This is a genomic window from Curtobacterium sp. MCLR17_059 (assembly GCF_003234665.1).
GTDB classification, from domain to species: domain Bacteria; phylum Actinomycetota; class Actinomycetes; order Actinomycetales; family Microbacteriaceae; genus Curtobacterium; species Curtobacterium flaccumfaciens.
Genome location: NZ_QKSU01000001.1, coordinates 221,409 through 334,319 on the forward strand (window position 1 = coordinate 221,409; position 112,911 = coordinate 334,319).

Genomic DNA, 112,911 nt, shown 5'->3' on the forward strand with positions numbered 1-112,911 from the left:
CGTGGGCGCCGCCCTTGGCGAGGTCACGGGCGGTGACGAGCCCGGCGATCCCGCCGCCGACCACGACGACGTCGGTCACGCGCCGGCTCCGTCCTGCGCTGCACCGTCGTCCGCGCGGCCGTCGCCGAGCGAGTGGACCAGCTCGACCACGCGGGTCAGGACGTCTGGATCGGTCTCGGGCGGGACCCCGTGGCCGAGGTTCACGACGTGGGCCCGCGCGGCGCCGCCCCGACGGACGACGTCGCGGACGTGCGCTTCGAGGACGTCCCACGGTGCCGAGAGCATCGCCGGGTCGATGTTGCCCTGCACGCTGACGCCGGTGCCGACGCGCTGGACCGCCTGGTCGAGCGGCAGGCGCCAGTCGACCCCGACCGCGTCGACGCCCACGGTGTCCGTGCCGAAGGTCGTCATGTCGGCCAGGACCTCACCGCTGCCGACGCCGAAGTGGATGCGCGGCACACCGAGCTCGGCGACGTGCGACATCGCCTGGGCGGAGTGCGGGGCGACGGACCGGACGTAGTCGGCGCGGGACAGCGACCCCACCCACGAGTCGAAGAGCTGCGCGGCCGAGGCCCCGGCGAGCACCTGTGCCCGGAGGAACATCCCGGACACCTCGGCGGCCCAGGCGAGCAGCCGCGACCAGGTCTCGGGGTCGGCGTGCATGAGCGTGCGGGCGCGGATGTGGTCCTTGGACGGGCCACCCTCGACCAGGTAGGCGGCGAGGGTGAACGGCGCCCCCGCGAAGCCGATCAGCGGGGTGTCGCCGAGCTGCTCGACCGTGCGCCGGACGGCCTGCTCGATCGGGGCGAGGGCCGCGGGGTCGAGCTGCTCGAGCGCGTCGACGTCGGCGGGGGTGCGGATCGGCGACGAGAGCACCGGGCCACGACCGGGGACGATCTCGACGTCCACACCGGCGAGCTTGATCGGCACGACGATGTCGCTGAAGAAGATGCCCGCGTCGACCCCGTGCCGGCGCACCGGCTGCAGGGTGATCTCCGACGCCATCTCCGGGTCGAGGCACGCATCGAGCATGGCTGTGCCGATCCGAAGCTCCCGGTACTCCGGCAGGGACCGTCCGGCCTGCCGCATGAACCACACCGGGAGCGTCTCCGGACGGTCACCCCGCAGGGCCCGCACCAGGCGGGAACCACTCGTCCGCCCTGATGCCAGGGGGTGGGAGTCGGGGAGGGATGTGGTCGTCGCTTCGGTCACCGGATGATTCTCCCATCGAGCGCGTTACCATTGACTACGTGCTCATCTGTCTCACGGCGTCGCATCGCAACGCCAGCTTCGATCTCCTGGAGCGACTGAGCATCGGTGCACCCGCGGCAGCCAGCCGACTCGTCACGGATGCCGGCGTCCTGGACGGTGCAGTGGTCCTCGCGACCTGCAACCGCTTCGAGGCGTACCTCGACATCGCGGGCGACGAGAGCGACTCCGCCGTCTCCGCCACCGTGCAGGCCGTGGCCGCCGCAAGCGACCTGGACGCCACCGAGGTACTGGACTCCGTCAACGTGCTGGACGGCAAGGACGTCGTGCAGCACCTGTTCGCCGTGTCGAGCGGACTCGAGTCCGTCGTCGTCGGCGAGACCGAGATCTCCGGCCAGGTCCGGCGCTCGCTCGAGGACGCCCGGTCGAACGGCACCACCACCTCGGACCTCGAGCGCCTGTTCCAAGAGGCCGCGCACACCTCCCGCGGCGTCAAGACCCGCACCCGCATCGGCGCCGCCGGCCGGTCCCTCGTGCGCCTCGGCCTCGAACTCGCCTCGTCGCGGGTCACCGACTGGGCCCGCACCCGCGTGCTGCTCGTCGGCACCGGCAGCTACGCGGCCACCACCATCGCCGCCCTGCGTGACCGCGGCGCCACGAACATCCAGGTGTTCTCGCCCTCGGGCCGGGCACCCTGGTTCGCCGCCAAGCACGACCTCGTCGCCGCCCGCGACCTGCGCCAGGCCATCGGCGAGAGCGACGTCCTGATCACCTGCACCTCGAGCGAGGTTCCGGTCGTCGCACCGGCCGACCTCGACGACGGGGTCCGCCGCATCGTCATCGACCTCGGACTCCCCCGCAACGTCGACCCCGCGGCCGCCGGCGTCGACGGCGTCGAACTGCTCGACCTCGAGACGATCAGCATCCACGCCCCGATCTCCGAGCTGAACGCCGAGTCCGAGGCCCGCGCGATGGTCGACGACGCCGTGTCCCGGTTCCGCGCGCAGGCGATGGAGCAGTCGACGACCCCGGCGCTCGTGGCGTTCCGCAAGCACGTGTTCGACATCCTCGACGACGAGATCGAGCGGGCCAAGCGCCGCGCGGACGCCGACGGCGAGTCCGTCGAGCACACCGAGCGGGCGCTCCGGCACCTGGTCGGCGTCCTGCTGCACCGTCCCTCGGTCCGCGCTCGTGAGCTCGGTCGCGCCGGTCGCGGCGAGGAGTTCGTCGGGGCGATCGACTCCCTGTACGGCGTCCGGCCGGAGGCCGAGCCGGAGCTGCCGTCGCCCGTCGTCCCGCTGGCCGACCGCACGGCACTGGACCCGACCGCCTCGGATCGCGACGACCAGGCGGACGCGAGCTGAGCCTCCAGACAGGCTCGCAACCACCCACGCTGCGCGTGAGTGCGCTGCTGCTGGTGCGTGACCGACGCGTCCTGATGGTGCGCGCCCGGGCGCGCGACGTGCTCTACCTGCCCGGCGGCAAGGCCGAGCCGCACGAGACCGACGTCGAGGCCGCCGTGCGCGAGGCGTACGAGGAGACCGGCCTGCGGCTCACCGCCGACGACGTCGACCCGTTCGGCGTCGTGCTCGAGCCCGCCCACGGGCAGGCTCCGGGGACGATGGTCGCGATGACGCTGTTCCTGGTCCGGCCGGGAGGCCCGCTGGACTCCGCCACGCCCGTCGCCTCCGCCGAGGTGGACGAGGTCGAGTGGGTCACCTCCGCCGACGCGGACCGCTGCCCGCCCGCGGGCGTGGAGACGCTCCGCCGCCTGGTGGCGGCGGAGCTGATCGACTGACCGTCAGGCGCAGAGCGACGACGCAGAGGAGCCCATACTCAAGGATGAGTACTCATCCTTGAGTATGGGCTCGCATCGGCTCGGGTTCGTCAGGCCTTGTCGGTGTCGGTGTACTCCCCGACCTCGCCGTTCTGGGCCGGCTCGGCCTCGCCGGGGATGTCCGAGTCGACGTACTCGCCGTCGGGTCCGGTTCCGGTCGGACGCGTCTCGCCGGGGATGTCGCTCGAGACGAACTCGCCGACGGGCTCCGTCGACTCGACGTGCTCGTCGCCCGGGATCTCGCTGTCCGTGAAGGCTCCGGCGCGGGGTTCGACCCCGTCCGCGCGACCCTCGTCGCCTCGTGCCTGTTCGTGCTTGCCCGTCATGTCCGACCTCCGCTGCTCGGGTTGCTTGCCTCGGAGTGTGCCCGTGGTCCCTGGACGCCGACCGAACCGGATGCGGCGTTCGGTGGTTGCCTGTGCACCATGCAACGCAGCAGCCGATCGAAGTTCCTGCTCGTCGTGACCGGGCTCGTCGCCGTCGGGACCCTGGCGGGGTGCGCCTCGGACGGGCAGCCCGCCGCCACCGAGACCGTCACGGCGCCCGCACCGTCGCCGTCCGCGTCGGCGTCCACGCCGCAGTCGTCCGAGGAGTCCGCCTCGGCGGCACCGTCGTCCGGGTCCGGCTCGTCCGCCGGATCCGGTGCCACCGGTTCGTCTGCTGGTGACCGGTGCGCGGTGTCGTCGCTCGCCGGACGCATCGAGGCGGGCAGCGGTGGCGCCGCCGGCAGCGTCATCGTGCACCTGGTGCTCGAGAACACCGGGTCGACGACCTGCACCGTGCAGGGGTGGCCCGGCGTCTCGTTCGTCGGGGGCGGGAACGGCAAGCAGATCGGTGCGCCGGCCGTGGCGGAGAAGAGCTCGCCGCACCCCACCGTGACGCTGGCGCCCGGGAAGACCGCCGTGGCGCCGCTCAAGATCGTCCGTGCCGAGAACTACTCGGCGGGCGACTGCTCGCCCGAGACCCCCGACGGCTTCCGTGTGTACCCGCCCGGGTCGAAGCAGTCCCTGTTCGTGAAGGACACGGACTACCAGGCGTGTGCGTCCGCCGATGCCTCACTGCTGTCCGTGCAGGCGTTCGTGCCGGAGGGGCAGGCGACCTCGTAGCGGTCAGCCGGGCGGTCTCGGCGGGTCCCGAGCACGGGCTGCTGCCGCCACGGACGGAGCCGTCCCGCTGCGATCGCAGCGGGACAGCTCCTTCGGTCTTGACGTGCTGACCGACTAGCTGACCGGCACCGGGACGGCCCCGGTCCCCCGGTCGGGCTCGGGAGCCCGGTCAAGTCCGTGTCCCTCGGTGTCCAGGTTCGGGATGACCTTCTGCATCCACTTCGGCATCCACCAGGCTGCTTCCCCGCAGAGCGTGAGGAGCGCCGGCATGATCATCATCCGCACCAGGAAGGCGTCTGCGAGGACCCCGACGAGCAGCCCGACGGCGATCGACGCGGCGACGGCCATCTCACTCGTGGCGAAGCCCGCGAAGACGACGGCCATGATCGTGGCTGCTGCGACGAGGACGGTGCCGGACTTGGTGAACCCGGAGAACACGGCGTCCTTCGGGCTCAGCCCGCGGGAGTGTTCTTCCTTCATCCGGGACACGAGGAACACCTGGTAGTCCATCGCCAGCCCGAACAGGACCCCGACCAGGATGATCGGCAGCAGGCTCAACATCGGGTCACCCTGGGGTGCGGCGATGAGCGGGTCGAGCCAGCCCCACTGGAAGATCGCGACCGATGCACCGAACGCCGCCCCGACGGAGAACAGGTACCCGAGGGTGGCGAACAGGGGCACGAGCAGGGATCGGAACATCACGATCAGGAGCAGGAACGACAGCGCGACGATCACGATGATGTAGGTGATCAGTGCCCGGTTCATCTGCGCGGTGTCGTCGAGCCCGATCGCGGTCTCGCCGGTCACCTCGACGCGCACGCCGCTGATCGCCGTGGTCTCGTCGCGGATGTCCGTGACGAGCTGCTTCGTGCTCTCGGCGATCGGACCGCCGGTCGGGATGACGGTGAGGAGTGCGGCGTCGTCGGTCTTCGTGACCTGGCCGGGGACGACGGCTTCGACGTGGTCGAGGCCCGTGATCTCGTCCTCGACCGCGGTGAGGTTGCTGGTGACGTCGTCGCCCTGCACGAGCACGAGCAACGGGGACTGGATGCCGCCGAACTCGTCGACGATCAGGTCGTAGGCCTTCCGCTCGGACGACGTCGGGTCGGAGCCACCGGGGATGTTGGAGGCCGTCTTCATGTCGAGGACCGGTGCGGCGACGAGCCCGAGGACGACGACGGCGCCGAAGAGTGCGAGCCACGGGCGTCCGGTGACGAACCTGGCCCACCCGCGGAGGAAGTTCTTGCGGTTCGCGGGACGCTGCGGGATCGGCTGGCCGGCGGCGAGGAGTTCCCGGTGCTTCCGGGGCAGGGCGCGCAACCCGAGGGTCCCCAGGATGACGGGGAGCAGCGTGAGGGCCATCAGCACCGCGATCAGGACGCTGAACGCTCCGGCGAAGCCCATCACGGTGATGACCTCGTTGCCGGTCACGACGAGACCCACGAGGGCGATGATGACGGTGAGGCCCGCGAACACGACTGCGGTGCCCGCGGTGCCGGTGGCCCGGGCGACCGCGTCGACGACACTGCGCCCCTCGCGGAGCTCCGAGCGGAACCGGGTGAGGATGAACAGCGTGTAGTCGATCCCGACCGTGAGGCCGAGCATGGTCGCGAGCGTCAGGGTGGTCCCCTGGATCGGGTTGATCGCGGAGTACGCGAGGACACCGACCGTCCCCACGGCGACCCCGGAGATCGCGACGAGCATGTTCGCTCCGGCGGCCAGGAGCGAACCGAACGTCAGGAACAGCACCAGGAACGCGACCAGGATCCCGATGACCTCGCCGGGACCGAAGGTGGCGTAGGTGTCCCCGAACAGGTGTCCGCCGACCTCGGCGTGGAAGGCAGCACGGTGGTCTGCTGCGAAGTCCAGGACGGTGTCGTACGTCTTCTCCTGGTTCGCTTCGGTGACGCCGGAGAAGGTCAGCGTGGAGATGACCGTGGTGCCGTCCTTCGAGACCATCGGGTTCCGCTGGGCGAACGGGTCCGAGACCGTCTGCACGTGCGGAAGGCTCTTCGCGTCGGCGAGGACTGCCTGCACCTCGGCGGCGGTGGCCTGGTCGGTGACCTTCGCTCCGTCTCGCGCCTGGAGGACGAGCTGCAGCGTCTTCGCGTCGCCCGACGACGAGGAACCGAGGTCGAACTTCTCGTTGACGACGGTGAGCGCCTTCGCGGCGGCGGTCGTGTTGCCGGCCGAGCCGGTGGCACTGGTGTCCATGCCGGCGGCGGTGACCGCGGTGAGGCCCGCGAAGAGCACCAACCAGACGGCGACGATGATGAGCCGGTGCCGGGCGCTGAAGCGTCCGATCGCGGCGAGGACCTTGGGCATGATGCTCCCGGAGAGAAGAAGAGGAAGCCACGCGGAGACCGTCGCGGCGGGTACTCCTCAATGCTCCGAGCAACGCTCCGTCCGGCCGTCGTCCCGTCGGATCGACGGACCTACTGCGTCCGCAGTAGGTCCGGGTCAGTCGACGAGTCCGGCGCGGTAGGCGAGGGACACCAGCTGCGCACGATCACGGACGCCGAGCTTCGCCATCGCGCGGTTGGCGTGGGTCTTCACGGTGTAGGGCGAGACGAACATCTCCCGGCCGATCCGGTCGTTGTCGCCACCGCGGGCGATCGCCACCACCACGTCGTGTTCACGCGGGGTCAGCGCTCGGAGACGTTCCTGCGCATCGGTGTCGATGACGCGGTCGGACTGGGAGCTGACCTGCGCGATGACCGCGGCCTGCGCAGCCGCGGAGAGTGTTCCACCACCGAGGACGACCTCGTTGATGCCCGCCACGAGCTCGCGGGGTCCGACGGTCTTGCCGAGGAAGCCGTTCGCGCCGGCCCGGAGCGCCGAGACCACGATCTCGTCCTGCTCGAACGTCGTCAGGATGACGATGCGGAGCTGCTCGGCGGAGAACCGCTCACGGAGGCGGCGCGTGGTCTCGACGCCGTCGATCCCCGGCATCCGCACGTCCAACAGGACGACGTCGACCGTCGTCGTCTCGAGGAACCGCAGAGCCTCGAAGCCGTCGCCGGCCTCGCCGACGACGGTGAGGTCGTCGTGCGCCTCGAGGATGGTGCGGAGCCCGACGCGGATCATCGCCTGGTCGTCGACCAGCAGGATCGTCGTCACGACAGCTTCCTTCCGTCCAGCGCCAGCACGGCGTGCACGACGAACCGATCGGGTCGTTCGTCGATGTCCAGTGTCCCGCCTGCGGCCCCGACGCGTTCGCGCATGCCCACGAGCCCGAACCCGGACCCCTGCGTCTGCTTGGTCCGCGGCGCGCGTGGGTTGTCGGAGACCACGTGGAGTCGACCCTGCTCGGCGCGGACGGTGATCGTGACCGTGCCGATCCCGTACCGGTGCGCGTTGGTCAGGGCCTCCTGCACGACGCGGTAGACGGTGACCTCGACCACGGGGGCGACCGGTTCGTCCGGCAGCTCGACGTCAGCCACGACGTCGAGCCCGATCGACGTGAACGACGACACCAACGCGGGCAGCGAGCCCAGCCCGGCGACGGTCTGGTCCGGAGCGGCATCCCGTGACCGGAGGAGCTCGAGGATCTGCTGCGTCTCGGCGGTGACCATCCGCAACGCCTCACGCGCGTCACCTGCTGCGCGTGCCGCCGTCACCGGGTCGCGGTCGACGGTGACCTCGACCGCACCCAGGTGCATGCTCGCCACCGCGATCTGGTGACCGACGACGTCGTGCAGGTCGCGGGCGATGCGGAGCCGCTCGGCGTCCACGCGTCGGCGGGCTTCGAGGTCCCGTGACGCGATCGCCTCGCGGGCTTGCTCCCGCAGGGCCGACCAGTACCGGAGCTGTGCCCAGACCGCGGCCCCCGTGGCTCCGGCCGCCGCACACGCCGCGACCGCCGCCAACGCGTCCGTACTGACCAGCCCCGCGCCGGACTCCACCGCGACCACGAGGTAGAGCGGCAGCGCGGTCGCGACGACCATGCGGAACGGGGCCGCACCGCGGAGGGTGACGGAGAACAGCGCGAACACCACGATCGTCCACCCCACGATCGGGTCCCACCCCTGCACCGCTGCCACCGCACAGCCGACCACGGTGAGCAGCACCCCCGGCCACGGGTAGCGACGGGCCACGGCCACACCGGCGATGCCGAGCAGCACACCGACCAACGGGAAGACCCCGGCGCCCGCGACGAGGACTCGGACGATCTCCACCGCTGCACCGGCCACGGCGAGGCTTGCGGCCAGCTCGGGCAGGAGCGCCGGGGACCGGAGCCACCACGGGTTCGGTGGCAGCACGAGATCACCGTCGTCCGTCATCCCCCGAGTCTCCTGCTTCCACCTCACCGACACGTACTGCGGACGCAGTAGGTTCGACGATCCGCGACGACGACGAGGCGCCGCGTCCCGATCCGGAGGATTGGCACCAACCCCACCGGAAGGCACCCCATGACGACCATCACCGCTCCCCGTTCCGCACCGACGGCGCGACGGCACTCCCTCACCCGCGCACCGCAGCTCACCGCGTGGGCCGCTCTGATGGGTGTCTCCGAGGTCGTCCGCTTCGCCGGGTTCATGACCCTGCTCGTCGCGATGGGCGTCGAAGCCGGCGCCCGACGCGTGATCGACCACGAGGAGGCATGAGCGTGCGTCCCATCCGCCCCGAGGACATCACGCTCCCCGACACCCGACCGATCGACATCACCGCGTCCATGCGCGAGGTCGAGTCCGGCGGAGCGGACTCCGCCGATCGCTGACGGTCGCCCCGGCCAGGGCCGCTGAGCAGGAACGGCACCAGGCGTCCACGCTCCCCGAGTCTCGGCCCGGCGGACAGTTTCGCCGTTGCTGCGCCCGCGATCTGTCCGCCGGACCGGGACTCGGCGCGGGCGCCGAGTGCGAGCTCCTCAGCGACGAGCGGGGGCGTGCACCGCCTCGAGCACCTCGGTCCCCATGGTCCGCAGCGCCTCAACCACAGCCAACCGCCGCTGCAACGAAGCGTCGTCGAACGTGACGGTCACGGCGTAGCTGACCGACGACCCCGGCCCCCGCAGGATCCCCGCCTCGGCCCGCACGCCCGTGCTCGACCCGGTGACCGCGACGACCTGCAACCCGTGGTCGAGTGCACGGTGCGCCAGGGGGTCGAGCCCGAAGGACCCGGCGACCAGGTTCAGGTCACTCGCCAGGGACAACCAGCCGAGCACCCGGTTCGACACCGCCTCGTCGACGACCTCGCCGAGCGCCAGTCCGCGCATCACCCACGACAGCTCCCCGGTCGGTGCGACGGAGGCGTCGGGGGCGTCGTCCGGACCGCGGCGGTCCCGCACCCGGTCGATCAACGCGGTGCGCTCGATGCCCAGGGACTCCGCACGCTCCCGGACGGCGTCGATGCCCACGGTCGACAGCAGTGCGTTCATGGCCCAGGCGTCGGCGGTCGCCCCGACCAGGGTCGCCAGGTCGGGCACCTGCATGGTCGGCTCCTGCAGGAACTGCCACAGGCCCGCACCGGTCGCGGTGTCTCGGGCCATGCGCTGCAGTCGGTCACCGTGCAGGCGGCCGTCCTCGAGCTGGGCGGCGACCTCGATGAGCAGCAGGACACGGCCCAGGCTCGCGACCGGCTGCACCAGGGTGTCGTCGATCGCGAGCAGGGCCTTGCCGCTTGAGGTGTCGATCACCGAGGCGCTGACCCCGGCGCCCTCGAGCGCGAGGGCACCGAGGGCCTCGGTCGTGGCGGTGAAGCGGTCGTCGGCCCGGCCGCTGTGCCGCCCACGACCGCGGCCGCCACCTGCTGGGCGGTCGTCCGGTCGCCGGCGGCGCGACGACCGGGCCGCGTCCGGCTCCGTCATCACCAGATCGCGACGCGCTCGGCGGGGTCGAGGTACATCGCGTCCTGCTCGGTCACGCCGAAGGTGTCGTACCAGACGTCGATGTTCCGCACGACCTGGTTGCAGCGGAACTCGTTGGGCGAGTGCGGGTCGATGCTCAGCAGACGAGCCGCCTCTTCCGGTCGGATCGCCATGCGCCAGGCCTGTGCCCAGCTCAGGAAGAAGCGTTCGGCACCGGTGAGGCCGTCGACGACCGGGGGCTCCTGGCCGTCGAGGGACAGCAGATAGGCCTTCCACGCGATCGACAGGCCACCGAGGTCACCGATGTTCTCGCCGATCGTCAGGGCACCGTTCACGTGGCTGTCGGGCACCTCGGTCGGCACCAGGGCGTCGTACTGGGCGATGAGGGCCTTCGTGCGCTCCTCGAACGCCGCGCGGTCGGCCTCGGTCCACCAGTTCTCGAGCTTGCCGTCGCCGTCGTACTGCGACCCCTGGTCGTCGAAGCCGTGGCCGATCTCGTGCCCGATGACGGCACCGATGGCGCCGTAGTTCGCCGCGGCGTCGCGGTCTGCGTCGAAGAACGGGAACTGCAGGATCGCGGCCGGGAACACGATCTCGTTGAAGCCGGGGTTGTAGTACGCGTTGATCGTCTGCGGGGTCATGAACCACTCGTCGCGGTCGATCGGCTTGCCGATCTTGCCGAGCTCGCGGTCGACCTGGAACGAGGCGACGGCGCGGACGTTCGCGACCAGGTCGTCGGCGAGGACGGGCAGCGCCGAGTAGTCGCGCCACTTCACCGGGTAGCCGATCTTCGGCGTGAACTTGTCGAGCTTGTCGAGCGCACGGGCACGGGTCTCGTCGGTCATCCAGTCGAGCGCGGTGATGCTCTGCCGGTACGCCTCGACCAGGTTGGCGACGAGGTCGTCCATCTTGGCCTTCGAGGTCTCGTCGAAGTGCTCCTGCACGTAGATGCGGCCGACGGCCTCGCCCATCGCACCCTCGACCAGCGAGACGCCACGCTTCCAGCGCTCGCGCTGCTTGGGCGCACCGGTGAGTGCGGTGCCGTAGAACGAGAAGTTCGTGGCCGAGAACGCGCTCGTCAGGTACGCGGCGGAGCCACGGATGACCTGCCAGCGCAGCCAGTCCTTCCAGACCTCGAGCGGCTGGTCGTTCAGCAGGTCGGCCAGGCCGGTGATGAACGAGGGCTCGCGCACCACGACGGTCTCGAACGCACCGGCGGGGGCGTCGATGGCCTGCCACCAGGTCTGCAGGTCGACGCCCTTCGCGAGCGCGGCGACCTCGGCCCAGGGCAGCTTGTTGTAGGTCTTCTGGCTGTCACGCGTGGTGACGTTGTCCCAGTGCTGGGCGGCGAGCGCCGTCTCGAGCGCGATGACGTGCTCGGTGCGGGCACCGCCGTCGTCGAGGCCGGCGAGCGGGAACATCGCCGCGACGAACTCGCGGTACTTCTCGCGGATGTCGGCGAAGCGCTCTTCGCGGTAGTACGACTCGTCGGGCAGCCCGAGGCCGGACTGCTCCAGGAACACGACGTAGGACTCGGGGTCGCCCGGGTCGTTGTCGACGAAGAGCTGCAGGAAGCTCGGCAGGCCGATGCGCTCGAAGCGGCCGACGGCGGCGATGACCTCGGGCACGGACTGGATCTCGGTGATCTCGGCGAGCAGGTGCTCGATCGGTGCGGTGCCGAGCTCCTCGAGCCGCGCTTCGTCGGTGAAGGAGGTGAAGAGGTCACCGACCTTGCGCTCCTCGGTGCCGGGGGCGGCCTGCTGCGAGCGCTCGATGATGTCGCGCACGGCGATCTCGGCGGCTTCGGCCAGCACCGTGAAGGAGCCGTACCGGGCCTTGTCGTCGGGGATCGGCGTCGCCTCGATCCAGGTCCCGTTCACGTGGCGGTACAGGTCGTCCTGGGGGCGCACCGCGGGGTCGAGTTCGTCAGTGTGGATGCCGGAGGCACGTGCGACGTCGGTCATGCGGTCCACGATAGCCACCGACCCCATGGGGCAGGTCGATCAGGGTCGTCACCGGCACACGGCTGCCGGTACGGTCATCGCATGGGACTTCCGTGGAAGCTGCACGGCGACGGCAAGACCGTCTCCGCGACGACGATCGTGGCACCCGACGAACGGCTCACCTGGCCCCGGACCATCGGCCTCGGCGTGCAGCACGTCGTCGCGATGTTCGGCGCCACGTTCCTGGTGCCCCTGATCACCGGGTTCCCGCCGTCGACGACGCTGCTGTTCAGCGGCATCGGCACGATCCTGTTCCTGCTCATCACGGGCAACCGCCTGCCGAGCTACCTCGGCTCGTCGTTCGCGTTCATCGCCCCGATCGGCGCGGCCACCAAGATCGGCGGCATCCCGCTCGCCCTGTCCGGCATCATCGTCGTCGGCGCGCTGCTCGCGATCGTCGGGCTCGTCGTGCACCTGGCCGGCGCCGGGTGGATCGACCGGCTGATGCCCCCGGTGGTCTCGGGCGCGATCGTCGCCCTGATCGGCTTCAACCTGGCGCCGTCGGCCCGGAAGAACTTCACGGAAGCCCCGGTCATCGCGGTCATCACCCTCGCGACGATCGTCCTGGTCACGGTTCTGTTCAGGGGCCTGATCGGCCGCCTGTCGATCGTCATCGGCGTGCTCGTCGGGTACGTCGCCGCGCTCATCGGCGGTCAGGTCGACTTCTCGAAGGTCGGCGACAAGCCGTGGATCGGTCTGCCGGACTTCACCGCTCCCGCGTTCGACCCGTCGCAGCTCCCGATCTACCTGGCGTTCGTGCCGGTCGTCCTGGCGCTGGTCGCCGAGAACGTCGGCCACGTCAAGGGCGTCGGGCAGCTGACCGGCCGTGACCTCACGCCGCTGACCGGTCGCGCGCTCTTCGCCGACGGCATCTCGACCGTCTTGGCGGGCGTCGGCGGCGGCTCCGCCACCACCACCTACGGCGAGAACATCGGCGTCATGGCCGCCACCCGCGTCTTCTCCACCGCCGCCTACTGGGTCGCCGCCATCGCGGCCGTCCTGCTCGGTCTGTCGCCGAAGATCGGCGCCGTCATCTCCTCGGTGCCGGCCGGCGTGCTCGGCGGCGCCACCACCGCGCTCTACGGCCTGATCGGCGTCATCGGCATCCGGATCTGGGTCGAGAACCGCGTCGACTTCTCGAAGCCGAAGAACCAGCTGACCGCCGGCATCGCCCTGATCATCGGCATCGCCGACTTCACGTTCCGCTTCGGCCAGGCGAGCTTCGGCGGCATCATCGTCGGCACGATCGCCGCGATCGTCGTCTACCACCTGATGGACGTCATCGGCCGGGCCCGCGGCACCGACGAGCCCTCGACCGAGGCCGCCGACCCCGCACACGCCGCCACCGGCGCCGTCCCTGCGGAACCGCGCGCCGACTGACGCGAGTGGTCGGCCGGAACGCGCGTCCGGCCTGACGACGTGGGACCACCGGACTGGAGGCCCGTGGCGGACACGGCCACGGGCCTCCAGTCCGTCAGGTGGTGCGTTGCGGACCGGAACGCCCCCAGTCGGTCGCTCCGGTCCGCACGCGCTCCTCGCCCGGTTCAGCGGGGCGCGCTGGGCGACGGGGTCGCGGTCTGCACGGACTCCTGCTCGTCGATGTACCGCTGATCGAGCGGGACCTCATCGGCGACCCCCGCCGTCCACTGCCCGACGACGGTCGTGCCGTCGGACTCGTACACGTCGCCGCCGTCCGGCTCGCTCCACAGAACCCAGCCCTTGCGGCCGTTGTCCGCCCTCCCGGGGACCAGATCCGGGTGACCCGACGCGTTCGGGACTCCGTAGGTCTGGCCCTTGTCGTTGACCGCCCAATCCGACGTGACCGCGGTGGCGTACTGCAGCGTCGCCGTCCACCGCGTCCCCGCCGACGCTTCGATGCTGAACGTCGTGGTCCCTCGCTCCGGGAGCCGGCCGTCGACGACGCGCATCGTCCCTTCGTCCCGACAACTCAGGCCGGATGCGCCCCCTCCGACGGTGAGGACCCGGACCATGCCGACGTCGTTGCGGCACGTGATGTCGATGATCACGGCACCCGCGGTGTCGGGAGCCTGCCCGATGTCGATCAGGGCGGGACCGGTGTGCGTCGCAGTGGTCGTGCGCCCGACTGCTGCCGTCGTCGTGGTGCCCGGGAGCCCGGCGACGACCAGGGCGGCGGCGCTCGTCGTCACCGCGATCGCTGCGACGGAGACGATCGAGACGCCGATGCGTGCACGTCGTTGCTGTCGCTGCAGGGCGCTCCGTCGTGTCCCGATGGCGGCCAACTCCGAGCGGACCGCTGCCGCAGCGTCGGGGTTCATGTCGATGCTCATCAGTAGGTGCCTTCCGGTGCGTTGCGGACAGTGGGACGGAGGTCGTGCAGGTCGCGTTGCAGGCGCTGCCGCATCCGGTGCAACCGCACGCGTGCCGCCGGCGGTTTGAGACCGACCGCCTGCGCGGCTTGCCAGACCGGCATCTCCTCGACCCCGGTGAGCACCAGCAGCGCGGCGTCCTGCGGCGCGAGTCCCCGAATCGTCGTCCGGAGGCGTTCGCGGGCCTCGAGGTCTTCGGCGTCCGTGGCAAGAGCGTGGGGATCGTCCCGAGGGAGTGCGTCGAGGAGCTTCCGGTACCGCGCCGCTGCGCGTCGGTGGTTCTGGGTCAGGTTGACCGTCGTGACCAGCAACCACGGAGCGACGGAACCGGCCACGAGGGTGACGCTCTTGCGCTTGCGCCAGAGCTCGTAGAACGCCGCCGCTGTGATGTCCTCGGCGTCGTGCGAGTTCTCCGTCAGGCTCAACGCCCGTCGGTAGATGCGCGGTCGGTGCCGGTCGAACAGCGCGGCGAACGCAGCCCCGTCATCACGGACCGCTCGCGTCCACAGCGGGTGGTCGTCCTGTTCGTCCTTCACACTCTGGAGTGTCCGGTCATGGCTCCAGCGTTACAGACGCCAGCGGATCGGCTCGTCGCGCAACGAGGTCGTGCGGGGCGCAAGCCCGAGGACGTGGGACCACCGGATTGGAGGCCCGTGGCGGACACGGCCACGGGCCTCCAGTCCGTTCCGGGGTCGCGCCCACACCGCCTGGCGACCACCGCGGGTCGGCATCGCCGACAGAATGGGTCGGTGCACCGACCGACGCGACCCGCTGTGACCGCTGAGCGGCGCGCGGTCGACCGCGACATCGTGCGACTGGCGGTGCCCGCGCTCGGAGCGCTCGTGGTCGAGCCGCTGTTCCTGATGACCGACACCGCGCTCGTCGGGCACCTCGGGGCGACGCCGCTGGCGGCCGTCGGGCTCGCGAGTGCCGTGCTGTCGACGGTGACCGGGCTGCTGGTGTTCCTGGCGTACTCGACGACCCCGGCCGTGGCACGGGCGCTCGGTGGTGGCGACCGTCGCGGAGCCGTGCACGCAGGCATCGACGGCATGTGGCTCGCGCTCGTGCTGGGGGTGGTGCTGGCGCTGGTCGGGTGGCCGCTCGCCGGGCCGCTCGTCGACCTGTTCGGCGCCTCGGCCGAGGTGTCGGCCGCCGCGACCGCGTACCTGACCATCTCCCTCATCGGGCTGCCCGGCATCCTGGTCGTGACTGCCTCGACCGGACTGCTGCGTGGGCTGCAGGACACGAAGACCCCGCTCGTCGTCGCGACCATCGGGTTCGTCGCGAACGGGCTGCTCAACGCCGTCCTGATCTACGGCGCCGGCTGGGGCGTCGAGGGATCCGCCGCCGGCACCGTCATCGTGCAGTGGGCGATGGCCGTCGTCTACGTGCGCATCGCGGTGCGGGCCGCTCGGTCGTCCGGGGCGCCGCTGCGACCCGGTGCCTCGGGCGTCGCCCGGGCCCTGCGATCGGGGGCGTGGCTGTTCCTGCGCACCGCGTCGCTGCGGATCGCGATGCTCGCCACCGTCGGTGCCGCCGCCGGGCTGGGGACCACCGGGCTGGCGACGACGCAGGTCGGGCTGACCGTCTTCTCGACGCTGGCGTTCGCGCTCGACGCCCTGGCGATCGCCGGGCAGGCGCTCGTCGGACACGGACTCGGCGGGCGTGACCCGGAGCGGGTGCGACTGGTGACGCGACGGCTCGTGCTGCTCGGGATCGCCGGCGGTGTGCTGCTCGGGGTGCTGACCCTGGCCGTGAGCGGCGTGCTCGGGCCGGTGTTCTCGGACTCCCAGGCGGTGCGGGACGCCCTGCCCGTCGTGCTGGTGCTCATCGCCGTCGGGATGCCCGTCGCCGGGTACGTCTTCGTGCTCGACGGGGTGCTGATCGGCGCCGGTGACGCGCGGTACCTGGCCATCGCCGGAGGCCTGAACCTCGTCGTCTACCTGCCGCTGCTCTGGTGGGCCGGCGGGACGCTCGCGGGGTTGTGGGCGGCCTTCGCCCTCGGGTACATCGGGGTCCGGGCGGTGACGCTCGGGGTGCGGGCGCACCGGCGCGGCTGGGTGGAACAGGCGTTGGCGCGGTGAGCGAGCCGTCTCCGGCTGGGCCCGCTTCGTCCTCCGGGCCTGATTCTTCTGCGGCACCGTCGTCCTCGGTGGCCTCGTCGGCCGTGCTCGCCACGGTCGGCATCGGGGTGCAGGGCGTCGCGAAGCTGCTCGTGACCGTCGTCGTCGGGCGGGTGTTCGGCACCGAGACCCTCGGACAGACCACCGCGCTGCTGTCGCTCTCGGTGTTCGTCGCGCTGCTCTGGCCGAACGCCGCGGGCAACACCGCGTCGCGGTTCCTGGCGATCGCACTGCGGGGTCGGCGATCCGATGCCGCGGTGAACCGGCTGCTCGGGGTGTCGATGCTGGTGTCGAGCGTGGTGCTCGCCGCGGTCACCGTGCCGATCGCGCTGGCCTGGGGCAACGGACCCGGGATGGTGCTCGGTGGTGCCGCGGTCGTCGTCGGCTACGGCCTCTACTGCTACCCCCGCGGTGCGCAGCTCGGCTACGACCGGGCGCCGCGGGTCGCGCTGTGGGACTCGGTGACGAGCGTGCTGGCGCTCGGGTTGCTCGTGGTGGCATGCGTCGCGCGGCTCGAGCCCTTCGTGCTGCTGCCCCTGGCCATCGGGTACACGGTGTTCGCGATCGCGTGCTGGCCGCGGGGCAACGGCTTCGCGCCTGCTTCACACGAATCCGCCGCCGGGGTGCTCGGGTTCGCGGCGTGGAACGTGCTGGCGGTGGTGACCTCGAACGGGTTGCTGCAGTTGACGATGATCTCGGCGCAGGTGACGTCGTCGGCGCACGCCGCCGGTGTCTACGCCGCTGCCTTCACCCTGGCGACGCCGGCGTCGATGCTCGGGCAGGCGTTGGGGCAGGTGCTCGTGCCGGCGTTCGCGCACCGGACCGATGGCGGATCGCTGCGCTCCCGCGGCGCCCTGCTGCTCGTCGTCGGGTTCGCTGCGGCGTCCGCGGTCGTGTTCGGCCTGGTCGCGCTGCTCGCCGGGTGGTTCCTGCCGATCGTCTACCCCGCCGAGGGCGCCGCTGCCGTCGCGGACCTGCGGTACCTGATGGTCGCGGTGTGGGTGTTCACCGTCGGACTCGTGCCGGCGGCGTTGCTGCTCGCCGCTGGGCGCTCACGCCAGGTCGCCCTTGCCTCGGTCGCCGGGTTCGTCGTCGGGGCTGGGCTCATGGCGGTACTCGGGCCCGTCGCAGGTGTCGCTGGTGGCACCACGGGATTCTTGGTGGGGAGTGCGGTGAACCTGGTTGCGGTGGTGGGGCTCGGGGTGCGCACCAGCGCCGTGCCTCGACAATCCGTAGGGAATGTCGCATGAAGCTCGCACGGAACCACTCGCGGACCCCGCTGCTCACAAGCATCGGGATCGTCGCCGCGGTCGCGTTGGCCGGCTGCTCCGGACACAACGTCCCGACCGATGTCGGAGGCGAACCCTCCGACGCCTCGGAGACCGCCGCGAGACAAGCAGCGGTCGAGGGTCTCGAGGAGCACGACGAACACCGCTTCGTGTCGGCGGTGGGACAGGATCAGCGTTCCGGCGCGGTCACGGCGTGGAAGGTCTGCGAGCCGCTCCTGACACCGGGTGCGAAGGTCACCTCAAACGACGCGGTCGTGACGACCATCGTCGGCGTCTTCGTGCACCCTGCGGACAAGCGGGCGAAGGACTGCTGGGTCACGCTGTCGTGGACGGAACGTCAGGGGTGGAGCATGACGGCTGAACTGTCCGCCGCCGACGACTAGGCCGCACACGCTTCGTGCGCCGGAGCCCGTTGCCGTGGTGCGGCGAGCTCCCTCGACCCCGCCGGTCAGGAGTTCGCTGCAGCGCCGCTACGGAGCCAGTTCGAGCACGTAGTCACGTTCCCGGATCAAACCGTGCTCGGGGATCCACACCTGAAGCTAGTCGACAGTGAAGTGCTCGAGCTCGTCGTGGTGGGTGCGGAGGAACGACGCCACTCCCGGCTGCATCGGGAACCGTTAATCCACGCCCTGGACGACTGCGGTGAGGTCGTCGGCGTCCCGCTCCCAAGTCCCACGGGGCGGTGGGAAGTACGGCTTCCACGCGACGACGTTGTACCCCTGCGACGTAGCGCGGGCCGAGCGATCCAGGCCCGCCGAGGGCGAGTTCGGCGAGCCCGGACAGGTACTTCGCGGTCGGCGGGTGCTCGAGGTTCCGGATGAAGACGTCGTGGACGTACTCCCACCCGGAGACGACCTACACGTCCTCGTCGACGTCCACACGCTGCCGACCGACGTGCCAGTACGCGAACACCAACGCCACACCGACCACGATGACGAACGTGACGACGCGCACGAGCTGTTGGCGATCGAACGATCGTCGAGTTCGATGAGGAGCCGTCACGACAATCTCGTCTTCCACACACGCCGACCGCAGCGGCCACGCCAACCGACGGACGGACCCGTTTGCCGACGGCCGCTACTGCTCGCGCTGCCGCATCCGCCGGGCCGTCCGCGACGCGCACGACGCCGCACACCGACGCCACCCCCGACACGAAACAGCCGGCCATTCCTTCGGGTGACCGGCCGTTCTCGCTGATGCTGACGAAGCGATTTTCTGTGGAAGCAGCAAGGTTCGCGGTGCGCCGGGAGAACCGGCTACTCTCCAGCCGAGACGACAGTTCACACCGAGGGGCGGTGTGGCTCGTCCGTGAAGTGGGGAAAAGTGAATACTCCGTTCGTGCTGCCGAGATCGAGAACTCTCTGGCGGTCGCTCGTCCTGATCGTCATGGTCGTCGCGCTTGCACTCGCCTCGATCGTGGCGATGTCGCCACCTCGAGCCGAGGCAGCTGGCGCTTGTGGGACGGCCTGCGACGACATCTCTGCCGACCCGGCAACGCTCGCGAAGCAGCTCGGGGGCTTCGTCACAGCGGGTACCTTCACCGCGACCGCGAACGGCGCGGGCGACACCAACGATCTGTACCGAAACGAGATCCTCCCGATCGCGAACGGAAACCCGACGCCGGGTTGCCAGCTCGACACTCGGGTACTCCAGACACTCGTCATCGTGACCAAGAAGTTCGGATCGTTGCGGGTCAATGACCTGAACCGTCGTTGCCCGACGATGACGCACCCCGTCTCTTGCGCGAGCAACGAGAGCTCCCTGCACTGCATCGACCCGAGTGTCGCGATCGACTTCGGTTCTGTCGGCGGGTCCACTGTTCAGGGTCCTGACGCACGCACGCACGAGTTGCTGGACTTTCTCGACACCTTCGTTCCGTCCGGCACGCAGGCCGGGCAGTCACAGTGCAGGTCCACCTGGTCCTTCACGAACATCACCCGCCAGTTCGCAGACACCTGCAACCACCAGCACGTGGACTTCAGCAACGTGACCAGCCCGCTGTCGATCTCACCGTCGTCGTACTCCAACGGCACCGCCGTGGCGGTGCGTGCGAACACCGGCACACTGTGGACGTGGACCGGCAGCGCCGGTACTCCCGGCTTCGCCGCGAACTCCGGCCGACAGATCCAGGACGGCACCTCCCCTGCACTTGCACGGGACGGCTCGAACGCCGCAGCCGCCTACGTCGACCCCAGCGGGACGCTCTGGACCTGGAAGGGCAAGGCCGGCACGACCGGCACCGCCGCTTCGGCCGGAGTCGGCGTCAAGCCAGGCACCAGCCCGGACATCGTCTCGCTCGGCGATGGAAACTTCGCCGTCGCGTTCCAGGCGAACACCGGGGATCTCTGGACCTGGAAGGGCACCGCTGGCTCAACGGGCTACGCGCAGTCCACCGGACAGGGCATGAAGGACGGCACCAACCCGTCCATCACCACCGTCGGCAGCGGCGTGTCCGTCGCCTACCAGGCCGAAAGCGGTGGCCTCTGGACCTGGTACGGCCCGGCCGCGACCACCGGAACCGCCAAGAGCGCAGGCCTCGGGATGAAGGACGGGACAAGCCCGGCGATCACACGTGTCAACGGGTCCACCGTCGCCGTGTCAGCGCAAGCGAACACCGGCAAGCTCTGGGTCTGGAGCGGCACACCGCGGACGACCGGGCTCGCCGTTCAGACCGCTGTCGGCATGAAGGCGGGCACCAGCCCGTCGATCACGCTCGTGGGGTCGGAACTCGCCGTGGCAGCACAAGCGAACACCGGAGACCTCTGGACCTGGCACGGAGCTCCGGGCGATGCCGGGTTCGCACACTCGGCGGACGTCGGTATGAAGACCGACACCAGCCCCTCAGCAGTGACCGAGGGCGACCACCTCGCCGTCGCAGTCCAGGCGAACACTGGCTCGCTCTGGACGTGGACCGGCGACGCCGGCACGGACGGCTTCGCTTCCGCCGGCAACGTCGGCATGCGGAACGACCCCGGGATCGGCTAAACCCGAAGCGCCGGACCGAAGAAACGCCCTGTCTCCACGCGCTCGGAGACAGGGCGTTTCCCGTCCAACCGCGCCCCCGCTCGACCTGGTCGGTGGGCTCCGCCGCGATCAGGCCGTCCGCGACTTCCAGGCCTGCGGCACCGCCATCGAAGCGTGACTACGCCGCGCTTCGGACGCTGGCGTGGGCGACCCCTGCGACGACGAACCGTAAACGCCGGGCCCATGCAGGTCCCGTCCCCCGTCGGACCGGAGGCGTGGCTCGTCGGTCAGGACGTCGGCGCGACTCCGAAGGCCGAAGGGCCCCTGCCAATGGCGTGCAGCAGCCCGCTGACCTCCCATGAGCAGGCTCCGACCTCGATCGCGTGTTCGGCCGGCATGTCGATGCGCCCAGCGATTGTCCGGTTGTTCGCAGCACCGAGCAGATATGACGCTCTTATGCCAACTGAAGGCCACGCACATCCAAATAAGGCACGAGACAGGGTCCGAGCAACTAGATAATCAAGGAAATATGCCTGCGAAGATGCTTTCGAGGTCTCCGACGACACCCGCGGCGTCGACCCCATGTCGCGACTCGAAATCGTGCCGAGTCGTCACTTCCCGACAAAACGTCATCGCACTCGAAACCTTGTCGCCGTTGACTGCTGGTTGCGCACAGTAGGCCTCCAGGTCCCCGCGTCGAAGCACAAACACACCTTCGCTCGCCAAAGCCGAGATCAGGTCGTCACGTTTGTTTGCAATCCGCTCGGCCGGCGGGGTGCGAAGTACATCCGTCTTGCTGCGACTTTCTCCCTGCGCAAATAGCTCGGTCAAGGTGTCCTGCAGCGCAGCGACTGCATCATCATCCCGGTCTGCCTTCCACTCCTCAAACTGCTCCTGGGCGGCGACCCAAAGTTGAGCGGAATTACGCTTCTTCACGATGCCCTTTACTTTGTCACTCTTGACCGCATTCACTGCGGGAAGGTGCTTGGAGACATCATCCATCAATCTGGCATGCTGCTCGCGGAGCGTCACACTATCGGTGAGGTGGTTGAATCCGTCACTCAGTGAGTCCAGATCCGTTATGACGCGGACTTGAACGCCAAACTGCCCAAAAAATGAACGATAGCGCGAGATGCTCCCTTTACCTCCGGTTTTGATGAAACTGACATTGTGCTCGTCGTGATTCCAAGCAGGATTGAGTAGACCCGCGAGATGTGGGAAAGTGAAAGTGTCGCTATCCCCCTCGACGAGCACAACGGTTTTGGCGAAGAACGCTGCTTCGTTATTCTCGTACTGCACCATTTGATAAGCATCGCGGTCAGCGAGCTGCAGGTCCACCGGTAGTGCTTCAACGCCGGTTCCCGTCTTAGTTAGCTTGGCGAACCCGTCAGTGCTCGGGCCGAAGAATCCGGCCGAGTGTGTCGTGACCAGCACCTGGTGCGCCAGCGCGAACGTGGCCAGAGTGCTCATGAGTTGACGCTGCGCACGAGGATGCAGGAAAAGTTCCGGCTCCTCAAAAAGGAGAACGCAGGGATGGGCCGGATTCGAACTACCGGGTTCGGATAGACCACCTGCCCGAAGTGCGGTGTACGCACGCAAGATCGCAAATAGCACTGTGCGCTTAAGCCCATCTCCCTTGCTCACCAGCAACCCGTCATGGCCGTCGTTTACTCGCAACTCGGCCCCGCCCAAAATAGTCGATAGCGCCGGCGCTGGCACATTCATGGTCAGTTCAACGTCGGGAAAACTTTCCCGAACAAATTGCTGAATGGTTGACTCGATAGCCCTTACCGCGTCGAGTCGTTCGTCTACCAGCGTGCCGTCGTCTGCGAGTATCCGGCTCAGTTTCTTTTGGACCTTCAGAAACTCCCTCGTGATGTCCTCGAACTGGTCTTCAACCTCTGTCAGGAGCAGACCTAGCAGCTTCGCAAATGTTGCAGTCCCCGAGGACCGCGCCTCAACTGAGGCGTCCTTCACGGCTTCAATGTAAATCACTTCAGGGAGAAGGGGCTTGATTGCCTGCCAGATACCAGTCTTGATCACCTGCGGGGTAGGTACGAGCTGCTCGGCCGGCAATGCATCAATCAACGCCTGGAAGGCATCCTTGACGTCGCTCGATTTTGGAGTTGTGTCGAGCATTTCGTCAAGCGCGGGAACTGCATGCACCGCGGCCGAGCGAAGATTAGCTCCACGCAAGTTCTTAATGACGTCACCAAACGTATCCAGCGACCACATTGGATCACTAGGGACCCAGGCTATATATCGGACTTCCGACGTCGAGTTGGGCTCCTGTCGGCGAATAAGAGTAAGGGAATCATCTTTGATCATCGCCCGCACACTGTCCCGATGCGCTTCGGCGACGCGTTGCAGATCGCCTTCGCTAATCTTGTCTATGGTCAAAGCCACCTGGACGGCGCCGTCTTTCTCACGGAAGTCGTCACTTGTTAGCTTGCCGCCCTCCAGCGCGAACTGAATAGCGTGCAGCAGAGTCGATTTGCCGGCGTTATTTTCCCCGATGATGCAGCCGAAACGAGTCAGTGGCAGCGTGGTATCAGTGTGCGCACGGAAGTTGTTAACCTGAATTTTTGCCAGCTGCACTGAGGCTCCTCGACTCATCGTCGAGCCATGTTGAGGTGGGCTCGAGTATGCCGAGTGTGCATCAAGCCGGTCGGATCTTGAAGTTGCCGCGCCGCTGACGTTCGTCGCTCACCGAGCACCGGCGCTGCCCGTAGTGGCGTTTTGGGGTTTACCTCAACGCCACGGCGTCGGAAGCACCGACGAGTATTGTTCTGGGCTACGTCACACCGCTTTCGCCACAGATGCGTGCAAGGATCCAGACCTGAAGCCACACGCACCCAGGCAGGATGCCTGCGTTAGCCGGGGCTCGGAGCTGGCGGCGGCCCCGTCGTGTCCCCCACCCGCAACTCCGACGTGAACGATGCCGGCTGCGGCTCCGCACCCTCGAGCATGGCCAGGGCGGCACGGGCGGCGGCCTGGCCCTTCTGCACGAACGGCTGCACCAGGGTGGTCAGGTGCCGGATCGGGGTGCGGTGGAGCAGGCTGTCGTCCACCGTGATGCCGTCGAAGCCGACGACGCTGACGTCCTCGGGGACACGAAGTCCGGCGTCGAGCGCGGCCGAGATCACCCCGACGGCGATCAGGTCGCTCTGCGCGATGACAGCGGTGGGGCGGGGGCCGTCCGGTGCGAAGAGCTCGGTGCCGGCGAGACGCCCCTCTTCCACCGAACTACCGGCGGTCTCGATCGCGACGGCCTCCGGGTAGACCTCCCGCACACCACGCAGGCGTTCGAGCGTGGTGAAGGCGATGCCCTCGTCCTGCCGAGCTGCGTCGATCGGGCCACGGCGGCGTGCGGCATCGAGGGGCAGGGTCACGACGGTCACGTCCCGGTGGCCGAGCCCCTGCAGGTACTCCGCAGCTCGGTGTGAGGCATCCCGGTTGTCGAGCTGGACGGGGACGGCACCCTCGATCTCGTCCGCCTCGATCGCGACGACGGGGATCTGCCGACGGCGCAGCACCGCGACGGCGGGGTCGATCCGGACGTTGCACCCGACGAGCACGACGGCGTCCATCGGGGCGTCGACCAGCGGGCCGGCACCCTGCTCGTCGTCGAGCGGACTCCGGACGAGCAGCAGTGAGGCACCGGCGGCACCGGCGACCTCGGCGATGCCGTCGAGCGTCAGGACGTTGACCGGGTCACGGAAGGCATCGCTCAGACGCTCGTCCATCACGACGCCGATGACGCCGGAACGACCGCGGCGCAGGGAACGGGCACGGGGATCGGGACCGCCGTAACCGAGGTCGGCGGCAGCGGCGAGCACGCGGGCCTTGGCGTCCTCGGACACCGGGCCGAGACCGCTGAACGCGAGCGAGGCCGTCGACGGCGCGACCCCGGCAGCACGGGCGACCGCGGCCAGCGTCGGGCGCGACGAACGGGTGACGCCGCCGCGGGAAGGCGACGCGCCGGGTCCTGTTGCCGGTTCGTCCATCGCCCGTTAGCGTAGCCGGAACGAGCAGTCGAATCGATTCGACAGTCACAAGACCAGCACCGACACGCACCAGAACGCGCAGCACCGAGCGCGCCGCAGCACGATGGGAACCACCATGACGACGCCGTCCACCCGCACCGTCCCGACCACCAAGGCCTGGATCATCGCGGTGTTCGTGGTGTTCACCCTGTCCGGGCTCGACATCGCGACGTGGCTGGGCCGGATCCCGAGCGTCCGCGACTCCCTGGGGGCGAGCACGTTCGAGATGGGCCTGCTCGTGCTCGGCATGGCCGTCGGCTCCATCGGCGGTCTGACCTTCGCCGGGCACATCGTCGCGAAGCTCGGTGCCCGTCGGGGCGTGCAGGTGGCTGCGGCGTGCCTGGCGGTCGGGATGATCTTCGCGGGGGTCGCGGTCACGCTCGGATGGGGCTTCGCCGCCATCTGGATCGCGCTCATCGCCTTCGGCTTCGGCAACGGCCTGTGCGACGTGTCGATGAACGTCTCCGGCGCCGCCGCCGAGAAGGCCGGCGGACGCACGATCATGCCGCTGTTCCACGCCGCGTTCAGCCTCGGCACGCTCGCCGGTGCAGGCCTCGGCGCCCTGGCCGAGAAGCTCGAGATCCCGGTGTCGTGGCACTTCATCGTGCTCGTCGTCATCACGAGCGCCGCCATGCTCGTCGCCGTCGCGAAGTTCCAGGACGAGCACCTCGTCGAGCAGCCGGTGTCGACCGACACCAGCCCGGTAGCGACGCCGCTCACCCGCTGGCAGGTCTGGGCACAGCCGTCCACGCTGCTCATCGGCGTGATCGTGCTCGGCATGGCGCTGGCCGAGGGATCCGCGAACGACTGGCTGCCCCTCGCGATGATCGACGGCCACGGGCTCGACAACGCCGGCGGCGCTGCCGTGCTGACGGTGTTCCTGGCCGCGATGACCGCCGGTCGCGTCGCCGGCAGCCCGCTGATCGACAAGTTCGGCCGCGTGCCGATCCTGCGCATCAGCGCCGCCGTCGCGGTGGTCGGCCTCGGCATGCTCATCTTCATCGACAACGTGCCGCTCGCGATCGTGGGCGTCGTGCTCTGGGGCCTCGGTGCCAGCCTCGGCTTCCCGATGGGCATGTCCGCCGCGGCCGACGACCCCCGCACCGCCGCCGCCAAGGTCAGCGCCGTCGCGACGATCGGCTACGTGGCGTTCCTGGCCGGACCGCCCCTGATCGGGTTCCTCGGCGAGGAGATCGGCCTGCTCGGCGCGCTGCTCATCGTCTTCGTGTTCATCATCGCGGCCGGCCTGGCCTCGGGTGCAGCGCGCGAGACCGGTGCCGCCGCCCGGCCCGCCCGCGGGACCGACAAGACGAGCGGGACCACGAAGCGCGAGACCGAGAAGGCCAGCCAGACCGACAAGACGAGCGAGTCCAGCCGCAGCTGACGCAGCGAGCCCTCAGCCGCCGTCGCCCGCCCGCGCCCGCGTCGCCAGGTGCAGGGCGAGGCGGGTCTCCGGGTCGGACAGGTCCACCCCCAGCAGCCGCTCCACCCGCGCGATGCGGTCGGACACCGTGTTCCGGTGGACCCCGAGCACCGCGGCGGTCTCGGCGATCGACGACTCCGCGTCCAGGTACGCGGCGAGCGTCGTCAGGAGCGCACCACCGCCGCGTTCGAGCGGTGCGAGCAACTGCCGCGAGGCCGGCAGGAACGTGTCCGTCTGCGTCCACGCGAGCAGCAGCTGCGCGAGCCCGAGCCGGTCGACGTGCACGAAGTGCCCCGACTCCGGACGGCTGGCGGCCAGACGGGCGGCGTCGCCGGCCTCGCCGAGCGTCCGGACCAGCCCGGCAGGGCCCGCCTGCAGACTGCCGACGCCCACGTTGGTCTCCACGGTGGTGCGGAGCGTGTTCTGCGCGCGCCGCAGCCGACCCGCGATGTCGGCCACTGCCTCCCGGCCGGGCTCGTCGGGTTCCGACAGCCACAGCACCCAGCCGTCCGCCTGTTCGACGACGACCGCGTCGAGTCCCTCGGCCCGCACCGCGGCGTCGACCTGCTGGCGGAGCGCGACCAGGTCGACGCCCTGCCGCGCGACCACGCGCGCACCGACGTGCCAGGCGTCGAGCCGCCACCCTGCGGCGATGGTCCGCTGCACGAGCTGCGGGGCGGGTGCCCCGTCGGCCGCGCGGAGCTCGTCGAGCATCGCCATCCGGTAGCGGGCGTCGCGCTCGTCGTCGAGCCGGGTGAGCAGCAGCCGGTGCCCGACGGCGACGGCGGCCACCTGCAGGGCACTCGCGACCACCTGCTGTTCGGCGGCGATCGGGACGGGCAGGCCGACGGCCAGCCAGGCGCGCGGTCCGATGCCGGTGCCGACCGGGATCGCCACGAGCGTCTCGTCGACGCCCTCGGCGGTCAGCACGTCGCTGGTGCCGGCGCGGCGGACGAGCACCGCGCGGGCCGCGTCGTCGACGGCGGCTCCGCGGAGTGCCAGGCCCGAGGCGTCGAGGAACCGCACCGGGTGGCCGAGCGAGCGGTCGAGCCGGGCGAACAGGTCGTCGAGTTCGGGGCCGGCGTCGAGCGCGACGCGGGAGGCGTCGAGGGCTGCCCGGGCCGCCGGACCCATCCCGGTGCCGATGAGTTCGTGCAGGCGGACCGAGGTCGCCCACGGGTCCGGGGTGGCGAGCACGGCGACGCCGAGCCGGTCGGCGAGCGTGGTGGTGCCGGGGCCGAGTTCCAGTGCCGCGTCGACGACGAGCAGGGTGGTGCCGGCCGCGGACGCCCGGCGCAGCAGCACGTCGAAGCGCGCGTCCGCGCGGTCGACGGGGGTGAGCAGCACGACGACGTCGTCGCCCTGCGACAGGGACCGGCCGACCTGGTCGGGGGTCCCCACCACCCCGCCGACGCTCCGGACCGCCGTGCTGCCGGCGCCGACGAGCAGGCGGGTGCCGGGCGGCAGGAGCGGGAGCAGGTCGCCGACGGCGTTCACGCGAGCACCTGGCCCACGGCCTCGGGCACGACGTCCGCGTCGATGCCGAACGCCCGCGGCCCCATGCGCGCGGTGCGGTCGGGGTCCGCCCACCACCACGGCGCCGACGGCAGCACGAGCACCGCGAGCTCGTTGCCGACCCGCGTGCGGTCGGTCGCCACCGGCGCGAGCGACCGTGCGTCGACGACGGTGATGACGCTCGGCGTGCTGGCGACCGGCAGGCCGTCGACCAGGCAGTGCACGTACTCGCTGCCCGCCTCGACCCGGGCGACCGCACCGGTGCCGGCGTCGCGGATGGCCAGGCTGCTGCGCACGAACGCGAGCGCGTCCCCCTCGCGCTGCACGTCGATGACCCGGCCCTGGGCGACGACCCGGCCGCCGATGAGCGCGGCGAGTTCCGCCGCGTCGCGTGCGCCGCCCGCTGCGCGTCCGATCCGGAGCGCGCGCTGCACGCTGCCGACGACGGCCCTCTCGCGCAGCAGTGCCACCGGGACCGGGCCGATCGCGAAGGCCGCCCAGCCGCCGCTGTGCGAGACGGCCTCGCGCCAGACGGTCTCGACGTCGTGGGGGTGCCGGGCGTCGACGACGATCCGCAGACCGCTCGTGGTCGCCGCCGCTGCCGTGACCGTCGTGGTCGGGCCGACGAAGACCGACAGCTGGTCGATGCGCGGGACCGCGCGGCCGACCAGGTCCGCGTCGACGAGCGGCAGTCCGGCGGCGTGGGCGGTGAGGGCCGCAGCCGGTCCGGTCACGCCGCCGATCTGCGCGGCGACGACGGCGTCGGCGCGGACGCCCGTCCAGCGTTCGACCGCCGCGAGCGCGGCCGGCAGCTCCTCGCCGCTCGGCATCTTCTCCTCGAGCACGGTCGTCGACCCGATCAGCCCGACGGCCACCACCGAGCCGAGCGCGGGGTCGTCGAGGTCGACGACCGGCACGCTGCGGTCGCCGAGCGCGAATCGCAGCGCGCTGACCATGTGGTCGACGCGGCCGCCACCGCCGCAGCCGAGCAGGGCGGTGCCGCGTCCGAAGACGGTCGCGTCGTCGGCCTGGAGGCCCGCCACACCGCCGCCCCGCCGCTCACCCTGGTCCATGGGTCCATTCTGCTGCCGTGGCCGGGGCCCGGGGTCGGGTGCGTGGGCCGGGCGCCGGGGCCGGCGCGCGGCCGTTCGTCAGCCGACCGCCGGGGCGGCCGGTCGGACGTGCTCGTGCAGGTCCTCGACCGGGACGAACGGCTCGTCGAGCCCGAAGCACGACGGCCCGAACACGGCGAGCGCCTCCGGGGTCCGCATCAGGTCGGGAGTCGAGATGCCGATCACCCGGACGCGCTGCCCGAACCGCAGGCGCTCGGTGGTGATCGGCTCGGCGGTCTCGGCGTCGAGGACGCAGATCAGGTCGGGCACGACGGCGACGAGCTGCCCGTCACGCCGGGCGACGAGGTTCTCGTTCTGGAACCGGAGTTCGAGCTCGGAACCGTCGGTGCCCTGCACGGTGGCACGACCGCGGGCGAACCCGTCGACCGTGCGGCGCTCGACATCGACGACCTTGCCGTCGAACAGCTCGCGCAGGTGCGTGTAGATCGTCGTGCCGAGGGCCTCGGCGAGCGCGTCGATGGGGTCACGGTGGGCTTCGCGGGCAACTCGGATGGCCCGACCGACGGCGAGTGCCAGGGAGAGCGTGCGCGGGACGGCCGTCTCCTGCACCTGGCGGCCGGACATCGCGTACTCGGCGATGTAGGCGACGCCGCCGAGCCGGATGGTGACCCCGCGGGCGAGCCACTCCATCTTCTTGTTGTCCGTGCCGGTCTCGATGATGACGCCGTGGCCGTTCTCGTCGCTGATCGCCAGCGGACTGCCGGGGACGCCGTAGACCGAGAACGTTTCCATCTGCAGCTCGGGGAACGCGCGGCCCATGCCGTCCGCGTCGACGACGGGCAGGCCGCCGGTGGCACCGACGAGCAGCGGGATCATCGAGTTGATGCCGCCGCACTCGATGGGCATCGTCGCGGTCGCCGTCCGGCCCAGGTGGGCTTCGAGCCGACGGAGGGCGCCGAGGGGTTCCGGTCCGGCGGGGATGCGTTCGAGCACCACGGTCGGTGCGCCCATCTGCGCCGTGGGGATGACGAGGGCGTCGTCGGGCACCTCGGACGGGTCGAGGATCGTGACGGGGCCGTGCTGTTCGATCGCGGCACGGACCAGGAGCATCCCGATGGTCGGGTCGCCCCCGCCGCCGGTGCCGAGCAGCGCGGCGCCGCGGGCCAGGTCGGGCAGGTCGTCGACGTCGAGGATCCAGCTCATCGGTGCGCTCCCGTGTTCGTCTCGCCCGCGCTCGTGGTGCCGTCGTGGCGGACCGCGGGGGTGTCGTAGCCGAAGTACCGCGGGCCGGCCAGGCGCAGGCCCTCCGGGGAGTGCCAGCGCTCGTCGGCCGGTGCCGTGACGATCCGGATGCGGGCGCCGAAGCGCAGGGCCTCGGTGGTGATCGGCTCGCCGGTCTCGGCGTCCAGGGTGATGATGAGGTCGGGAGCCGTGGTGCGGACCTGGCCGGCCACCTCGACCAGCAGGTGCTCGTTCTGGAACCGGAGCACCGCCTCCAGGCCGGTGTCGCTGCCGGAACCGGCGATGCTGGCCGTGCCACGGGCGAACCCGGTGACGGTCTTGCGCTCGATGTCGGCGACCTTGCCCTCGAACACGACCGTGCCGCCGAGCACCTCGGTCACCGCCGTGACGGGGTCGGCGTTCTCGCTGCGTGCGCGGACCAGCGTCTCGCCGAGCCGGACGCTCAGCGACAGGCTGCCGCGGACGAACGACTCCTTCACCTGCGCGCCGGACATGGCGTACTGCGCCGTGATCGCGGAGCAGCCCATCTCGACCGTCGCCGTGCGGGCGAGCCGTTCCGCCCACCGGTTGTCGACCGTGTCGAAGACGACGGTGTTGCCCTTCTCGTCGGCCAGGGCCATCGGTGTCGCGCTGACCCCGGACAGGGTCGGCAGCACCATCTGCACCTCGGGGAACGCGCGGCCCATGCCGTCTCCGTCGACCAGGGGCAGGCCGAGCTCGGCCGCGGCGACGATCGGGGTCGTCGAGTTCACGCCGCCGACCTCGATGCAGGCCAGGTGGGTCGGGGTCACGTTGAGGAACGCCGACAGGCTGCGGATGGCCTCGGCGAACTGGCCGGCGGACGGCAGCTTCTCCACCATCACGGTGGGTGCGCCGATCATCGCGACCGAGAGCACCACGGCGTCGTCGGGCAGGTCCTCGACCTGGACGATCTCGACCGGGCCGTGGGCGCGGACGGCGGCCTCGGCGAGCAGGCGACCGATGTAGGGGTCACCGCCGCCGCCGGTGCCGAGGATCGCGGCGCCGCGGGCGAGGGCGGAGCAGTCGGCGCCGATGGCGGTGAGGAGGGGTGCTGTGGTCGTGGCGCTCATCGGACCAGCGCCCCGAGTGCCAGGTCACCGACGGCCTTGGCGCGGATCCGCGTCGCGTTGCCCGGCAGGTACGGGATCGGGACCTCGTCGAAGTCGACGATGTCCACCGAGCCGGGGTCGGCGCCGGCCGCGATGGCACGGTCGACGGCCTCTTGCCGGGCCTCGTCGACCACGGCGGACCGGCGGCCGTCGCTGATCGCGTAGACCTTGTCGACCTCGCCGCTGACCTGCGCGATCGCCGCACCGATGGCGTTGGCCACCGAGTAGTGCTCCGGGCGGTGCACGGTGCCGAGTCCGGGCAGGGTGTCCGGCAGCAGCACCGAGCCGCCGCCGACCGCCACGACGGGCAGTGGGTCGGACGAGGTGCGCATCCGCTCGACGATGTCGGCGACGCGCTCCGCGATGACGTCGAGCGCGCGGGCGGCGACCTCGGCGGGCACCCCGGCGACGAGCGACGGGTCCCCGATCGCGCCACGGCCACCGCGGACGGCCACGTCGGTGGCGGTCAGGGTTGTGCCGCCGAAGACCAGGCCCTCCTCGGTCAGGCGGTACCCGACGGAGTCCGGGCCGACGACGCTGCCGTCCTCGCGGATGCGGGAGCCGCCGCCGATGCCGACGGACAGGACGTCGGGCATCCGGAAGTTCGTGCGGATGCCGGCGACGGCGACCTCGCCCGTGGCCTCACGCGGGAAGCCCGCGGTCAGGACGCCGACGTCGCTCGTCGTGCCGCCGACGTCGACGACCGCGCAGGTGTCGAAGCCGGACAGCACCGCTGCGCCGCGCATCGAGTTGGTCGGGCCCGAGGCGAACGTCGCGACCGGGTAGCGGCGGGCGTACTCGACGTCCATCAGCGTGCCGTCGTTCTGGCTCAGGAAGAGCGGTGCGTCGATGCCGCTGCCCGTGACCGACCCGGACAGGCCGTCGACGATGCGGTCGGCGAGCTCGCGGAGCGCCGCGTTGATGATCGTCGCGTTCTCGCGCTCGAGCAGGCCGATGCGACCGATCTCGGACGACAGCGAGAACGCCACGTCCGGCCCGAGCTCGGCGGCCATGATCTCCTGCGCGCGCTGCTCGAACTCGTCGTTGATCGGGGAGAACACCGACGAGATCGCGACGGAGCGGATGCCCGCGGCGGCGATGGCCCCGGCGTGCCGCTTCAGTTCCTCGGGGTCGAGCTCGGAGATGACGCGGCCGTCGAACTCGTGGCCGCCGTGGGCCAGGAACGGCTGCGCGTGCACGGCCGACACCAGGTGCCCGGGCCAGTCCGTGAACGGGGGCAGCGACGCCGTCGCCGGCAGACCCAGGCGGACCGCGGCGGTGGGGGCGAGGCCGCGTGCCTCGACCAGGGCGTTGATGAAGTGGGTGGTGCCGATCATCACGCCGTCGATGTCCGTGGGGCCGAAGGCGTGCTGTTCGCGCAGGCCGTCGAGCGCGGCGACGATGCCCGAGGTGACGTCAGGGGTGGTGGACCGCTTGACCGCCGCACGGACGGTGCTGCCGTCCATCAGGACGGCGTCCGTGTTGGTGCCGCCGACGTCGATGCCGATGCGCATGGGGGGTTCCCTTCGGTGGTGCGGGTGCGGGTGCGGTGGTGCGGGTACGGGGTGTTCGCGGGGTCTTCGCGGGGGGGGTGCTGGTTCGTGGAGTGGGGACCGGCCGCGCCGTCGCGCGGATCAGGGGTGCGGCGACGCGACCGGCCGTTCGGGGAGCGCCCGGGTCAGGCGGCGGGGGTGGCCGGTGCTTCGGCGACCGGGGCCTCGGTGGCAGCTGGCGCGGCCTCGGTCCGACTGACCCCGACGCCGCGGATCAGCCCGACCTTGCCGGCGACCACGTAGAGCACGAAGGCGATGACCACGGAGTTGATCGACGGGATGCCGACGGCGACGAAGTACCCGATGAGCGAGGCGACCGCCCAGATGACCAGGGTGGCCGGCACCCAGGTGGGCGAGGTCGCCGGGATGTTCTCGGCGTCGCTCAACTCGCGGCGCCAGCGCTTCACGACGAAGTACTCCGCCACCATGATCCCGGCGATCGGCGGGAAGACGACCCCGAGCACGGAAAGGAACGGTGTGAGGGCCCCGAGGAACCCGACCGCGGCGAGCACCGAGCCGACGACGCCCATCACGAGCGTCACGAGCCCGCGGTTCACCTGCTTGCCGAACACCGCGTCGATGAAGTTCGTGACGCCGAGGCTCGAGCTGTAGATGTTCCAGTCGTTGATCTTGAAGGTGCCGAGCAGGATCACGAGGATGCCGACCCAGCCGACGCTCGACGTGATCACGCGGGTGATGTCCGCGGATCCGACGGCGTGGGCGAGCAGGACACCGGCCAGGCCGATGACGTACTCGCCGAGCGTCACGCCGAGCAGCGTCTGCTTCACGACGTCGCCGACCGAGCGGTTGAAGCGGGTCATGTCCGGCGTGATCACCGCACCGACGATGAACCCGCCCGCCACCAGGGTGGTGCCGGCCACGAAGCTCAGCTCCGGACCAGCCGGGGCACGCGCGGCGAGCTCGGCGATCGAGTGCCGGCTCAGCTCGACGATGACCGCCCAGCCGACGAGCACCAGGAACAGCGGCACGGTCACGTTCGCCAGCCACTGCATCGAGTGGAACCCGCGCAGGACGATCGCGGTGACGAGCAGCCCGAACACGAGCGACCACGCCCAGGCGGGCAGGATCGGCAGGATCGAGACGAGGCCGGCCGCCGAGACGCCCGACTGGATGCCGAACCAGCCGATCAGGCTCAGCCCGATCGCCAGCCCGACCAGCGCCGAGCCGGCCTTGCCGAACCCGGTCCAGCGGGCGATGACCGAGGTGTTCAGGCCCTCCTTGACGCCGATGACGCCGACGAGGACCGAGACGATCTCCAGGATCACGGCTCCCAGGGTGATCGCCCAGAAGGCGTCCCAGAAGCTCATGCCGAAGCCGAGCGTCGCACCGAGCAGGAACTGGGACAGGGCCGAGATCTGCCCGAAGCGCTGCACGGCGACCTGGAACCAGCCGTAGCGCGCGGACATCGGGACTCGGCTGAGCGAGTAGTCGTCGACGGCGACCGACTCGGAACGGGGGGTTCGTGGTGCTGACACTGCTGTCTCGCTGGCCATCGTGGCTCCTCGGGGAGGGGTGTCGGCGTGGGCCGATCGGGGTGTCAGCCACGGTAGGACGGCATCGGATTGCGGTACATGTGCAGAACGTCGTTACGGGCATGTGAATCCGTGCGCGCTGCACAGGCCGCGCGCCTCGTCCGGCCGATCACACGACGCCGGTTAGGCTTCCGGGGTGCGTCTCGTCATCGCCCGGTGCTCCGTCGACTACGCGGGCCGGCTCTCAGCCCACCTGCCGCTCGCGACCCGCCTGCTCATGCTCAAGGCGGACGGTTCCCTGCTCGTGCACTCCGACGGCGGCAGCTACAAGCCGCTGAACTGGATGAGCCCGCCCTGCTCGATCGAGATCACCGAGCCGGACGAGGAGCAGTCGGTCGCCGGCATCACGCAGGTGTGGACGGTGACGCAGAAGAAGACGCAGGACAAGCTCATCGTCTCCCTGTACGAGGTGGTGTCCGACGAGACCCACGACCTGGGCGTCGACCCGGGCCTGGTGAAGGACGGGGTCGAGGCGCACCTGCAACAGCTCCTGGCCGAGCAGATCGAGCTCCTCGGTGACGGCCACACCCTGGTCCGCCGCGAGTACATGACGGCGATCGGGCCGGTCGACATCCTGGCCCGCGACGACGCGGGAGCGAGCGTCGCGGTCGAGATGAAGCGCAACGCCAACATCGACGCGGTCGAGCAGCTCACCCGGTACCTCGAGCTCATGAACCGCGATCCGCACCTGCGCCCGGTGCAGGGCGTGCTCGCCGCGCAGACGGTGGCACCGCAGGCACGCACCCTCGCCGAGGACCGCGGTATCCGCGTCCTCGTGCTCGACTACGACGCGATGCGCGGCATCGAGGGCGGGCACACCCGCCTGTTCTGACCCGCGTCGGGCCGTCCGGCCTGGAGGCACGGCGCACCCCCGCCCCGCCGCCGACGGATCCCGGATGGTCGCCGCCACGGCCCGGCTAGGGTGGGCAGGACATGACCAGCCCGTTCTCCGCCATCCTGTTCGACCTCGACGGCACCATCAGCGACTCCGCGCCGGGCATCCTCGAGAGCCTGACGCACACCTTCCGCACCGTCGGCGTCCCGGTGCCGGACCGCGACACCCTGATGTCGTTCGTGGGTCCGCCGATCATGGACACGTTCCGGATCGCGATGGGCATGGACGACGAACTGGCCGACCGCACCCTCGCCGTCTACCGCGAGCACTACTTCTCGCACGGGGCGCTCGACTCCGCGATGTTCCCGGACATCGACGTCGTGTTGCGCACCCTGCACCAGGCGGGGCTGCCGATCTCGACGGCGACGAGCAAGCCGGAGACCCCGGCGACCTACATCCTCGAGCACTACGGGCTCACCGGGGACATCGACATCATCACGGGCGCGAGCGACGACGAGGTGCGGTCGAGCAAGGCCGACGTCGTCGAAGAGGCACTGCGACGCCTCGAGGCCCACGGCTTCGACACCAGCCGCCCGGTGCTGATCGGCGACCGGAAGCACGACGTCGAGGGCGCGACCGTGCACGGCGTCCCGGTCGTCTTCGCCGAGTGGGGTTACGGCTCCCCCGACGAGGCCGAGGGCACCATCGCCCGCGCCGCCACCCCGCTCGACCTGCTGCCGATCCTGCTGCCGTCCGCGACGCCGTCCGCATGAGCGACGACGTCGTCCGGCGGGGCCTCCGCGGTGCCGCCTGGCTGCTGCCGGCGGCCATCGTCCTGATCGCCCTGAACTTCCGCGGCCCGATCGTCGCGACCGCCCCGGTCATCGGGGACGTCCGCGCCGACCTCGGCCTGACCGCGACGATCGCCGGGCTGCTGACGACGATCCCGGTGCTGTGCTTCGCCCTCGCGACGCCGTTCGCCAGCTGGGTCATCGCGAAGGCCGACCCCGAGCGCGCCGTGTCCCTGTCGCTCGTCATCGTGCTCGCCGGCACCGTCGTGCGCTCGATGCCCTCGTCGGCGGCGCTGCTGATCGGCACCGCGGTCATCGGCATCGGCATCACGATCGGCAACGTGGTGATCCCGGTGGTCATCCGGCGGGACACCTCGCCGGAACGCGTCGGCCTGGTCACCGGCGTCTACACGTCGGCGCTCAACGTCGGGTCGATGATCACGTCGCTCGGCACCGCTCCCCTGGCCGCCCTGTGGGGGTGGCCGGTCGCCATCGCGATCTGGGCGGTCTTCGCACTCATCGCCGCCGCGGCCTGGACCTACACGGTCGGTGCTCGCGCCGCCTGGCGACGCCCGCTGCCGTCCGAGCGGGACGAACCGCTGCCCGTCACCGGTCCGATCGACCAGGTGCTCGACACCGGGGCGATCCGGACCGCCCGTGCCGCCGAGGCCGCACGGGTCGCCGCCGCCGAGCCCATCCGACCGGCACGACGGCTCATCACCTGGGGGCTGACGCTCGCGTTCGGTGGCCAGGCGTTCTCGTACTACGCCCTCACCGCGTGGATCCCGACGCTGCTGCACGACGAGATCGGCTTCTCGAAGGCGTCGTCGGGCGCGAGCTCGTCGGTGTTCCAGATCCTGGCCGTCGTCGGGGCGCTCGGTGTCCCGCTGCTCGCGACCCGGTGGCGTCCGGCGGCGATCATCGCCCTGGTCGGCACCCTGTGGCTGGCGATGCCGCTCGGGCTGCTGTTCGCCCCGCAGCTCTGGTTGCTGTGGTCGGTGCTCGGCGGTGCAGCCCAGGGCGGCGGCATCACCGTGATCTTCATCGTCATCGTGCGGATCGTCTCGACCGACGCCGACGCCCGCCGGATGTCCGCGTTCGTGCAGGGCGGCGGGTACCTGCTCGGGTCGGCCGGGCCGCTCGTCGCCGGTGCCCTGCACGGTGCGACGGGGAACTGGACGGCACCGTTGCTCGTCGTGCTCGTCGCGGTGTTCACCCTCGGTGTCGTCGGGACGTTCGCCGCGCGACGGGTGTCCTGACCCCCAACCCGAACGCCGGCTGAGACCCCGCTCCGGCTCGACCCCCGAGGCGCTGACCGACGGGGGCCGCACCCGCACGACCCCTCAGCGCGCGGACCGGCTTCGCGGCCAGCTGGCGGCACGGTCCCGGCCGGTCGTCATCCCGGACGGCCAAGGTCCGGAGAGTGGACATCCGACGACCCGCCCGGTGGCGGGACCAGCCGCTCGCAGCACAGCTCACCCTGCTCGTGATCGCGGCCGGCACGACCGTGCTGCTCGCCTGGAACCTGGGCCGTGGCGGGGACTTCAGCTTCTACCAGGCGTCGGCGCGGTCGATGTCCGAGTCGTGGCCTGCGCTGTTCTCGGGCGCGTTCGACCCCTCCGCGACGGTGACGCTCGACAAGCTCAGCGGCTTCGCCGTCCCGCAGGCGCTGAGCCTCCGGCTGTTCGGGCACTCCACAGCCGCGCTCGCGTTCCCGCAGGTCGTCGAGGGGCTCGTCACCCTGTGGGCCTGCTCCCTGGTCGGACTCCGCTGGGCCGGCGTCGGGACGGGCCTCGTCGCCGCCGCCGCAGCCGGGTCGACGCCGGTCTTCGTGTCGATGTTCGCGCACCCGATGGAGGACGGCATGGTCACCGCCGCGCTGGCCGTCGCCCTGCTGTGCTGGCAGCACGCGGCACTGACCGGGCGCTGGTGGCCGCTCGTCACCGCGGGCCTGGCCGTCGGCGTCGGGTTCCAGGCGAAGATGGTGCAGGCGTGGTTCGTCCTGCCGGCGCTGCTGCTCGGCACCCTGCTGGCCTCGGCCCGGTACGACGGCGGCTCCTTCCGCTTCGGCACCCGGGTGGTCCGCGCCGGAGTGCTCGGGACCGTCGCGGTCCTGGCGTCGGTGTCGTGGGTGACCGCGCTGGCACTCACACCGTCGGGTTCGCGGCCGTGGGCGGACGGCTCCACCGACGACAGTCCGCTCGCGATGGTGTTCGGGTACAACGGCATCGACCGGTTCCTGCCAGGCGCGGTGCCCGGATCCGTCCGGTCGTTCACGGTGCCGTTCGGTCCGCACACCTGGCGCGGTGGTCCGGCCGGGTTCGGCAAGCTGCTCGGACCGCACCTGGCGTCACAGGTCGCCTGGCTCCTGCCCGCGGCGGTGTTCGGCGTGGTGGTCGCGGCCGTGGTGCTCGTCCGCCGCCGTGCGGAGCGACCCGGTGCCCTCGGCTCCCCGTTCGGGCACGCGTTCGACACCCGCGCCGGATCCGCCACCCTGGCCGTCCTGGTGGTCTGGTTCGGCACCGCGGCGGCCGTGCTCTCGGTGGCCGCGGTGCCGCACACCGCCTACGTCGCTGCGATCGGCGTGCAGCTGGCCCTGCTCGCAGCCCTCGGGTGGCGCGGTGCGGTCGGGCTCGTCCGGGCGCAGTCTCGAGGGCTCCGGGCGCTCCCGGTCGTCCTCGCCGCGGCGCAGCTCGGCTGGGTGGTGTTCCTCGCGCGGGGCACCGCGATGCCGACCGTGCTCGCCGTGCCCGCGATCACCGTCTCGACGGTCGCCGTCGTCGCGACGCTGGTGGCGGTGTGGCGGCGACCCCGCTGGGAGGCGACGCGCGGGCCGGACCGGCACCGGGCCTCCCGGACGGTCATCGCGCTGGCAGCCGGGCTCGCGCTCGTCGCCGGACCCGCCACGTTCTCACTGCAGGCCCTCGACGCGACCCGCGACGGCAGCGGCGTCGACGCGTCGGTCGGGCCTTGGCCCGCGCGCTGGCCGATCCCGGTCGGCAGCCCGGACGTCTTCCACGTGTCGCGCCCGGACCCGTGGGGCGGATCGACGCCCTACCCGCGTGCCCTCAGCCGACTCGTCGCGACCGCGCGACGCCTGGAGGGGTACCGGCACGACGAACCGCTCTTCATGACGGACACGTGGCACATCTCCGCACCCGTGATCGACGCGACCGGACTCCCCGTGCTGACGGACGGCGGGTTCTCGGGCACCGTGCCCGTCTTCACGACGCACCAGATCCGCCGGAGGATCGCCGACGGCCTGCGCGTCCTCGTCGTAGAGGCCCACGCGCCCCGCACGGACCCGGTCCTGCGCGCCGCACTGGCCGGGGGCTGCCGAGCACTCACCAGCGGCACCCGGCACGCACGCCTGCCGATGCAGCCGCGCCGGGCGGACGGCATCGCCTGGACCGTGTGGCACTGCGGGCTGCCCGGGCCGTCCGTCGGACCCGGTGCGCACCGCCGCCACGGGTCAGCCCGCGGCGAGCACCTCGCGCAGGGACATCGGCGGACGCCCGGTGATGCGTTCGACGTCGCCGGACACGTGCGCGAGCGCCCCCTCGGCGATGGCCGTGTAGGTGCTCACCCAGGCGTCGGCCTGCCACGGCTCCGGGTTCCACTGCGCACGTGATGCGTACGCCTCGTCGAGGGTCTCCGGGTGGTAGCTGACCGTCCGGCCGCGGACCTCGGACACGATCGCCGCCGCCTGGGCCAGGGTGATCGCCTCGGGGCCGGTCAGCTCGTACGTCTGGTCGCGGTGGGCGTCCGGGTCGTGCAGCACCGCGGTCGCGACGCGGGCGACGTCGGCACGGGCCACCGCGGCCATCGCGCCGTCGCCGGCCGGGCCGCGGATCACGCCGTCCTCGCCGACCAGGTCCTCGACGAAGTCCAGGTAGAAGCTGTCGCGCAGGAACGTGAACGCCATCCCGCTCTCGCGGATCGCCTGCTCCGTCGCCCAGTGGTCGCGTCCGAGCGTGAAGGTCGCGTCGGGAGCCGCGCCGAGGAACGACGTGTAGACGACGTGCCGCACGCCCGCGTCGGCCGCCGCGGCGACGAACGCCCGGTGCTGGTCGAGGCGGTCCTGGGCCTCGGCCGCCGAGACCATGAGCAGCACCTCGACGCCCTGCAGGGCGGTCCGGCTCGCGTCGGCGTCGGCGAAGGTCGCGACGGCGACCTCGGTGCCCGGGAGCTCCGGCGCACGCGAGGCGTCGCGCACGAGCATCCGGAACGGCACGGCGTCCGCGGCGAGCGCCGCGCTCACGGCGCCCCCGATGTTGCCGGTCGCTCCGGTGATGGCGATGGTCATGGTCGCTCCTCGTGTCGGTGTCGCGTCGTGGTGGTCGGGGTCGTCGTGGTCACGTCAAGATCGTCCTGGAGGCACGGATCACCGTGGGCGCGACCCTCGCGGCGTTCACGCCGTCCACCTCCACCGCCCATGCGCGGGCGGCGTCGTGGTCGCGGCCGTGCCGCATGTGCCGGCCGACCAGGCGGTCGAGCCGCACGTCGTCGGCGACGGCGCAGAACCAGGTCTCGGTGAAGAGCGCCGGCAGCGCCGACCACGGTGCGGTGTCGTCGAGCAGGTAGTTGCCCTCGGACACCACGAGGCGGGCGGCGCGGGGCACCGCGATGCTGCCGGCCACGGGTTCGTCCACGCGACGGTCGAAGTCCGGCGCCCACACCACGTCCTCGTCGGCGGCGACGAGTCGGCGGACGAGCGCGACGTAGCCGTCGGCGTCGAAGGTGTCCGCCGCGCCCTTGCGGTCGTGCCGGCCGAGGGCGTCGAGCGCCGCGTTCGACAGGTGGAAGCCGTCCATCGGGACCTGCACCGCCGTGCCGGCACCGAGGCGGTCGTCGACTGCGGTCACGATGCGACGGGCGAGCGTGGACTTGCCGGCGCCCGGTGCTCCGGCGATCCCGAGCACGGTGCGGTGGCTCGAACGGGCCAGTTCGACGGCGCGTTCGACGGCCTGGTCGACGGTCGTGCCGGAGTCGCTCACGGCTTCATCCTCGCAGAGCGCACCGACGCCGGGCCGCGGTGGTTCACTTGCCGCATGGTCGATGCGACGAAGGCGTTCAGCGGGTTCTCGGTGCGCGACGTGCCCGAGGCGAAGGCGTTCTACGAGGACGTCCTGGGGGTCGAGGTCACCGAGGACCACGGCATGCTCTTCCTGCAGCTCGGCGGTGGACACCAGGTGCTCGTCTACCCGAAGGGCCCGGGTCACGAACCGGCGGCGTTCACGGTGCTGAACTTCCCGGTGCCGGACATCGACGGCGCGGTCGACGAGCTCACCGCGAAGGGTGTCGTGTTCCTGCAGTACGAGGGGATGACCGACGACCGGGGTGTGAACCGGAAGGGCGGGCCGCTCATCGCCTGGTTCACCGACCCGTCGGGCAACGTCCTCAGCGTCATCGAGGAGTGAACATGTTGTATTCCGAAAGCTCGCGTCGGCGCTGCTGATCGTCCTACCGTCCTCTCACCGACGAGAGGACGGCCATGACGAAGGTGCTGGGACGGCATTGGACCCGCGAGGGGCTCCTCGCCGAGCGCGAACGAGTCCGCGCAGAGTGGAACCTGGACGAGCGGGAGTTCGCGCCGACCGAGCAGTGGCGCGACCTGTTCATCGACGAGTACCTCGCACAGGACTGGCTGGACAGCATCTCGTTCCTGCTCGGTGAGCGATGACCGAGCAGGCCGCGTCGGCCGCGCAGCAACCGGCTGACGTCCCGCCGCAGTTCGCCGTCCTGACCGCCGGGTGATGCGATCAGCGGGACAGGGCGCCCGCCCAGCCGAGGGCGATCGGCACGAGCAGGCCGTGGCGGTGGTGCGGGAGCTCGGCGACGGGGATCCACCGCGACTCGTCGGTCGAGCCGTCGAGCTCGTGCCGCAGGGCTCCTCCGGTGATCGTCGCCTGGAACACGACCTGCACGGCCTTCATCGGGCGACCGTTGGCGTGGATGCGGCGCTCCGCGGGGACGATGTGGTGCCGGACCCCGAGCAGGGCACCGGCCTGGGCCTCGTACCCGGTCTCCTCGCGGATCTCACGCACGACGGCCTGCTCGACGGTCTCGTCGAACTCGACCCCGCCGCCCGGTAACGTCCACGTGCCCGCGTCGGGGTGACGCAGCTTCGCCAGGAGCACGCGGTCACCGTCCGTGATCACGCCGTAGGCGGCGAGCCGGGTGTCGTAGTCCGTGTACTCCATGGGCCGACCATGCCAGGTGGGTGCACCGACGTCTGCCAGCCGCGCCGGGCCTCCAGGCCGTGGACCGGGGTGGTGCGGACGCTCCACCAGCCCGCCACCGGTCACGACCCCCCGCGGCCCGCACGCCGAGCGGTCACAGACCGTCGGCCCCGCCGCCCGCAAACGACGGAACGTGACCACGCGACGCAGCACGTGCGGTGTGTCGCGACCACTCCCCGGGCCGGCAGGCGCGAGTCGCCGCCGCCATGGGCCTACCGGCCAACCGGACCCGACGTGCTCGCCCGACCCGGATCAGGCGTCGACGCGTGCCGCTGCCCAGCCGACCCGCATCCGGGCGACCGCCCGGTCGAAGGCGCTGAGCAGTTCCCCGTCGTCTCGGATGACGGACTGCAGCTGGAGCCCCTCGTACAGCGCCATGAGCTGCTCGGCGGCGTGCCGGGGCGAGGCGCCGCGGGGTTCCCGGCCGGCAACGACGTCACGCACCAGGGCGAGGGTGACGTCCTCGAACGCGCGCGTGTACTGGGTGCGGAACCACCCGGCGGCGGGGTGGTCGGGGTTCGAGGCGGCGCTGAGCACGGCGACCCGGAGGCGCACGAGAGCCGGATCTTCCACGCCCGCCGCGAGCCGGGCCCGCAGGTAGGCGACCGTGCCGTCCCGCTCCGCGATCGGCCAGAGCTCGAGTCGGCTGCCGTTGTTCCACTTGTCCATGACCGCGACCACCAGGAGTTCCCACATCGGGTACGCCCGGTGGAACTCGTCGGCCGTGACCCCGGCGTGCTCGGCGACCTCGTCGGGCCCGACACGGTGGAAGTCCCCGGCTCGGTAGGCACTGATCGCCCCGGCGACGATGCGTGCGCGGAGGTCGACATCGGTCGTGGGCATGCAGACGATTGTGCGGGGCCGGTCAGCGGCCCGCGACCGCCAGTTCAGGGGGCGCGGCCACCGTCCTCGGCTCCCGGTCAGCCGCGGTCGAACGTCAGCGTCTCGTCGTCGGGGGCCCGGACCTCGCCGGTGCGGGCGAAGTCGGCCCAGATCGCCCGGAACGCCCGGCCGCGGCGCTCGACCTCGGGCCAGTCGCGTTCGGGGACGAACCGGGTGCCGGCCCAGGCCTCGCGGCCTCCGAGCAGCAGCGGTAGGTCGCTCATGTGCACGGCTCCGGTCGGGGTGCTCGTGACACCGCGGTGCAGTCGGTAGGAGGTCGCCCGGCCGCCGGCGCGTCGGTGCCGTTCGGTGAACCGTCGGGCGTCGCGCCCGTAGATGACGTCGGACAGCGGACGCACGACCCACCACCGCAGGGCCGACCGCAGCACCCGCGACCGGGTGACCCGACGCAGCCCGGGCACGAGCGGCACGTACATGCCGGCCTCGTCGGAACCGGACCCGATCAGCACGTCGACGTCGGCGGCGACCCGGCTCCACGCGGCGTCGAGGTCGCGCTCGGCGGGCAGCGGCGCGAACCCGTACTGGGTGCCGAACGGCATGCCGGCGGCGAGTCCGTACGGCGCGGCGGCCCGGGTGCCGAGCGCCTGACGGTCGAGCAGGTCCTCGAGCGGGGTGTCGGCGTGCACGCTGCCGACCGCCCGGACCATCGCGCGGTTCATCCGTGCCCGACGGCGGGACAGCCCGAGCGGAGCGCTCTGGATGATCGCGCGGCGGAACAGCCCTTCGGCGCCGGCGCTGATCATCAGGTGCGCGGCCGCGTCCCCGCCGGCCGACTGCCCGAAGACGGTGACCAGGTCGGGGTCGCCGCCGAACGAAGCGATGTTCGCGCGCACCCAGCGGAGCGACTCGACCAGGTCGAGGAGCCCGAGGTTGGCCGGGATCGTCTCGCCGTCACCGAGGAACCCGAGCACGCCGAGCCGGAACGTGACCGACACCACGATCACGCGCTGCTCGGTCACCAGGTCGCGGGCGTCGTAGATCGGCAGGTCGCCGCCGCCGATGACGTACGAGCCACCGTGGATCCAGACCATCACGGGCAGCTGCTCGTCCGGCCGCACGTCGGCGGGCAGCGTGATCGAGAGCCGCTGGCAGCGCTCGTCGACCTCGATCCCCTGGATCGGGTTGAGCAGCAGGTCGACGAACTCCTCGTGCGGTTGCGGTGCGACCGGCGACGGGGTCGACGCGTGCAGCTCGCCCGCGAACGGTGGCATCGGCTGCGGCGGGGCGAACCGTTCGGCCTGCGCGTACGGGATCCCGAGCGCCCGCACCACGTCGCCGTCGACCGTCCCGACGATGCGGCCGGCGGGGGTGTCGAACGGGGCTGGGGCGGCGGCGAGCATGTGGATCACGCTATCGGGGCCGGCTGACGCAACCAGGCAGACGGACGGGAGGCCCGTGGCGGCGTCGCCACGGGCCTCCCGTCCCTCTTCTGGTCGCGGTGCGCGACGGGCGCTACCGCACCCGCTTGATGGGGATGACGACGAGCGCGCCGATGATGGCGATCGCGCCGGCGGCCCAGCACATGAGCGTGTAGTTGTCGGCGGCGTCCCCGGACCCGATCTTCAGGAAGAACAGGGCGACGGCCGGGGCGAGCGACTGCGGCAGCGCGTTGGCGATGTTGATGACGCCGAGGTCCTTGCCGGGACGGTCCGCGTTCGGCAGCACGTCGACGACGAGTGCGGTGTCGATCGCGGAGTAGATGCCGTAGGCGAAGCCCATGATGACCTCGGCGACGTAGAAGCCGTTGACCGTGTCGGCGTGCGCCAGCACGATGAGTCCGACCGCGAACATCGCCGTGGAGCCACCGACGAACACCTTGCGGCGACCGAGCTTGTCCGAGGCCCAGCCGGACAGCGCCGCACTGACCAGCAGCGCGATCGTGTAGAGCAGCACACCGAAGGCGACGGCGGCCGTCGCCTCCTTCGCGCTCTCGATGCCGAGGTGCTGCTCCATGTAGAGCAGGCGGTACGTCGTGAACATGAAGGTCGCGAAGATGATGAGGAAGCGCGACCACCACGCGAACGCGAAGTCCGGGTTCTTGACCGGGTTCGTCCAGAACGATGCGATGAGGTTCAGGAACGTGAACTTCTTGACCTTGTAGGTCGGCAGGTCGTCACGGGCCACGACGGCGTACACGGCGACCAGGATGATCGCCAGGATGCCGGGCGCGATGAACAGCACGGGCAGGTTCGCGACGAAGAAGACCGACAGGTAGGTGCCGGCGAGCACGGCGATGTTCTGCGCGAGCGCGATGATGCTCGAGGACCGGCCGCGCTGCAGCTGCGGCACGTTGTCGGCGAAGCTCGCGAGCAGGGTGGCGAGGGTTGCGTTCGCGGCGAGCTGGGCGAGCAGCCAGGCCAGCGTCAGGTTGAGGACGTCAGGCGAGTAGGCGATCCACGCGAGGGCGATCGCGAAGACCACGACACCGCTGAGCAGCCAGGGGCGACGACGGCCCCAGCGCGTGCGGGTGCGGTCGGACAGGGCACCCGCGAGGGGGTTCATGATGAGCGCACCGAACGCGCCGATCGGCAGCACCGAGCCGATGACGTTCGCAGCGTCGTCGCCGACCAGGGCCTGCGCCTTGAGCTGCATGCTCACGTAGACGGGCGCCATGAGCGCGACGAAGAGGCCGAACTGCCCGAGGAACAGGGCGATCTGGTAGCCGATGCCCACCTTCACCGTGCTGACGGGCTGGGTGATGCCCTCTTCCGGGTTGAGCAGTGCCGGGCTGCCGGGTTCGGGTGTGCTCATGACGCCTCCTTGAGTCGATGAAAACCTTGCCTGACAAGGTTTTTCCGACGCGAGCATACATCGACACGTGTTGTCTGCAACACCGGGGTCGTCACACGGGGCAGCAAAAACTACACACCGGGTGGTTTTTGGGGTAGCGTCGTCATCGATCTCGCCGCGGAGCATCGCTCCTCGACGGGCCGCGACACCCAGACAGGATCGAAGGAGCCTCTGCAATGCCCACCACTTCTGTGCAGCTGTACTCGCTGCGCGACGCCATCGCCGAAGACCTCGACAAGGCCATCGCCCGTGTCGCCGAGATCGGGTACGAGAACGTCGAGCCCTACGCGTTCGTCGAGCGCGCCACCGACCTCGAGCGTGCGTTCGCGGCCACCGGCCTCAAGGCTCCGTCCGGCCACGTCGCCGTGATCGACGCCGAGGACACCGCCCCGATCTGGGACGCCGCCGAGCGCCTCGGCATCCGCACCGTCATCGACCCGTTCATCCCGACCGACCGCTGGCAGACCGCCGACGACGTCGCGAAGATCGCCGAGCGCGTCAACGAGCTGACCGCCGAGGCCGCCGGCCGTGGCCTGCAGTTCGGGTACCACAACCACCAGTGGGAGTTCACGAACAAGGTCGACGGCCGCACCGTCTACGACCTGTTCGTGTCGCAGCTGTCGCCGGAGACCGTCCTCGAGGTCGACACCTTCTGGGCGACCGTCGGTGGCGCCGACGCCCCCGCCGTGCTCAACGGCCTGGGCGACCGCGTCGTCGCGATCCACGTCAAGGACGGCAAGGTCGACGGTGACATCCGCACCGCGCTGCCTTCGTCCGAGAGCGCCCTCATCGTGCCCGAGGCGCTGCAGCGCGCCTTCGAGAACCAGACGCCGGCCGGTCAGGGCGACGTCGACGTGACCGCGATCCTCGCCGCCGCACCGCAGGCGATCCGCGTGGTCGAGTTCGACGCGTACAAGGGCGACGTCTTCGAGGGCATCACCGAGTCCCTCACCTGGCTCAAGGACAACGACAAGTGAGCCGTGTCGGGATCGGCATCATCGGTGCCGGCAACATCTCCACCCAGTACCTCGAGAACCTGACCAAGTTCGCCGACGTCGAAGTCCGCTTCGTCGCCGACGTACTGCTCGAGCGTGCCGCTGAGCAGGCGGCTGCGTACGGCGTCGCCTCGTCGGGATCGGTCGAGGAACTCCTCGCCCGCGACGACATCTCGATCGTGATCAACCTGACGATCCCGGCCGCACACGCCGAGGTCGACCAGCAGATCATCGACGCCGGCAAGCACGTCTGGAGCGAGAAGCCGATCGCGACCGACCACGCGTCGGCCGCCGCGGTGCTCGAGTCGGCGAAGGCCAAGGGCCTGCGTGTCGCGACCGCTCCGGACACCGTGCTCGGCGCGGGCATCCAGACGGCGCTCCGGGCCATCGCCCGCGGTGACATCGGCGAGCCGCTGTCCGCGACGACGCTGTTCCACGTCCCCGGACCCGAGGCGTGGCACCCGAACCCGGACTTCCTGTTCGCCACCGGTGCCGGCCCCCTGTTCGACATGGGTCCGTACTACGTGACGACCCTGGTGCACGCGTTCGGCACCGCCTCGCGCGTGCAGGCCGTCTCGTCGAAGTCGCTCGACCGTCGCACGATCGCGTCCGGCCCCCGCGCCGGCGAGACGTTCCCGGTCGAGGTCCCGACGCACCACGCGGCCCTGATCGAGTTCGCCGGCGGGCAGTCCGCCCAGTCGACGTTCTCGTTCCAGCACGCCCTGCCGCGCATGGGCTTCGTCGAGATCAACGGCACGCTCGGCACGATCTCGCTGCCGGACCCGAACACGTTCGAGGGCTCGTCGCAGCTCTGGCGCTACGGGCAGGACGAGCCCGAGACGCTCGAGGCCGTCGGCTCCACCTGGGGTCGTGGCACCGGTGTCGTCGAGCTCGCCCGCGCCATCGCGGAGGACCGCCCCGAGCGTGCCTCCGGCGCCGTCGCGCTGCACGTGCTCGACGTGCTGCTCGGCATCCGTGACGCGGCCGAGTCGGGTTCCGCCGTCGACATCACGTCGACCGTGGACGCGATCCCGCCGCTGCCCGAGGACTTCGACCCCGCGGCAGCCGTGCTGACCGCGGGCGCGAACGCCTAGGAGCGCCGCGAGCACCACGCGCACCACTTCGTGAGCAGCAATGGTCGGGTCCCGAACGGGGACCCGACCATTGCTGCTCACCAAGCGAAGACCACGACACGAGCGACGCGAACGACGCCCCCGCGCGAGCCCGCGCCCGTCAGATCAGCGCGGTGAAGGACGCGTCGCGCACGAGCAGCGTCGCGGCGTCGCCCTCCACGGCCTGGTCGGGGTCGCTCGACAGCCCGAGGGACCAGCTGCCCCCACCCGGACGCTCCGGCAGCGTGAACTCCACCGTGGTGTCCGACGCGTTCAGCAGCACGGCCACGGTGTCGTCGCCCTGGTGCAGCACGAGCGTCACGGCCCGGTTGCCGCCGTCCGCCCAGTCGCCGTCCTCGAACCCGGCGGCGTCGGCACGGAGCACGGTCACCGTCGACTCCGAGTCACCCGGCGCGGTGCGGAACCACTCCGGACGCAGGGCCTGGTGCTGCCGACGGAACGCGATGGCCGCCGTGGTGAAGGCGAGCAGGTCCTGGTCGGCGGCAGCCCAGTCGAACCACGAGATCTCGTCGTCCTGGCAGTACGCGTTGTTGTTGCCGCCCTGTGACCGGGCGAGCTCGTCGCCACCCAGGATCATCGGCACGCCGGCGGAGAGCAGCAGGGTGCCGAGGAAGTTGCGGCGCTGCCGGTCGCGGTAGTCGTTCACCGCGCCGTCGTCGGTCGGGCCCTCGATGCCGCCGTTGAACGAGGTGTTGTCGCTCTCACCGTCGTTGTTGTCCTCGCCGTTCGCCTCGTTGTGCTTGTCGGCGTACATCGTCAGGTCGGCCAGGGTGAAACCATCGTGGGCGGTCACGAAGTCGATCGAGCACAGCGGGGAGCGCCGCGAGCCCTCGTAGACGTCCGGGCTGCCCAGGACCCGCTGCACAGCGTCGCCGAGTGCGCCCTCGTCGCCGCGCCAGAAGGCACGCAGGTCGTCGCGGTACTTGCCGTTCCACTCGGACCAGTCGGCCGGGAACCCGCCGACCTGGTAGCCGGCGGTGTCCCACGGCTCGGCGATCATCTTGACCTCGCGCAGCACGGGGTCCTGGTGGATGATGTCGAGGAACGCGGAGTGCTTCTCGGCCTCGCCGTCCTGGCGGGTGAGCGTCGTGGCCAGGTCGAACCGGAAGCCGTCGACGTGCATCTCCTCGACCCAGTAGCGGAGCGAGTCCATGATGAGTCCGAGGGCCGCCGGGTGCCCGACGTTCAGGCTGTTGCCGGTGCCGGTGGTGTCGAAGTAGTTCGCCTCGTCACCCTCGACCAGCCGGTAGTACGACTGGTTGTCGATCCCCTTGAACGACAGCGTCGGGCCCATGTGGTTGCCCTCGGCGGTGTGGTTGTAGACGACGTCCATGATGACCTCGAGCCCCGCGGCGTGCAGGGCCTTCACCATCTCCTTGAACTCGGCGACCTGCTGCCCGGCGGCGCCTGCGGACGAGTACTCGTCGTGCGGCGCGAAGAAGCCGATGCTGTTGTAGCCCCAGTAGTTGCGGAGGCCCTTGTCGAGGAGCGTCGAGTCCTGCACGAACTGGTGCGTCGGCAGCAGCTCCACCGCGGTGACCCCGAGGTCGGTGAGGTGCTTGATCGCCGCCGGGTGGGCCATGCCGGCGTACGTGCCGCGGATCTCCTCGGGGACGTCCGGGTGCTGCTTCGTGAAGCCCTTGACGTGCACCTCGTACACGACGGTGTCGGCGAGCGGGGTCCGCAGCAGGGTGTCACCGTCCCAGTCGAAGGACCGGTCGGCGACGACGGACTTGGGCATCGCGCTGGCCGAGTCGGTCTCGTCGATCTGCTCGGGCTCGTTCATGTCGTGACCGAAGAGCGCCTGGCCCCACTCGTACTCGCCGTCGATCGCGGTGGCGTAGGGGTCGAGCAGGAGCTTCGCGCCGTTGTGGCGCAGGCCGTTCGCCGGGTCCCACGCGCCGTGCACGCGGAAGCCGTAGCGGGTGCCGACGGTCACCCCGGGGACGACGTCGTGGAAGGTGTAGCCGGTGCGGTTGCGGAGCTCGGTGCGGTGCTCGGTGCCGTCGTCGTCGAAGGTGCAGAACTCGACCCGCTCGGCGGTGCTCGAGAACAGGGCGACGTTGGCGCCCCCGTCGACGAGCGTGACGCCGAGCGGGGTGCGCGTGGAAGTGGTCATGCTGCCCTTCTACCGGCCGGTCGCTGTGCCACCGGCGGTCTGGGCGTACCCCTGGCCGCTCAGCGCACCGGCGGGACGAGCTGCTCGAGCAGCCGCAGCACCCGCTCGCCGTCGACGGCTTCGGGGTCGAGCAGCCACTGGACCTGCAGGCCGTCGGACGCCGCGATGCTCAGGCTCGCCAGGTCGACCGGGTCCAGGTCGGCGCGGATCCGGCCGCTCGCCTGGTCCGCCTCGATCAGTTCCGCGAGTTCGGCGCGCAGCCGGGCGAAGCGTTCGCGCATGAAGTCGCGTGTGGCCGGGTGGCCCTCCTGCACGGCGTCGGCCGCGAGGGTCGTGTACAGCTGCACCAGCCCCGGCACGGCCCGGTTGCGCGACGCGCTCTCGCGCATGTCGCCGATCGCCGACTTCATCCGGTCGGGCGCGCCCTGCTCGCGGACCTCGTGCTCCCGGTAGACGGCGAGCAGCAGTTCGTCACGGCTCGGGAAGTAGTGGCGGAGTGCCGCGTGCGTGATCCCGAGGGCCTCGGCCACGGAACGGAGCGACGATGCGTCGACCCCCTGCTCCGCGACCATGCGGATCATCTCGTCGAGGATCTGCGTGCGCCGCTCGGCGCCCTTGCGGTACCCGCCGCGGCGCGGCTGGGCCGCGTCGGCGTCGTCCGCGGGGTGGGTCATGCACCCAACTTACCGCTGGAAGGTTTTCTCGCCACCGTCCGGCCTGGAGGCCCGTGGCGGGCGCACCACGGGCCTCCAGTCCGTGTCGGGGTCGCGTCGCACCCGCCGGGTCGCGTCAGCCGGGCGCGCTCGCGTCAGTCCTGGTCGTCGACCGTGTACTCGTCGACCGGCGCGGGCGTGCCCGCGGCGAGCGCGTCGACGATCTTCGTGAGCGAGTCGGCGAGGACGGCGTTGTCCGCGTCGGGGAGTTGTTCGAGCACCTCGACGACGGCCGCGTGGAAGCGCGCGTACGAGGCGTCGATCTTGTCGGCGGCCTGGTCGGTCGGGGCGAGCACCTGCGCACGACGGTCGGTGGGGTGCGCCGTGCGGGACAGCAGGCCCTTCTGCACGAGCCCGTCGACGATCTTGGTGACCGAGGCGTTCGAGACGGCGAGCATCACGGCGAGGTCCTTCGGGCCCATGGCGCGGCCGTCCCGGTGTGCCTGGAGCATGTACCGGACGGCGAGGAACTCGTTCTTCGACAGGCCGCTCTCGATGCGGGCGGACTCGATCTGCTGGTCCTCGGCGTGCTGCAGGCGCAGCAGCGCGTCGACGGCGGTCTTCGCGACCCCGGACTCGGGTTCGCGGGCGTAGAGGTGGACGTGCTCTCGACGGACGACGGTCAACGGCATGGGGTCATGCGCTCCTTGCTAAACGGCAGGCGTGCTGAAGAAGTCCGCGTAGGACGGTTCGGAACGACCGGCGAGCAGCGAGGGGTCCTGGATGCGACGCTCGACGTAGGCGTCGATGATCGCCGGGTCGGTGAGACCGACGCGGGTGTGGCTGCCACCGATCCGAGCCGTCCGAGGCATCCCGGAGTACGTGCTGTGCATGTCGTGTCCCGCCCTTCTTGCTTGCCGTGTGTCCCCTGCGGACGGCTGAACTCTTTCACAAAGTGAACGGTCAGTTCAACGAACCATTCGCGCTGTGTACGTTTTGCGCGCCGAACGGTTCGGCGGCACGCGGCACGCGCCTCAGACCATCGCCGCGGACATCACCGCGACCGCGACCCCCATCGCCAAGGTCTCGACCAGCGGCAGCGGACGTGATCGTCGCCGGACGCCGTCACGGAGCATGTGGACGGTGAGCACCAGGTACCCGAGGGTCAACCCGCCGAGCACCACCTGCCACGTCACCGCGACCACCCCGAGGTGCTGGTGCATCCCCGCGGCGCCGGCGTCGTGCGCCATGCCGACACCCATCGCGCCCATCACGAGCAGGCCCAGGGCAGCGTGCAGTCGCCCGTACCGGCCGTGCGCCGAGGCCGCGCCCGGCGGCTGAGCCGACCCGCGCCTCCAGGCGGACGTGGACTGCAACCGGTGCACCCCCGCGACCACCACGGCGAGGAACGCCAGCACCAGGAACCACAGGACACCCGGCAGGACCCGGGGTCCGAACGCCCCGTCGACCATCGCCGCCACCATCGCGACCGCGGCGACCACGTCGACCGCACGGCCGGGGCGCCACGCCCCGACCGTGCAGCAGGCCCCGGCCGACGCCGGCACGATGGCCGCGAGCCCGAGCAGATCGGTCACGTCAGTGCCCGTGCCCGTGCCCGTGGTCGTGCTGGTGCTCGGCTGCGTCGTGTGCGGCCTCGACGGCGCCGGAGACGTGGTGCGAGCAGTGCGACCCGGCCGCCGCCCCGATCGACGCCGGCACGTTCAGGGCCGGGTTCCGCGGGAAGAACCCGTACGGCTTGAGCGTGAACTTGGCGTAGTCGACGGGCATGACGGGCCAGTCCTCGAGCCGGGGGAAGTGCGTGGGACCGAAGGTGTGCCACAGCACGATGTCCTCGCCGTCGAGCGGACGGTCACCCTGCACGTACCGGGCGACACCGTCCCCGCCGGGGTTCTGGTGCACGAAGTCACCGGCGGCGAAACGCTCGGCCGGGTCGTACTGCGTCACGTACAGGTGCTTCCGTGCGAACTCGGCGCGTGCGGCCACCGACGACGAGTCGTCCGCGAGCAGCACCGGGGCGTCCTGCGGGTACAGCACGTACCCGGTCGGGCGGTCGAGGTGGTTGCGCTCCTCGGTGTTCGAGATGAACCACGTCCGGGCCTTCGACGCGTCGGCGAGACGGCCGGAGGACGACTCGGACGACAGCCGGGTGACCGACTTCGTGAACGCGTTGCCGTGCTCGTTGCCCGGGCCGACCGGGACCCGGACGGCGTCGACCTCGTCCACCGCGTTCGACAGCCCGTCGACCATCATGTCCAGCCGCGCCGAGAACAGGTGCTGGTGGTACGGGGCGCCGAGGCCGGGCGCGACCTCGGAGGCGTACGGGTAGTCCGCACCGGACTCCGTCCGACCCGGGTACGACGAGGTGAAGAGGACGCCGGTGAGCTTCGCCTCGCACTCGATCGTGCCGTCGAGGTACAGGTACCAGTAGAACCCGTAGTCGTAGTTGCCGACGGTGGTGAAGAAGGAGATCACCAGCCGACGGGAGCGCCGGACCTCCTGCGACCCGGTGTAGATGTCCCCGTGCTTCCACAGCGTGCCGAAGTCCTCCTCGTGCATGCAGATGCCGTTCCGGATGGTCTGCGGGTTGCCGAGCTCGTCGGCCAGGACGGCGTCGAAGTACTTGATCTCGCCGACGCAGTCGCAGCCGAGCTCGAGCGAGTTGGTGAAGCGTCCGAACAGGTACTCGCCGGTGTCGAAGTAGTTCTGCCAGAACCGCACCGGCGACGGGTCGCCGTAGGGCACGAGCATCTCGTCGATCGAGGCCCGGTAGACGATCGGCCGCAGCCGCGCACCGTCCTGCCACGACAGCTGCCGGAGCACGAGCCCCTCGCGGGCGTCGAACCCGACCTGGAACCGCCAGTTCGCCCACTCCACGAACTCGCCGTCGACCGAGAACGACGGCCCCTCGGGCTGCGTGATGACGATCGGCTTGAGGTCGAGCGGTTCGCCCTGCACCGCCGGGTCGTCGAAGTTGCCGGACGTCGCGGGCACGGGCATCTCCGCGACGTCCACGATGCGGGTCACGGCGCGGTTGGCGGCGTCGACGTACACGGACAGGCCGTCCACGGGGTGCGCCCAGACGTGGTCGGCGGGGTGGTCCTGGCGGAAGGCGAGCACGCGGAGGATCCGGCGCCCCTCCTCCTCGGGGTAGTCGTAGTACCCGGCCGACAGCGGGACGCACTTCACCTCGTCCGGCGTCAGGCCGCGCTTCGCCAGGGCGGCGACCCAGCGCTCGTCCGCGTTCGCGATCTCGCCGACGGCGTCGAACTCCTCGATGAGGACGGGCAGCTGTCCACGGGACCCGTCGAGCACGTCGGTGGACAGGACGATCCGGTCGGTGATCGAGACGACGCCGTCGGTGGAGCGTCCGGTCGCCATGTCGAGGAGCATCACGCGGGCGCGGCGGTCCGGCAGGGGACCGTCGCCGGCCTGCCAGGCCAGGACCTGCTGCTTGTGCGGCTCCTCGAGGCCGACGTAGACGAAGCGCGTGGTGTCGGTCCAGTCCGGCTGCGCCGTGACGACGTCGCGGACGGCGGTGAACTCGTCGGGGCTCAGGTTCGCGAGCGGGTGGGTGGTGGCGGTGACGGGATCGGTGAGGGTCATGCTGGTGGTTCCTTCGGTTCGGTCTGGAGGCGCGGGTCGGGTGGGTCGGTCAGCCGTCGCTGGCGAGACGGTCGAGCATCTGGTCGTAGCGGCGGCGGTCACGCCGGCGCAGCACCACGGCCTGCAGCACGCCGACGGCGGGCACGACCACGACGAGGCCGGTGAGCACGGTGCTGACGACACCGAAGACGCTCGCTCCGGAACCGTCGACGTCGCCGACGAGCGTCGGGAAGTTCGCCCAGATCAGGACGGCCGAGGCGACGAGCCCGACGAACCCCAGGACCGGGGCGATGACGGTGTTCCAGATGCGGCGGTCGGCGCGGTTCCGGCGGAAGTACACGATGACGGCGAGGCTCGTCGCGGCCATCAGGATCGCCACGCCCAGGGTGGCGACCCCGGCGAACCAGCTGAAGACCTGCAGGACCGGGTCGAGGCCGAGGACGGCGAACAGGACCATGAGCACGGCGGCGGTGACGGTCTGCACGACGCTCGAGGTGTGCGGCGACTCGTGCTTGCGGTGCACGGTGCCGAGACGACCGGGCAGGAGCGAGGCGTTCGCCATCGAGTGCTGGTACCGGGTGATGACGTTGTGGAAGGACAGGACGCAGGCGAACATGCTCGTGAGCAGCAGCACGTTCATGACGGCCTCGCCCGCGGTGCCGATGTACCGCGCCGCCGTGGTGAGGATGAGCGCGCCCGGGTCCTTCGCGGCCTCGGCGAGCACGCCGTCCGGACCCCAGGCCATCACGAGTCCCCACGACGCCAGCGTGTAGAACACCCCGATGCCGATGACGGCGGTGTAGGTGGCCCGTGGGATCGTGCGCTCCGGGTCCTTCGCCTCGTCGCGGAAGATCGCGGTGGCCTCGAACCCGATGAACGCCGCGATGGCGAACATGAGGCCGACGCCGGGCGAGCCGGACATGACGTGGGTCGGTTCGAACGGCGCGAGCGAGAGCCCGTCGGCACCGCCCCGGAACACGATCGCGGCGACCAGGACGAGCACGATCCCGACCTCGCCGACGAGCAGGACGCCGAGGACCTTGCTCGACAGGTCGATGTGCCGGTAACCCAGCACCCCGACGAGCGCCACGACGACCAGGGACCACACGTACCAGGGGATGTCCGGTCCACCGAGGCCCGTGACGGTCACCCCGAGCAGGTACCCGATGTAGCCGTGCACGCTGACCTGGATCGTCGTGTAGGTCAGCAGCGCCAGGGTGGCCGCCCCCGCACCGGCCGGACGACCGAGCCCGTGGCCCACGAACGTGAAGAAGGCGCCGGGTCGTGGCAGGTGCCGGGTCATCGCCGCCAGCCCCACCGAGAAGAGCAGCAGGATCACGGCGGACGCGGCGTAGAGCGACGGGAACCCGACGCCGTTGCCGAGCAGCATGCCCAGCGGGGCGGCACCGCCGACGACGGTGAGCGGGGCGGCGGCCGCGACGACCATGAACACGATCGCGGTGACGCCGAGCGAGCCGCGCATGATCCGCTGCGGTGCGGGTACGGCTCCGAGTGACGCGGGGTCCTTCGTGATGCTGGACATCGTGACCTTCCGGTTCGGGTGACTGGGTCGGGGTGGGACCACGGTCCCGCGCTGGGGTTGCGCCTCCGTTCCACGGGTGTGAAACCCGCACGCACCCGAATGGGACGGCCCGGGCGAGGCGTCTCATTTGCCCGAGACCACCGCGAAACACGACCGAGACACCGGGGCAACGCAGCCCCCGTACCGTTGCCGCATGACCGCGCTCGACCGTGCCATCGCCGACCCGCCACGGGTGCCGGGCATCGGCACGCGCTCCCCCGTCGACGGGCTGTCCCGGCGGAGCATCGGCCCGGTCGACGTGCTGGCGCAGTCGGTGTCCGCGGTCGCACCGTCGGCGGCGGCCACCACGATCCCGGTGCTCGTCGCGACCGTCGCCGGGCAGGGCGCGACGTGGTCCCTGCTCGCCGCGATGGCGCTGTCGTTCCTGGTCGGACGCACCGTGAACCAGTTCGTCCGACGCGTGGCGGGCACCGGCTCGCTCTACACCTACGTCTCGCTCGGCCTGGGGCCGGCGGCCGGTGTGGTCGCGGGCGCCGCACTGCTGCTCGGCTACGGGTTCATCGCGATGTTCTCGCTCACCGGCAGCGGCTACTACCTCGACTACCTGCTGTCCCGGTTCGTCCCGTTGGCCGGCACCGGCTCCCTGGTCACGGTCGTGGTGATCACCGTCATGGGCGCCGCGGTGTTCGCCGTCATCGCCCTCGGGGTCCGGTTGTCGACGCGCCTCACCCTGCTCGTCGAGACCCTGTCCGTCGCCGTCATCGTCGTGCTGATCGTCGCCCTGGTCGCACGGCTGCAGCCCGTCGACACGTCCGCCCTCGCACTCGGCCCGACCGCACCGGCGCCCTTCGCGGTGGGCACGGCGCTCGCGGTCACCGCCTTCGTCGGGTTCGAGAGCGCGTCGGTGCTCGGCGTGGAGGCCCGGCGCCCGTTCCAGGCGATCCCCCGCGCGATCTCGTGGACCGTCCTGGTCGCGGGCGTGCTCTACGTCGTGAGCGCTGCCGCCCAGCAGACCGGGTTCGCCGCGATCGGCGCCGACCTCGCCACGAGCGCCTCGCCGGTCAACGAGCTCGCCACGGCCTTCGGCATGCAGTGGGTCGGGTGGGCGCTCGACCTCGGGATCGCCGCCTCGTTCGCCGCGTGCGCGATCGCCTCGACGACGGCGCTCGTCCGGGTGCTGTTCGCGATGGGCCGTGAAGGGGTGCTGCCCGCAGCGCTCGGGCGGGCGTCGCCCCGGTTCCGGACACCCTTCGTCGCGGGCGTGCTGGCGTGCTCGGTGCTGACCGCGCTGCCCGTCCTCGGGCTCCTCACCGGCATCCCGACCTGGTCCCTGATGGAGGCCGAACTCGTCGTCGCGGCACTCGGGTACCTGACGGCATACGCGATGACGTGCTTCGCGGCTCCGGTGTTCCTGCGACGCATCGGCGAGCTGACGACCGGGGTGGCGACCACCGCGGTGACGACCGGTGTCCTGCTCACCGCCGTGCTGCTCACCTACGCCGGGGTGGAGGCCGCATCGCCCCGGTGGCCGGCCGTCGTCCTCGCCGTCGGGGCGGTCACCGCGGTCGTCGTCGCGTTCCTGGTGGCGACCCGTCGGCGACCCTGGCGACGGGGTCGGAGCCGGGCGGTGTACGACGTGCCGGTCGAGGCGGACCTGCTGGGCGCCTCCCGGTCGTCCGCCGGACCCGGCCCCGGGACGGGGGTGCGGTGAGCGAACCCGGTCTCCGCGCGCGGCAGCCGAAGGCGATCCAGAACGCCCTCGCGGTGCTCGAGGCGGTCGCGCACGCCGGGCCCGGCGTCACCGCCCAGCAGATCTCGGACGCGCTCGGGATGCCGCGGGCGACCACCTACCGGCTCATCACGCTGCTCGTGGAGGACGAGTACCTGGTGCGGCTGCCGGACCTGCGCGGCTTCGCCCTGGGGCACAAGGTCTCGGAGCTCGCCGGCGTCGCCCCGACCGCGGCCCCGTCGGTCCCACCACTCCCCCGAGCCGTCCGGTCCGTCCTGTCCGACGTGCGCTCGGCGGTCCGCGCCGGGGTGCACCTGGCCCGGTACGACGCCGACGGGATCTGCGACGTCGACGTCGACCCGGACTTCCCGCTCCTCGACGCGACCGCCCTGCGATCGGCACCCGGGTCGAGCGCGATGGGGCGGCTGCATGCAGGCGGCGGTGCCTCGGCGTCGCAGGTCGGTGCCTTCGTGCGGGGCTTCGGGTGCCTGGCCCTGCCCGTCCGCGGCGAGCGCGGTGAGCTCGTGGCGGGGCTGACGTTGTCCGCGCCCGCGGCCCGGGTGGAGTCCCCTGGCCAGGCCCTGGTGCACCTGCGGACGGCGGTCGCGCGGCTCGAGCCCCTACTCGGCTGAGCTCTCGGCGTCCTCCGAGCGATCTCTTGGCACTCACCAGGGTCGAGTGCTAAAACGGTGGCAGTTGAGTCGAGGGGACTCAACGAGAACCACGAAGGAGTTGATTTCGATGACGATGAACTTCGACCCGTTCCGCGAGCTCGACCGACTCGCGGGTTCGCTCCTCGGCACCGCCGGCCCGCGCTCGATGCCGATGGACCTGTACCGCACCGGGGACCACTACGTCCTCGACGTCGACCTGCCCGGCATCGACCCGGGCTCCGTCGACATCGACGTGGACGGTTCCGTCCTGACCATCCGCGCCGAGCGCACCCTTGGCGCGCCCGAGGGCTCGCAGTGGCTCACGCGTGAGCGCCAGCCCGGCACGTTCGTCCGGCAGCTGACGCTCGGCGACGGCCTGGACGCCGAGCGCATCACCGCCGGGTACGACAACGGTGTGCTGAGCGTCACGATCCCCGTCAAGGAGTCCGCGAAGCCCCGCAAGATCGCCGTCACCGTCGGTGGCGCGTCCGAGCAGCTCGCGGTCGGTTCCGGCGCGGTCGGTTCCGGCGCCGCCGCAGAGTGAGGAGCTGAGCGATGACGTCCGTCCTGTTGAACGCGGTGGTCGCGGTCCTCGTCGTCACCGCGGCGCTCGCGCTGACGAGCCTGGACCGGCGCACCGCCCTGCTCCTCGGGGCCACCGGCAGCCTGACCGGCACGTTCCTGACCTGGGTCGCCGCGCCTCGGCTGTTCGAGCAGTCACTCCTGGCGCCCTGGGTCGCGGCGGTCCTCGGCACGGCCCTGCTGATCGCGGGGTGGAGCGCGGTGCGCGCCTACTCGGGCATCTTCGAGGCACCGCGCGACGAAGAACCCGAGACGGGGGCGCTGATGACCGTGGGCGGGTCCGCCCCGTCGGTGCGGTGACCACCTGACGGACAGGAGGCCCGGTGCACGTCGTGCGCCGGGCCTCCTGTCATCCGTCGGTCGCGTGGGCGACCGTCGGGACTACTCCTTGTTCAGCTTGTCCTGCACCAGGCCGGCCGTCTTCTCGACGACGTTCGGCAGCTCGGTGGTGCCGTAGAGCCGGACGTCGGGGTGCGTGGGCGGGGGCATCGGGACCGAGGTGGTCGGGCCGTCGTGGTACGAGTACTCGCCCTTGCCGTCGAACGAGGGGCCGCTCGCCCACGGGCCGTTCTTCGCCTCGGCACCGTCGGAGAAGTTGAGGTACTGGTAGTTGACCTCCTGGTTCTCCTTCGACTGCGGGAAGTTGCTCGGCACGGGGAAGCCCTCGACGCCCTTCTCGCGCAGCTCGGCGGCAGCGGTCGCCCACATGTTCTGGTGCATGGTGTCGCGGGCGATGAGGAAGGACAGCAGGTCCCGCACGCCGTGGTCGTCGGTCATGTGGTAGAGCCGCGCGGCCTGCACACGACCCTGCATCTCGGCGTTCTCGTTCGCCGTGAAGTCGGCGAGCAGGTTGCCGCTGGCGGTGATGTACGAGCCCTGCCAGGGGTTGCCGTTGCTGTCCACCGGGCGGGCACCCGCACCGGCGACGATCGCGTGCTGGACGTCGGTGCCGCCGACGATCGCGGCGACCGTGGGGTCGTCCTGCAGCGCGTCCTCGGTGATGCCGAGCGGGGACTTCTCGAGCAGCTGCGCGATCATCGTCGCGAGCATCTCGACGTGGCCCATCTCCTCGGCGCCGATGCCGAACACCATGTCGCGGTACTTGCCGGGGATGTGCATGTTCCACGCCTGGAACTGGTACTGCATGGCGACGGAGATCTCTCCGTACTGGCCACCGAGCACCTCCTGCAGCTTGCGGGCGTAGATCGCGTCGGGCTTGTCGGGCGTTGCCTTGAACTGCAGTTCCTGCTTGTGGAAGTACACGTGGCTCTCCTTCACTCCAGCGGGTGCCCGTCGATCGAGCGGGTCCGTGTGCGATGGTCGGCGCGACCGCCTCAGCGCCGTCCCAAGGAAAGCCAGATCGCGCAGACGGGCGTCAGCGTCCTCTCCCGCGTCGACGCAAGGCGACGACCCCGGCCCAGACCGTGCAGCCGGTGAACCCGAGAACGAGCACGGACACGACGGGGATCGCGAACCCATCTCCGATCGACTGCTGTCCGCGGAGCCAGACGACGACGAGGAGCAGTACCAAACACCCTGCGGCGATGATCGTCGCGACATTGCCAGCTGATCGTGAGCCCATGTCCACCTCGTTCCGTTGCGATACCCACCGCATGCACACCTGGCGGGCTTGCGTGATGATTCTTCAAGAGTAAGTTCGTTGTTGTTCCGAATTCCACGAACGGAATTCGGGGCACGATGCACAATTCGTTGCGCGGACAGCCTACCGCAGTCCCGCAGAGGGGAGAAAGAATGCATCTGCATCAGAAAATCCGGAAGGCAGCACTGGGGAGTGCGGCCGCCGCACTCGCACTCGGCGGAGTCGTCGGTGTGAGTACCGTCACCGCAGCGCCGGCGAGCGCGATGGTCTGCGGGTACAGCGAAGAGATCGAGGACTACGATTCGACCTTCGCGATCAACGTCCCAGTGGTCGGGTCGATATCGCCGTTCAGTGGTCAGCGCCAGGTCGCGCATTACGGGAATTGCGGCAGCGGCAATGTGAAGATCAAGGTGACGATGAAGGGCGGGAGCAAGAACTACTGCGTCCAGCCCGGCGACGTCCGACTGGGATTCACCGAGAACGACAAGCAGATCTCAGGGGCCAGCAAGGTCGGAAGCTGTTAGGGGGAGAGCGATGAAGCTCTGGACGAAGATCGGTGGCACGGCACTCGCCGCCACCATGATGTTCGGCGGGTCGCTGGCAGCGGCCGGTCCCGCGAACGCCGCGTCACCGTGCGGTTTCTACCCGATCACGACGGGGAACATCGGCGGCGGGGACGACGGACACTACGAGAAGGGCACCTACAACAACTGCAAGTCGGACCCGGTCCAGATCACCGTCAAGTACACGTACACGTCGAAGAGCCTGTGCTTGTCGGCCGGCGAGACGACGTTGTACGCCAATCCGGATTACGGGGCCCTGACCGGTGCCTCGTGGACCGGCAAGTACTGCTGATCGCGATCTGACCACCGGAGCTCCTGCCCGCCATCGGGTGGGGGCTCCGGTGCGCGACGGGCGGGCAGACCGCACCGTCCCGGCATAGCGTGGCCGCGTGGACCTCGAACTCAAGAACCGTGTCGCACTCGTCGTCGGAGGCAAGGGGTACATCGGTACCGCCGTCGCCCACCGCCTCCGCACCGAGGGGGCGACCGTCGTCGTCGCTTCCCGCAGCGCCGAGGACTCCGACGGCAGCGTGCCGATCGACACCGCCTCGCAGGAGTCGGTGGACGCAGGCATCGCCGCCGTCCTCGAGCGGCACGGGCGCATCGACGTGCTGGTCGTGACCGCTGCCCCGAGCGCGAGCACCCTCGACCCGGCCCGGAAGTCCGACCCGGAGCAGGTCCTCGACGCGATCGACGGCAAGGCGCTCGGGTTCCTCCGCGTCGCGAACGCCGTGCTCCCGGCCCAGCGCGAGGCCGGGTTCGGCCGCGTGGTCGTGGTGAGCGGGCAGAACGCCTACTTCTCCGGCAACATCACGGCCTCGCTCCGGAACACGGCGGTGAGCGTCATCGCGAAGAACCTGGCCGACGACGTGGCGGGCACCGGGGTCACGGTGAACGTCATCAACCCCGGGACCGTGACGGACACCCCGTCCGCCGAGGTCCGCCCGGGAGGCCCCGGCGACTCGACACCGCAGCAGATCGCCGACCTCGTCGCGTTCCTGTCGTCGCCGCTGAACGCGGTGTCCGGCGAGTCCGTCTCGATCGCGCACCGCCAGCTGGGGTCCGTCGTCGTCTGATCCCCGAGTACCGGGTGATCACCCCTCGCTTCACCCGCAGGGACGAAGCGCTTCGCCCCTGCGCCCGATGCCCCGGCGACTCCGGGCCACGAGTCTGGTGACATGGAGTCCTCGACGAAGCACACGATCGCCACGCTGCTGCTCTGCGCCGCGATCGTCACCACGACCGTCATCGCCCTCGCCGCCATGACCGCGGGCGCGTGACGTCGGTCCGCGCTGCCCGGCGTGGGCGGCATGCGATGATCGAGCCGTGACGGACCGGCGCACGTTCCTCCGGCCGCTCGCCACCCGGTCGATCGCCGTCGACGTGGCCTGGGCGGCCCTGGCGGCGTTCGTCTTCCTGCTGCCCATCGACCTCGAGCTCGAGCACGCGAGCCTCGCCGCGGTGCTGTCGGCCTCGGTGGCGATCGCCCTGCGTCGCATCTCCCCGTCCGCCGCGATGGCCATGGTCGTCGTCCTCGGGGTGATCCAGGTCGGCGGCGGCGAGCGCCCGTCGCTGGTGGACCTCGCGCTCTTCGTCGTGATCGGCACCGCCGCGGTCGTGGGCACCCGCACCGAGGTCGTCGTCTCCGGCGTGCTCGCGGTCGTCGCCGGAGCGGGTGCGACGGTCTACCTGGCGTCGACCGGCTTCCGGTTCCTCGTGCTCATCAACGGCCCGCGCGACCAGGCGTTCCTGGCGATGGCCGCCCCGGTGACCGCGCTGCTCGGGGTCTGGGCGGGCGGGGTCGCCGTCCGGGCCTTCCGCTCCCGCGACCGCGAGTCGGAGCGCCGTGCCGACGCCGAGGCCGCAGCATCGCGTGCCGAAGCCGTCGCCACCGAGGCCGAGGCCACCGCCACCCGCGCGATCGACGTCGCCGAGTCCGAACGCATCCGCGCGGACATCGCCCGGGACGTGCACGACGTCGTCGGCCACTCGCTCGCGGTCATCATCGCGCAGGCCGACTCGGTGCCGTTCCTCGACGACGAGGCGCGCATCCGAGCGGTCAGCGCCACCATCGCGAGCACCGCCCGGAGTTCCCTGGTCGAGGTCCGACAGGTCCTCGGGCACATCGACGGCTCCGCCGAGGCGACCGGCCCGGGGTCGCTCGAGGAGATCGTGCAGGGCATCCGCGACGCCGGGGTCGACGTCGACCGCACGGTGCGCGGGGTCCCCCTGGCCCTGCGCCCGGACACCGGCACGGCCGCCCGCCGCGTGCTGCAGGAGATGCTCACGAACGCCCTGCGCCACGGCGCCCCCGGCAACCCGGTCGTCGTGCGGGAGACCTGGCGGAACGCCGACCTGGTGCTCGAGGTCGAGAACGTCGCCGGAGACGGCACCACCGCTGGCTCCGGCCGCGGGATCGACGGCATGGACTCGCGCCTCGGCGCCCTCGGTGGGTCGTTCGACGCCGCCGTGCTGGACGACGTGTTCACGGCACGCGCCCGCATCCCGTTCGACGTCCAAGGGGGACCCGTCCGATGACCGAACCGATCAGGATCCTGCTCACCGACGACCAGGCGCTGTTCCGCGCCGGGCTCCGGGTGGTGCTCGACGCCCAGGACGACATGCGCGTGGTCGGTGAGGCCTCCGACGGCGCCGAAGCGCTCGCGCTCATCCCCGAGGTGCGGCCCGACGTGGTGCTGCTCGACATGCGGATGGCCGGCATGGACGGCGTGGAGACCGTCCGGCAGCTATATTCCGGCGCCGTCCCGGGTCCGCTGCCGCGCGTCGTCGTGCTCACCACCTTCGGGCTCGACCCGGCGGCGGCGACCGCGATCCGGCTCGGCGCCAGCGGGTTCCTGCTCAAGGACACCACGCCCCCGTTCCTGTTCGCCGCGGTGCGGGCCGTGCACGAGGGCAGCTCGGTCATCGCACCGAACGACCTCGCGCAGCTGTTCGGCACCGACGTGGCGCGGGCCCCGGCACCGCAGCCGCCGGAGTTCGCGACCCTGACCGAGCGGGAGCGCGTCGTGTTCGGGTGGGCGTCCCGCGGCCTGTCGAACGCCGAGATCGCCACCAGGGAGTACGTCACCGAGTCGACGGTGAAGACCCAGATCTCGAGCATCCTCGGCAAGTTGTCACTGCGCGACCGGGTGCAGCTCGTCGTCTACGCACACGACCACGGGCTGGCGGGCACCCGCGAGGACTAGTCCGCGGCGATCCGGTCGAGCCACTCCGCGAGCATCGTCCGCTCGGCTGGCGACAGTCGATCGAGCCGGGGCGCTGCGGCACGGAGCGTGATCGCGGCGCTCGTCACGGCGTTACGCCCCCGGCCCTGACCACCCGGGGCCGCGCCGCCGTCGTCCGTCGTCGGCCCGCTCGGCACGAGGATCCGCCCGAGCACGGCATCGAGGACGTCATCGGCGAGTGACGGGTCCCGCTCGTCCGCCGGAGCGGCCAGGATCGCGAGCACCGCACCGGTGCCGGCCGCGTGCACGAGCTCGACCGCGCGGTGTTCCGGCACGGCCAGTCGTCCGGCCTCGGCCACCCGCTGGATGCGTTCGGCGAGCAGCGCGGTACCGGCGCGGGCGGCTGCCGACCGACGGCCGCGCTCCGGGTCGCTCAACAGCACGAACAGGTCGGGGTTCGCCAGCCCGAAGCCGATCGTCATCGACCACCCGGTGCGCAGGTCCTCGACGGGGTCGGTCGCCTCGTCACGAGCAGCCCGGACAGCGTCGGCCTTCATCGCCGAGAACGTCGCCATCGCGTGCTCGGCGACCGCTTCGAGCAGACCGTCCTTGTCGCCGAACAGCCGGTAGATGGTCGGTGCCTGGACGCCTGCGCCGTCCGCGACCGCCCGTGTGGTCACCGCCGCGGCGCCGCGTTCACGCAGCATGGTGCCGGCGACCTCGACGATGCGCGCACGCGTCTCGTCGCGCTGGCTTCCCTGCTCGATCACGGAACAACGATAACGGATCCGTGCTATCACTGTGTTACCAGCGCTACCGACGTGCTGTTTCCACCGATACGGAGAAGTCATGATCGTCATCACCGGGGCCACCGGAGCCCTCAACGGCGCGACCGCCGACCACCTGCTCGAGCACCTCGCGCCGTCCGACCTGGCGGTGGTGACCCGTGAGCCGGCCCGAGCACAGCGGTTCGCCGACCGCGGCGTCGAGGTCCGCCGCGGCGACTACGCCGAACCGGAGACCCTGCAGGCAGCCTTCGCGGGCGCCGATCAGCTCCTGCTCGTCTCGTCGAGCGACCCGGCCGCCGACGCCGTCGCGCTGCACCGTGCCGCGGTCGACGCGGCCGTGGACGCCGGCGTCGGCCGGGTCCTGTACACGAGCCACCAGGGCGCCGCGCACGGTTCGCCCTTCGTGCCCGCCGCGCACCACGCCGCCACCGAGGACCTGCTCCGCGACTCCGGGCTGCCGTGGACGAGCCTGCGGAACGGCTTCTACGCGCACAGCGCCGCCTGGATGACGGGACCGTGGCAGGAGACCGGCACGGTGTCCGTCCCCGTCGACGGCCCGGTGTCGTGGACCGCCCGCGGGGACGCCGCCGAGGCAGCCGCCGCGATCCTGCTCGCCGATCAGCCGTTCGACGGGCCGGTGACGCTCACCGCTCCGGACGCGCCGACCTTCGCCGACCTGGCTCGGCAGGCGTCCGAGGTGTCCGGTCGGACGATCGGGTTCGAGGCCCTGGGCGAGGACGAGTGGCGTGCCCGTGCGCTGGCCGCGGGGCAGGACCCGCACATGGTCGGGTTCCTGCTCGGCATGTACCAGGCCGCCGAGCGGGGCCTGTTCGCCGGCACCGATCCGCTGCTCGGCGAACTGCTCGGTCGCGCCCCACGGCCGGTGCGTGACCAGCTCAGCTGAGCGCCGCGACCTCGTCGAGGATCGCCTCGACCGCTGCGGGGTCGTGGGCGAACCGACCGAGGAACAGGCCGCCGATCCGCCCCTGCCCCCGGGTGAGCAGGCCCGGTCCGGCACTGCCGCCGTAGAGGACGGTGCTGCCGTGCAGCTCGGGCCGGGTGCCGAGGTGCTGCTCGATCCCGTCGAGCACCGCCACGATGTGGTCGTCCGGTGCGGGTGCCGGTGCGCCGATCGCCCACACCGGTTCGTAGGCGACGGTCAGGGGTCCGGCGAGCCCGTCCGCGTCGGCCGTCGAGACGGCCCGGTCGAGCTGCGCGGTCACCGCCGCCACGGCCTCGGTCGTATCGGAGGCCCGGTCCGGCTCCCCGACGCAGACCAGCGGACGCAGGTGGTTGCGGAACGCCGCGTGCACCTTCCCCGCGATCGTCGCGTCGTCCTCGTGGAACAGGGAGCGCCGTTCGGCGTGCCCGATCTCGACCAGGTCGACACCGATCTCCCGCAGTTCGGCGCCGGAGACCTCGCCGGTGAACGCGCCCGCGTCGGCCCACGACAGGTCCTGCGCGGCGAGGAGCACTCCCGACCCGGAGAGCACGTCGCGGACGGGCACGAGCGCCGGGAACGTCGGCGCCACGAAGAGCGTCGCCGCTCCCGAGCGCACCGCGGGGTGTCGCCGGGCGATGTCGGCGACCTCGGCCGCCCACTCCAGCGTCCGGGCGTGCGAGAAGTACGTCTTCAGCGACACCCCGACGGTGATCACGGGGCGACCGTCTCCACGACGAGGGCGAAGGACAGCGCACCGGGGTCCGCGGTGCCGACGGCCTGGTCGGCGTGCGTCCGCGCCCGGCCCATCTTCGGCACGAGGGACTCCGTGGCGTCGGCCGCTTCGCGGGCGGCACGGACGGCGTCACCCCAGGCCTCGGCGAGCGCCGCACCGGCGTCGAGCCGGGTGCGGAGCACCTCGTCGAACGGCACCAGGGCGTCCACCATCGTCTTGTCACCGACGGTGGCGCCGAACGCGAGCACGGCCTCGGTGGCCGCGCGGACCCCCTGCGCGACGGTGGCACCCGACGGACGCGAGTCGTCCCCGACCACGCGACCCAGTGCCTCCAGGGCGGCACCCCAGATCGCACCGGACGTGCCGCCGGCCTTGTCGGACCAGGCGTCCGCGGCGACCAGCAGGACGGTGCCGGCACCGGCACCGCGGGTGACCGCGTCGGCGGCTGCGACGTCAGCGGCGTGCGATCCGCGCTGCATCCCGATGCCGTGGTCACCGTCACCGGCCACGGCGTCGATGCGCCCGAGTTCGTCGGCGTGCTCGTCGAGGACGGAACGGACCGCGGCGAACCCGGCGGCGACCTGCTCGGCGACCGCACGGGACTCGTCGGTCGCCGGACCGATGCCGACGCCCTCGGCGTCCGCCGCCACGGTGGACGGGTCGACGCGCTGTTCGGCGACCGCACCGCCCTTGCGGTAGGCGGGCGTGTCCGCGGGTGCTGCCCAGAGTTCCTCGAGCTCGTCGTCGAGCCAGAAGAGCGTCAGGGAGACCCCGGCCATGTCGAAGCTCGTGACGAGTTCGCCGACCTCGGGCTCCACGATGACGACGCCGGCGTCCGCCAGGCGCCGCTGCACCGAGCGGTAGACGACGAAGAGCTCCTCGTACTTGACCGAGCCCAGGCCGTTCAGGATCGGGACCACCCGCTGGCCCTCGAGCGTCACGCCGTCGGGCAGTTCGTCGAGCAGCCGGGACACCAGCAGCTCGGCCAGACCGTCGGCCGACGGCACGTCCGTCTCGTCGATGCCACGCTCGCCGTGGATGCCCATGCCGACCGCCATCCGGCCCTCGGGCACCGTGAACAGGGGTTCCTCGGCGCCCGGCAGCGAGCACCCGGAGAACGCGACGCCGAAGCTGCGCGTCCGGTCGTTCGCCCGTTCGGCGACGGCGGTGACCGTGTCGAGGTCGTCCCCGCGCTCGGCAGCGGCGCCGGCGACCTTGAAGACGCAGAGGTCACCCGCGATGCCGCGGCGCTTCGCGCGGTCGTCGGCCGGGGCGCTCGTCACGTCGTCGGTGACGCGGACCGTCCGCACCGGGATGCCGTCGGCCTCGAGTGTGCGCGCCGCGGCGTCGAAGTTCAGGACGTCACCGGCGTAGTTGCCGTAGCTGAGCAGCACACCGCCACCGTGCTCCGCGGCCTTCGCGACCCCGGTGACCTGCTGGGCGCTGGGGCTGGCGAACAGGTTGCCCATCGCGGCACCGGCGGCCAGTCCGTGTCCGACCAGCCCGCCGAACGCGGGGTAGTGGCCCGAGCCCCCGCCGATCACGACCGCGACCATGCCGTCGGGGCTCGTGGTGGAACGGGCGACCCCGCCGTGCACCCTGCGCACCCACCGCTCGTTCGCGGCGACGAAGCCGTCGGTCGCCTCGTCGGCGAAGTCCGCCGGGTCGTTGAACAGTCTGGTCATCGCTTGCTGCCCTTCGGGTCGGTGGTGCGGACGTGCGAGGTGTCGAGCAGCTCGTCGGCCTTGGCCCCGCGGAAGAACTTGGTGCAGAAGATCATCACCGCGGCGACGAACGCCAGGACGCCGAGCGAGACGATGCCGAACGCACCGCTGTCTGTGGGCACCACCTCGTTGATCGCGGTGCGCATGATCGGGGCGACGAACCCGCCGAGGTTGCCGAGCGAGTTGATCAGGCCGATGCCCGCGGCCGCCGCGGCACCGGTCAGGAACGCCGTCGGGTACGCCCAGGTGATCGGGCCGACGGCCAGGAAGCTCGCGACGGCCAGGGTGATGAACAGGATGCCGAGCACGGGCTGCCCGTTCGCACCCGCCCACGCCGAGCCGAGGATCGACAGGCCGGTCGTGACGTAGAACAGGGTGCCCCAGCGACGACGGCGTCCGACGGAGTCCGCACGCGACCCGATCAGGTAGCAGGCGACGAGCCCGACGAGCCACGGGATCGCGGACACCAGACCGACCTGCCAGCCGACGTCCTGCCCGAGCAGCGAGGACACCTGCTGCGGCAGGTAGAACGTCGTGCCGTAGACGGCGACCTGCAGGCAGAAGTAGATGATCGTGAAGTACCAGACGCGCCCGCTCGCCATCGCGCGCCAGATGCCCTTCGGGCCGTCCTCGCTGCGGGCGGTGTCCTCGCGCTCCATGGCCGCGGTGAGCGACGCCTTCTCGCCCGGTTCGAGCCACTTCGCCTGCTGCGGACTGTTCGTCAGGAACACCAGGGCCGCGATGCCCGCCAGCACCGCGAGGATCCCCTCGCCGGCGAACATCACCTGCCAGCCGTGGAACGGGGTGACCTGGTCACCGATGCTGATCAGCCCACCGGACAGCGGGGCGCCGATCATCTGCGAGAACGGCTGCGCCAGGTAGAAGGTCGCGAACATGCGCACGCGCACCTTGTTCGGGAACCACTCGGACAGGTACATGATCACGCCCGGGAACAACCCGGCCTCGGTCACACCCAGGATGAACCGCAGGATGATGAACATCGTGTCGTTCGTCGTGAAGGCGAACAGTGCGGCGACGATGCCCCACGTGACGGCGATGCGGGCGAGCCAGAAGCGCGCACCGAACCGCTTGAGCAGCAGGTTCGACGGGATCTCGAAGATCGCGTAGCCGATGAAGAAGATGCCAGCGCCCAGGGCGAAGGCGGCGTCGGAGATGCCGCGGTCGACGCGCAGGGCCTCTTCGGCGAAACCGACGTTCGTGCGGTCGAGGAACGCGACGAAGTACAGGATGACGAGCATCGGCATGAGGTGCTTCGTCGCCTTGCCGATGGCGGACTTCAGGCCGGGGTCGTTCGTCGACCCGAGCGCGGGGGCAGGGGGTAGTGACACGGGTTCGCTCCTTTGCGAGCACGGTGCGGTCGTTCTGGCGTCCGGCGATCGGTTCGGTCGTCCGGACGGGAGGCACGGATCGCGTCGCCCGGTCGGCGCGCGTTCCGTGGGCGGCTGGCCCTAGTGCATGTACAGGCCGCCGTCGACGTTGAGCGTCTGGCCCGTGACGAACCCGGCGTCCTCGCTGATCAGGTACGCGATCGCTGCAGCGATGTCCCGCGGGGTGCCGATGCGCGGCAGGACGCCGTCGGCGGCCATCTCGGTCTTCCGCTCCTCGGACAGGGTGCCGCCCATGATGTCGGTGTCGATCGGACCGGGGGCGATCGCGTTGACGGTGACGCCGCGCGGGCCGAGCTCGCGCGCCAGTCCCCGGGTCAGGCCGATCACGCCGGCCTTCGCCACCGTGTACGGGGTCTTGCTGAAGGTGCCGCCGCCGCGCTGGGCGGAGACGGACGACAGGTTCACGATGCGCCCGTAGCCGGACCGCACCATCGACTCCGCCGCCCGCAGGCTGGCGAAGTGCACGCCGTCGAGGTTGATCGACAGCACCCGGTGCCACTCCCCCTCGGGCAGGTCGAGGTAGGCGTGCGCCGACGAGACCCCCGCCAGGTTCACGAGTGCGGTGATCGGCTGGAGCTCGGCCTCGATCGTGTCGAAGGCCGCACGGACGGCGGACTCGTCGGCGACGTTCGCACCGACACCGACGGCCCGCACGCCGTGCTGTTCGCGGATCTCGGCGGCGACCTGCTCGCTCGCCGTCTGGTCGAGGTCGATGATCCCGACGTCCCACCCGGCCTCGGCCAGGTGGTGGGCGGTGGCGCGGCCGATGCCCCGCGGTGAGGCAGCCCCGGTGAGGACGACGGTGCGGTCGCGGTGCTGGCCGGCTGACTGGTTCTGGTCGCTCATGGTGTCCCTCCCGCCTCAGTGGATCGGTGCCGGGCCGAGCTCGTCGAGGAGTTTCTGCATCGCCACGTACGCCTTGTTCCGGTAGGCGACGAGCTCCGGCGTGCGGTCGGCCGGCACGTCGAGGTACCCGGCGCCGGACTTCGTGCCGAGCTCACCGGCGTCGACGTGCTGCTGCAGCGACGGCGGGGTGGCGAAGCGCTCGGGCCAGCGGGTCTGCAGCGACTCGAAGCAGAACGCGTAGACGTCGAGTCCGGCCATGTCGGCGATCGCGAACGGGCCGAAGAACGGCAGGCGGAACCCGAACGTGGTCCGCACGATGGTGTCGATGTCGTCGGGGCTCGCGATGCCCTCGTCGGCGATCTTCGTGGCCTCCTCGAACAGCGCGTACTGCAGGCGGTTCAGGACGAACCCCGTGGAGTCCTTCACCCGCGCCGACTGCTTGCCGGTCGCGGCGACGACGGTCTCGCCGACCTCGATCGCGTGCTCGTTCGTGGTCGGGTGCGGGATGAGCTCGACGCCGGGGATGAACGGTGCCGGGTTCGAGAAGTGCACGCCGAGGAACCGCTCCGGGCCCACGACCGCCTCGGCCAGCGACTCGATCAGGATCGTCGAGGTGTTCGAGCCGATCACGGCGTCGGGGCGGGCGGCCTCGCTGATGCGGCGGAGCGTGGCGTGCTTGATCTCGAGCTTCTCCGGCACGGCCTCCTCGATGAAGTCCGCGTCGGCGACGGCGGCCTCGATCGACTCGGCAGCGCTCAGGTGTGCGCGGACCCGTTCGACGGCGTCCTCGGGGAACAGCCCGTCGGCGACGAACTGTGCGGTCTCGCCGAGCAGTCGCTCCAGGTTCTGCTGGGCGATCTCGGCCGAGACGTCGGCGATCCGGACGGTGTGGCCGGCGAGGGCGAGGACCTGGGCGATCCCGCCGCCCATGTAGCCGGACCCGACGACGGCGATGTCGAGGGTGCTCATCGGATTGCTCCTTCGGTGCTGGTTGCTGCAGTCGGGGTCGCCGTCGCGTCGAGCTTCGTCGTCGCGAGGACGGATCGGATGTACTGCTGGTTGGTGGCGCAGACGCCGAGGCTGTCCCCGCCGTACTGCTCGGTCATGACGATCCCGCGGAACCCGTCGGCGACGGCGTCGCGCAGGACCTGGCGGTAGTTGATGAGGCCCGTCTCCATCGTGCTCGGCGCGCTCGTCGCCCAGCTGCCGTCGCCGGCCTCGTCACGCGTGTAGTTCTTCACGTGCAGGTAGTTCGTGTACGGCATGGTCTTCGCGAAGAGCTCCCGCCAGTCCTCGACCGGACGGTGCAGACGGATGAGGTTCGCGACGTCCGCGTTCAGCCCGACGTTGTCGAGCCCGATCTCCTCGACCAGGCGGACCGCGCTGTCGGCGGTGCCGAGGTACGTGTCCTCGTACAGCTCGAGCGCCATCGGCAGCCCGACGCTCGCAGCGTGCTCGCCGAGCTCCCGCAGGCGCTTGACCGCCGCGTTCCAGACCTCGGGGTCGTCGGGGTCCTTCGGGCCCGGTGCCGTCCAGAACCAGAGCGCGCGCTTCTGGGCGTCGGTGAACGGCTGGTGCAGCCCGGTCGAGAACACCTGCATGCCCCACTCGGCCGCCGCGTCGATGGTGCGGTGGGCGTAGGCGAGGTTCTCCTCCTCGTGCCCGGGCTGGATGACGCTCTTGCGCTGCAGGTGCACCGACGGGATGCCGATGCCGTGCGCCTTCGCGACGGCGAACAGCTCGTCGCGGCGCGAGGCTTCGAGGTCTGCGGGCCGGATGTGACTGTCGGCGAGTTCGGCGAGCGAGAAGCCGACGGCCTCGATCTGCCCGAACACCTCGTCCCACACCTCGGTGGGGGCGTCGTGGAAGGCCGTCGCGTCGCGGGTGACCTGCGCGAACCCGTGCAGGCAGGCGGCGATCGGCCAGGTCTTCGACGTCCAGGTGGTGGGGTCCCAATCCTGGTCGACCCAGTCCTGTGGAGTGGTCACGGAATGCTCCCTTGCATGTCGTGGTGGTTCAGCCTTGAACCTCTTTCCTATAGGAAAGATACTCGCACGACGACGGAACGCAACCCCTCTGCCTCAGCTGGTGTGGGACGCGTCGGCGCGCGAACGCAACCGGACGGCGTCGATGTGGAGCCGCATCGCGGCGACGGCCGACGTCGGGTCCGCGGCCAGCGCCTCCAGGATGGCCCGGTGTTCCTGGACCGCACGATCCGTGTCGTCCCCGCCACCTTCGACGATCTGCCGCATGCGGTGCACGCGCGTCGTGATGATCTCGGACATCTCCTCGAGGAACGGGTTGCGCGTCGCGTCGAAGATCAGCTGGTGGAACTGCCAGTCGCTGCGGAAGAAGCGGGCCATCAGCTCCTCCGGCGCCTGCGCTGCCCCGACGGAGGCGACCTCGGCGGCAACCGCGGCCTGCTCGTCGAGCGCTGCCGCCAGTCGCTCGCGCAGGCCGTCGACGTCGCCGCGGGCCGCGAGCTCGACGGCGCCGCTCTCGACGATGAGCCGGGCGTCGAACAGGGCCTCGAGCTGGTCGCCGGCCAGGGGCGGGGAGACCCGGTAGCCCTTGTTCGCTTCACGGGTGACGAGGCCGGTGCGTTCGAGTTGCACGAGGGCTTCGCGCACCGGGGTCGGCGAGACCCCGAGACTGCGGGCGAGGCCGTCGATCGAAAGCCGCATGCCCGGTTCGACATCGTGACCCATCAGGACCTCGAGCACCCGGTCGTAGACGCGGTCGCGCAGGCCGAGCTGCGTGATGCGCTCCGTCCCGAAGCCGGGCATGGTCGTGGACATGGGTCGATCCTAGAGAATCCACGACTCGGGCTCGGTGGGAGGCCCCCGGCCCACGCTGCACCATCACGGCCGTCACCCGCTTTGACGTCGCCTCGACCACGCGCTCATGTCGCCGATTGGCTTGCTCGATTGCCGCGCCCCGCGCGCCGATAGGGCGCTCTTGTGTCAACTGGTAATCGGCTAGGGCCTCAGGAAAACATGAGGGAAAAACGCAGCTGAACGACGGAATCGCACTATCAGACGCCTACTTCACGTGCAACATCTCCCGAGCAACTTGGCGCAGTTCCGGCCCGAGGATCTCGACGATAGGGGATCGCCGACCGAGACTTTCGACGAATGATACAGCTATCGCATTCTGCAACCATTCCTCGCCGCGGGCATAATCGATATCTAAATCGTCAAGCGTCATTTGAATGCGTGCACCCGTGGGATCGAGCCGGTATGCGGCGGAGATCTGGATGACAACGTCGCCTAGGAACAAGTGCTCCATGAGATTCTGGTTGTCATCCCAATTGACCGGGTCGTCGAGCAGTTGCTTGTATTCAGGGTGCTTGACCACGAACTGTTCGCCCCATTCGGTCGGCGTCAAGGCTTAGCCTCCCATCGCGTTCTGCAGATCGTCCAGGAGCGCCTGTGCCACTTGCCGATCGTGTTCGGAGAGGGGTCCTGACTTGCCCCCCAGCTTCTGGATCTCCTCAGCGGCAGCATCGAACTGGTTGGGCCAGGACGGATCGTACGGAACGAGCACAGTTCGCACTCTAGATCCCGCTGCGGTCGAGCCGCTGCCCGGCCGCCGATCGGCATGGTGATCGCAGCCAGTCTTTTGCTCGCGCTCGGACTGCTGAACCTCATCATCAACACCACCCAACCCGGGTCGTGGCTCCTGTTGATCGTGCTCATGCCGTGGCCGCTGTACGCGGGCTTGAAAAGCTTGCGGGACGGCGAAGACCGCTAGCGGATCGGCTACCGGGAGCTCTGCTTGTCGCTTCGTCGTCGCCACTCCCCGCCTGCATAGGCGAGCGTGTACAGCCCCACGATGCTGAGTGGTGAGATAGCCAAGAAGACCAACATCGAGTCGACGAGGACCAACAGCGACGCGGCGACGCCGAGAAGAACGACACCGACGAGGACCAGCGCCCACAGCGGCAGGCGTCGGCCCAGCCACTCGCGAGTCGTCATGATGCTCAAGTTACCCGTGGAACCATCCGACCGACGTCCCGATGGGCGATCGGCTACCGGTCGTGCTTCGCTCCGCGAAGAGCGAAGCGCCACAGCCTCACGCCGGCGTAGAGCAAGAGGATGCCGAGTGCGCTGTTCAGGAGCACGAGGACGATGTCGAGGTCCGCGCGAGACAGGCGCACAGCCGACGTCGTGATGAAGATCAGTCCGAAGACGAAGGCGCCAGTACCCAGCACCTTGGCGCTCACAACATCCATGCCATCAACGTACGGCTCTCGAGCGCTCGATCAGCGATCTACTTACGGACGGAAGGGCCGTGAGAGGGTCGCTGTATGACGTGGACCGGCGCCGCTGACGCACAACGCTATGGATCGACGATCCTCGAAGGAGATCGGGTCCGGTTCCGTGCGCTTGAAGACGAAGACCTTCCCGACCTCGTCCGCTGGTGGCGCGACCCGGAGTGGGCGGTGCTGCAGCAGATCCTCGTGCGCCCGAGACCAGAAGAGCCAGTCGTCGAGATGTTCCGAAGCTGGAGCAAGAGCGAACGCAGCGGCGACGTGGGCTTCAGCGTCGTCGACAGCGCCTCGGGCGAACTCGTTGGTCACGTGACGCTCTTCGGCGCTGCACTCCCGGTCAGGGCTGCGACGTTGGCGGTCATGATCGGGAGCGAGCACGTCGGAAGCGGGTACGGGACCGACGCGGTTCGTCTGTTGACGGAGTACGGATTCCGAGAGATGGGATTGAATCGCATTGAGATCCAGGTGCACGCGTTCAACGATCGGGCACGGGCGGCCTACCGCAAGGTCGGCTATCACGAGGAGGGGGTTCGCCGCGAAGCCGTGTTCCACGACGGCCGCTTCCATGACGAGGTGATCATGTCGGTACTCGCCCGCGACTGGCCGGGCGGGTCGTCGAGCGGTCCTTCCGGCGCCCGGGCGGCTCCACCCGCCTCCGACGTCCGGTAGCCCATCCGCCAGCGGCCAACTACGCCTCATCGCCATCAAGTCGACCTGGTTGGGTGGAGTCCATGTGGATCCCCGGACTCATCGCTGGGCCGGCGATCGTTGCGGTAGCGGTCGCCGCGTTCGTGCGTCCGGTGCCGATCGCGCAGTACTTCGTTGACGCACAGCGGAGCAGCGGCGGTCCGCAGAGTGCGATGACTCCGGGGCTCGTCCGTGTGCTCGCTGTGGGGCTGGCGATGATCGGCCTCGTCTGGACACTCCTGTCCATCTTCGGTCACTCCGAGTGACTGGAGAGTCGCAGGCGCGACCAAATCGAGTCCGGTAGCCGATGGCTCACTGAAACGGGGACTGCGGCCGTTCGATCCCGACTGCCGCGACGGCGAGGTGCAGCGATCTACGTGTTCGTCGCCGCCTTGAGGATGACGACGGCGACCGCGGTCAGCAAGAGGGCGCCGCCGAGGCCGGCGAGGGGATAGCAGACGCCGCTGGCGCGGTGGTGGCGGCGGATGCCGAACGCACCGCCGGTGATGACTGCCGCGAACCCGCCGAAGAAGGTGAGGCCCATGCTGCTGTACCAGCCGGCATCCCCGCAGGAAACGGTGCGGGCGGCGCAAGTGCTGTACGAGATGAGGCTCTCGTTCAGGATGTAGCCGACACAGCCGATCGCGGCGAGCAGCCCGACGACGATGACGACCCAGATGAGGACGAGGTTCCACAGCGCGCCGCGGTCGCCGAGCGGTGCGCGTTGGATGCGGGACGCCATCGGGCTCCTGTTCTGGTCCGTCTCTCGGATGTCATCAGAGTGCCACGAGGGCAGCGAGGATCGATGCCATCGCCGCTGGCCACAGCGCATCCAGCCGCGGTCCCCATGGTTCTGCCATCACCCCACTCTCACGAAGCGCGGCGACCTCCGACAGGGAGACCCAACGCCAATCCATCACCTCGGTCGGATCCGCTCGCACCGCTGAACCACTCGGCTCCTGCACGACGAAGAGGTCCACGAGCGCCGTCTCCTCGGTGAAGCGGCCGACGCGGCGCAGCGCCTCGGGCTCGACTGTGACGTTGGTCTCCTCGAGCAGCTCTCGGCACGCAGCCGCAGGACCAGTCTCGCCTGCGAACGCGCTCCCACCGGGGAACTCCCACCCGAAGGCGAACTCCTTCGTCGGAGCCCGCTGCGTGAGCAGGACGGTTCCGTCGGCTCGGTAGACGCACACCGTGACCACCAGATGGAACGCCCCACCCGGCCAACCCGCGTCACCGCGCCGGAACGTCCCACCCGTCGGTACCCCGGCCGCGTCAACAAGATCCCACCACTCGTCCACTCCGCCAGCGTAGGACGAACCGGCACGCGGAACGTCGACATGCGGCGTCCGGCAGCGGATCGGCTACCGAGACGTGGACGAGGGGTTCCGGTGGTCGGAGCAGGACGGTAACGTGCCGCCATGCACTGGGGGGACACCGGACTCGACGACGAGCAGATCGCGTTCGTGCAGCAGACACTCCCCGATGCCGTCGTCGTGGCCGATGAGTCGTGGGGGCTCCTCGACACGAGGGTCCTGCACGTCCGCGCTGGCGACGACGGCTTCACCGTGAAGGCCTCCAGCCAGACCAACACGCACTTCCCCCGCGAGCTCGACGCTCACCGCACCGCCACCGCCGCACTCCGGGCGAGCGGGGACGCCGGTGCCCTCGTCGCCGCGAACGAGGAGCACCGCGTCCTCGTGCTGGAACGCGTCCCCGGGCACCTCGCCCTCGGGACCCCGGACGAGCACGACACCGACGTCCACCGTCAGGCCGGGGCAGTGCTCCGACGGCTGCACGACCAGGACACCCGCCACGACCCGACGTTCCTACTGCACGAGCAGGCGAAGGCACTGGCCGCGCTCGACGCCCCGCACCGGATCCCCGACGACGTGGTCGCCCGCGCGCGAGCAGCACTGCGCGCACTCCCGACCGACCACGCGACGCAGCCCCTCGTCCCGACCCACGGCGACTTCCACCCGCGCAACTGGATCGTGGACGACGACGCCCGCGACAGCCGCGACGACCGGCACCGCAGGCTCCGCGTCATCGACTTCGGCCGGTTCGGCTGGCGCCCCGCGTCCTTCGACCTCACCCGCCTCGCGGTGCTCCACTGGCAGCACGATCCCGCCCTCGAAGCGGCGTTCTTCGACGGGTACGGCGACGATCCGCGCACTCCGGACGCCTGGCACTGGCTGCAACTCCGCGAAGCAGTGGGCACCGCGACCTGGGCCTACGCGGTCGGCGACGAGGGCTTCGAGGCCCAGGGCCACGACATGCTCCGGGGCGCCCTCGCCGCGTTCTGACCCGTCAGGCCCGGACGCAGCTCACGGCACCCGCACGAACCGCGGCGCCCCACGGTCCCGCAACCGGAAGCCGAGGTGCTGGTACAGCCCGATCGCCCCGGTGTTCCCGGCGGCCGCGTGCATCAGCGGGATCTCGCCCCGCTCCCGGATCCCGTGCGCGACGGCGAGCACCAACCGGCGCCCGAACCCCTGCCCCCGGTACGCGTCGTCCGTGCACACCGCGCTGATCTCGGTCCACCCCGGCGGGTGCAGGCGCTCCCCCGCCATGGCGACGAGCCGCCCGTCCCGCCGGATGCCCAGGTACGTGCCGAGCTCGATCGTCCGCGGCAGGAACGGCCCCGGCTTCGTCCGCTCCACCAGGGCGGTCATCTCCTGCACGTCGTCGGGCGTCAGCACGACGGCTTCGTCGTCCGGCGCACCCTCGATCGCCTCACCGGTCAACTGCACGCCGCCGGCACCCTCGACGAGTTCCCACCCCTCGGGCAGGACGGCAGCCGCACCGACGCCGAGCATCCCGCCCGACCCGAGCAGCGCCCGGACGTCCTCCCAGTCCTGCGCGGTGGGCTGCTCGGGGATCCCCGTCCACACCGACACGTCGGTCTGGTAGCGGACCACGTCGCCACGCCGCTCGGCGAACCGCGCGTGGTGGCTGTTCAGCGCGGCCATGGCGGGCGCGTCGAGCACCCGCGTCGGGGTGCCGTCGTCGGCGATCGTCAGGTCGAGGGTCCGGAGCGCTTCGCCGCGGGAGTCTCCGCCGCGGAACCCGAGGTCCTCGATCCGCCGTCGATCGCCGTCCGCCCACCCGGCGGTGTCCGCGACGACACCGGAGGCGTAGTGGTTCGTGGCACGGTGGACGACCTGCTCGACGTCCGCTGCCGAGGCCACGAGGACCTCTCCGGGTCGGGGCAGCGCGGTCGAGGTCGGCGCAGTCGTCGTCATCCCACCATTCTCCGCCCGCGGCGAGCGCCGCCGACGCATCGTTGCACCCGGTGACGCCGTGCCGCGGCTCGCACGGTGCGAGGGGGCCCACGGCCCGTGCGAGGTTCCGTACTCGGTGCGAGGGCACGTGCGCCGCACGGAGGACGGAACCTCGCACCAGACCGAGCGCCCCGCCCCGCCTCACCCCAGCCGCGCCGCCACGAACTGCACCATCCGCCGCACCAGCAGCGCCTGCGACGCCGCCCGCCGGTACTCGTGCCCCTCACCCTCGAGCTCCAGGTACTCCACGTCGTGCGACCGCTCCCGCAACGCCGCGACCACCTGGTGCGCCTCACCGATCGGCACGTTCGTGTCGAGCTCACCGTGCACGACGAGCAGCGGCGCCGTGACGTCGTCGATCGCCCGCATCGGTGACAGTGCCGCGAGCAGGGCCTCGTCCTCGACGGGGTGGCCGTACTTCGTCGCGGCAGCAGCCGCGATCCACGGTTCGGTGTCCCGGTAGAAGGTCGCGAAGTCGCTCATCCCGCACACCGCGACCCCGGCAGCGAACACCTCGGGCGTGAACGCCAACGACGCGAGGGTCGCGTACCCGCCGTAGGAGCGCCCCTCGACGGCGACGCGGGAGCGATCGGCGTACCCGTTGGTCACCAGGAACCGCGCGCAGTCGACGACGTCGGCGAGCGCGTTCCACCGCAGCGCCAGGTCGTCGGCGTGCACGAACTCGTGGCCGTACCCGCTGGAGCCACGGATGTTCGGTGCGAACACGGTCACCCCGGCGGCGGCGAGCGCCTGGTGCTGCGGCGAGAACGTGGGTCGCTCCTGCGACTCCGGTCCGCCGTGCAGGTGGACGAGCGCTGCGCGGCCGGGAGGCACGGCACCAGCACCAGGGTCGGCTCCCGCCACCGACGCGGTCGGCTCCACGGCCCGGTACAGCCAGCCGGTCAGCTCCAGTCCGTCACGGGCGGCGAACCGCTCGAGCGTCGGCTCGACCAGCTGCACGTCGGGCAGCACCGGCACGTCGGTGACCCGGCTCCAGGTCAGCGCGTTCGTGTCGAGCCGCCACAGTTCGCGCGGACGGGTCGGTCCCTCGACGGCGAGCAGCACGCTCCGGCCGTCACGGCTGAGCACGGGGTCGGTGACGACGTACCCGGGCAGGTCCGGCACGGGGGTGCGCGAGGCGTCGTGCGTGTTGATGAGGTCGAGTTCGCTGCGACCGTCGACGTTCCAGACGAGCAGCAGGGTGCGGCCGGCGTCGTCGGCGTCCAGGTACTCGAGCTCGGCGTCGTCCCGCTCGACGATCCGCCGGGGTGTGCCGCGCCAGCCGTGCGGGCCGACCGGCTGCGCGACGAGTCCGCGGCGGGGCAGTCCGGCCTCGGTGGCGACGTAGGCGACGAGCGGACTGGTCTCGCTCGCGGGCGAGGGCCGCAGGAACGCGATCTCGGCGGACCCGTCGGGGTCGTCGGCGAACAGGGCGTGGCTCTCGTCGGTCAGCCGGTCGACCACGACGACGAACTCCTGGCCGCGCTGCCCGTCGCTCAGCACGACGAGCCGTTCCTCCACCGACAGGTCGAGGATGTGGATGAGCTCCCCCACGGCCAGGTCGTCGCGGTCCCCGGTGACCGGGTCGACCAGGTACGCACGGGCCGGCTGCTCGGGCTCGGTCGACGGCAGGGTGATGACGACCCGGTGGCCGCTCCGGCTCCACGGTCCGAGTTCGGCGTGCTGGTACCGCGAACCGGCGATCTGCGCGGCGTCGGAGCCGTCCGGCCGCACCACCCAGACCTGCTGCTTCACGCCGCCGTCGGTCGCGATGGCGACGGCGAGCCACTCCCCGTCGGACGACCACGACACCCGGATCACGGGGTCGTCGGACAGCGCGATCCGCACCGGTTCCGGCAGCTCGCCGTCGACGACGACGTCCTGCACGAAGACCTCGGGGGTGCCGTGCCGGTCGCTCACGAACGCCACGCGCCGGGCGTTCCGGGTCATGGTCGGCCCCCACGATCCCCAGGCGGCGGTGAGCCGCGCACCCAGGTCGGCCGCGACCCTGGTGGTGACCGACGGCTCGACGCTGGCCGACGACGCGACGCCCTGCGCGCCTCCAGTCCGGACGGAACCCACGATCACCGCACCCCCTGCTGCTGCAGCCACATCTCGATCAGGCCGAGCTGCCAGAGCGCGTTCGCGCCGATCGCGGTCCTGGTGCTGTTCGGGTCCTGCAGCATCCCCTCGACGGTGGCGGGGTCGAAGAGCCCGCGCTCCCGCGCCTCGGGTGCGTGCAGCGCGTCGCGGACGCGCTCCAGGTACGGGCCCTCGAGTTGCCGGATGGCGGGGACCGGGAACGAGCCCTTGCTGCGGTCGATGACGGCGTCGGGGACGATCCCGCGCGAGGCGCGCTTCATCACGCCCTTGCCGCCGTCGGTGAGCTTCATCGACGGCGCGATCGCGGCGGCGAGCTCGACGAACTCGTGGTCCAGGAAGGGCACGCGGGCCTCGAGCCCCCACGCCATCGTCATGTTGTCGACCCGCTTCACCGGGTCGTCGACGAGCATGATCGTGGTGTCGCTGCGGAGCGCGGCATCCACGCTCGTCTCCGCGCCCGGCCGTGCGAACTGGCGGTCCACGAAGGCCGACGGGGTGTCGTCGTCGCTCTTCCACCGCTTCCCGAGCAGGCCCTGCAGCGCCGGCCAGCGGCGGTCCATGAACACGGAGCGGTAGGCCTCGGCCGCCTGGTCGCGCGGGACGTCGGCGAGCGGGGGGTACCAGTCGTACCCGGCGAGCACCTCGTCGGCGCCCTGGCCGGACTGCACCACCTTGACGTGCTGCGAGACCTCCTGCGACAGCAGGTAGAAGGCGACGCAGTCGTGGCTGACCATCGGCTCGCTCATCGCGGCGACCGCACCGTCGATGCCGTCGAGCAGCCGCGACGAGGGGATGTGGATGCGGTGGTGGTCGGTACCGAAGTGCTTCGCGACCTGGTCGGAGTACTCGAACTCGTCGCCGGACTCACCGCCTGCCGCCTCGAACCCGATGCTGAACGTGGCGAGGTCCTGCTGCCCGGCCTCGGCGAGCAGCCCGACCACGAGCGAGGAGTCGATCCCGCCGGAGAGCAGCACCCCGACCGGGACGTCAGCGACCATCCGGCGCTCGACGGCGGTGCGGAGCGAGCCGATGAACGCCTGCTCCCAGTCCCGCTCGGACCAGTCGGACTTGGCTGGGTCGCGCTCGAAGCGCGGCTCCCAGTAGACGGTGTCGTGTGTGGTGCCGTCGGGATCGATCACGCGGACGGTCGCGGGCGGGAGCTTGCCGACGCCGGCCAGGATCGTGCGGGGTGCGGGGACGATCGAGTGGAAGCTCATGTACGAGGCGAAGGCGACGGGGTCGATGGACGTGTCGATGCCCGACCCACCGTCTCCCGCAAGGATCGCGGGTAGTGACGAAGCGAACCGGAGCCCGCCGGGGACGGGCGCGACGTAGAGCGGCTTGATGCCGAGCCGGTCCCGGGCCAGGACCAGCCGACCGCTGGCGTGCTCCCAGATGGCGATGGCGAACATCCCGATCAGGTGGTCGACGAACGCGGTGCCCCACTCGGCGTACGCCAGGGCGATGACCTCGGTGTCCGACGTCGACGCGAACCGGTGCCCCTTGCCGTGCAGCTCGTCGCGGAGCTGCCGGTAGTTGTAGACCATCCCGTTGTAGGCGATCGTCAGCCCGGCCTCGGCCAGCACCATCGGCTGCGCGCCCGCGGTGGACAGGTCGACGATGGACAGCCGTCGGTGCCCGAGCGCGACCGGGCCGCGAGCCCACAGGCCGTCGCCGTCCGGGCCGCGGTGCGTCATGCAGCCGGTCATCCGGGCGACCGCCCCGACGTCCGGCGCTCGGCCGTCGAACCGGATCTCACCCGCGAGTCCACACATCAGCGCTCTCCCTCGGTGTCCGCCGGGGCGGGGTCGGTGTCCGCCGGGGCGTTCCCGACGATCCACGTGTCCTTCGCGCCGCCGCCCTGCGACGAGTTGACGACCATGCTGCCCTCGGGCGCGACACGCGTCAGGGCGACGTCGGCCAGGTGCACGTCGTCCGGTCCGGTCCCCGTCGCGTAGACGAAGGCCCGCAGGTCCACGTGCCGCGGGTCGAGCCCGGCGGGTCCGATCGTCGGGTGCGAGGACAGCTGCACCACCTCCTGCCCCACCCACCCGGCGGGGTCGGCCGCGATCTCGCGCCGTCGCTCTGCCACCTCGGGGGCGCTCGCGCTCGGTCCGATCAGGACCCCGCGGCCGCCCTCGCCGTCGACCGGCTTCGTGACGAGCTCCCCGACGCGGTCCAGGACCGACAGCCGTTCGACCTCGATGCTCGTGCGGTACGTCGGCACCGACGCCAGCAGGGGTTTCTCGTCCAGGTAGTACCAGATCAGGTCCGGCACGGTGACGTACATCGCCTTGTCGTCGACCAGCGCGTTGCCCGGCGCGTTCGCCAGGTAGACGCGTCCTGCCTCCGCCGCGTCGAGGATCCGGGCACCGAGGTCGGGAGCGTGCTCCGCCGTCAGCGCACTGACGTCGCGGTCGATCCGCAGGTACAGCCCGTCGAGCACGTCACCCGTCGTCGCGTCGACCACGCGTCCGTCACGGACGTCCAGGTCCGACCCGGACAGGAGGCGCAACCCGGCCCCGTCGGCCAGCCTGCGGTGCTCGAACCACGCGCCGGCGGCGGGGCCGTCGCTGACCAGCGCGATCACGGGGTCGGTCGCGCCCGTCACCGCGGTGGTGTTCGCGCAGAGGGTCCGGCGCAGCCGGTCGATCACGCCGTGCGGGTCGCGCAGGTGCGCCGGCCGCGGGGCGTCCGGCACGACGTCGTCCATCAGCTCGCGCAGGGCGATGCCGTACGCGACGCCCGAGGGCGAGCGGACGTTGTCCTCGAGCACCCGCCAGCCGCCGAACTCGTTGCGCACCAGGTCGAACCCGAGCACCGGAGCACGGACCGCCGTCGCCGGTAGCCGGGTGGCGTCCGGGTCCCAGCCCTTCGCGCCGACGAAGTGGTCCGCGTCCAGCACACCGTCGGCCACGATCCGCCGGTCGCCGTACGCGTCACGCAGGAACAGTTCGATCGCGCGGGCACGCTGCCCCAGGCCACGCTCGAGCTGCGACCACTCGTACGCGCTGATCGTCCGGGGCACCAGGTCGCAGCCGAACGCCTGCGCCCCGCCGTCCACCACGAAGCCGACGTGGTGCTCGCGGGTCCAGACGTCGCGGGCGGTGCAGCGCTCGATCGCGGTCTCGGCGTCCCAGCCGTCGAAGAACGCCGCCAGGTCACGGAACGCCGGACGAGGGCGCGCCCCCGGGCCGACGGCCTCGTCGCCGGCGCGGACGCGGTACCCGGGGATCGGGACCACGGGGTCCTCGTCGCGTCCGGACGGGAGCCCCGCGGTGTCCTCCACCACCAGGGCGACGACGTCGTCCATCTCCCCGCGCTCGGCGTAGGCGGTGCGCTGCCGGTCGGTGGAGTTGCCACGTGCCAGGGTCGCGTCGAGGAGCTCCGTCACCGTGCCCCAGTCGCCGAGCTCCTCGAGCTCCGGACGCAGCCGGGACACGAGCTGGCGCACCGCGACCTCGGCGGGCAGCCGTTCGGGGTGCTGCCCGAGGCCGACCAGTTCCCCGCTCAACCCGGAGCGGGCGGCCTGCCACATCGCCGCACGGTGCAGGGGTTCGCTGCGCGGGTGCCACTCGGCGCCTGACACGACCGACTTCTCGGCCTTGCGCACGGCCGCGCGGAAGAGTCCGGCGATGAGCACGGCGTCGTCCACCACCGGCGTCGCGTCGCAGACCCGCAGCTCGAGCGTCGGCGCGTGCGACGACGGCCGCACGTCGAAGTAGGCCATCTTCTTGTCGGCGATCACGCCCGAGGCGATCAGGTCGTCGAGCACCCGGTCGTACTCGGCGGCGTCCTCCACCGGGCCGAAGCTGCCAGCCGACGGCCACCGCTGCCAGATGATGCTGCGGAACGAGGCGTACCCGGTGTCCTGCCCGTTCCAGAACGGACTCGACGCGCTCAGGGCGAGCAGCACCGGGAGCACCGGCGCCACCCGCTGGGCGATCAGCACCGCCAGGTCGCGGTCGCTCACCCCGACGTGCACCTGCAGGCCGCAGATGAGCTGTTCGTCGACGAGCATCCGGTACTGCTCCTGCATCCGGCCGTACCGACCGCCGGAGCTCAGTTCGAAGTCGGCGTACTCCGACCTCGGCGCGGTGCCGACGGCGGCGATGGTGACGCCGGCCGGAGCGATCGCGGCACTGAGCTCACTGCGCAGGTCGACGATCACCCGCCGCAGGTCGTCGAGGGTCCGCACCACCGGCGTGTTCGTCTCGATCGTCGTGCGCTGCAGCTCGGCGCCGAAGCGGTCGGTGGGCAGTTTGGGCAGAAGGCGCGGGGCCTTCGCGGAAAGTCGGCCGGACTCGAGGTCGATGAGGTGCAGCTCTTCCTCGGCGCCGAGCGTCAGCTCTGCACTCATGGCTGGAACCTACGCGCGGCGGCTGTGGTGCGCACTGCGGCACACCGCCTGACTCGTGCCCGTAACACGCACGTCCACCGAGCGTCACGAGCACTGAACTCCCGCCCGCACCGTGCGAGGCGCGCCACCCCGTGCGAGGTTCCACGCACCGTGCGCCGCTACAAGCACGCACCACGCGCGCAACCGCGCACCAGCCCACGCACCTCGCACCGTGCGCCCCGCGCCAACCTCGCACCGGCCCGCGAAAGCCGCACCGTGCTGTGGACGCACCACCCGCACTCGGGAGGCACGGTGCCAGCCCACCACGCGCCTCCCGTCCGCACCGTGCGCACCTCTTCACCCCGTGCGAAGTTCCACGCACCGTGCGCCGCTACAAGCGCGCACCACGCGCGCAACCCCGCACCAGTCCGCGCAACCCGCATCGTGCTTTGGACGCCCCGCACAGGCAGTCGGGAGGCACGGCGCCAGCCCACCACGCGCCTCCCGTCCGCACCGTGCGCACCTCTTCACCCCGTGCGAAGTTCCACGCACCGTGCGCCACTACAAGCGCGCACCACGCGGCCAACCCCGCACCAGCCCACGCACCCCGCACCGTGCCGGTGCCAGCGCGCGCGGAGCCCTACCCGCGGGTCCGGGCCAACCGCCGGTTGAGCGCCCCGTTCAGCAGCGCGACGAGCAGCCCCACCGCGAACACGAGCGTCCCGAAGCAGAGCACCTGCGGCGGCATCCCGGCCTTCGCGGCGCCGTAGACGAACAGCGGGAAGGTGACCGCGGGCCCGGCGACGAACGAGGTGATCACGTAGTCGTCGATCGACATGGCGAGCGCCAGCAACCCGGCGGCGAGCATGCCCGGCGCCAGCAGCGGCAGGGTGACGAGTCGGAAGGCCTGGAACGGTGTCGCCCCGAGGTCACCCGCGGCCTCTTCGAGTGCACGCGAGGTTCCCGCGATCCGGGCCCGCAGCACGACCACCACGTAGGCGACGTCGAACGCCACGTGCGTGATGAGCACGGTCAGGAACCCGGTGCCGAGCCCCACCGACAGGAAGAAGGAGAGCGACGCGGAACCGACGACGATCGACGGCGCCGCGATGTCGGCGAACACGACGGTGTTCACGACACCGCGACCCGGGAACCGGTACCGCTCCAGCGCCAGCGCGAGGGGCAGCCCGATCGCGACGGAGATGACCGCGGCGAGGAACGCGACGAGCACCGAGGTGACGAACGCCGCCCCGAGCCCGGACACGTTCACCAGGTTCGCGTACCAGTAGGTCGTGAAACCGTTCCAGGCGAACGACAGCCGGTTGGTGGGGGCGTCGTTGAACGAGTACACGATCATGTAGACGATCGGCACCAGGGTGATCGCGATCGTCACCCAGTACACGATGGCGAGCCAGGGCCCCCGACGGTTCACCCCGTGACGACGCGGACGGCCGGCGACGGAACCGGTCACGGGCGAGGCCGGAGCGGCGGCGGATCGGGACGGTGCGACGGCGGTCATACGAGGTCCTCGAGGTCGTCGGTGCCGGAGACGCGGGCGTAGATGAACAGGATGATGCCGAGCACGACCATGAGCACGGTCGACAGGGCTGCGGCGACGTTGTACTGCTGGTTGCCGGAGTAGGCGTCCTGGATCGCCTGACCGATCGTGTACGTGTTCGTGCCGCCGAGCAGGGCCGAGTTCACCGGGTCGCCGACGCTGTCGATGAAGACGAGCAGCACCCCGGCGAAGATGCCCGAGCGGGACAGCGGCAGCGTGGTGTGCCAGAACGCCCGGAACTTGCCGGCGTACAGGTCGTTCGCGGCCTCGCCGAGTCGTGGGTCGATGCGCTCGAGGGCGGCGTAGATCGGCAGCACCATGAAGGCCAGGTCGTTGTAGGCGTCACCGAAGATCACTGCGCCCCCGGTGCCGAGGATGTGGAAGTCCTTGCCGGCCAGCCCGAGCGCCTGCAGCGTCGTGACGACCGGCCCCTGCGACGCCAGCACGAACGCCCACATGTCGGTCCGGATGATGAACGACACCAGGAAGCTGATGAACACGAGCATGAGCAGCGGGTTCTTCCACCGCGGGGACACTCGGAACGCGATGAAGTACGCCACCGGGTACCCGACGACGATGCAGGCGATCGTGGCGGCGGCGCCGTACCAGAGCGACCGGAGCAGGAACGTCAGGTAGGGCACCTGCGGGTCGACGAACAGCGAGCCGTAGATCCCGAAGTTCCAGGTGAACGTGTAGCCGTCGTCCGGGTTGCCGGTCATGAGCGAGACGATCAGCCCGGACACCAGCGGGATGACGAAGAACACGCAGAGGTACGCGGTGCCGACGAGCGCCAGGAAGAACGGTGTGCTCCGACGGCGTCCCCGCCGCACCGGCACGGAACCTGACGGACCGGCGGAACCACCGGGACCACCGGGACCGACCCCCGGCGCCACCCCGACCGCGCTCACGACTGCACCACCGCGTTGAAGATGCCGTTCCACTCCGAGTACTCGTCGTAGTTCTCGAACACCCGGAACTCGTGCGACTGCTCCAGCACGTCGGCAGAGGGGAACACGAGCGGGCTGTCCGCCACGGTGGCGTCGTCGAGTTCGTCCCGCACGTAGTCCTCGGCCGCGGGCACCGGGCAGACGTAGTTGACCCAGTCCTCGACGATCCCGGCGACCTTCGGCGTGTAGTAGAAGTTCATCCACTCGAGCGCCGACACCGGGTTCGCGGCCTGCCGTGGGATGAGCATGTTGTCGTGCCAGGTCATCTGCCCCTCTTCCGGCGTGACGAACTCCAGGTCGGGGAACCCGGACTGCTGCGCCTGGAACACGTCGCCCGACCACGCCTGGGTGATCCAGGTGTCGCCGTTCTCCAACCTGTTGATGTAGCTCTGGTCGTAGAAGCCGGTGACGCTCGGCCGCAGTTCGCGCAGCCAGGCCTGGGCCTTCCGCCAGTCGGCGGGCGTCGAGGTCTCCGGGTCGATGCCGAGCGCGAGCAGTCCGAGCGACCCGAGTTCGGTGTTGTCGCTCATCAGCCCGATGCGCCCCTTGAAGGCCGGGTCCTGCAGGTCCTTGAGCGAGGTGATCTTCCGCCCGGTGTACTTCGGGTTGTAGGCGAGCCCGGTGAACCCGGTCTGCCACACGACGGAGTGCTTGTTGCCCGGGTCGTAGATGGGGTCCTTCACGGAGTCCGAGGCGTTCGCGGCGAAGTTCGGCAGCCGCGAGTGGTCGAGCTCGCACACGAACCCGTTCTTGATCATCTGGGTCAGCTCGAACCCGTTCGTCATGACGACGAGGTCGTAGCCCGTCGCACCGTGCGCCCGCAGGATCGGTGACACGGTCGCGTAGAAGGTCGCGTTGTCCTGGATCACCGCCTGGTAGTCGACCGCGATGCCGGTCTCCTTCTTGAACAGCGCCAGGGACTCGGACTTGCCGTGGTCGGAGTCGATGTACAGCGGCCAGTTCGCGAAGTTCAGGGTGCCGGTCGCCTTCGCGTCCTTCCAGAACGCCGCCCAGTCGACGGTGTCCTCGGCGCCGGCGGCGGCGGAGCCCTTGATGCTGCAACCGGTGAGCAGGGCGGCCAGCGCGGCGGCACCGCCGCCGGCCAGCAGGCCGCGTCGGCTGACGCGCGCCGACGTCAGCCCGCGCAGCAGGTCCGGACCGGGCACCGCGCCGGTCACGCGAGCGATCCTGCCGTGGCGGGGACGGCCTGGAGGCCCGGGTCGTCCTGGGTGGTGACGGTCGCGTCGGACGCGGGGTGCGCCTCCAGGCCGAAACCGTGGTCGACGCCCCACGTGAGCCAGACCTCGGTGCCGGTCGCGATCCGCGGCCCGCCCTTCGAGTTCTGCGCGAACACCGAGACGCGACCGGCGCCCGGCACGTCGACCAGGTACTGGGTGCTGACGCCGGAGAACGAGACGTCCACGACCCGACCGGGGCCGAGGATGTTCCGGCCGGCCTCGGGGGTCGGTTCGGCGGTGCGGATCTTGAGCTTCTCGGGCCGGACGCCGACGACGACGCGCCCGGTCGTGGCGACGGCTCGGTCGGCCGGCACCGCGATCGAACCGGCCGCGGTGGCGACGACGAGCAGGCCGGCGTCGGTGCCTCGGACCTCACCCTCGAGCAGGTTCGACTGGCCGAGGAAGTTCGCGACGAACGCCGTGCGCGGCAGCTCGTACAGGTCCTGCGGGCTGCCCATCTGCTCGATCCGGCCGCCGTTCATGACGGCGACCGTGTCGGCCATCGTCATCGCCTCTTCCTGGTCGTGGGTGACGTGCAGGAACGTGAGCCCGACCTCGGCCTGGATCGTCTTCAGCTCGAGCTGCATCTGGTGGCGGAGCTTCAGGTCGAGGGCGCCGAGGGGCTCGTCGAGCAGCAGCAGGGCCGGCCGGTTCACGATCGCTCGGGCCAGGGCGACGCGCTGCTGCATGCCGCCGGAGAGCTGGGCGGGCCGCTTCGACGCCGACCCCTCGAGCTCGACGAGCCGCAGCGCTTCCGTGGCCTTCGTCATCGGGTCCGGGATCCGGCGCCGCTTCAGCCCGAACGCGACGTTGTCGAGCACGCTCATGTGCGGGAAGAGCGCGTAGTTCTGGAACACCGTGTTGACGGGCCGCTGGTACGGCTTCGTGTCGGTGACGTCCTGGCCGCCGATGGTGATGGTGCCGCTCGTGGGTTCCTCGAGCCCGGCGACGAGCCGCAGGGTCGTCGTCTTGCCGCAGCCCGACGGGCCGAGCAACGCGAAGAACGAGCCGGCGGGCACCGTCAGGTCGAGGCTGTCCACCGCGGTGTGGCCGGGGAAGGACTTCGTGATCTGGTCGAGCCGGAGATCGGCTCCCGATTCGGCGAACGTTCCGGTCATTGCCATGGTGCCTCCAGGGGGTGGTCGGCCTCAGCCGATGTAGGACATGACGTGCTTGATGCGGGTGTAGTCGTCGAAGCCGTACTGGGACAGGTCCTTGCCGTACCCGCTGTGCTTGAACCCGCCGTGCGGCATCTCGGCGACGATCGGGATGTGCGTGTTGATCCACACGCAGCCGAAGTCCAGGTCACGGGCGAAGCGCATCGCCCGCGCGTGGTCGGTCGTCCACACCGAACTCGCCAGGCCGTACTCGACGCCGTTCGCCCACGTCAGGGCCTGCTGTTCCGTCGAGAACCGCTGCACGGTCTGCACCGGGCCGAAGATCTCCTGCTGCACGGCCCGGTCGTCCTGGCGCAGGCCCGCGACGATCGTGGCCTCGTGGAAGTACCCGCGGTCGCCCTGTCGTGCGCCGCCGAGCTCGATCGTCGCGTGGTCGGGCAGCGTGTCCAGGAACGACTGCACGTGCGCGAGCTGGTTCGCGTTGTTGACGGGGCCGTAGTAACCGTCCGACCCGGATCTCGCGTTGAGCCGTGCCTCTGCGGCGAGCGCCGCCACGAACTCGTCGTGGATGCCGTCCTGCACGAGCAGCCGGGTGGCGGCGGTGCAGTCCTGTCCGGCGTTGAAGAACCCGGCGGCGACGATCCCGGCCACCGCCGAGGGGATGTCCGCGTCGTCGAACACGATCACGGGTGCCTTGCCGCCGAGCTCCAGGTGGGTGCGCTTGAGGTCACCGGCGGCGGCGCGGGCGACTTCCATGCCGGCACGGACGGAGCCGGTGATGGACACGAGCTGCGGGGTGGGGTGGTCGATCATCGCGGCGCCGGTGGTGCGGTCCCCCACGACGACGTTCAGGACCCCCGGCGGCAGGAACTCGGCGGCGACCTCGGCGAGCAGCAGGGTCGACAGGGGTGTCGTGTCGCTCGGCTTGAGCACGGTGGTGTTCCCCGCGGCGAGCGCCGGTGCGAACTTCCACACCGCCATGTTGAGCGGGTAGTTCCACGGGGTGACCTGGGCGACGACGCCGATGGGCTCGCGCCGGACGAACGAGGTGTGGTCGGTCATGTACTCGCCCGCGCTCCGGCCCTCGAGGTTCCTTGCGGCCCCGGCGAAGAAGCGGATCTGGTCGACGGAGAGCAGGATCTCGTCCTCGACCAGGGTGGCGCGGGGCTTCCCGGTGTCGAGCGACTCGAGGTCGGCGAACTCCGACGCCCGCTGCTCCATCGCGTCGGCGATCCGGAACAGGGCGAGCTGCCGTTCGCCGGGGGTGGTGCGGCGCCAGGTCTCGAACGCGGTCGCCGCCGCACCGAAGGCGGCGTCGACGTCGGCGGGGGTGGACACCGGGGACGTGCCGTAGACGTGCTCGTCGGTCGGGTCGACCAGGTCGAACGTGGTGTCGGCGGTCGACTCGACGGAGGCGCCCCCGACGAAGTTCCGCAGGACCCGGGTGTCGGTGTCCGCCGTCGCCGTGCTCTGTGCGTCCAGCATGGCGGTGATCCTGACACGGATTCCGGCGGCGCGGAAGAAGGATCCGGAGGTTGTGGAGAACTGTAACAACGGAAATCGTCGCGAAACACGGAGTTCACAACGGAATCCCTTGCGCACCCCGAACCTCGCTGCCATGCTGTCCGGCATGGCGGCAGCACCACGACGTCCGGGACCGATCGACGACACCTCGAAACGGATCATCGAACAACTCCAGGCGGACGGGCGTCGCCCGTACGGCGAGATCGGCAAGGCCGTCGGTCTCAGTGAAGCGGCGGTCCGGCAGCGCGTGCAGAAGCTGACCGAGACCGGCGTCATGCAGATCGTCGCGGTCACCGACCCGATGCAACTGGGCTTCCACCGCCAGGCGATGATCGGCATCCGGGTCAGCGGCGACACCCGAACCGTCGCCGATGCCCTGGAACAGCTGCCGGCGGTCGACTACCTCGTGATGACCGCCGGCAGCTTCGACCTGATGGTCGAGGTCGTGTGCGAGGACGACGACGACCTGATCGAACTGCTCAACGGCACCATCCGGGCCATCCCGGGCGTCGCCGGCACCGAGACCTTCGTCTACCTGCAACTCCGCAAACAGCTCTACGACTGGGGAACGCGATGACCATCTCCGAACAGGCCACAGGCCGGACCTCGACGGGCCCGGCCGCCCGCCTCCACTCCTACGACCCGTTCGCACCGGTCGACGACGCCGATCTGCAGCGGAAGTCCCGGGACCACCTGTGGATGCACTTCGCCCGGCACGGTGCGAACCAGGCCGGCGCCGACGTGCCGATCATGGTGCGCGGCGAGGGCCACCACGTCTACGACAGCCACGGCAAGGAGTACATCGACGGGCTGTCCGGCCTGTTCGTCGTCGCCGCGGGGCACGGGCGGAAGCGCCTGGCCGAGATGGCCGCGAAGCAGGCGGAGACGCTGAGCTTCTTCCCGATCTGGTCGTACGCGCACCCCGCGGCGATCGAGCTCGCCGATCGACTGGCCGAGCACGCCCCCGGTGACCTCAACAAGGTCTTCTACTCCACGGGCGGCGGCGAGGCGGTGGAGACGGCCTTCAAGCTCGCGAAGTACTACTGGAAGCTCCAGGGCAAGCCGATGAAGCACAAGGTGATCTCCCGCGCGGTCGCCTACCACGGCACCCCGCAGGGCGCCCTGGCGATCACCGGCATCCCGGCGATGAAGGAGATGTTCGAGCCCCTGACCCCCGGCGGCTTCCGAGTGCCGAACACGAACTCGTACCGCGCCGAGGAGATGGGCTTCCCCGGGGGCACCGAGGAGCAGTTCGGCTTCTGGGCGGCGGAGCGGATCCGCGAGATGATCGAGTTCGAGGGCCCCGACACCGTCGCCGCGGTGTTCCTCGAGCCGGTGCAGAACTCCGGCGGCTGCTTCACCCCGCCGCCCGGGTACTTCCAGCGGGTGCGCGAGATCTGCGACGAGTACGACGTGCTGCTCGTCTCGGACGAGGTCATCTGCGCCTTCGGCCGGATCGGCACGATGTTCGCCTGCGACACCTACGGCTTCGTGCCGGACATGATCACGTGCGCCAAGGCGATGACCTCCGGGTACTCCCCGATCGGCGCGACGATCATCAGCGACCGGCTGTTCGAGCCGTTCTCCAAGGGGGACACGACCTTCTACCACGGCTACACGTTCGGGGGGCACCCGGTGTCGGCCGCCGTCGCGATGGAGAACCTCGACATCTTCGAGGAAGAGGGGCTGCTCGCCAACGTGCAGCAGAACGCCCCGCTCTTCCGCGCCGAGCTCGACACCCTGCTCGACCTGCCGATCGTCGGGGACGTCCGCGGTGACGGCTACTTCTACGGCATCGAGCTCGTCAAGGACAAGGCCACCAAGACGACCTTCGACGACGACGAGTCCGAGCGGCTGCTGCGCGGGTTCCTGTCGAAGGCACTCTTCGACGCGGGGCTGTACTGCCGTGCGGACGACCGCGGTGACCCCGTCGTGCAGCTCGCACCGCCGCTGACGATCGGGCAGCCGGAGTTCCGCGAGATGACGTCGATCCTGCGGAGCGTCCTGTCCGAGGCCTGGACGAAGATCTGACCGTGAGCGGCTACCGGGGCGTCTCGTTCTGGCTCGACCAGCTCGCGTCCACCGGACGCGACGACCTGACGCCCCGGCCGCCGCTCGAAGGCGACACGACGGCCGACGTCGCGATCGTGGGCGGTGGACTGACGGGTCTCTGGACCGCGTGGTACCTGCACCAGGCCGACCCGGGCCTCCAGATCGTCGTCCTGGAACGCGAGATCGCCGGCTTCGGCGCGTCCGGTCGGAACGGCGGCTGGTGCTCGGCGCTGTTCCCGCGGTCCGCCTCGGCGATCGCCGAGGAGCACGGGCGGGACGCCGCGCTCGCGTTGCGGGCCGCCATGCGCGACACCGTCGACGAGGTCGGTCGCGCAGCGTCCGAAGCCGAGGTCGACTGCGACTACGTGAAGGGCGGGACCGTCCTGTACGCACGCTCCGCCGTGCAGGAGCGCGCCGCCCACGACGAGGTCGCGTCCTCCGCGACTTGGGGCGACGACGTGACGTGGCGGGCCGCTCGACCGGGTGACGCCGCCGGATCGGCGGGGGTCGCGTGGACCCCGGACTGCGCGCGCGTGCAGCCCGCCGCGTTGGTGCGTGGCCTCGCGGCCGCCCTGGAGGCCCGTGGCGTCCGGATCGCGGAGCACACGCCCGTCTCGTCCTGGGATCGCGGGCGTGTGGTCACGTCGCGTGGCACCGTGACGGCGGGCGCCGTCGTGATCGCGGTCGAGGGCTACGGTGCCCAGCTGGAGCAGACGAAGCGGCGGATCCTGCCGCTGTACTCGCTCATGATCGCGACGGCCCCGCTGCCGGCGTCCGCGTGGGAGCGCATCGGGCTCGAGCACGGGCAGACGTTCTCCGACTACCGGCACCTGCTCGTGTACGGGCAGCGCACGGCCGACGACCGGCTGGCGTTCGGCGGCCGCGGAGCCCGCTACCACTGGGGATCCTCGATCACGCCCGGGTACGACCGGGTGCCGCGGGTGTTCGAGCACCTGCGGAGGGCCCTGGTCGACCTGTTCCCCGTCGTCGCGGACGCCCCGGTCACCCACACGTGGGGCGGCCCGCTCGGGGTGCCGCGCGACTGGTGCGCCTCGGTGACCTGGGACGGACACGTCGGCAGCGCCGGCGGGTACGTCGGGGACGGTCTGTCGACGACGAACCTGGCCGGACGGACCCTCGCCGACCTCGTGCGTGGGGAGTCGACGGCACTGACCGTACTGCCCTGGGTGAACCACCGATCGCCCGACTGGGAGCCCGAGCCGCTGCGGTTCCTCGGCGCGAACGCGGGACTCGTCGCGACCGACCTCGCCGACCGCGAAGAAGCGCTGACCGGGCGGCCGAGTCTGGCGGCCCGGCTGATGGCACCACTGACCGGAGGGCACTGATGGCTGCTGGTCTCGACGCCGACGTCTTGGTCGTCGGGGCGGGGATCGCCGGGCTCGCCGCCGCCCGGGCGCTCGCACTCGGCGGGCAGCGGGTCGTCGTGCTCGAGGCCCGCGACCGGATCGGCGGGCGCACCTGGACCGATTCGTCACTCGGGGTGCCGGTCGACCTCGGTGCCTCGTGGATCCACGGGATCGACGGCAACCCGCTCTGGGCCCTGGCGTCGGCGTTCGGCATCGACACGGTGGAGTTCACGGTCGGCAGCTTCCAGTTCGACGGCCGGCCGATCGCCTGGCACGACCCGTCCGGCGCACCCCTGTCCGCTGCCGAGGCCTCGTCGTTCGTCGCGGACCTGCGCACCGTCGACGCGGCGCTCGACGCCGTCGTCGCGCATGCTCCCCCGCCCTCGACCTACGCGGCCGCCGTCGACACCGTGCTCCGTTCGCTGCGGTGGCAGGGCGACCGAGCGGCGCGCGTCCGCGAGTACACGGCCCACCGCTCCGAGGACCTCTGCGGTGCCCCCGTGACCGTCCTCGACGCGCACGGTCTCGACGAGGAGCACGTCCCCGGCGACGAGGTGGTGTTCCCCGGTGGCTACGCCCAGTACGCCCGCGCGCTGGCCGAGGGTCTCGACGTCCGGCTGTCGTCGGTCGTGCGGTCGGTGACCCAGGCCGGCGACTCGGTGACGGTGGGGCTCGCCGACGGCACCACCGTCGTCGCGCCGCAGGTCGTCGTCACCGTGCCGCTCGGGGTGCTGCAGGCCGGCGACGTGGTCTTCGACCCGCCCCTGTCCGCGCCGGTGACCGGAGCGCTCGACCGGCTCGGGATGGGCACCTACGACAAGGTGTTCCTGCGGTTCCCCACACGGTTCTGGGGCGACTCGTGGGTGGTCCGGCAGCAGGGGTCCGCCGGCGTCGACTGGCACTCCTGGTACGACATGTCCCGGGTGACCGGTGCGCCGGTGCTCGCCGCCCTGGTCGGTGGTGCCGGAGCCCGTCGGCTCGAGACCCTGCCGGACGCCATGGTCGTCGACGAGGGGGTGGCGGCGCTGCGGAGGATGTTCGGCCCGTCCGTCCCCCAGCCCGAGGCGTTCCGGATCACCCGGTGGGCCGAGGACCCGTTCTCGCGGGGCTCGTACTCGTACCTGCACGTCGGGGCGTCACCCGACGACCACGACCTGCTCGGCACCCCGTCCGGCCGGGTGCAGCTCGCCGGCGAAGCCACGTGGAGCGACGACCCGGCGACCGTGCACGGTGCGCTGCTGTCCGGGCTGCGGGCAGCCGGACGGTTGCTCGGCACCCAGGTCGAGCCGCTCTCGCTCGCCGACCCGCTGTCCAGGCCCTGAGCGCCACACCCCCTCGGGTGTCGGCCCGTGCGACACTCGCTCCGTGACCCCGACGAGGACCCGACCGCGACACGAACACCGGGCACCGGTCGCCGTCGCGGTGCTGGTGAACCTGGCGTTGAGCCTGTTCCTGCCCGACGAGGTGCTGTTCTTCCCGTCGTGGGTGGTGCCCGTCCTGGGCGTCCTGCTGCTCACGCCGCTCATCGTCTTCAACCCGCGGCGTCTGACGCGCGAGACCACGTGGTCACGGTGGCTGTCGTTCGCCCTGGCGGCCCTGCTCACCGTCGCCAGCCAGCTCACCGTCATCCGGACCATCACCGAGCTGCTCGGCGGCCACGCGGACGGTGCGGCCGTGCTGCTCACCGCGCTGCAGGTCTGGGTGAGCACGATCATCGTGTTCGGGCTCGTCTACTGGGAGCTCGACCGCGGGGGTCCGGTGGCACGGCGTCGCCCCGAGCTGTGGGCGACTGCCGAAGCGGACTTCCAGTTCCCGCAGGAGACCGACCCGAAGACCGCGGACTGGCGGCCGGTCTACCTCGACTACCTCTACGTGGCGATGACGAACATGATGGCGTTCAGCCCGACGGACACGATGCCGATGACCGTCCGGGCGAAGATGATCATGGCCTACCAGGCGCTCAGCGGGTTCATCCTGCTGGCGCTGGTCATCTCGCGCGCGGTCAACATCATCAGCTGACCACGGAGACGTGAACCATCGTCGCCATTGCACGTTCGATTCCCACGGTGGTGCCGAAGTCCTAGCGTTGCCGGATGCACCGCGACCCCTGGGAACGAGACCCCCGGGAAACAGAAATCCCCCCGCTCAGCGGGGGGATCTCGGGGTATGCACGTCGGTCCAAGCCCGACGCTCGTGCCGTCAACGCTAGGGCCTCGTCGTCAGGCAGTCAACCGAGCGCGTTGGAGCGTCTGGTCAGCCCTGCCCGACTCGCGACCTACCTCTGTGCCGCCGACGGTGATCTGGGCCGCGCGAGCGATCTGTACCTCTGGGCTGGACAACTGGCCGGGGCACTCCACGGCCAGATCGCGTTCGTCGAGATCGCCGTGCGCAATGCTCTCGACCTCCAGTTGACCGAGTGGAACGCCAGGAAGGGCAGCACGCCGGATTGGAGCACCGCGGGTGCAACGGTCGAACCGCTGTACGCGTTGCTTCGTCGGCAGCTGGCAGATGCCCGGAGTCGAGCTGCTCAAGAGGCATCAGACCGTCACGCGGAGCACCCCCGATCCGGCACCGTCCCGAGCCACGACGACGTCGTCGCTCAACTCATGTTCGGTTCGTGGGTCAAGCTCATCCGCCCGGTGTCCCGATCCGAGTCGCCTGCGCGCCAGCAGCTGTTGTGGGGTGCCGCGCTGTCTGCGGCCTTCCCCGGTGCGTCGTCGAACGACTCCAGCCGGCAGACGATCGGGCTCCAACTCGAGACGCTCCGCCGACTCCGAAATCGTGTCGCTCACCACGACAACCTGCTGCAAGTGGACGTCCGGCACCGGCTCAACGGCATGCTCGCCCTGCTTGCCAGCCTCGATCAGGACTACCCCGCGCTCGCGGCCGCCCGCAGTCCGTTACGGCGGCTCATCAAGGAGGACCCGCGGCGTGAATGGCAAACCGCGTGAAGGTCTTGCGCGCGTTGACCATGCGATCAACAATGGCGCATGGACGTCGTCACCACACCCTCGCTCCCGTCGCCGCTGCACGCCGACACCGGCGCACCCCGCCGGTCCCTCCGCGTCGCCCTCGTCCAGATGCGGTGGCTCCCCGACCCGGACGAGCACCTGGCCCAGCTCGCCGACGGCATCGCGACCGCCGCAGCGCACGGAGCCACCGCGGTGTTCCTGCCCGAACTCACGCTGCGCCGCTACCCCGGCGACACCCCGGCGAGCGGGACCCCGAAGGACCTCGCCGAGTCGCTGCAGGACGGTCCGACCGTCACCTTCGCCCGTGCCCAGGCGATCGAGCACGGGGTGTTCGTGCACGCCTCGCTGTACGAGCGGCCGGACGACGACGACCAGCCCGACGACCCCCGCGGCTACAACACCGCCGTCCTCGTCGCGCCCGACGGCACCCTGGTCGGCCGGACCCGGAAGACCCACATCCCGATCAGCGCCGGCTACCACGAGGACACGTACTTCCGCCCGGGGACCGACGACGATGCCTTCCCCGTGTACGAGCCGGCCGGACTCGGCGCGCGCCTCGGGCTGCCGACCTGCTGGGACGAGTGGTTCCCCGAGGTGGCCCGGTCCTACGGCCTCGCCGGGTCCGAGGTGCTCGTGTACCCGACGGCCATCGGCTCCGAACCGACCTTCACCGACTTCGACACCGCACCGATCTGGCAGCGGGTGATCGTGGCGAACGGCATCACGGCCGGGCAGTTCATGGTCGTGCCGAACCGGTGGGGCGACGAGGGCGACATCACGTTCTACGGCTCGTCGTTCATCTCGGACCCGTTCGGCCGCGTGCTCGTCGAAGCTCCCCGTGACGCGAGCGTGGTGCTCGTCGCCGACCTCGACCTCGACGCCCGGACGGAGTGGCTCCGGCTGTTCCCCTTCTACGTGACCCGGCGCCCCGACCTGTACGCCGGACTCGTCGAACCCGTCGACGAGGAACGCCACGCGTACGGCGCACGCGACGCGATCGACGCAGCCCTGGCCGTGGAACCGGCCACCACCGGGCCCGAGGCGCGCGCATGACGTGGGTGATGCCTCCCGAGACGGCTCCGCAGGAACGCACCTGGATGGCGTTCCCGCGCCCCGGCCTGACGCTCGGCGACGACGCGGCGAGTGCCGAGGCCGCGCGGACGGCGTGGGCGACCACGGCCAACACGATCAGTGAGCACCAGCCGGTCACCGTCGTCGTGGACCCGGTCGCAGGGGCGGATGCCGGTCGCCTGCTGTCGTCCGGCGTGGACGTGCTCGAGGCACCGCTCGACGACTTCTGGATGCGCGACATCGGCCCGACGTTCGTCGTCGACGACGTGACCGGTGCGCTCGGCGCCGTCGACTGGGTCTTCAACGGCTGGGGCGCGAACTCCTGGTCGACGTGGACGCGTGACGCTGCGGTCGCCGCCACGGTCGCCGGTGCTGCGGGAGCCACGCGGATCCCGTCGTTGCTCGTCAACGAGGGCGGTGCGATCCACGTCGACGGCGCCGGCACCGCGCTCGTGACGGAGACGGTGCAGCTCGACCCGCGACGGAACCCGTACGCCGACCGGGAGCGCGTCGAGCTGGAGCTGGCGCGCACGATCGGCGCCACGCGGGTGGTCTGGCTGCCCCGCGGTCTGACGCGCGACTACGACGGCTTCGGCACCCGGGGGCACGTCGACATGGTGGCGACCTTCGCGGATCCGGGCACGGTCCTGCTGCACGCCCAGCCGGATGCGGGCCACCCGGACCACCTGGTCATGCCCCAGATCCGGCGAGCGCTCGAGCAGGCGACCGACGCGACGATCATCGAGTTGCCCGCCCCGTCGACGCTGTCGGACGACGGCGGACCGGTGGACTGGAACTACGTGAACCACGTCGTGGTGAACGGCGCCGTGATCGCCTGCGCCTTCGGCGACCCGGTCGCTGACGACCGTGCCAGGGGCATCCTCGCCGAGGCGTACCCGGGCCGACGGGTGCGCTCGATCGACGCGAGACAGGTGTTCGCGCGGGGTGGTGGGCTGCACTGCATCACGCAGCAGCAACCGGTGACCTGAACCACTGCCGCGGTGTACAGCGGGTCCCGATCACCTGTACACCGCGGCCGGTCCGCCCACTGCCGACCCGTCGGTATGGTGCTCCGAACTGATCCGGGCGACGCTGCCCGGCCCGAAGAGCAGGGAAGTCACATGGCATCACCGATCGCGGTCACCGCGCCGGCAGCACCGGTGCGCGGCGGGTCGCTGAAGCGGAGCCTCGGGCTCTGGGCGATCGTCGGACTCGGCCTCGGCTACATGACCCCGACGGTCGTGTTCGACACCTTCGGGATCGTCTCCGAGCAGACCGACGGCGCGGTGCCGAGCGCGTACCTCATCGCCCTCGTCATCATGGCGCTCACCGCCATCAGCTACGGGAAGATGGTGCGCGTCTACCCCGCCGCCGGTTCCGCGTACACGTACGTCCGGGAGTCGATGCACCCGAACCTCGGCTTCATGGTGGGCTGGGCGTCACTGCTCGACTACCTGCTGCTGCCCATGGTGAACGCCCTGATCATCCGGCTCTACCTGGAGCAGGTGTTCCCGGGGCTGCCGCCGTGGGTGACCGTCGTCGTGTACACGGTGTTCGTGACGACGGTGATCTGCCTGTCGATGCGCGGCACGTCGAACCTCAACATGGTGCTGCTCATCGGTGCGGTCCTGGCGATGATCGCGTTCGTGGTCTTCACCGTCATCGAGCTCACCCACGGTGCCGGGGCGGGCACGATCGTCAGCGCCGAACCCTTCGTGCACGACGGCGTGACGATGTCGGCCCTGCTCACCGGGGCGACGGTGGTGTGCTTCTCGTTCATCGGCTTCGACGCCGTGACGATGTACACGGAAGAGGCGAAGTCGATCCGCATCATGCCGAAGGCGATCATGCTGACCGTCCTGCTCGGCGGCGCGATCTTCCTGGTCTCCGCCTACTTCGCCCAGCTCCGCTTCCCCACCAACGCACCGTTCGGCGAGTTCACCGACGACCCGCTCCCCCAGATCGGCCTGCTCGTCGGCGGCCCGGTGTTCCAGGCGGTCCTCGTGTCGGCCGGGTTCGTCGCCGCACTCGCCTCGGGTCTCGCGTCGCACGCCAGCGTCGCCCGCATGCTCATGGTGATGGGCCGGAACAACGTGCTGCCGAAGCGTGTCTTCGGCTACGTGCACCCCCGGACGCACACCCCGGTGTTCAACGTCGTCTTCGTCGGCGCGGTCACCCTGCTGGCGATGAGCTTCTCGCTCGACACGATCGCGGCCTACATCAACTTCGGCGCCCTCATCGCGTTCACCTTCGTCAACGCCACCGTGATCGTGCACTTCGCGATCCGGAACGGACGTCGTCACACGGCGGGCGACCGCTGGCGCTACATCGTGCTGCCGGGGGTCGCGATGCTCCTGACCGGGGTGCTCTGGTCGCAGCTCCATGCCGACGCCCTGATCGCAGGAGGAGTGTGGGCGGCGATCGGGTTCGTCTACCTGCTCGTCATCACGAAGGGCTTCCGGGTCGCACCGAAGGGCTTCGACGAGAACCAGCCCGTCACCGGTGTGAACAAGCAGCTGACCGACCAGGCCTGACCGGCCACCACGAGAGGACGCCATGTACGCCGTCACCGACCCCACCACGGGCACGACCCTCGAGACCTACCCGACCATCACGGACGCCGAGCTCCACGACGCCGTCGCAGCCGCCGACCGCACCCACACCGAGTGGTCACGGACGACGACGGTCGCCGACCGTGCAGCCCTGCTCCACCGGGTCGCGGACCTGTACCGGGAGCGGCACGCAGAACTCGCCGCCACGATCGTGCGCGAGATGGCGAAGCCGATCGACCAGGCGGAGGGCGAGGTCGACTTCTGCGCCGACATCTACGACTACTACGCCGACCACGCCGAGGAGTTCCTGGCCGACCAGCCGATCACCCTGGCGGACGGGTCCGAGGGGTCCGCGTTCATCCGCAAGGCCTCGATCGGCGTCGTGCTCGGCATCATGCCGTGGAACTTCCCCGCGTACCAGATCGCCCGGTTCGCCGGTCCGAACCTGGTCATCGGCAACACCGTCCTGCTCAAGCACGCACCGCAGTGCCCGGAGTCCGCCCTGGCCATCGAGCGGATCTTCCACGACGCTGGCTTCCCGGCCGGGGCCTACACGAACGTGTTCGCGACGAACGACCAGGTCGCCGACGTCATCGCCGACCCGCGGGTGCAGGGCGTCTCGCTCACCGGTTCGGCGCGCGCCGGTGCCGCCGTCGCCGAGATCGCCGGCCGGAACCTGACGAAGGTGGTGCTCGAACTCGGCGGCTCGGACCCCTTCATCGTGCTGTCCACCGACGACCTGGACGCCGTCGTCAAGTCCGCAGTCACCACCCGGCTCGAGGGCAACGGCCAGGTCTGCAACGCCCCGAAGCGGTTCCTGGTGGTCGACGGCCTGTACGACGACTTCCTGGCGAAGTTCACCGCGGCGATGTCGGCGGTCGAACCGACGGACCCGAGCGTGCCCGGTGCCGAACTCGGTCCGTTGTCGTCCCCGGCCGCGGCCGACCGGCTCCAGGAACAGCTCGCTGCCGCCGTCGCGCAGGGTGCGACCGTCGTCACGGGCGGCGACCGCCAGGGCAACGCCTTCCTGCCGACGATCCTGACCGACGTCACACCGGACAACGACGCCTACCGCGAGGAGTTCTTCGGCCCCGTCGCCGCCGTGTACCGCGTCGCCGACGAGGACGCGGCGATCGCCCTGGCCAACGACACCCCGTACGGCCTCGGCTCGTACCTGTTCACCACCGACGCCGACCAGGCACTCCGGGTCGCCGACCGGATCGAGGCCGGCATGGTCTACGTGAACATCGTCGGCGCGGACAGCCCGGAGCTGCCGTTCGGTGGCGTCAAGGGCAGCGGCTTCGGCCGCGAGCTCGGCCCCCTGGGGGCCGACGAGTTCGTGAACAAGAAGCTGATCCGCATCGGCTGACCGGCGCGGAGACGCCGGCGTCTCGCTGACGGGACGGCGTCCGATCAAGACGCCGGTGTGTTGCAGCGGGCCCACGACGGACGGGAGGCGCGGTGCAAGCTGGCACCGCGCCTCCCGTCCGCTCGTCGGTCGCCGCTCCCACGTCGCCACCGGAAGACGCCGTCGTCACGCTTCGACGCCGCGGAACGCGCGAAACGCCGCCGGATCCGGCGGCGTCTCGCTGACGTGGAGGCGTCGAGCGAACACGCCGGCGTCTCATGCCGCCGCGCCGCCGCTCCGCTCGTGGGTCGCCGCTACTGCTGCGGGTCGGCGGGCTCGCCGCCGGAGTCCGTGTCGCTGTCCTGCTGCGGGTCCTCCGTCGCGTCGCCCGTGGGCGACCCGTCCGGCAGGTCCTCGGTGTACTGCTCCTGGTCCTTCGTGGGGTCACTGGACCCGTTCGCTGCGTCACTCATGGCCCGGACGGTACGCGCGAGCGCCTGGGTACGTCAGTACCTGGACAGGTCACTCAGCCGTGATCCACCGAGGTGGTTACCGCGTCGCAGCGGCCTGCGGAACGACCGCCAGGATCTCCTCGGCGACCTCGCGACCGATGCGCACGGCACCGTCGACGTGCTGGTAGCCCTGCCCGGCCAGGTCGCTCGAAGCGAAGCGGATCGGACCGACCGCGGCACGCTGGTCGGCGCCGTAGCGGACGAGCCCGCCCAGGTCGAAGCTCGCCGCGTAGGCGCCGCGCGTCCACTCCTCGGTGCCCCAGTCGCTCTCGTAGTAGACGACCGGCGACAGGGCCTCGTCACCGTAGTAGTGCGCCAGCGAGGCGAGCACCCGGGCCCGCCGTTCCTCGGTCGACAGCGCGAACAGGTCGTCGGCGTGCTGGTCGGAGACGAACCCGACCAGGGTCCCCTGCTCGGAACCGTGCGAGGTGTTGTCGTACGCCTCGTGCACGACCTCGTACGGGCTGAACGCGGTGCCGGACAGGCCCGCCGCACGCCAGAAGGGACGGTCGTAGACGGCGTGCACCTTGATCACGAAGCCCATCGACAGGTGCTGGTGCAGCTGGTGCTGGCGTCGGGGCAACGGCGGCTCGTACGAGATCCGCGAGTACAGGGGCGGCGGGACCGCGACGAGTGCCTGTCGGGCGTGCACCTCGATCCCACCGTCGGCGAGGGCGACGACCCCGTCGTCGCTCCAGCGCAGCGTCCGGACCGGCGCGTTCAGGTGCACGTCGCCGCCGAGGCGCTCGGCGAGCCGCTCGGACACCTGCTGCATGCCGCCGACGACCCGCTTGTCCAGGATGAAGTCGGCGTCGACCAGGTTGGTGAAGCTGCCGGCGGACGCCGCCATCAGCAGGGCCTGCAGTGCGGAGAACGCGTGCGCGGGCTTGGTGAGCATGGCGCCGGCGATGAACAGCTCGACGTTGTCGGTCGCGACCCTGTCGGGGCTGAGGTCGTGCAGCCAGGCACGGAACGAGACCTCGTCGAGGGCGGCTGCGTCCGGGGTCTCCCAGGGGCGCGCCGGGTCGACCTTCGCGACGTACTCGTCGACGACGGCGACGAGCCGTTCGATCTCGTTCGCCGTGGCCTCGGGCAGGGGGAAGATGTCGCCGGTGTACTCGGTCCGGGTGCCGTCGGCGTCGATGTAGACGCTGGAGCCCTTGCGGTACCGGTCGTACGTCTGCAGCCCGAGCTCGTCGAGGGTCTCCAGCAGTGCGGTCTGGTCGGGCGAGACCCACTGCCCGCCGATCTCCAGGGTCACCCCGTCGATGTCGTTCGTCCAGGTGCGGCCCCCCACGCGGTCGCGGGCCTCGAGCACGGCGACCCGCAGGCCGGCAGCCCGCAGGCGGTTCGCGGCGGTGAGACCGGCGACACCGGCTCCGATGACGACGACGTCCTTCTCGATCATCGAGCTGCTCCTTGTGCGGTCGTGGTGCTGTCGGTGTGCCGGAACGGGTCCGGGGTGAGCGTGTACATGGTCTCGAGGTACTCGGCGATGCCCTCGCCGCCGCCCTCGCGACCGAGGCCGGACTGCTTCACGCCGCCGAACGGTGCCGAGGCGTTCGACACGACCCCGGTGTTCAGCCCCAGCATGCCGGTCTCGAGCCGCTCCATCAGGCGCTGCCCGCGTGCCGGGTCCTCGGTGAACGCGTAGCCGACCAGACCGTACTCGGTGTCGTTCGCGGCGGCCACGGCCTCGTCCTCGGAGCGGAACGTGCGGATCGCGAGCACCGGCCCGAAGATCTCGTCGTCGAGGATCGCGCTGCCCGGCTGCACGTCGGTCAGGACGGTCGGCGCGTAGAAGGTGCCGGGCCCGTCGACCGGATGCCCGCCGGTCCGGACCGTCGCCCCGCGCTCGACAGCGTCGGTGACCAGGCGGTGGGCCTTGTCCACGGCGCGGGCGTCGATGAGCGGCCCGATGACGACGCCGTCCTCGGTCCCCCGGCCGACCCGCATCGCGGCGACCCGTTCGGTGACCCGGCGCGTGAACTCGTCGGCGACGTCCTCGTGCACCAGGAACCGGTTCGCGGCGGTGCAGGCCTGGCCGGTGTTCCGGAACTTCGCGGCGAGCGCGCCCTCCACCGCCAGGTCGAGGTCGGCGTCGGCGAACACCAGGAACGGGGCGTTGCCGCCGAGCTCCATGCTCGTCCGGAGCACGTTCTGTGCCGCCTGGCCGAGCAGCGTCCGTCCGACCGGCGTCGAACCGGTGAACGACAGCTTCCGCAGGCGGGGGTCGGCGATCAGGGGCGCGGAGACGTCGGCGGCGTGCGTGGTCGGGACGACGTTGACGACCCCGGCGGGCACGCCGGCCTCGACGAGCAGGTCGGCGAACAGCAGGGTGGTCAGCGGCGTCAGTTCGGCCGGCTTCGCGACGACGGTGCAGCCGGCGGCGAGCGCCGGAGCGATCTTGCGGGTCGCCATCGCCAACGGGAAGTTCCACGGCGTGATCAGGAACGCGGGCCCGACGGGCTTGTGCGCGACGGTGGCGCGGCCGGTCCCCTCGGGGTTGGTGCCGTACGAACCACCGATGCGGACCGCTTCCTCCGAGAACCAGCGGAGGAACTCGCCGCCGTACGTCACCTCGCCGCGGGCCTCGGCCAGGGGCTTGCCCATCTCCAGCGTCATCAGGAGCGCGAACTCCTCGCGTCGCTCCTGCAGCAGGTCGAACGCGCGGCGCAGCACCTCGGCGCGCTGCCGCGGCGGCGTGGTCGCCCAGCCGTGCCGTGCGGCGACGGCAGCGTCGAGCGCCTTCCGGCCGTCCTCGGGCGAGGCGTCGGCGATGCGCAGCAGTGTTTCGCCGGTCGCAGGGTCGACGACGGCGAAGGTCGCGTCGTCGGCCGCCGGCTGCCAGACACCGTCGACCAGGAGGCCCGTGGGGACGCGGTCGAGCACCGCCTGTTCGGCTGCTGGTCCGGTGGCGTCGGGGACGCTGGGCCAGGCTGTCGCGGGGATGGTCGCGCTCACGACGCGGCCAGTCCGTCGAGGACGACGGTCAGGCCGTCGCGGAGCAGGTCGTCGTCGATCGACAGCGGCGGCAGGAAGCGCACGACGTTGCCGTACGTGCCGGCCGTGAGGGCGATGACCCCGTGCTCGAACGCGTACCGCACCACCCGTCCGGTGAGCCCGGGGTCGGGATCACCGGTGGCGGGGTCGACGAGCTCCATCGCGACCATCGCACCGCGGCCGCGGACGTCGCCGATGCGGGGGTCATCTGCCTGGGCGCTGCGCAGGGCGTCGAGCAGGACCGTGCCGATGGCTCCGGCACGCTCGACGAGTCCGTCGTGCTCGAAGGCGTCGATGGCCGCGAGGGCTGCGGCGCAGGCGATCGGGTTGCCGCCGTACGTCCCGCCGAGGCCACCGACGTGGGCGGAGTCCATGATCGCCGCACGCCCGGTCACGCCGGACAGCGGGAGTCCGCCGGCCATGCCCTTGGCGGTCGTGACGACGTCGGGCACGATCCCCTCGTGCTCGCTGGCGAACATCGCCCCGGTGCGGGCGAACCCGGTCTGCACCTCGTCGGCGATGAACACGACGCCGTTGGCGGTGGTCCACTCGGACAGCGCGGTCAGGAACCCCGGTGCCGGGACGACGAAGCCGCCCTCGCCCTGGATCGGTTCGATCAGGACCGCGGCGGTGTTCTCGGCGCCGACCTGCTTCTCGATCTGGCTGATCGCACGCTTCGCCGCTTCGGGCCCCGACAGCCCGTCGTGGAACGGGTACGACATCGGGACGCGGTAGACCTCGGGTGCGAACGGCCCGAAGCCGTTCTTGTAGGGCTGGTTCTTCGCGGTCAGCGCCATCGTCAGGTTCGTGCGGCCGTGGTAGGCGTGGTCGAAGACGACGACGGCCTGCCGACCGGTGTGCTTCCGGGCGATCTTGACAGCGTTCTCGACGGCCTCGGCCCCGGAGTTGAACAGCGCCGTCCGCTTCTCGTGGTCGCCGGGGGTCAGCCGGTTGAGCGCCTCGGCGACGGCGACGTACCCGTCGTAGGCGGCGATGGTGAAGCACGTGTGCGTGAAGGCCGCGACCTGCTCGGTGACGGCGGCGACCACGCCGGGGTGGGCGTTGCCCACCGACGTCACGGCGATCCCGGACCCGAGGTCGACGAACGAGTTGCCGTCGGCGTCGACCACCACGCCGCCACCGGCCGCGACGACCGCGATGGGCACGGCGACGCCGACCCCGGCCGCGACGGCGCCGGCCTTCCGGGCGAGCAGCTCCTGCGATCGCGGACCCGGGACGGCGGTGACGAGCCGTCGTTCCTGGGGCAGCGACGGGCCGCCGGTGGTCGCTCGGGTCGCGGACGCTGCGGTGGAGGACATGCCGCGATGGTAGGAGCCACCACCGCATACTCGTACTGTCCACGGCGTACATCGACCCCCAGGGGGATCGACCCGGTGGATAGGGTGACGGCATGCCCGCAACGCTGCGCTCCCTGCTGCACCGGCGTGAACTCCACCTGCGCCCACTCACGGACGCGGACGAGCACGCCCTCGATGCCCCGCTGTCCTGGCTGCACAGCTCGGACCTCGAGGACCCGACGCCGTTCCTCGCCGAGGGACAGGGGCTGCTCACGACCGGCACGCAGTTCGGTGCCGAGGTCGACGTGCGCGACGACGTCGCCGAGGCCTACGTCCGCCGGCTCGTGGACCGCGGTGTCGTGGCACTCGGGTTCGGCACCGAGGTCGTCCGCGCCGGCACCCCCGACGCCCTGGTCACCGCCTGCACCCGGCACGGACTGCCGCTGTTCGAGGTCCCCTACGAGACCTCCTTCATCGCGGTCGCGCAGGCCAACGCCGAAGCGGTCGCGCGGGACGCCAACGCGCGCGGCGCCTGGGCCCTCGCCGCGCAGCGCGCCATCTCCCTCGCCGCGATGCGACCGGACGGACTCGGCGCGACCATCGCCGAGCTGTCCCGGCAGCTCGACGGGTGGGTCGGCCTGTTCGACGTCTCCGGGCGGCTCGACCGCGGACACCCCGCCGACGGGCTGCCCGCCGCCGACCTCGACCTCCTGCGCACCGAGGTGCTGCGGCTGCTGCGCTCCGGGCAGCGGGCGAGCCTGCCGGTCGCCACGGACCGGGGCGTCGGGTACACCCTGCAGACGCTCGGCAGCGGCGGGCACCTGAGCGGCGTGCTCGCGATCGCGAACGGCGGAGCACTCGACCGGGCCGGACGCGAGGTCGTCACGGCCGTGATCGCCCTGGCCGGCCTCGCCCTGCAGCAGAACCGCGAGCTCGCCCGTGCCCGGGGACTCCTGCGGACCGGACTCCTCACGATGCTGTCCGTCGGCGAACCCGAGGTGGTGCAGGCGACGTCCCGCGAGGTGTGGGGGCCGCTGCCCGCCGAACCCGTCCGGATCGCGGCCGTCGACGTCCCCGACCACGACCTCGACACCGTGGTGGACCTGCTCGAACTGTGGGTGCAGGAGCGTCCGGGGCACCTGTTCTTCGCGGTCGACGACGCCGTGTTCCTCTGCGTGAACGCGGACGACACCGGGATCGTCGCCGAACTCGTCGACCGCTTCGACCTGCGCGCCGGCCTGTCCGACGGCGCCGCGTACCGGTCCTTCGGGCGCGCCCGCACCGAGGCCGTGCAGGCACTCGACCGACGTCGTGAAGGACGCCCGGGCACCACCGAGTTCGGCGACCTCGCCCGAGAAGGGGTGCTCGCCCACCTCGCCCACGTCGACGTGGACGCCGGTGCCGTCGCCCGCGCGTTCCTCGCCCCGCTGCTCGACCACGACCGCACGGCCGGCACCGAGCTCACGGGCACCGTCCGGACTTGGCTGCGGGAGAACTGCGAGTACGACCGCGCCGCAAGGGTCCTCGGCATCCACCGCCACACCGCCCGCGCCCGGGTGGAGCACGCCGGTCGGCTCCTCGACCGTGACCTCTCCGTCTTCTCGACCCGGGCCGACCTCTGGGCAGCCTTCGTGGTCGAGGGCGCGTGACGCGCGGATACGGTGGGACGATGCCGTCGACACCGGCCCGCCGGCGCCTGAGCCCGGCCGAACGCGGATCCCAGATCACGGTGGCCGCCGTCGAACTGGCGCGTGCCGAGGGCCTCGCGGCGGTGACGCTCCGCGGGGTCGCCGCCGTGATCGGGGTCGCGCCCTCGCTCGTCGCCCACTACCGCCCGAGCATGGAGGACCTGGTCGGCGAGACGTTCCGCACCGTCGCGGACGCCGAGGTCGCCGAGGTCCGCGCGATCGTCGCCGCTGCGCCCGACCCCGTCTCCGGCCTCCGCACCCTGCTCGGTTGCATCGCCGATCCCGCCCGCGACGACGTCGCCACCCTGTGGGCGGACGCGTGGAGCATCGGCCGCACGAACGCGGAACTGGCGACCGCGGCACGGGACGTCATGGACGACTGGCAGATCCTCGCCACCACGGTCGTCGCCGACGGGGTGCGCGCGGGTGTGCTGCACACCGACGACCCGGACGGCGTCGGACGCCTGCTCTTCGCGCTCGTCGACGCCACCAACGGGTACGCCCTGGTCGACTACCTCGACCGCCCGACCCGCGAGGGCCTGGTCCGCACGACGATCGCACGAGCGGTGGGCCTGGACGGGTCAGCCCTGTCGGGGTGACACCCGCCGCAGTGCCACTGACCGCGTTGCCACCCACTGCAGCAGCATGATCGTCTTGCCGTCGGCGATCCGACCGTCCGCCACCATCGCGAGCGCCTCGTCGAGCTGCACCTCGAGCACCTCGATGTCCTCGCCCTCGTCCTCCACGCCGCCACCGGCCTCGACCCGGTCGGCCGGGGTGTACGCGCCGAGGTAGAAGTGCACCCGCTCGGTGACCGAACCGGGGCTCATGAACACGTCGCCCAGGTGCTCGAGCGCACCGAGCCGGATGCCGAGCTCCTCGACCGCTTCACGCCGCACCGCGGTCTCGGGGTCGTCCTCGTCGAGCAGTCCCGCCGCGGCCTCGATCAACATGCCGTCCGGGTGTCCGTTCACGTACGCCGGCCACCGGAACTGCCGCGTGAGCAGGACGGTGCCGCGCTCGGCGTCGTACGGCAGGACCGTCGCGCCGTTGCCGCGGTCGTAGGTCTCGCGCTGCTGCCGGTCCCACCGACCGTCACGGCGCCGGACGTCGAGGGTCGTGCGGCGGAGCACGTGCCACCCGTTCGACACCACCTCGACGTCCCGCACGACGACGTCCGGGTTGCGGTCCAGGGCACGGCCCACGGCGTCGAGGCCCGTCCGACCACGGTCGTCGGGGACGTCCACTCCGGGACGCTGGACGGTGGTGCGTTCGTCGGTCACCCGGTCACCGTAGCGGGGCACCTCGGCAGGTCTCCGTCCGCTCGGTACGCTCGACGTGCCGCACCAGGGAGCGGCAGAGGGCGGTGCAGCATGACCAGGACGTTCATCCTCCGACGACCGGACCGGCCGCAGGTGGTCACCGTGTCCTTCGTGCTGTGGTTGGTGTGGGTGGCAGCCTGCGTCGCCGCCACGGTGCTCCAGTTCTTCGCGACGGACGCGGCGGTCGGCCAGGCGCCGGTCCTCGCCGGGATCGTCGCCCTGGTGCTCTGGGCCCTGGTGACGTGGGCGGTGTTCCGGATGGCCGCGGGCTCCCGCGTCGCGCGCATCGTGCTCGTCGTCGTCGCGGCCTTCCGCGCGCTCCTGAGCGTCACCGGCGGCGAACTCGCGGTCCTGACGATCGCGCTGTCGGTCGTCGCCGCGGTCCTGCTGTTCCTGCCCAGCGCGCGCCCGTTCTTCGACCCGCAGCAGGCCCGGAGAGCCGACCACGGGTTCGACGGGACCGGCGTGTCGGGGCCGAGCCGTGCCTCCAGGCCGGATGCCGACCACACGACGGACGCCGACCGGGGCTGAGGCCGGACGCGTCGACGGCCGTCCCCGGCCCGGCCCGAGAAACAGGAAAGGCCCCGGATTCCTCCGGGGCCTTTCCTGTTTTCGCCTGGTGCGCGAGGGGGGACTTGAACCCCCACGCCGTTTCCAGCACACGGACCTGAACCGTGCGCGTCTACCAATTCCGCCACTCGCGCCAGCCCCGAAACACTACCACGCACAGACGGGTGTCAACGCCAACCACTACCATGCAGTGGTTGACGACCGACGACACGGGAGACGCATGGGCCTGCTGGACAACTTCGAGCGAGGGTTGGAACGCGCCGTCAACGGCGCGTTCGCGAAGACCTTCCGCTCCGGGGTGCAGCCCGTCGAGATCTCGAGCGCCCTGCGGCGCGAGCTCGACACGAAGGCCGCGGTGGTCTCCCGTGAACGCATCCTCGTGCCGAACGAGTTCACCGTGCGCCTGGCACCGCCCGACTGCACGCGCATGAACGACGTCGGTCGCCCGCTCATCGACGAACTGACCCAGATGGTGCACCAACACGCCGTCGCGCAGAACTACTCGTTCTCCGGCCCGGTCACCATCCGGCTCCAGCAGGACGGCACGCTCTCGACGGGCATCCTGCAGGTCGACTCCACCACCGTGCAGCGCGACGTGGCCTGGATCCCGGTGCTCGACATCGGCTCGCAGCGACACCGACTGCACCGCGGGCGCACGGTGATCGGGCGCGGCAGCGACGCGGACATCACCATCGCGGACACCGGGACGAGCCGGAAGCACGTCGAGGTGCTGTGGGACGGCAAGCACGCCCAGGCCACCGATCTCGGCTCCACGAACGGCTCGAAACTGAACGGTCAGCACTTCCAGCAGGCGATCGTTGAGCCGGACTCCACCATCGAGATCGGTCGTACCCGTATGGTGTTCCGGGTGATCCCAGAGAACGACGGAGGTGCTCGATGACCACAGGCCTGACCCTGCTCGTCCTGCGCTTCGCGTTCCTCGCGGTGCTCTGGCTGTTCGTCTTCGTGATCGTGTTCGCCCTGCGCAGCGATCTCTTCGGCCAGCGCGTCCGCACGATCCCGACCGATCCCAAGTCGGCGCCGTCCGGGCCCAGCACCCCCACCGTCCCCGCTGCGGCGGCCCCCGGGCCCGCCTCGAGCGGTGCCTTCACCGACGTGATCGGTCAACCGAGCAGTGGGCAACGGCCCGCCTCGCCGGCCGCGGCCCGACTCGTCATCACCGAGGGTGCGCGCGAGGGCATGGAGATGCCGCTGGGTGGCGGCCCCATCACGATCGGGCGTTCGAGCGAGTCGAACGTCGTGATCCGTGACGACTACACCTCGACCAACCACGCCCGCCTCGACCTCCGCGCCGACGGCTGGCTCCTCACCGACCTCGAGTCCACGAACGGCACCTTCGTCAACGGTCAGAAGGTGAGCGCTCCCGTCCTCGTGGCAGAGGGCACGCCCATCACGATCGGGACGACGACGTTCGAGCTGCGGCGGTAAGCCGGCATGACCGCTCGCACGCTGAGCGCCGCT

The 112,911-nt window shown here is 71.0% G+C and carries 106 protein-coding genes, 1 tRNA gene and 1 pseudogene (2 of these 108 running past the window's edge); 48 read left to right on the forward strand and 60 right to left on the reverse strand.

The genetic code is table 11. The features are described 5' to 3' along the window. A protein-coding gene (locus DEJ12_RS01145) for an NAD(P)/FAD-dependent oxidoreductase (protein WP_111028757.1) crosses the window boundary here: on the reverse strand, positions 1–79 show its 5' end (the start). It extends 1,238 nt beyond the left edge of the window; only the first 79 of its 1,317 coding nucleotides appear in the window; its start codon is at positions 77–79; its stop codon lies off the left edge, out of view. Further along, positions 76–1,212, reverse strand: a complete 1,137-nt coding sequence (hemE, locus tag DEJ12_RS01150; protein ID WP_111028758.1) for a uroporphyrinogen decarboxylase — start codon at positions 1,210–1,212, stop codon at positions 76–78. The genes DEJ12_RS01145 and hemE overlap by 4 nt, the downstream gene beginning before the upstream one ends. Positions 1,213–1,250: 38 nt before the next feature. On the opposite strand from hemE, the gene DEJ12_RS01155 reads away from it, so the two are divergent. Next, a complete protein-coding gene (locus tag DEJ12_RS01155) occupies positions 1,251–2,573 on the forward strand; it encodes a glutamyl-tRNA reductase (protein ID WP_110863603.1) in 1,323 nt (440 codons plus the stop codon). A gap of 35 nt (positions 2,574–2,608) precedes the next feature. Further along, positions 2,609–3,007, forward strand: a complete 399-nt coding sequence (locus tag DEJ12_RS01160) for an NUDIX domain-containing protein (protein WP_083404464.1) — start codon at positions 2,609–2,611, stop codon at positions 3,005–3,007. A gap of 89 nt (positions 3,008–3,096) precedes the next feature. Here the strand turns inward: DEJ12_RS01160 and DEJ12_RS01165 are convergent, their stop codons facing one another. Continuing rightward, positions 3,097–3,372 (reverse strand): hypothetical protein, encoded by a 276-nt coding sequence (locus DEJ12_RS01165; RefSeq protein WP_111022401.1) that lies wholly within the window; start codon positions 3,370–3,372, stop codon positions 3,097–3,099. Positions 3,373–3,471: 99 nt separating this feature from the next. Here DEJ12_RS01165 and DEJ12_RS01170 point away from each other — a divergent pair, with 99 nt between their 5' ends. Beyond that, positions 3,472–4,152 carry a DUF4232 domain-containing protein gene (locus DEJ12_RS01170; protein ID WP_111028759.1) on the forward strand — a complete coding sequence of 227 codons (681 nt, stop codon included), beginning with the start codon at positions 3,472–3,474 and terminating at the stop codon, positions 4,150–4,152. 114 nt (positions 4,153–4,266) lie between these two features. Here DEJ12_RS01170 and DEJ12_RS01175 read toward each other — a convergent pair whose 3' ends face one another. The 3 genes from DEJ12_RS01175 to DEJ12_RS01185 all read right to left on the reverse strand — a co-directional run bounded on the left by DEJ12_RS01175 (position 4,267) and on the right by DEJ12_RS01185 (position 8,435). After that, complete coding sequence (locus DEJ12_RS01175; protein WP_111028760.1) at positions 4,267–6,477, reverse strand: MMPL family transporter; 2,211 nt, start codon at positions 6,475–6,477, stop codon at positions 4,267–4,269. A 135-nt stretch (positions 6,478–6,612) separates the two neighbouring features. Beyond that, positions 6,613–7,272, reverse strand: coding sequence for a response regulator transcription factor (locus tag DEJ12_RS01180; protein WP_111028761.1), 660 nt, complete (start codon positions 7,270–7,272; stop codon positions 6,613–6,615). Then, complete coding sequence (locus DEJ12_RS01185) at positions 7,269–8,435, reverse strand: sensor histidine kinase (protein WP_111028762.1); 1,167 nt, start codon at positions 8,433–8,435, stop codon at positions 7,269–7,271. The genes DEJ12_RS01180 and DEJ12_RS01185 overlap by 4 nt, the downstream gene beginning before the upstream one ends. A 129-nt stretch (positions 8,436–8,564) precedes the next feature. On the opposite strand from DEJ12_RS01185, the gene DEJ12_RS01190 reads away from it, so the two are divergent. Next, entirely contained in the window at positions 8,565–8,759 is a 195-nt protein-coding gene (locus tag DEJ12_RS01190) for a hypothetical protein (RefSeq protein WP_111022407.1), read from the forward strand. A 260-nt stretch (positions 8,760–9,019) separates the two neighbouring features. On the opposite strand, the gene DEJ12_RS01195 is transcribed toward DEJ12_RS01190, so the two are convergent. Next, entirely contained in the window at positions 9,020–9,958 is a 939-nt protein-coding gene (locus tag DEJ12_RS01195) for a serine hydrolase (RefSeq protein ID WP_071404465.1), read from the reverse strand. Then, on the reverse strand, positions 9,958–11,922 hold the full coding sequence (locus tag DEJ12_RS01200; RefSeq protein ID WP_111029087.1) for a M13 family metallopeptidase: 1,965 nt from the start codon (positions 11,920–11,922) through the stop codon (positions 9,958–9,960). The genes DEJ12_RS01195 and DEJ12_RS01200 overlap by 1 nt, the downstream gene beginning before the upstream one ends. Positions 11,923–12,003: 81 nt before the next feature. Here DEJ12_RS01200 and DEJ12_RS01205 point away from each other — a divergent pair, with 81 nt between their 5' ends. Further along, a complete protein-coding gene (locus DEJ12_RS01205) occupies positions 12,004–13,341 on the forward strand; it encodes a uracil-xanthine permease family protein (RefSeq protein WP_111028763.1) in 1,338 nt (445 codons plus the stop codon). Between the two features lie 164 nt (positions 13,342–13,505). Here the strand turns inward: DEJ12_RS01205 and DEJ12_RS01210 are convergent, their stop codons facing one another. Further along, positions 13,506–14,270, reverse strand: a complete 765-nt coding sequence (locus DEJ12_RS01210) for a hypothetical protein (RefSeq protein WP_111028764.1) — start codon at positions 14,268–14,270, stop codon at positions 13,506–13,508. Further along, on the reverse strand, positions 14,270–14,845 hold the full coding sequence (locus DEJ12_RS01215; RefSeq protein ID WP_111028765.1) for an RNA polymerase sigma factor: 576 nt from the start codon (positions 14,843–14,845) through the stop codon (positions 14,270–14,272). Before DEJ12_RS01215 ends, DEJ12_RS01210 begins: the two co-directional genes overlap by 1 nt. 237 nt (positions 14,846–15,082) lie before the next feature. Here DEJ12_RS01215 and DEJ12_RS01220 point away from each other — a divergent pair, with 237 nt between their 5' ends. The 4 genes from DEJ12_RS01220 (at position 15,083) to DEJ12_RS17765 (ending at position 20,706) form a co-directional block, all read left to right on the forward strand. Beyond that, positions 15,083–16,393, forward strand: coding sequence for an MATE family efflux transporter (locus DEJ12_RS01220; protein ID WP_111028766.1), 1,311 nt, complete (start codon positions 15,083–15,085; stop codon positions 16,391–16,393). A gap of 68 nt (positions 16,394–16,461) precedes the next feature. Further along, positions 16,462–17,682, forward strand: coding sequence for a lipopolysaccharide biosynthesis protein (locus tag DEJ12_RS01225; RefSeq protein ID WP_111028767.1), 1,221 nt, complete (start codon positions 16,462–16,464; stop codon positions 17,680–17,682). Further along, positions 17,679–18,104, forward strand: coding sequence for a hypothetical protein (locus tag DEJ12_RS01230; RefSeq protein ID WP_111028768.1), 426 nt, complete (start codon positions 17,679–17,681; stop codon positions 18,102–18,104). The genes DEJ12_RS01225 and DEJ12_RS01230 overlap by 4 nt, the downstream gene beginning before the upstream one ends. Positions 18,105–19,692: 1,588 nt before the next feature. Further along, positions 19,693–20,706, forward strand: coding sequence for a hypothetical protein (locus tag DEJ12_RS17765; RefSeq protein WP_146245535.1), 1,014 nt, complete (start codon positions 19,693–19,695; stop codon positions 20,704–20,706). Positions 20,707–21,204: 498 nt separating this feature from the next. Here the strand turns inward: DEJ12_RS17765 and DEJ12_RS01240 are convergent, their stop codons facing one another. Further along, a complete protein-coding gene (locus DEJ12_RS01240) occupies positions 21,205–23,283 on the reverse strand; it encodes an ATP-dependent endonuclease (RefSeq protein ID WP_181433010.1) in 2,079 nt (692 codons plus the stop codon). A gap of 275 nt (positions 23,284–23,558) precedes the next feature. Further along, positions 23,559–24,692: a substrate-binding domain-containing protein gene (locus DEJ12_RS01245; protein WP_111028771.1), complete on the reverse strand. Its 1,134-nt coding sequence runs from the start codon at positions 24,690–24,692 to the stop codon at positions 23,559–23,561. Positions 24,693–24,807: 115 nt separating this feature from the next. Here DEJ12_RS01245 and DEJ12_RS01250 point away from each other — a divergent pair, with 115 nt between their 5' ends. After that, the gene (locus DEJ12_RS01250; RefSeq protein WP_111028772.1) at positions 24,808–26,115 is read left to right on the forward strand and encodes an MFS transporter; all 1,308 of its coding nucleotides are present in this window, start codon (positions 24,808–24,810) and stop codon (positions 26,113–26,115) included. A gap of 12 nt (positions 26,116–26,127) precedes the next feature. Here DEJ12_RS01250 and DEJ12_RS01255 read toward each other — a convergent pair whose 3' ends face one another. The 6 genes from DEJ12_RS01255 to DEJ12_RS01280 all read right to left on the reverse strand — a co-directional run bounded on the left by DEJ12_RS01255 (position 26,128) and on the right by DEJ12_RS01280 (position 34,181). Beyond that, complete coding sequence (locus DEJ12_RS01255) at positions 26,128–27,651, reverse strand: CdaR family transcriptional regulator (RefSeq protein WP_111028773.1); 1,524 nt, start codon at positions 27,649–27,651, stop codon at positions 26,128–26,130. Further along, positions 27,648–28,742, reverse strand: a complete 1,095-nt coding sequence (locus DEJ12_RS01260; RefSeq protein ID WP_084740633.1) for a DUF917 domain-containing protein — start codon at positions 28,740–28,742, stop codon at positions 27,648–27,650. The genes DEJ12_RS01255 and DEJ12_RS01260 overlap by 4 nt, the downstream gene beginning before the upstream one ends. 78 nt (positions 28,743–28,820) lie before the next feature. Further along, positions 28,821–29,945, reverse strand: coding sequence for a DUF917 domain-containing protein (locus DEJ12_RS01265; RefSeq protein WP_071248827.1), 1,125 nt, complete (start codon positions 29,943–29,945; stop codon positions 28,821–28,823). Further along, the gene (locus tag DEJ12_RS01270; RefSeq protein ID WP_111028774.1) at positions 29,942–31,075 is read right to left on the reverse strand and encodes a DUF917 domain-containing protein; all 1,134 of its coding nucleotides are present in this window, start codon (positions 31,073–31,075) and stop codon (positions 29,942–29,944) included. The genes DEJ12_RS01265 and DEJ12_RS01270 overlap by 4 nt, the downstream gene beginning before the upstream one ends. Beyond that, positions 31,072–32,628 carry a hydantoinase/oxoprolinase N-terminal domain-containing protein gene (locus DEJ12_RS01275; RefSeq protein WP_111028775.1) on the reverse strand — a complete coding sequence of 519 codons (1,557 nt, stop codon included), beginning with the start codon at positions 32,626–32,628 and terminating at the stop codon, positions 31,072–31,074. Before DEJ12_RS01275 ends, DEJ12_RS01270 begins: the two co-directional genes overlap by 4 nt. Before the next feature lie 164 nt (positions 32,629–32,792). Further along, the gene (locus tag DEJ12_RS01280) at positions 32,793–34,181 is read right to left on the reverse strand and encodes a cytosine permease (protein ID WP_111022444.1); all 1,389 of its coding nucleotides are present in this window, start codon (positions 34,179–34,181) and stop codon (positions 32,793–32,795) included. A 175-nt stretch (positions 34,182–34,356) separates the two neighbouring features. On the opposite strand from DEJ12_RS01280, the gene nucS reads away from it, so the two are divergent. From nucS to DEJ12_RS18200, 4 genes and pseudogenes are all read left to right on the forward strand, one after another. After that, positions 34,357–35,052 carry an endonuclease NucS gene (gene nucS / locus DEJ12_RS01285; RefSeq protein WP_017887754.1) on the forward strand — a complete coding sequence of 232 codons (696 nt, stop codon included), beginning with the start codon at positions 34,357–34,359 and terminating at the stop codon, positions 35,050–35,052. Between the two features lie 101 nt (positions 35,053–35,153). After that, complete coding sequence (locus DEJ12_RS01290; protein WP_017887755.1) at positions 35,154–35,828, forward strand: HAD hydrolase-like protein; 675 nt, start codon at positions 35,154–35,156, stop codon at positions 35,826–35,828. Then, on the forward strand, positions 35,825–37,105 hold the full coding sequence (locus tag DEJ12_RS01295) for a CynX/NimT family MFS transporter (protein WP_111028776.1): 1,281 nt from the start codon (positions 35,825–35,827) through the stop codon (positions 37,103–37,105). The genes DEJ12_RS01290 and DEJ12_RS01295 overlap by 4 nt, the downstream gene beginning before the upstream one ends. Before the next feature lie 314 nt (positions 37,106–37,419). Further along, a pseudogene (locus DEJ12_RS18200) lies at positions 37,420–37,965 on the forward strand (ArnT family glycosyltransferase); the annotation flags it as partial. A gap of 1,353 nt (positions 37,966–39,318) precedes the next feature. Here the strand turns inward: DEJ12_RS18200 and DEJ12_RS01305 are convergent. Together DEJ12_RS01305 and DEJ12_RS01310 are read right to left on the reverse strand one after the other, a co-directional pair. Continuing rightward, positions 39,319–40,152 (reverse strand): SDR family oxidoreductase, encoded by an 834-nt coding sequence (locus DEJ12_RS01305; protein WP_111028778.1) that lies wholly within the window; start codon positions 40,150–40,152, stop codon positions 39,319–39,321. Positions 40,153–40,201: 49 nt separating this feature from the next. Further along, positions 40,202–40,843, reverse strand: coding sequence for a nucleoside/nucleotide kinase family protein (locus tag DEJ12_RS01310; protein ID WP_111028779.1), 642 nt, complete (start codon positions 40,841–40,843; stop codon positions 40,202–40,204). A 54-nt stretch (positions 40,844–40,897) separates the two neighbouring features. On the opposite strand from DEJ12_RS01310, the gene DEJ12_RS01315 reads away from it, so the two are divergent. Both DEJ12_RS01315 and DEJ12_RS01320 read left to right on the forward strand, forming a co-directional pair. Next, the gene (locus DEJ12_RS01315) at positions 40,898–41,266 is read left to right on the forward strand and encodes a VOC family protein (RefSeq protein WP_111029088.1); all 369 of its coding nucleotides are present in this window, start codon (positions 40,898–40,900) and stop codon (positions 41,264–41,266) included. Positions 41,267–41,340: 74 nt separating this feature from the next. After that, entirely contained in the window at positions 41,341–41,529 is a 189-nt protein-coding gene (locus DEJ12_RS01320) for a hypothetical protein (RefSeq protein ID WP_071404442.1), read from the forward strand. Positions 41,530–41,608: 79 nt separating this feature from the next. Here DEJ12_RS01320 and DEJ12_RS01325 read toward each other — a convergent pair whose 3' ends face one another. From DEJ12_RS01325 to DEJ12_RS01340, 4 genes are all read right to left on the reverse strand, one after another. Further along, on the reverse strand, positions 41,609–42,049 hold the full coding sequence (locus DEJ12_RS01325; RefSeq protein ID WP_111028780.1) for an NUDIX hydrolase: 441 nt from the start codon (positions 42,047–42,049) through the stop codon (positions 41,609–41,611). 291 nt (positions 42,050–42,340) lie between these two features. Further along, the gene (locus DEJ12_RS01330; protein ID WP_111028781.1) at positions 42,341–42,931 is read right to left on the reverse strand and encodes a TetR/AcrR family transcriptional regulator; all 591 of its coding nucleotides are present in this window, start codon (positions 42,929–42,931) and stop codon (positions 42,341–42,343) included. Between the two features lie 77 nt (positions 42,932–43,008). Continuing rightward, complete coding sequence (locus DEJ12_RS01335) at positions 43,009–44,331, reverse strand: carboxylesterase family protein (RefSeq protein WP_111029089.1); 1,323 nt, start codon at positions 44,329–44,331, stop codon at positions 43,009–43,011. A gap of 112 nt (positions 44,332–44,443) precedes the next feature. Next, complete coding sequence (locus tag DEJ12_RS01340; RefSeq protein ID WP_110863628.1) at positions 44,444–45,742, reverse strand: MFS transporter; 1,299 nt, start codon at positions 45,740–45,742, stop codon at positions 44,444–44,446. Between the two features lie 215 nt (positions 45,743–45,957). Between DEJ12_RS01340 and DEJ12_RS01345 the strand changes: the two genes are divergently transcribed. Both DEJ12_RS01345 and DEJ12_RS01350 read left to right on the forward strand, forming a co-directional pair. After that, on the forward strand, positions 45,958–46,758 hold the full coding sequence (locus tag DEJ12_RS01345) for a sugar phosphate isomerase/epimerase (protein ID WP_181433009.1): 801 nt from the start codon (positions 45,958–45,960) through the stop codon (positions 46,756–46,758). Then, on the forward strand, positions 46,755–47,870 hold the full coding sequence (locus DEJ12_RS01350; protein WP_027466981.1) for a Gfo/Idh/MocA family protein: 1,116 nt from the start codon (positions 46,755–46,757) through the stop codon (positions 47,868–47,870). The genes DEJ12_RS01345 and DEJ12_RS01350 overlap by 4 nt, the downstream gene beginning before the upstream one ends. Positions 47,871–48,009: 139 nt before the next feature. Here DEJ12_RS01350 and glgX read toward each other — a convergent pair whose 3' ends face one another. From glgX to DEJ12_RS01385, 7 genes are all read right to left on the reverse strand, one after another. Continuing rightward, a complete protein-coding gene (glgX, locus tag DEJ12_RS01355; RefSeq protein ID WP_111028783.1) occupies positions 48,010–50,028 on the reverse strand; it encodes a glycogen debranching protein GlgX in 2,019 nt (672 codons plus the stop codon). A 59-nt stretch (positions 50,029–50,087) separates the two neighbouring features. After that, entirely contained in the window at positions 50,088–50,702 is a 615-nt protein-coding gene (locus DEJ12_RS01360) for a TetR/AcrR family transcriptional regulator (RefSeq protein ID WP_111028784.1), read from the reverse strand. 134 nt (positions 50,703–50,836) lie between these two features. Further along, positions 50,837–51,373, reverse strand: coding sequence for a MarR family winged helix-turn-helix transcriptional regulator (locus DEJ12_RS01365; RefSeq protein WP_111028785.1), 537 nt, complete (start codon positions 51,371–51,373; stop codon positions 50,837–50,839). A gap of 18 nt (positions 51,374–51,391) precedes the next feature. Then, a complete protein-coding gene (locus tag DEJ12_RS01370) occupies positions 51,392–51,574 on the reverse strand; it encodes a hypothetical protein (RefSeq protein WP_071248776.1) in 183 nt (60 codons plus the stop codon). 141 nt (positions 51,575–51,715) lie between these two features. Next, entirely contained in the window at positions 51,716–52,276 is a 561-nt protein-coding gene (locus DEJ12_RS01375) for a hypothetical protein (protein WP_111028786.1), read from the reverse strand. A 1-nt stretch (position 52,277) separates the two neighbouring features. Then, entirely contained in the window at positions 52,278–54,305 is a 2,028-nt protein-coding gene (locus DEJ12_RS01380) for a primary-amine oxidase (RefSeq protein ID WP_111028787.1), read from the reverse strand. A gap of 49 nt (positions 54,306–54,354) precedes the next feature. After that, on the reverse strand, positions 54,355–55,848 hold the full coding sequence (locus DEJ12_RS01385; RefSeq protein ID WP_111028788.1) for an APC family permease: 1,494 nt from the start codon (positions 55,846–55,848) through the stop codon (positions 54,355–54,357). A 193-nt stretch (positions 55,849–56,041) separates the two neighbouring features. Here DEJ12_RS01385 and DEJ12_RS01390 point away from each other — a divergent pair, with 193 nt between their 5' ends. From DEJ12_RS01390 to DEJ12_RS01405, 4 genes are all read left to right on the forward strand, one after another. Continuing rightward, complete coding sequence (locus DEJ12_RS01390) at positions 56,042–57,559, forward strand: APC family permease (RefSeq protein ID WP_111028789.1); 1,518 nt, start codon at positions 56,042–56,044, stop codon at positions 57,557–57,559. Next, positions 57,556–58,209, forward strand: coding sequence for a helix-turn-helix domain-containing protein (locus tag DEJ12_RS01395; protein ID WP_258370461.1), 654 nt, complete (start codon positions 57,556–57,558; stop codon positions 58,207–58,209). The genes DEJ12_RS01390 and DEJ12_RS01395 overlap by 4 nt, the downstream gene beginning before the upstream one ends. 109 nt (positions 58,210–58,318) lie before the next feature. After that, on the forward strand, positions 58,319–58,774 hold the full coding sequence (locus DEJ12_RS01400; protein ID WP_111028790.1) for an Hsp20/alpha crystallin family protein: 456 nt from the start codon (positions 58,319–58,321) through the stop codon (positions 58,772–58,774). An 11-nt stretch (positions 58,775–58,785) separates the two neighbouring features. Beyond that, a complete protein-coding gene (locus DEJ12_RS01405; RefSeq protein ID WP_071404424.1) occupies positions 58,786–59,112 on the forward strand; it encodes a hypothetical protein in 327 nt (108 codons plus the stop codon). 81 nt (positions 59,113–59,193) lie between these two features. On the opposite strand, the gene DEJ12_RS01410 is transcribed toward DEJ12_RS01405, so the two are convergent. Beyond that, entirely contained in the window at positions 59,194–60,075 is an 882-nt protein-coding gene (locus DEJ12_RS01410) for a manganese catalase family protein (RefSeq protein ID WP_111022461.1), read from the reverse strand. Positions 60,076–60,564: 489 nt separating this feature from the next. Between DEJ12_RS01410 and DEJ12_RS01415 the strand changes: the two genes are divergently transcribed. The 5 genes from DEJ12_RS01415 (at position 60,565) to DEJ12_RS01435 (ending at position 64,181) form a co-directional block, all read left to right on the forward strand. Continuing rightward, positions 60,565–60,936, forward strand: a complete 372-nt coding sequence (locus DEJ12_RS01415) for a DUF6355 family natural product biosynthesis protein (RefSeq protein ID WP_111028791.1) — start codon at positions 60,565–60,567, stop codon at positions 60,934–60,936. A gap of 10 nt (positions 60,937–60,946) precedes the next feature. Continuing rightward, a complete protein-coding gene (locus DEJ12_RS01420; RefSeq protein WP_111028792.1) occupies positions 60,947–61,267 on the forward strand; it encodes a DUF6355 family natural product biosynthesis protein in 321 nt (106 codons plus the stop codon). A 97-nt stretch (positions 61,268–61,364) separates the two neighbouring features. Continuing rightward, on the forward strand, positions 61,365–62,051 hold the full coding sequence (locus tag DEJ12_RS01425) for an SDR family NAD(P)-dependent oxidoreductase (RefSeq protein WP_111028793.1): 687 nt from the start codon (positions 61,365–61,367) through the stop codon (positions 62,049–62,051). 250 nt (positions 62,052–62,301) lie between these two features. Further along, on the forward strand, positions 62,302–63,513 hold the full coding sequence (locus DEJ12_RS01430) for a sensor histidine kinase (protein WP_258370460.1): 1,212 nt from the start codon (positions 62,302–62,304) through the stop codon (positions 63,511–63,513). Further along, positions 63,510–64,181, forward strand: coding sequence for a response regulator transcription factor (locus tag DEJ12_RS01435; protein WP_071404422.1), 672 nt, complete (start codon positions 63,510–63,512; stop codon positions 64,179–64,181). The genes DEJ12_RS01430 and DEJ12_RS01435 overlap by 4 nt, the downstream gene beginning before the upstream one ends. Here DEJ12_RS01435 and DEJ12_RS01440 read toward each other — a convergent pair. Next, a complete protein-coding gene (locus DEJ12_RS01440; protein ID WP_258370459.1) occupies positions 64,178–64,930 on the reverse strand; it encodes a TetR/AcrR family transcriptional regulator in 753 nt (250 codons plus the stop codon). The two genes, DEJ12_RS01435 and DEJ12_RS01440, sit on opposite strands and share 4 nt — an antisense overlap. Before the next feature lie 79 nt (positions 64,931–65,009). Here DEJ12_RS01440 and DEJ12_RS01445 point away from each other — a divergent pair, with 79 nt between their 5' ends. Then, the gene (locus DEJ12_RS01445; protein WP_111028795.1) at positions 65,010–65,852 is read left to right on the forward strand and encodes an NAD(P)H-binding protein; all 843 of its coding nucleotides are present in this window, start codon (positions 65,010–65,012) and stop codon (positions 65,850–65,852) included. Here DEJ12_RS01445 and DEJ12_RS01450 read toward each other — a convergent pair. The 8 genes from DEJ12_RS01450 to DEJ12_RS01485 form a co-directional block, all read right to left on the reverse strand. After that, positions 65,845–66,606 carry a triose-phosphate isomerase family protein gene (locus DEJ12_RS01450; RefSeq protein ID WP_111028796.1) on the reverse strand — a complete coding sequence of 254 codons (762 nt, stop codon included), beginning with the start codon at positions 66,604–66,606 and terminating at the stop codon, positions 65,845–65,847. The two genes, DEJ12_RS01445 and DEJ12_RS01450, sit on opposite strands and share 8 nt — an antisense overlap. Next, a complete protein-coding gene (locus DEJ12_RS01455) occupies positions 66,603–68,309 on the reverse strand; it encodes a dihydroxyacetone kinase family protein (RefSeq protein ID WP_111028797.1) in 1,707 nt (568 codons plus the stop codon). Before DEJ12_RS01455 ends, DEJ12_RS01450 begins: the two co-directional genes overlap by 4 nt. Next, positions 68,306–69,697: an MFS transporter gene (locus DEJ12_RS01460; protein WP_111028798.1), complete on the reverse strand. Its 1,392-nt coding sequence runs from the start codon at positions 69,695–69,697 to the stop codon at positions 68,306–68,308. Before DEJ12_RS01460 ends, DEJ12_RS01455 begins: the two co-directional genes overlap by 4 nt. A 120-nt stretch (positions 69,698–69,817) precedes the next feature. Then, positions 69,818–70,603 (reverse strand): SDR family NAD(P)-dependent oxidoreductase, encoded by a 786-nt coding sequence (locus tag DEJ12_RS01465; RefSeq protein WP_111028799.1) that lies wholly within the window; start codon positions 70,601–70,603, stop codon positions 69,818–69,820. 15 nt (positions 70,604–70,618) lie between these two features. After that, entirely contained in the window at positions 70,619–71,572 is a 954-nt protein-coding gene (locus DEJ12_RS01470; protein WP_111028800.1) for a 3-hydroxyacyl-CoA dehydrogenase family protein, read from the reverse strand. After that, a complete protein-coding gene (locus tag DEJ12_RS01475) occupies positions 71,569–72,591 on the reverse strand; it encodes a sugar phosphate isomerase/epimerase (protein WP_111028801.1) in 1,023 nt (340 codons plus the stop codon). Before DEJ12_RS01475 ends, DEJ12_RS01470 begins: the two co-directional genes overlap by 4 nt. A gap of 93 nt (positions 72,592–72,684) precedes the next feature. Next, positions 72,685–73,401 (reverse strand): GntR family transcriptional regulator, encoded by a 717-nt coding sequence (locus DEJ12_RS01480; RefSeq protein ID WP_110863648.1) that lies wholly within the window; start codon positions 73,399–73,401, stop codon positions 72,685–72,687. Positions 73,402–73,645: 244 nt separating this feature from the next. Further along, on the reverse strand, positions 73,646–73,990 hold the full coding sequence (locus DEJ12_RS01485) for a hypothetical protein (RefSeq protein ID WP_128780314.1): 345 nt from the start codon (positions 73,988–73,990) through the stop codon (positions 73,646–73,648). A 213-nt stretch (positions 73,991–74,203) separates the two neighbouring features. Between DEJ12_RS01485 and DEJ12_RS17895 the strand changes: the two genes are divergently transcribed. Continuing rightward, the gene (locus DEJ12_RS17895; RefSeq protein ID WP_181433008.1) at positions 74,204–74,356 is read left to right on the forward strand and encodes a hypothetical protein; all 153 of its coding nucleotides are present in this window, start codon (positions 74,204–74,206) and stop codon (positions 74,354–74,356) included. Positions 74,357–74,364: 8 nt separating this feature from the next. On the opposite strand, the gene DEJ12_RS01495 is transcribed toward DEJ12_RS17895, so the two are convergent. Further along, positions 74,365–74,580 (reverse strand): hypothetical protein, encoded by a 216-nt coding sequence (locus DEJ12_RS01495; RefSeq protein WP_111089865.1) that lies wholly within the window; start codon positions 74,578–74,580, stop codon positions 74,365–74,367. A gap of 53 nt (positions 74,581–74,633) precedes the next feature. Further along, complete coding sequence (locus tag DEJ12_RS01500; protein WP_111028804.1) at positions 74,634–74,837, reverse strand: hypothetical protein; 204 nt, start codon at positions 74,835–74,837, stop codon at positions 74,634–74,636. Positions 74,838–74,912: 75 nt separating this feature from the next. Here DEJ12_RS01500 and DEJ12_RS01505 point away from each other — a divergent pair, with 75 nt between their 5' ends. Both DEJ12_RS01505 and DEJ12_RS17900 read left to right on the forward strand, forming a co-directional pair. Further along, complete coding sequence (locus tag DEJ12_RS01505; protein WP_111028805.1) at positions 74,913–75,545, forward strand: GNAT family N-acetyltransferase; 633 nt, start codon at positions 74,913–74,915, stop codon at positions 75,543–75,545. A 62-nt stretch (positions 75,546–75,607) separates the two neighbouring features. After that, the gene (locus DEJ12_RS17900; protein ID WP_111028806.1) at positions 75,608–75,829 is read left to right on the forward strand and encodes a hypothetical protein; all 222 of its coding nucleotides are present in this window, start codon (positions 75,608–75,610) and stop codon (positions 75,827–75,829) included. Between the two features lie 107 nt (positions 75,830–75,936). On the opposite strand, the gene DEJ12_RS17905 is transcribed toward DEJ12_RS17900, so the two are convergent. Continuing rightward, positions 75,937–76,305 carry a hypothetical protein gene (locus DEJ12_RS17905; protein WP_111028807.1) on the reverse strand — a complete coding sequence of 123 codons (369 nt, stop codon included), beginning with the start codon at positions 76,303–76,305 and terminating at the stop codon, positions 75,937–75,939. Positions 76,306–76,339: 34 nt separating this feature from the next. Continuing rightward, positions 76,340–76,864, reverse strand: a complete 525-nt coding sequence (locus DEJ12_RS01520; protein WP_181433007.1) for an NUDIX domain-containing protein — start codon at positions 76,862–76,864, stop codon at positions 76,340–76,342. Between the two features lie 120 nt (positions 76,865–76,984). On the opposite strand from DEJ12_RS01520, the gene DEJ12_RS01525 reads away from it, so the two are divergent. Beyond that, positions 76,985–77,869, forward strand: coding sequence for an aminoglycoside phosphotransferase family protein (locus DEJ12_RS01525; RefSeq protein ID WP_111028809.1), 885 nt, complete (start codon positions 76,985–76,987; stop codon positions 77,867–77,869). Positions 77,870–77,890: 21 nt separating this feature from the next. Here the strand turns inward: DEJ12_RS01525 and DEJ12_RS01530 are convergent, their stop codons facing one another. The 9 genes from DEJ12_RS01530 to DEJ12_RS01570 form a co-directional block, all read right to left on the reverse strand. After that, complete coding sequence (locus DEJ12_RS01530; RefSeq protein ID WP_220034768.1) at positions 77,891–78,808, reverse strand: GNAT family N-acetyltransferase; 918 nt, start codon at positions 78,806–78,808, stop codon at positions 77,891–77,893. A gap of 180 nt (positions 78,809–78,988) precedes the next feature. Then, complete coding sequence (locus DEJ12_RS01535; RefSeq protein WP_111028810.1) at positions 78,989–80,935, reverse strand: prolyl oligopeptidase family serine peptidase; 1,947 nt, start codon at positions 80,933–80,935, stop codon at positions 78,989–78,991. Continuing rightward, complete coding sequence (locus DEJ12_RS01540; protein ID WP_111028811.1) at positions 80,932–82,725, reverse strand: N-acetylglutaminylglutamine amidotransferase; 1,794 nt, start codon at positions 82,723–82,725, stop codon at positions 80,932–80,934. The genes DEJ12_RS01535 and DEJ12_RS01540 overlap by 4 nt, the downstream gene beginning before the upstream one ends. Continuing rightward, positions 82,725–85,310 (reverse strand): carboxylate--amine ligase/circularly permuted type 2 ATP-grasp protein, encoded by a 2,586-nt coding sequence (locus DEJ12_RS01545; RefSeq protein WP_111028812.1) that lies wholly within the window; start codon positions 85,308–85,310, stop codon positions 82,725–82,727. Before DEJ12_RS01545 ends, DEJ12_RS01540 begins: the two co-directional genes overlap by 1 nt. A 619-nt stretch (positions 85,311–85,929) precedes the next feature. Continuing rightward, the gene (locus tag DEJ12_RS01550; protein ID WP_111028813.1) at positions 85,930–86,808 is read right to left on the reverse strand and encodes an ABC transporter permease; all 879 of its coding nucleotides are present in this window, start codon (positions 86,806–86,808) and stop codon (positions 85,930–85,932) included. Then, positions 86,805–87,677 (reverse strand): ABC transporter permease, encoded by an 873-nt coding sequence (locus DEJ12_RS01555; RefSeq protein WP_071404408.1) that lies wholly within the window; start codon positions 87,675–87,677, stop codon positions 86,805–86,807. Before DEJ12_RS01555 ends, DEJ12_RS01550 begins: the two co-directional genes overlap by 4 nt. 74 nt (positions 87,678–87,751) lie before the next feature. After that, on the reverse strand, positions 87,752–88,972 hold the full coding sequence (locus DEJ12_RS01560) for a PotD/PotF family extracellular solute-binding protein (protein ID WP_209080752.1): 1,221 nt from the start codon (positions 88,970–88,972) through the stop codon (positions 87,752–87,754). Continuing rightward, positions 88,969–90,150: an ABC transporter ATP-binding protein gene (locus DEJ12_RS01565; protein ID WP_027466951.1), complete on the reverse strand. Its 1,182-nt coding sequence runs from the start codon at positions 90,148–90,150 to the stop codon at positions 88,969–88,971. The genes DEJ12_RS01560 and DEJ12_RS01565 overlap by 4 nt, the downstream gene beginning before the upstream one ends. 30 nt (positions 90,151–90,180) lie before the next feature. Then, the gene (locus DEJ12_RS01570) at positions 90,181–91,635 is read right to left on the reverse strand and encodes an aminobutyraldehyde dehydrogenase (RefSeq protein ID WP_111028816.1); all 1,455 of its coding nucleotides are present in this window, start codon (positions 91,633–91,635) and stop codon (positions 90,181–90,183) included. 133 nt (positions 91,636–91,768) lie between these two features. Between DEJ12_RS01570 and DEJ12_RS01575 the strand changes: the two genes are divergently transcribed. From DEJ12_RS01575 to DEJ12_RS01620, 10 genes are all read left to right on the forward strand, one after another. After that, positions 91,769–92,251 carry an Lrp/AsnC family transcriptional regulator gene (locus tag DEJ12_RS01575; RefSeq protein WP_035809531.1) on the forward strand — a complete coding sequence of 161 codons (483 nt, stop codon included), beginning with the start codon at positions 91,769–91,771 and terminating at the stop codon, positions 92,249–92,251. Continuing rightward, positions 92,248–93,705, forward strand: a complete 1,458-nt coding sequence (locus tag DEJ12_RS01580; RefSeq protein WP_111028817.1) for an aspartate aminotransferase family protein — start codon at positions 92,248–92,250, stop codon at positions 93,703–93,705. The genes DEJ12_RS01575 and DEJ12_RS01580 overlap by 4 nt, the downstream gene beginning before the upstream one ends. 2 nt (positions 93,706–93,707) lie before the next feature. Beyond that, positions 93,708–95,072 carry an FAD-binding oxidoreductase gene (locus DEJ12_RS01585; RefSeq protein WP_111028818.1) on the forward strand — a complete coding sequence of 455 codons (1,365 nt, stop codon included), beginning with the start codon at positions 93,708–93,710 and terminating at the stop codon, positions 95,070–95,072. Further along, positions 95,072–96,415, forward strand: coding sequence for an NAD(P)/FAD-dependent oxidoreductase (locus tag DEJ12_RS01590; protein ID WP_111028819.1), 1,344 nt, complete (start codon positions 95,072–95,074; stop codon positions 96,413–96,415). Before DEJ12_RS01585 ends, DEJ12_RS01590 begins: the two co-directional genes overlap by 1 nt. 43 nt (positions 96,416–96,458) lie before the next feature. Continuing rightward, positions 96,459–97,112 (forward strand): DUF1345 domain-containing protein, encoded by a 654-nt coding sequence (locus DEJ12_RS01595; protein WP_111028820.1) that lies wholly within the window; start codon positions 96,459–96,461, stop codon positions 97,110–97,112. A gap of 221 nt (positions 97,113–97,333) precedes the next feature. Continuing rightward, positions 97,334–98,044, forward strand: coding sequence for an Abi family protein (locus DEJ12_RS01600; RefSeq protein WP_181433006.1), 711 nt, complete (start codon positions 97,334–97,336; stop codon positions 98,042–98,044). 39 nt (positions 98,045–98,083) lie between these two features. Then, on the forward strand, positions 98,084–99,118 hold the full coding sequence (locus DEJ12_RS01605; RefSeq protein ID WP_111028822.1) for a nitrilase-related carbon-nitrogen hydrolase: 1,035 nt from the start codon (positions 98,084–98,086) through the stop codon (positions 99,116–99,118). Then, a complete protein-coding gene (locus DEJ12_RS01610; protein WP_111028823.1) occupies positions 99,115–100,125 on the forward strand; it encodes an agmatine/peptidylarginine deiminase in 1,011 nt (336 codons plus the stop codon). The genes DEJ12_RS01605 and DEJ12_RS01610 overlap by 4 nt, the downstream gene beginning before the upstream one ends. A gap of 132 nt (positions 100,126–100,257) precedes the next feature. Beyond that, complete coding sequence (locus DEJ12_RS01615; RefSeq protein ID WP_111028824.1) at positions 100,258–101,670, forward strand: APC family permease; 1,413 nt, start codon at positions 100,258–100,260, stop codon at positions 101,668–101,670. Positions 101,671–101,692: 22 nt separating this feature from the next. Then, positions 101,693–103,057, forward strand: a complete 1,365-nt coding sequence (locus DEJ12_RS01620) for an NAD-dependent succinate-semialdehyde dehydrogenase (protein ID WP_111028825.1) — start codon at positions 101,693–101,695, stop codon at positions 103,055–103,057. 293 nt (positions 103,058–103,350) lie between these two features. Here DEJ12_RS01620 and DEJ12_RS17910 read toward each other — a convergent pair whose 3' ends face one another. The 4 genes from DEJ12_RS17910 to gabT form a co-directional block, all read right to left on the reverse strand. After that, positions 103,351–103,509 (reverse strand): hypothetical protein, encoded by a 159-nt coding sequence (locus DEJ12_RS17910; RefSeq protein WP_155896911.1) that lies wholly within the window; start codon positions 103,507–103,509, stop codon positions 103,351–103,353. A gap of 76 nt (positions 103,510–103,585) precedes the next feature. Next, positions 103,586–104,956, reverse strand: a complete 1,371-nt coding sequence (locus DEJ12_RS01625) for an NAD(P)/FAD-dependent oxidoreductase (protein ID WP_111028826.1) — start codon at positions 104,954–104,956, stop codon at positions 103,586–103,588. Next, positions 104,953–106,440 carry an NAD-dependent succinate-semialdehyde dehydrogenase gene (locus tag DEJ12_RS01630; RefSeq protein ID WP_111029093.1) on the reverse strand — a complete coding sequence of 496 codons (1,488 nt, stop codon included), beginning with the start codon at positions 106,438–106,440 and terminating at the stop codon, positions 104,953–104,955. Before DEJ12_RS01630 ends, DEJ12_RS01625 begins: the two co-directional genes overlap by 4 nt. A 68-nt stretch (positions 106,441–106,508) precedes the next feature. Next, a complete protein-coding gene (gabT, locus tag DEJ12_RS01635; protein ID WP_111028827.1) occupies positions 106,509–107,870 on the reverse strand; it encodes a 4-aminobutyrate--2-oxoglutarate transaminase in 1,362 nt (453 codons plus the stop codon). A gap of 92 nt (positions 107,871–107,962) precedes the next feature. On the opposite strand from gabT, the gene DEJ12_RS01640 reads away from it, so the two are divergent. Both DEJ12_RS01640 and DEJ12_RS01645 read left to right on the forward strand, forming a co-directional pair. Beyond that, a complete protein-coding gene (locus DEJ12_RS01640) occupies positions 107,963–109,498 on the forward strand; it encodes a PucR family transcriptional regulator (protein WP_111028828.1) in 1,536 nt (511 codons plus the stop codon). Between the two features lie 20 nt (positions 109,499–109,518). Continuing rightward, the gene (locus DEJ12_RS01645) at positions 109,519–110,136 is read left to right on the forward strand and encodes a TetR/AcrR family transcriptional regulator (protein ID WP_111028829.1); all 618 of its coding nucleotides are present in this window, start codon (positions 109,519–109,521) and stop codon (positions 110,134–110,136) included. Here DEJ12_RS01645 and DEJ12_RS01650 read toward each other — a convergent pair. After that, positions 110,119–110,820, reverse strand: a complete 702-nt coding sequence (locus DEJ12_RS01650) for an NUDIX domain-containing protein (RefSeq protein WP_111029094.1) — start codon at positions 110,818–110,820, stop codon at positions 110,119–110,121. The genes DEJ12_RS01645 and DEJ12_RS01650 overlap by 18 nt on opposite strands. 90 nt (positions 110,821–110,910) lie before the next feature. Here DEJ12_RS01650 and DEJ12_RS01655 point away from each other — a divergent pair, with 90 nt between their 5' ends. Further along, positions 110,911–111,390: a hypothetical protein gene (locus DEJ12_RS01655; protein ID WP_111028830.1), complete on the forward strand. Its 480-nt coding sequence runs from the start codon at positions 110,911–110,913 to the stop codon at positions 111,388–111,390. An 86-nt stretch (positions 111,391–111,476) separates the two neighbouring features. On the opposite strand, the gene DEJ12_RS01660 is transcribed toward DEJ12_RS01655, so the two are convergent. Then, a tRNA-Leu gene (locus tag DEJ12_RS01660) sits at positions 111,477–111,563 on the reverse strand. 86 nt (positions 111,564–111,649) lie between these two features. Here DEJ12_RS01660 and DEJ12_RS01665 point away from each other — a divergent pair. The 3 genes in view from DEJ12_RS01665 to DEJ12_RS01675 are tightly spaced (at most 6 nt apart) and all read left to right on the forward strand, a layout consistent with a single transcriptional unit that may run on beyond the window. Beyond that, on the forward strand, positions 111,650–112,330 hold the full coding sequence (locus DEJ12_RS01665; protein WP_017887797.1) for a DUF3662 and FHA domain-containing protein: 681 nt from the start codon (positions 111,650–111,652) through the stop codon (positions 112,328–112,330). After that, positions 112,327–112,878 (forward strand): FHA domain-containing protein, encoded by a 552-nt coding sequence (locus DEJ12_RS01670; RefSeq protein WP_071404144.1) that lies wholly within the window; start codon positions 112,327–112,329, stop codon positions 112,876–112,878. Before DEJ12_RS01665 ends, DEJ12_RS01670 begins: the two co-directional genes overlap by 4 nt. Before the next feature lie 6 nt (positions 112,879–112,884). Further along, positions 112,885–112,911: the 5' portion of a Stp1/IreP family PP2C-type Ser/Thr phosphatase gene (locus DEJ12_RS01675; RefSeq protein ID WP_071404143.1), read on the forward strand. 1,326 nt of this gene lie beyond the right edge of the window; 27 of the gene's 1,353 nt are visible here — the first part of the coding sequence; the start codon lies at positions 112,885–112,887; its stop codon lies beyond the right edge, outside the window.

Excerpts from the sequence above, each read along its gene's own strand:
- DEJ12_RS01165 (WP_111022401.1), bottom strand. The coding sequence starts at position 3,372 with ATGACGGGCAAGCACGAACAGGCACGAGGCGACGAGGGTCGCGCGGAC.
- DEJ12_RS01170 (WP_111028759.1), top strand. The coding sequence starts at position 3,472 with ATGCAACGCAGCAGCCGATCGAAGTTCCTGCTCGTCGTGACCGGGCTC.
- DEJ12_RS01175 (WP_111028760.1), bottom strand. The coding sequence starts at position 6,477 with ATGCCCAAGGTCCTCGCCGCGATCGGACGCTTCAGCGCCCGGCACCGG.
- DEJ12_RS01185 (WP_111028762.1), bottom strand. The coding sequence starts at position 8,435 with ATGACGGACGACGGTGATCTCGTGCTGCCACCGAACCCGTGGTGGCTC.
- DEJ12_RS01190 (WP_111022407.1), top strand. The coding sequence starts at position 8,565 with ATGACGACCATCACCGCTCCCCGTTCCGCACCGACGGCGCGACGGCAC.
- DEJ12_RS01195 (WP_071404465.1), bottom strand. The coding sequence starts at position 9,958 with ATGACGGAGCCGGACGCGGCCCGGTCGTCGCGCCGCCGGCGACCGGAC.
- DEJ12_RS01200 (WP_111029087.1), bottom strand. The coding sequence starts at position 11,922 with ATGACCGACGTCGCACGTGCCTCCGGCATCCACACTGACGAACTCGAC.
- DEJ12_RS01205 (WP_111028763.1), top strand. The coding sequence starts at position 12,004 with ATGGGACTTCCGTGGAAGCTGCACGGCGACGGCAAGACCGTCTCCGCG.
- DEJ12_RS01210 (WP_111028764.1), bottom strand. The coding sequence starts at position 14,270 with ATGAGCATCGACATGAACCCCGACGCTGCGGCAGCGGTCCGCTCGGAG.
- DEJ12_RS01230 (WP_111028768.1), top strand. The coding sequence starts at position 17,679 with ATGAAGCTCGCACGGAACCACTCGCGGACCCCGCTGCTCACAAGCATC.
- DEJ12_RS01245 (WP_111028771.1), bottom strand. The coding sequence starts at position 24,692 with ATGGACGAACCGGCAACAGGACCCGGCGCGTCGCCTTCCCGCGGCGGC.
- DEJ12_RS01250 (WP_111028772.1), top strand. The coding sequence starts at position 24,808 with ATGACGACGCCGTCCACCCGCACCGTCCCGACCACCAAGGCCTGGATC.
- DEJ12_RS01260 (WP_084740633.1), bottom strand. The coding sequence starts at position 28,742 with ATGGACCAGGGTGAGCGGCGGGGCGGCGGTGTGGCGGGCCTCCAGGCC.
- DEJ12_RS01265 (WP_071248827.1), bottom strand. The coding sequence starts at position 29,945 with ATGAGCTGGATCCTCGACGTCGACGACCTGCCCGACCTGGCCCGCGGC.
- DEJ12_RS01270 (WP_111028774.1), bottom strand. The coding sequence starts at position 31,075 with ATGAGCGCCACGACCACAGCACCCCTCCTCACCGCCATCGGCGCCGAC.
- DEJ12_RS01275 (WP_111028775.1), bottom strand. The coding sequence starts at position 32,628 with ATGCGCATCGGCATCGACGTCGGCGGCACCAACACGGACGCCGTCCTG.
- DEJ12_RS01280 (WP_111022444.1), bottom strand. The coding sequence starts at position 34,181 with ATGGCCAGCGAGACAGCAGTGTCAGCACCACGAACCCCCCGTTCCGAG.
- DEJ12_RS01290 (WP_017887755.1), top strand. The coding sequence starts at position 35,154 with ATGACCAGCCCGTTCTCCGCCATCCTGTTCGACCTCGACGGCACCATC.
- DEJ12_RS01295 (WP_111028776.1), top strand. The coding sequence starts at position 35,825 with ATGAGCGACGACGTCGTCCGGCGGGGCCTCCGCGGTGCCGCCTGGCTG.
- DEJ12_RS01305 (WP_111028778.1), bottom strand. The coding sequence starts at position 40,152 with ATGACCATCGCCATCACCGGAGCGACCGGCAACATCGGGGGCGCCGTG.
- DEJ12_RS01315 (WP_111029088.1), top strand. The coding sequence starts at position 40,898 with ATGGTCGATGCGACGAAGGCGTTCAGCGGGTTCTCGGTGCGCGACGTG.
- DEJ12_RS01320 (WP_071404442.1), top strand. The coding sequence starts at position 41,341 with ATGACGAAGGTGCTGGGACGGCATTGGACCCGCGAGGGGCTCCTCGCC.
- DEJ12_RS01325 (WP_111028780.1), bottom strand. The coding sequence starts at position 42,049 with ATGGAGTACACGGACTACGACACCCGGCTCGCCGCCTACGGCGTGATC.
- DEJ12_RS01330 (WP_111028781.1), bottom strand. The coding sequence starts at position 42,931 with ATGCCCACGACCGATGTCGACCTCCGCGCACGCATCGTCGCCGGGGCG.
- DEJ12_RS01335 (WP_111029089.1), bottom strand. The coding sequence starts at position 44,331 with ATGCTCGCCGCCGCCCCAGCCCCGTTCGACACCCCCGCCGGCCGCATC.
- DEJ12_RS01340 (WP_110863628.1), bottom strand. The coding sequence starts at position 45,742 with ATGAGCACACCCGAACCCGGCAGCCCGGCACTGCTCAACCCGGAAGAG.
- DEJ12_RS01345 (WP_181433009.1), top strand. The coding sequence starts at position 45,958 with ATGCCCACCACTTCTGTGCAGCTGTACTCGCTGCGCGACGCCATCGCC.
- glgX (WP_111028783.1), bottom strand. The coding sequence starts at position 50,028 with ATGACCACTTCCACGCGCACCCCGCTCGGCGTCACGCTCGTCGACGGG.
- DEJ12_RS01360 (WP_111028784.1), bottom strand. The coding sequence starts at position 50,702 with ATGACCCACCCCGCGGACGACGCCGACGCGGCCCAGCCGCGCCGCGGC.
- DEJ12_RS01365 (WP_111028785.1), bottom strand. The coding sequence starts at position 51,373 with ATGCCGTTGACCGTCGTCCGTCGAGAGCACGTCCACCTCTACGCCCGC.
- DEJ12_RS01370 (WP_071248776.1), bottom strand. The coding sequence starts at position 51,574 with ATGCACAGCACGTACTCCGGGATGCCTCGGACGGCTCGGATCGGTGGC.
- DEJ12_RS01380 (WP_111028787.1), bottom strand. The coding sequence starts at position 54,305 with ATGACCCTCACCGATCCCGTCACCGCCACCACCCACCCGCTCGCGAAC.
- DEJ12_RS01385 (WP_111028788.1), bottom strand. The coding sequence starts at position 55,848 with ATGTCCAGCATCACGAAGGACCCCGCGTCACTCGGAGCCGTACCCGCA.
- DEJ12_RS01390 (WP_111028789.1), top strand. The coding sequence starts at position 56,042 with ATGACCGCGCTCGACCGTGCCATCGCCGACCCGCCACGGGTGCCGGGC.
- DEJ12_RS01400 (WP_111028790.1), top strand. The coding sequence starts at position 58,319 with ATGACGATGAACTTCGACCCGTTCCGCGAGCTCGACCGACTCGCGGGT.
- DEJ12_RS01405 (WP_071404424.1), top strand. The coding sequence starts at position 58,786 with ATGACGTCCGTCCTGTTGAACGCGGTGGTCGCGGTCCTCGTCGTCACC.
- DEJ12_RS01415 (WP_111028791.1), top strand. The coding sequence starts at position 60,565 with ATGCATCTGCATCAGAAAATCCGGAAGGCAGCACTGGGGAGTGCGGCC.
- DEJ12_RS01420 (WP_111028792.1), top strand. The coding sequence starts at position 60,947 with ATGAAGCTCTGGACGAAGATCGGTGGCACGGCACTCGCCGCCACCATG.
- DEJ12_RS01435 (WP_071404422.1), top strand. The coding sequence starts at position 63,510 with ATGACCGAACCGATCAGGATCCTGCTCACCGACGACCAGGCGCTGTTC.
- DEJ12_RS01445 (WP_111028795.1), top strand. The coding sequence starts at position 65,010 with ATGATCGTCATCACCGGGGCCACCGGAGCCCTCAACGGCGCGACCGCC.
- DEJ12_RS01455 (WP_111028797.1), bottom strand. The coding sequence starts at position 68,309 with ATGACCAGACTGTTCAACGACCCGGCGGACTTCGCCGACGAGGCGACC.
- DEJ12_RS01465 (WP_111028799.1), bottom strand. The coding sequence starts at position 70,603 with ATGAGCGACCAGAACCAGTCAGCCGGCCAGCACCGCGACCGCACCGTC.
- DEJ12_RS01470 (WP_111028800.1), bottom strand. The coding sequence starts at position 71,572 with ATGAGCACCCTCGACATCGCCGTCGTCGGGTCCGGCTACATGGGCGGC.
- DEJ12_RS01480 (WP_110863648.1), bottom strand. The coding sequence starts at position 73,401 with ATGTCCACGACCATGCCCGGCTTCGGGACGGAGCGCATCACGCAGCTC.
- DEJ12_RS17895 (WP_181433008.1), top strand. The coding sequence starts at position 74,204 with ATGGTGATCGCAGCCAGTCTTTTGCTCGCGCTCGGACTGCTGAACCTC.
- DEJ12_RS01495 (WP_111089865.1), bottom strand. The coding sequence starts at position 74,580 with ATGACGACTCGCGAGTGGCTGGGCCGACGCCTGCCGCTGTGGGCGCTG.
- DEJ12_RS01500 (WP_111028804.1), bottom strand. The coding sequence starts at position 74,837 with ATGGATGTTGTGAGCGCCAAGGTGCTGGGTACTGGCGCCTTCGTCTTC.
- DEJ12_RS01505 (WP_111028805.1), top strand. The coding sequence starts at position 74,913 with ATGACGTGGACCGGCGCCGCTGACGCACAACGCTATGGATCGACGATC.
- DEJ12_RS17900 (WP_111028806.1), top strand. The coding sequence starts at position 75,608 with ATGTGGATCCCCGGACTCATCGCTGGGCCGGCGATCGTTGCGGTAGCG.
- DEJ12_RS17905 (WP_111028807.1), bottom strand. The coding sequence starts at position 76,305 with ATGGCGTCCCGCATCCAACGCGCACCGCTCGGCGACCGCGGCGCGCTG.
- DEJ12_RS01525 (WP_111028809.1), top strand. The coding sequence starts at position 76,985 with ATGCACTGGGGGGACACCGGACTCGACGACGAGCAGATCGCGTTCGTG.
- DEJ12_RS01530 (WP_220034768.1), bottom strand. The coding sequence starts at position 78,808 with ATGACGACGACTGCGCCGACCTCGACCGCGCTGCCCCGACCCGGAGAG.
- DEJ12_RS01540 (WP_111028811.1), bottom strand. The coding sequence starts at position 82,725 with ATGTGTGGACTCGCGGGTGAGATCCGGTTCGACGGCCGAGCGCCGGAC.
- DEJ12_RS01545 (WP_111028812.1), bottom strand. The coding sequence starts at position 85,310 with ATGAGTGCAGAGCTGACGCTCGGCGCCGAGGAAGAGCTGCACCTCATC.
- DEJ12_RS01550 (WP_111028813.1), bottom strand. The coding sequence starts at position 86,808 with ATGACCGCCGTCGCACCGTCCCGATCCGCCGCCGCTCCGGCCTCGCCC.
- DEJ12_RS01565 (WP_027466951.1), bottom strand. The coding sequence starts at position 90,150 with ATGACCGGAACGTTCGCCGAATCGGGAGCCGATCTCCGGCTCGACCAG.
- DEJ12_RS01570 (WP_111028816.1), bottom strand. The coding sequence starts at position 91,635 with ATGCTGGACGCACAGAGCACGGCGACGGCGGACACCGACACCCGGGTC.
- DEJ12_RS01575 (WP_035809531.1), top strand. The coding sequence starts at position 91,769 with ATGCTGTCCGGCATGGCGGCAGCACCACGACGTCCGGGACCGATCGAC.
- DEJ12_RS01580 (WP_111028817.1), top strand. The coding sequence starts at position 92,248 with ATGACCATCTCCGAACAGGCCACAGGCCGGACCTCGACGGGCCCGGCC.
- DEJ12_RS01590 (WP_111028819.1), top strand. The coding sequence starts at position 95,072 with ATGGCTGCTGGTCTCGACGCCGACGTCTTGGTCGTCGGGGCGGGGATC.
- DEJ12_RS01605 (WP_111028822.1), top strand. The coding sequence starts at position 98,084 with ATGGACGTCGTCACCACACCCTCGCTCCCGTCGCCGCTGCACGCCGAC.
- DEJ12_RS01610 (WP_111028823.1), top strand. The coding sequence starts at position 99,115 with ATGACGTGGGTGATGCCTCCCGAGACGGCTCCGCAGGAACGCACCTGG.
- DEJ12_RS01615 (WP_111028824.1), top strand. The coding sequence starts at position 100,258 with ATGGCATCACCGATCGCGGTCACCGCGCCGGCAGCACCGGTGCGCGGC.
- DEJ12_RS01620 (WP_111028825.1), top strand. The coding sequence starts at position 101,693 with ATGTACGCCGTCACCGACCCCACCACGGGCACGACCCTCGAGACCTAC.
- DEJ12_RS17910 (WP_155896911.1), bottom strand. The coding sequence starts at position 103,509 with ATGAGTGACGCAGCGAACGGGTCCAGTGACCCCACGAAGGACCAGGAG.
- DEJ12_RS01625 (WP_111028826.1), bottom strand. The coding sequence starts at position 104,956 with ATGATCGAGAAGGACGTCGTCGTCATCGGAGCCGGTGTCGCCGGTCTC.
- gabT (WP_111028827.1), bottom strand. The coding sequence starts at position 107,870 with ATGTCCTCCACCGCAGCGTCCGCGACCCGAGCGACCACCGGCGGCCCG.
- DEJ12_RS01640 (WP_111028828.1), top strand. The coding sequence starts at position 107,963 with ATGCCCGCAACGCTGCGCTCCCTGCTGCACCGGCGTGAACTCCACCTG.
- DEJ12_RS01645 (WP_111028829.1), top strand. The coding sequence starts at position 109,519 with ATGCCGTCGACACCGGCCCGCCGGCGCCTGAGCCCGGCCGAACGCGGA.
- DEJ12_RS01655 (WP_111028830.1), top strand. The coding sequence starts at position 110,911 with ATGACCAGGACGTTCATCCTCCGACGACCGGACCGGCCGCAGGTGGTC.
- DEJ12_RS01665 (WP_017887797.1), top strand. The coding sequence starts at position 111,650 with ATGGGCCTGCTGGACAACTTCGAGCGAGGGTTGGAACGCGCCGTCAAC.
- DEJ12_RS01670 (WP_071404144.1), top strand. The coding sequence starts at position 112,327 with ATGACCACAGGCCTGACCCTGCTCGTCCTGCGCTTCGCGTTCCTCGCG.